Source organism: Photobacterium sp. Ph5, assembly GCF_022129445.1.
Classification (GTDB): domain Bacteria; phylum Pseudomonadota; class Gammaproteobacteria; order Enterobacterales; family Vibrionaceae; genus Photobacterium.
Map to the genome: position 1 here is coordinate 2,998 of NZ_JADQAQ010000009.1, position 103,119 is coordinate 106,116.

Consider the following 103,119-nt stretch of genomic DNA (forward strand, 5'->3'; position numbering starts at 1 on the left):
TCAACTGTATCTACATTATCATCAACTGTATCTACATTATCATCAACTGTATCTACATTATCATCAACTGTATCTATACTGATATCATCTTTATTTTTAGTGGTACTAATATCATTATCTCCACCCCCACACCCTAGCAAACTTAGCAATACTAAGGTATTCATTATAATATTTTTTTTCATTTGAAATCCTTATCGATATAAAAAGGACATACTTTATAAGTTAATTATATATAAATTAAACAAGAAAATAATTTTTTAGATTGATATAGAAAATATATAATGAAAAATTTATTCCTTTTAAGAAATATTTGAAGTTCACTCAACTAATCCTTTTTCTAATGCATATTTCGCCAACTCGGCTGTTGAATACAATTCAAGCTTATGTTTTATATTCTGACGATGCGTCTCAACGGTCCGATAACTAATCTCTAATGCTTTAGCAATTTGTTTACTACTTAATCCTTCTGCAACATGTTTAAGTACCCTTTCTTCGCGACGGCTCAAAGGATTAATATCAGGGCTTTTCACTGGTGAAGATACCTGAGTAAAAATAGTTTGGCTCGTCGTTTCACAAAAATATGTCGCTCCTTGATTCACCGTTTTAATCGCTTGAACCATTTTTTCTGCCGAAATTTCTTTCAACATATAGCCCATTGCACCAACCTGCATCACCTTCATGATATATTCACGGTTATCATGCATCGTTAACATCAATACTTTTGCATTAGGCAGTGTTTTTTTAATTTGCTCTGTTGCATCAATACCGTTCATGATGGGCATACTGATATCCATTAAAATAACGTCAGGTTGAAGATAACTGACGGTATCTAGTGCCTCTAAACCATTACTTGCAGTACCAATGACCTCGATATCAGGCTCTAATTGTAACCTTGCCATAAAACCATCAATCACCACTTGATGATCATCGACTATCACAATTTTAATCGTTTGTTCTGTCATACACTAAACCATCCAAGTTTAATAAAACGGTGAGTTCAGTACCAAATCCGGGCTCACTATTAAGATCAAACTCACCACCAATAAACTCCACTCGCTCGCGCATATTTCGCAAACCAATCCCTTTTAAATGATAACGATTTTGGCTATCAAACCCTTTTCCATTATCTCGAATAATCAATTGCAATAACTTTCCAAGTTGTTTCAAATGCACTTCAACATGCGTTGCATCTGCGTGCTTAACAATATTATTCAGTGATTCTTGTACTACTCGATAAAGTGTTGTTGCAACGTCAGAGTCTAGCTTTCCAGCCTTTGTATCAAATAACATATCAACTGATGTACCAGCGTGTGATTGATAGTCTTGTAATAATGTTGTGAGTGCCGCTTCTAAACCAATATCATCCAGAGAGCTTGGGCGTAATTTATGAGAAATATGTCTTACTTCATTAATTGCTAATGTTAATGAATGCATCGATTTATTCAGATAATCGACAAACTTTGCATCAATTGGTTGAAGACTGAGTAACTCTAAGTGACATTTACTTGAGACTAATAGCTGATTGATCCCATCATGTAATTCTCTTGCGACATGTTTTTTTTCAGCTTCCTGAAATAGTACAGTTTTATGCGCTAACTCTTTAAGATTTCTATCAGCCAATCGATGTTCATGTAAGTTAATTGCTAATGTGATCACGATAATCACTGCGACAGTTATTGTTAATATCACCACAATAGAAAAGAAGATCGTATCAATATTATGGTTAATCGCTTGCTGCATAGTCGCGACATCTTGGCTGACATCTTCAATATATAATCCGGTACCAATCATCCAATCCCACTTATCTAGCCATGCGGAATAACTCAACTTAGTAACCGTTTCACCCGTTGATGGTTTCTGCCATAAGTACTGATGATAACCACCACCACTTTGCGCTTGTGATAATAAGGCTGCAATTAAAAAATCGCCTTGTTCATCTTGTATATTAATAAGATTTTTACCAATCAACTCAGGCATGATCGGATGAACTAAATTCACTCCTTTTTTATCATAAACAAAAAAGTAACCATCTGTTCCATAACGTAAATTTGTCAATATTACTTTAACACGTTGTTGCGCTATACCAATATCAATTGCTGGATCATGGTAAATATGAGATATGGCATCGAGAGCAAGATCTACGCTATCTTTTAATGCTGCTTCTTTAGCATCAATTAAACTATCACGAAAAACAGTAACTTCTTTCTGGCCTAAGGTTTTTGCCTGATAAATCGATATCCAACTGATACTGGCGGTCACAATCAGTAACGGTAATAAGGTTAATAAGATCAGTTTTGCTTTTAATGGCATAGAAACCTCCAAACAGCAAAAAGCTGATGTTTTACCACCAGCTTATATTAACAACTTATTATCATTTTTTGCTTTTATAGATCACATTATCAATATTAACCCATGCCATAGAAATTCGGGAAGATCAAAATAGAAGCCAGTACCGCAATTTGAATAGCGATAAATGGCATAACTCCACGGTAAATATCACGTGTCGTGACACCTGCAGGTGCTACACCTTTCAAGTAAAACAAACTAAAGCCAAATGGTGGTGTTAAAAATGAAGTTTGTAAGTTCATCGCGACAAGTATGGCAAACCAAGTCATATTCAATCCCATCGCTTCGGCAACAGGCGCTAAAATCGGTACGATAATGAAACAGATCTCAACAAAATCGATAAAGAAGCCAAGAATTAAAATAACCAGCATAGTGATGATCAAAAATCCCCACTTTTCACCGGGTAGCGCCATCATCCATTCTTCAACTAAATAATCACCACCAGTGTAGGTAAATGCCATCGAAAATGCAGTCGCACCTAACAAAATAGCAAAAACCATTGCCGTGACTTTTACCGTTTCTTTTGCAGCCTCATAGATCATTTTCCAACTAAACATGCGATATAAAATTGCTAACACAATCGCGCCAAATCCACCTAATGCAGCAGACTCTGTAGGCGTTGCAATACCGGCAAAAATAGAACCTAACACCACGATAATTAACGTTAATGGTGGAATAACGGCTTTTAAAGCCGTGAAAACCTCTTGCGAACGACTAATACTGTCATCTCGCTCAATTGGCTGGGCCGCTTCAGGGTTAAATTTGGCGTAAATTAAAATATAAGCAACATACGCACCTACCAATACAAAACCCGGTAAAATAGCCGCCTGAAATAAATCACCAACAGGTACACCAAGCACATCACCTAGTAGTATTAATACAATCGATGGTGGAATAATTTGCCCTAATGTACCCGAAGCACAAATGGTTCCACACGCAAGGCCTTTATCGTAATTATATTTGAGCATAACGGGTAATGAGATAAGCCCCATCGCAACAACAGATGCCCCTACCACACCCGTTGATGCCGCTAATAATGCACCGACTAATACAGTCGAAATAGCAATACCACCACGAACGCCACCAAACAGACGCCCCATCGATTCTAATAATTGCTCAGCTAAACGGGTTTTCTGGAGTACTAAGCCCATAAAAACAAACAGTGGCACCGCCATAAGGACCGTATTTTCCATGATTGACTGAATGCGATAAGGCATAAATGCAAACATGTCGAAACCTTCAGCCCACACACCAAAAATTAAGGCTATTCCGCCGAAAGTAAATGCCACAGGAAAGCCCAGTAATAAGGCAAATAATGCGACAAAAAACATCACGATTCCGATCATTGACGTATTCCTTTACTGATCTTGTTTTAATACCGCGTGCTGCGGATTAAATAAGGTATTTAATGAGTGAACAACCAGCCCTAAACCGCTGATCGCCATTAAGCCAAATGAGAGAGGGATCATTGCTTTAATTATCCATCGATAAGCAAGACCACCTGGATCGCCAGATGTTTCTCCTAATGCATAGCTCTCTTTGGCGAAATCAATGCCATACCATGTCACCAGTAAACAAAAAGGTAGTAGAAAGAAAAGTGTACCTAAAATATCAATGATCGCTTGGCTTTTACGGGATAGACGCTCATAAAAAACATCAACACGAACATGTCCCGCAGAACGGATCGCGTAAGGAACGCCAAGTAAAAATACAGCAGAAAACAGGTGCCATTCCATTTCTTGAAGGGCAATGGAAACATCATTAAAAACATAGCGCATAACAACGTCATAAACGACATTAATTAATAATAATAGAAATAGAAGACTGGCTAACAAACCGAGTACATCACCAATACGATTAAAAAAACGCTCTAGCGTGATCAGACTTTTCATTCCTTACTCCATGGAGTCCTGCCAGATACGTATAACAGCGACCTTATATACATAAATGGCAGGATAAACGTCCTTGTTTAAAAAAGCTTACTGCGCTTGGCTATTAAGATAAGCACGATGCGAAATATTGGTCCATGAACGTACCTGATTTAAATAATCCGCTTGTGATTTTTGAATCGCTTTTGCTTGTGCATCTTTTTCTGCATGTTGTGCAAGAAGGCGATCATTCGCGTCACGTAATGCTTTCATTACTGCTGGCGGGAAATCTTTCACTTTTATATCAGGGTAGGTTTGCTGAATTGTTGACCAGTTTTTACCGCTTGCATGAGTGGCTTGTGTGTACATGTCATAAGCGGCTGTACGCATTGCAACACGTAAGATCTCTTGAAGATCGGCAGGTAGACGTTCCCATGTACGCTTATTGACTAAGAACTGTAATTCTGATCCTGGCTCATGCCACCCTGTGTAGTAATAAGGCGCTATTTTATGAAAACCCATACGCAAATCTAATGATGGGCCTACCCACTCAAGCGCATCAATAGTATTTCGTTCAAGTGAAGTATATAGCTCTCCTGGTGCAATATTGGTTGGTTTAGCACCAACTTCAGCAAGAATTTCACCAGCAAAACCAGGAATTCGCATTTTCAAACCTTTCAGATCATCAACGGTATTGATCTCTTTTTGAAACCATCCCCCCATTTGAATATCTGAGTTACCACCAGGAAATGAAAGCAAGTTATGAGGTGAATAAACTTGCTCCATCAGCTCCATACCACCACCATGATAGAACCACGCATATTGTTCAGCAGGCGTCATACCAAAAGGCATAGAGGTAAAGTATAAGGTATTTGGAACCTTACCCTTCCAGTAATACGAGCCTGAATGTCCCATGTCGTATTGACCAGATTTCACCATATCGAAGATACCGAGTGGTGCTTTGTGCTTATTGGCAGAGTCAATACGAATTTTCAAACGACCGTTAGACATTTTTTCTGCCATCGCCGCCATGTTCTTGGTCGCATCACCAAAGATCGGAAAATTGGGTCCCCATGTTTCGGCTAATTTTAAACGGTATACTTTTTCTGATGCTTGTACGCTTGTTGCCAACATAGCAACACACCCTAGTGCAACGATTAGGCTTTTTTTCACCACACGTTTCACTACGCTACCAATAATAGTCATTCACTCATCCTTGCTTTATATGATTAGGCTACAAAATGATGTTCAAACATACTTTGGCTTAACGCTATACAAGATAAAATGAGAAGGACTACGGATTAAAAGTTAAAAATCGTTAATAAAAACAAAAAATAAACCACGTATAAAATCGTATCTATAAAATTTAAATTATTATTTATCAATAATTTAAGTAAAAATAAACACTACGTATTTATACGTACTAATCCAGAATAACGATTCGCCGCACAAGATATAATTTATGTGAACTCAGCCCACTCATTTCATTCCCTATAACAATAAATTAGTTGAAATATGAAGCTTCATCTAATGTCATGGAAATGACAACTGTGGTAGGATCCCTCGAAATTAGCGTAATAACAAGTAAGTAATGTTAATTAAACGTTAAAAAACAGAATCAAGCACTATTAAATGTCATTACTATCAATGACATCACTGAGAGATATTTACATTGGTTGATCTATTAAAAGAAGTATTAGGCTGGACTTCCGTCGTCTTGTATATTCTGCTGACAATATTTAACAGCATGAAATTCACTCGTTATGCTGCTTTTGCATCGGCAACAAATGATACTGTTTGGTCAATTCTAATGGGATGGTGGCCGAAAGTAATTTTAAACCTCTCTGTTAACGCGATTAACACTTATCGCTATGTAAAAGATTTCACAAAAACAGGGAAGACAATTATTCACACACTCGCAGCCATTATGGCAACCGCTATTATATATATAACGTATGTTGCTATTAGTGCCTTCATTGCAGAACCAACGATTACTGTTGCATTACAATATTTAGATTTAGCGGTTATTGTTGCTGCGCTTTATATGACATCACTAAAAAATTATCGCATGTTAATGCTGACATCTGGTTTTGTTGGTATGGCAGGGTATTACGGTAACCCGCAAATGATGATAATCAAAGCATTAGTGATTGTTATCATGAGTTACAAGTTATATTCAACGCGCCATCAGACACAGGAACAACAGTTAGCTGAAAACCATTAATTAAACATTAAGATAATGCTAGCTGATTTATAAGCTGTAGAGTACAACGCTCTACAGCTTTTTTATTGCAACCATCACTTTACCTTTCTATTTCACCATCTACTCAATGACAAAATCAACGTGATCCTTTACAAAAACATATAGAATGTTATTCTGTATAAATACAGTACAGAATACCCTAAAGAGGACTTATGGATTTGTGGATGAAAAGAGTGATTACATGTAATGATTTTAATGGCGGTCGCTTCGAACTGACAGTGGTCTTTCCTCCTGAGTTCAAAACTTATGTGGATATCGAATCACAACACATTCAATCCCAATACCCTTCTTTAGCGTGTTTTAAAAAAGCCGTATTACCGATCATTTGCAATAATGAAGGTCGTCTAGTAAGTAGCGTACATATAAGTCGTAATCACTAAAAACAATATTAAACGACACAATGCTCACCTATAAATTCACATTCAATAGTTGGCGGTGGAATGAATAAGAAAAATTTAGCGATAATGGGATTAGTCTTGGCTTTTTCTAGCAGTGTTTACGCAGATAATTTTAATGATCGACGCCAAGAGATGCGTCAGGATCATCGACAAGATAACCGCGTTGAACGTCGGGTCGATCATAGAATAGATCGTCGTTGGGATAATCGATATTGGGGAAAGCCTGCTTTTTATCGAGCGAATACTCAATGGTATAGCTGGAAACACCCTATTGGATCAGTCATAGCGTTCAGTGTTTTTGTTAATGAGATGGGAAAGTTACAGAATAAACAAGGGCAGGAAGTGATTGTCGTTGGTAATGGTGGGAAAGTAAAAGAAACCTATGTTAGTCAAGATAACCAAGTGATCATTGTTACCTACTAATAATATCATTCAATTGAAGGCAGAAACCCTGTTCTGCCTTTTTATTTCTAGTAAAGCATAACTCGCAAGCATGTTATTTTAAACCTTAATCAATAATTGAAAAATGCCCAATCTCTTTATTATTATGGTTAGTAATAATGCCCTTTTCAGATTGCTCACAATACGTAAAATTGACGTCTAATGTGTCTACTTTACCGTTGATTAAAACATGTCGGCGCAATACATCTCCATTTAACTGATGCACAGATGCGTTCCAACTAAGATCATTAACATTGAAGTTGATAATCATAATATACCTCTTAAAATTGTAGCGTTGATGAATTCTAGCGATGACAATAGTAAAGCTAAATAATATCAACAGTTTTATAGCGTAATGAATTTTTAATGAAGATAATGAGTACAGCGATTAGCAAAACTGCTAGGGAGTAAAACAAAGAAGAGTAAAGTTTTTCGAAGAGTGTAGCGTAGAAGGTTTTTTGATTAAGTGGTGTAACAATTTACACCACTTAGAAATCTTATAGAAACTATAAAATTAAAGAGCTACAACGTTTGCAGCTTGAAGACCTTTTTGGCCTTGCTCTACTTCAAAAGACACTTTTTGGCCTTCAGCAAGAGTTTTGAAACCTTCAGAAGCGATAGCACGGAAGTGAACGAATACGTCAGCACCGCCGTTGTCTTGAGTAATGAAACCGAAACCTTTCTCTTCGTTGAACCACTTAACGATACCAGTTGACTTAGACATAATGTGTCCCTTATATAAAATTCATAGAAAATATCGCAAAATTGCGATGCACTGAAAGCTTGAATTATTAAATATGATGAAGCGAAGGAAACACAAAGGTACAACTAAACGAAGATACTTCTGGGGATTTTCTTTAACTTAACTTTTATTAATAACTCTGAACAACAGAGCAACGACATAATCACATTAAACAGTTAGACTGTAAACTCTTTTTTATTAAAAAATCACAAATAAAATATAACATACTGATTTAAAATATAATTTATTTTATTTTCCCAAAAAAAAGCAGATCGTTACTGATCTGCTTTTTTTGCTATCACATTGATTAATGGACATTTACATTTTTTACTATTGGTTGCGTTTTCTTAAACTTAAACAATGTTAAGAGCGGTAATAGCACAATGTAAGAAACAAAGATAAAGCCAAAGGTATAAACAAAAGCAAGCAGTGTTGATTGCTGATGCAATAATTCACTGACTTGAGCGATAAAATGAGGATCCGTCACAGTTGTATGCTGCATCATTGCTTGCTGCTGTAACTGCGGATTACTTAATGTTAAATCTGCACCTAAAGCATGCCACTCTCGTTGCTCTGTACGTGTAAAATACGTATTAACAATAGAGATACCGAATGACCCACCAATGGTTCGGCAAAGGTTGAAAATAACTGCACCACCAACGGTATCGGCATGACTCAATGTTCGATAAGCCATTTGACTCAATGGTGCAAATACAAGCCCCATACCTAACCCTTGCACAATAGATGGCATTAATACCCAGTAATAATCAATATTCATTGAATATTGCATCATTAAGTATGTACCAAGGATATTAAAACCGAGCCCTACTGCCACTAGCATACGTGGATCTAATCGATCCATGAACCTCGCTATCACTAATAGTACAATGGCAGAGGTTAATCCCCTCGGTGCCATGGCAAAACCTGTCGCTTCTACAGGATAATGCAGTAACTGCTCTAGCATCATAGGCTGTAATTGGGTAATGCCAAACATCCCCATTGAGAAGCCAGCCATCATTAGACAAGAAACAGCAAGGTTTCTATCTTTAAGTAGCCACATAGGGGCGACATCGCCTTTCGTGATCCATGAGCGCGCAATAAAGAAAATCCACGCAATCACACTGATCACAGCCGAGAATAGAATAAGGTTAGATTCGAACCACCCTTCTTCATTACCTCTGTCTAACACCATTTGTAACAGCCCAATACCGATAGTCATACCTATCACTAAAGGCCAATCTAATTTGCTCTTACCGCGTCCATCTAACTTCACAAAGAAATAAAGCAGAGATAAGCAAATCAAACCAATTGGAACGTTAACGTAAAAAATCCAGCGCCAATCCATATTTTCAGTGATAATACCGCCAACAGTCGGACCTAAAATCGGACCCAGTAAGATCCCGACACTGAATAACGCCATTGCTTTACCACGCTCTTCAGGCGGATAAATTTGTACCATGATAGATTGTGATAATGGGATAACTGATGCCCCAAACGCGCCTTGGAAAATCCTGAAAACCACCATCTCAGCAAGGCTGTCAGCCTGTCCACATAAAGCAGACATCACCACAAAACCCGCGACAGAAAATAGTAATAATTTACGCACTCCAAACTTTAGCGCTAAATAACTCGCTAACGGTATGAAGATTGCCTCAGCCATCGAATATGAGGTTAAAACCCATGTTACTTGCTCAGAAGTTACGCCTAACGCTCCCATCATATGAGGCAAAGCAACATTCGCGATAGTCATGTCTAACAGCACCATAATGGCGGAGAGCATGACAGCAAAAGTGATCAACAACCGATTGGCTGGCGTTAACGTCGCACCTGTCATTACTTCGTCTCTGCTAACGTATCAATAGTGACTTCAGCACTCGCTCCAACACGAAGCAAAGGCTTACCTTTTAAATCATCGAAGTGAATACGAACAGGAAAGCGTTGAGGGACTTTAACCCAGTTACCCGTTGCATTTTCAGGAGGGAGTAATGAAAATGATGAGCCACTTGCTGGTGATAATGCAATAACATGACCTTGATATGTCACATCTGGGTACATGTCTAAAACAATGCTGGCTTTCATACCTTGTTTTAATAAACCAATTGATTTTTCTTTATAGTTAGCTTGAAGCCACGCTGTATTATCTTCAATTAAAGGCATTACGGATAATCCAGGCGATACAATACTACCAGGACGCACACTCACCTTACCTAAGCGACCATCATAAGGAGCATAAATATTAGTATAAGATAAATTCAATGTTGCTTGGCTTAATGCTGCAGCTGCTTGTTTTACTTGAGGCGCTTCATCACCTTTAGCTCCTTGCTGATTAATTAACTGACTCATTTTAGCGCGTGCGGCTTCTAATGCCGTTTGAGCAGAAGCTAATTTGGCTTTAGCATCATCACCTTGCTGTAAAGGTAATAGTTTACGATTTACTAAATCCATCACTCGACGGTAATTTTTTTGCACATCAACAAGCGTAGCGTCTGCTGATCGCACATTAGCACTTGCCGCTAAAATTGCATCATCTGTCGCTTTGTTTTGCTGTGTCGCGACTTCATACGCTGCTTTTGCTTTTTCAAGCTCAATTTCAAATGGTGCCGGATCGATAGATAACAATAAGTCACCTTCTGCGACATGTTGGTAATCACTTACATTAACCGACATGACTTTGCCACTTATTTGTGGTGCAACATATAATATATTGGCATGTACATAGGCATCATCAGTAGCGGGATATAATTTTTGATGGCGCACATAAAAATACCCTGCTGTACCTAACAGTGCAGCTAAAATAATAAAAATAAAGAGGTTACGGAACAGATGTGAATTACTTTCTGACGCCTGAAGTTGTTCAGACGGTGAGATATCAGTCGTTGCCATTAAAATATCCTATTTAGCTGAAATATCGCTAAATTTGAGTCTAAATAATAAATATATATTGTTGAAATAAATAACGTATTTACAAATCACTTCCCCAAAAAGCAGGTTGGGGTTTTGTAAAATCTAATTGCGAAGATATTAACCACTCTCTTAATGCTAGTGGGTATAAATTGCTCGTTACCAAATCTTCTCTTTTTAGCCAGAAATAATCGATATGAGCTTCACAACTTTGAATGTTATCAACATTACTCTCTGTTTCTGATGACAATAAAAATAACAAGCATAGTTCAGTATTTAACTCTTTCCCTATCTGCCAATTGTTTTCTACCGCCCCCAAAAAACAATCAATATTAACCGTCAAGTTTGCTTCATCATGCAATTCACGAATCACCGTTGTTGTTGCTGATTCTTTTGCATCAATATGTCCACCAGGTAAAAATGTTTTGTCATCACCTTTAACTCGTGTCACAAGCACGGCATCATCGTTTAATAAAATACCGCGAGCAGTTGAGTGAAAATGCATATTAAAGCCTTTTTATTATATGAGTTTCATAATCCATAGCTGAATATTCACTCATAGTTTGAGAGTAATAACTTATAAATTACAAATCCGAAAAGAACTTACCGATTAATCTATTCTATATATCTAAATATAGTAAGAGATCTAATAGTATACGAAAAAACAACACGTTCTCTTAACTTTTAGTCAATCATTTGTGCAATGTAATATGCCGAAATAAGATACTTAGAGTATCATTCTAATAAATAACATCATTTTATAACTAATTTTGACTAAATATAAAAAACGCTGATACTTTCATATCAGCGTTTTTATTTAAATAGGCATCACTTAAATACTGACTTTGTCGACCAAATATAGAATTGAACGGTATTCTATTCCGCTATGCTCAGATAGTCCTAATTCACAAGTGCGGCTATTTGAATAACCTTCCGTACAACCTACAGGAACTTGGCGTTTCAACGGTGCCAACGCACTAGCATTCAGTTCAGGCTTAGTAAAACCTTTATCGCCAGCAAAACCACAGCAAGTAATATCATCTGGAATAATCACTGCCTTCGCACAAGCTTTTGTGACTTTTTCCATCACCCCAGCTAACCCTTTACGGCGTGATGTACAGGTAATGTGTAACATCACAGGATCTTCTTGCTGTGTTATGGTTAATTTTGGTAACACATAATTTGCAACAAATTCGAAAGGCTCATAGATTTTAATTTCACTGCGTAGTGTTTCTTTTCCTGTACTTGCACAAGGGCTGGTATCCATTAGTACAGGATAGGTTCCTTGGCTAGACGCTTCCCATAGCGCATTTTCTAATTGTTGTGCCTTGTTCGCTGCAGTTTCCGGAAAACCTTTACTGGTATATGGCATACCACAACATTGATTGTTCAAATCCTTCGGCATAACAACCTCATAGCCCGCTTTTTCAAGCAAGGAAATTGTTACATCCATAAGTGGACGAGGATCTGTCGCTTTAGCTTCAGTACCCATTGTTCGTGCTGAACAGCTTGGAAAATAAACTATCTTTTCACGTCCAACCTTTTTGATCGTTAGTATCTCAGTTGATTTCGCGGCCAAAGGCATATGTGATGACCACATTGGAATACGATGACCAGACAATTTATACGCTGCTTTTGTCAGTTTACGCATATTTTTAGTACCAAGTACTTTATGCATGCCTCCCGCTACTGTTAAACCTGTCTTCGCCACCATTGTCACAGTACTAAAATGATCAGCAGTCCAATTCGCAATTTTTTTAGCTCTATCAGTGTGATTTTGGCGTAATTTGCGAACAAGCTCGCCAGTATTTATCCCAACAGGGCACCGATCGGCACATAATCCTGTTGCAGCACAAGTATCTAGCCCGTAGTAACGGTAAGTTTTTTCCATTTGAGCAAGACGGCTAGGATCTTCGTTAGTCTTTCTTAAGCGAGAAATTTCACGAAATACAGTATTACGTTGGCGTGGGGTTAACGATAAATTACGAGAGGGACAAACAGGCTCACAAAAACCACATTCAACACACTTATCAATCAACTCATCTGCTTCAGGCATCCCTTTAAGGTTTTTGATATGTGACTCTTTATCGTCATTAATGATCACGCCAGGGTTTAAAATGCCACGCTTATCAAAAATACGTTTAATGTTTTGCATTAATTGATAACCATCAGAACCCCACTCAAGCTCAATAAACGGTGCCATATTTCGCCCCGTACCATGCTCTGCTTTTAATGATCCTTTATAATCAACAGCAACTAACTGAGCCACTGCATCCATAAAATCACTATAACGCGTTATTTCTTCTTTATTATCAAATGATTGAGTAAATACAAAGTGTAGATTTCCCGCCAATGCGTGACCAAAAATGATCGCTTCGTGATAATTAAACTGGGTAAATAACCCCTGTAACTCACGTACTGCTGGGGCTAACTGTTCAATAGGAAAGGCAACATCTTCAATGATCACTGTGGTCCCAGTCTCTCGCACAGCACCCACAGATGGAAATAGCTCTTTACGGATCCCCCATAACTGCTCACAGATTTGTGTATCACGACTAAAATCAACTTGGGCTATTGGTGAGAAGCCATTGATAATCTTTAGTAATTGCTCTACTTGTTGCTGTAAAGCAGCCTCGCTCTCAGCATGAATTTCGATCAATAATGCCGCAGCTTCAGTATCACCTTTCTCACCAAGTTCGGCGATAAAACTTGGCATGCCCGGTTTATCCGCCACTGATGCTAAAGAACGGCTATCCATTAATTCAACTGCAGCAACTGAGGTTTTGCTCAACTCACTTACCGCAAGGCAAGTTATTTCAATATCACTAAAAACAAACAATCCAGAAGCTTTGTGTGCATGATTAACAACCGTGTTATAAGTCACATCAGCAATAAAACCTAATGTGCCTTCTGAACCAATAAAAAGGTGTTGTAAAACGTCAATTGGATCGTCAAAGTCAATCAGCGAATTAAGACTATAACCTGTGGTATTTTTTAAACGGTATTTATGACGGATTTTTGCTGCAAGTTCACTGTCTTCCTGGCACTGGGTAACAAGTGTCGTCAACTCATCAATCATCTCTACATGACTGAGTTTAAAAGCCTCAACACTGGCACTATCTAACGTATTTAATACAGTGCCATCAGCTAATACAACTGTCATTCCAGCAACTGTACGGTAGCTATTTTCAGAAGTTCCACAGCACATACCTGATGCATTGTTGGCAACAATACCGCCGATCTTACATGTATTAATAGAGCCTGGATCAGGGCCAATTTTACGACCTAATGGTGCTAAATAAGCATTAACTTCTGCTCCAATAATCCCAGGCTGAAGCCAAATCTGTTCGCCATCATTTAGTATTTTGTAATCACGCCAATTTCGAGTCAGCGTGATTAAGACAGAGTCAGACTGCGCTTGACCAGACAAGCTGGTACCTGCAGCTCTAAATGTCACAGAAATTTCTCGCTCATAACAAGTTTTAACCGCAAAAATAACCTCTTGCAAACTATCCAATTGAAGGACGACTTGAGGCGTTAAACGGTAGAAACTGGCATCCGTACCATAAGCAAGTGCAAGTGTTGGATCGGTGATAATACGGGTTTTATCTATTTGTTGTTCTAATTGCGCAATCAGATCAAGGTAGGGCTGCTGCATCATGGCTCCATGTATATATACGAGTTAATCGTTTTATTTTTTATAGGTATATTCTACTTTGCTCTGTATAGTTGATATATATTGCCTAATTCACATGTTTGTTGAAAAAAGTACACTAATAGATGAAAACGACGAATAATCTACTCCTTTTTTATCACCTGATTGATAAAGGCTCCTTTAGCAAGGCTGCCGAGCACATTGGCTTAACAAAATCAGTGGTTAGTAAACGTATCACAGCACTTGAACAAGTGTTAGGCGTTCAGCTTATTTATCGGACCACGCGCAAATTGACACTGACAGAAGCTGGTGATGTTTTTTATCATCATGCGAGAGAAGTCTACAATGCGGTTCAAAATGCAGAAGACGCAATGAGCGGGTTAGGTGAAAGCTTAACAGGTAAGATCCGTATTACTGTCCCTACCATTTCGGGCGAACTTATTTTACCCGAAGCAATTGCAGCATTTAGCCGTCAATATCCTGATATTCATATTGAAATGGATCTCGACAATCGCTTTGTTGATTTAGTACAGGAAGGATTTGATATTGCGATAAGAACAGGCGCAATGCCAGATTCAAGCTTTATTGCCCGTCAATTAGTGCAAGCCCGTTGGGTGATATGTGCATCCCCCTGTTATATCAAACAACATGGCATTCCAAATCAACCCTATGACTTAGAACGTCATAATTGTTTGGGCTATAGTTTTCAAGAAACAGGCGCGAATGAATGGTTAATTGAAGATAGATTAGGTCTTCATACCGTCAAAGTTAAGGGTAACTTTACCACTAATAACGCCTCCGCTTTACGCGGTGCAGCACTACACGGACAAGGTTTAGTCTATGTTCCTAAAGTCTTAGTCGCAGAAGATCTTAAACAAGGCGTACTCGTTGAAGTGCTAACCGATTATGTCGCGAAATCATTAGGTATTTATGCGGTATATCCGTATACCAAACAACAACCGATGAAAGTGAAACTTTTTATTGAACATATCTACCAGTATTATCAAAAATACCGAAATACCTTTAAATAAAGAAAACACAATTTAATTGATCGCCATCACTTCATACCAAATGACTTTATTACCAATATGAACATCGATTTCTTCACCAATTTCACGACCAATCAATGCATCACCAAAAGGTGAAGTGGGTGTCACTATCGTCACCGTATTATTATCAACAGTTAAAACTAATCCACCAGCACTCGGGCCCAAAAACACAAAACGCATGTTATCGTTTTCATCTGCTAACGTTACAATATGCCCTAACAATACTGTCTCAAAGCTTTGAGGTAAGTTAGCTTGTAATATTTGATAAGCTGTGACGTCAGCTTTGCATTCTTCCACTCTTTGCGCTTGACCATGCGCTAAATAAGAAGCTTCCAGCGCTAATGTGTCATATTGATTTTCAGCAACATTCTCATCATCTGTCGCAGTATTGTATGCACGTAAAGCAGCTTCCGTTGCAGCTTGTAACGTTTGTTGTAATCTTACTTGGATCGCATCCAGTAACGTCTGTTTATTCATGGGTAATAATGCCTAAGACTCGTTAACGACGGCAGTATAACCTAGCCTATTTTTATCCCCAAATAGAAACGCCCCACATCATGCAGGACGTTAACATTACCTAGCCGCTGAATGTTTATTAGAATTTATAATCAACAGTCCACATTACTTGTTCAGCACCTTTTAAGCGGGTATCGCCTACTTTAAAATTTTGATCGAGGTAACGGTAGGTAATATCCGATGAAATATTATCCGTTAGTTGCATCATTGCACCTAGTTGCCCTCCCCAAACAAAATCAGTAGAGCTCTTTTTACCACCTTCTTTATGCGACACTTTATTATGTGCAGCCCCCATCGATGCACCGGCAAAAAGATTGATATTAGAAGTTACAGGTACTAGGTAATCGTATGAAGCTAAATACAGATCTTGCTTATGTTTTGCTTTCACGCTATCGACGCCAGCTTCAGAGAAATTGAATCTGTCTTTTTTATAACCGTAAGTTGCCATTAAACGGTGGTGATCATCAACAATAACACCACCACGAATTTGATAGCTGGCATCTTCACTGTGCATCTTATGAGGGCCTTTAAAATTATCAAGTTGATAACCCACACCACCACCTATAAATGTTTCCACATTCGTCGCCATCGCTGGTGCCGATACAATGCCTGCTAATACCAATGTAGATAAAATAGACTTTTTCATAATTTTATTCCTAACTTATTGTTATAAATGAAAGTAAAAACCTAAGGGGAAGGTTAACTAGCTTTCAAAATGTCTGTGTCTTTTCGTTAGCAACAAAACTAAAGCACTTCTCCTGAATAAAAACTTAACAAACAATCCACCTTTTTGTTACCCAAATACAACCTGAATACAGCTAACTTTAAGCGTCTATAAATCACTTCAAGTGTAAGTTTTTATTTCAAAATACATAAAAATTAATGATAGAGAGTGTAAATAGAAAAGCCTTTATAGGTTCATCTAGATACTTTTTAACGGCTGTATTGCTTATTATCTATCGCACATACTGTCAATGCGTCGCTCAGAGAGTCCATTTCCATTTATATTGAACTTAGTTCCAAAATAGTATTTCGCTATTTACTCTAACCACAAAAATTTATTATTAATAACGTAATAACTAAAGTTCACCGCTTGAAACACGATAATAATGATATGAGCACAATCAATGAACAACCAAACTCAAGCATTACGAATAACGAAATAATGAAAAAACCAATAAAGACACGATTGACTCTGCGTATGATCAGTGTCTTCTTACTACTGGGAAACGCCGCACCACTCTATGCACTTTCACCTATTCACTTGCTCAACTATGTTGATTCATATGGCAATGTCTCATTAAGAAATAGTGGAGATATACAATTACCCGACCCTCTTGTGATCACTGGTAATTTGAATCTTGAAAGAAGTAAAATTTCACAACTACCACGCAGCCTGACTGTAAATGGTAATCTTAATCTTGCTTACACTGAAGTTGAGTATCTACCATTGCTATTTAACGTCGATGGGTTCGTTAACCTTGCTCATTCAAAAATCAAAGAACTGAACTATGGTATGAGAGTGAAAGGCGATCTCAGTTTAATGGGAACAGAAATACAAAAGCTACCAGATAATCTTTATGTCAAAGGTGATTTATACTTAAACAATAGCAAGATAACTGAACTCCCTAATCAGATTATCGTTGATGGCAATATCTACATTAGAGGTACTAAAATAACTAATATTCCAGATAATGCGAAAATAAAAGGCCATATTATCAATTAATAAATCGTTAGATTACTTTAGGCATCGCAAGGCAAACGTTTGCTTTTAAATTTAAATAAATCTCAAATTATAGTTAGACGCAGCTTTTAAATATAAGAAAGCCAGAAATTTTTATTTATTTCTGGCTACTGATACTCAATAAGTATTTATTATTACACTATTAAGATTTTGAACATTTAACAGAGAAATTGCTAAATGTATAAGACTCTCTGAATCACCTTAAAGAAAGCCTTTCTGTTAGCATTGATTATGCTTTTTCAACTTTAGTAGTTTGATTTTTATAGTAAAACCACTGTCTACGGTTACGTGTTTTCATTTAAAACCTCTCATTTATCTTCTATGAGCAAGGTTGATATCACTAAAAATTAATACCGTTCTTACTCTTTACTTATCTGTTCTACTTAAACAACTTGATATGACATAAACATGACATATCAATTGTTTTCTTGTGAACATCTTTTTTTTATCAATATATCTTAGGCTGAAAACTATCAGAAAAGTTCACACTAGCTTATTAATAATAATGTTATAGATATGGGTTCGATAGGAAGTATTGAAATGCAACCATAGCTGAATATTATCAGCTACGTTTTCTAACTTAAAAAACCTCGAACAATTTATATCAACGATTTAATATATGTATCTTTCGCTCATTTGACAACCACTAAAATACATTTTTTTGTGATTCAACTCTTTATTTTATTATATAAATGCTCATATTCTATTAATGACAATCTTAACCCATTGCAAAATAAGCATATTTTTATACAAAACGACAGTTTATATAAACCCACTACTACGTAAAAAATTCTCATCCAAACAACTAATTCTCACTGTTCATTGTTAATGTCATTACAGATCCATTCTTTTTACCCCTAACAACAATTAAAAACATTCCTTTATGGATTAAATATTGACTTTCAATCCTTTATTGTTAATGGTATGTTAAATAAAATCAGGTGCAATGGAGACGATAATGACGATTCATACCGTTACTTTAGAAGTAACCGCTAATGTACCTAAAACAGTTCTCTTTGCATTACTTTCTGATCACGCTAAATTAGGTCGTTTTTTTAATGCTGAATACTCGTTGATCCGCTCTGGAAAACCAGAAACTAATGGAATTGGTGCTATCCGAGAGGTCACTCAAGGCCCATTTACATATCAGGAACAGATTATTGATTTTAAAGAAAATGAGCACATCCATTATCAAATAATTCAAGGCGCTCCAGTTAATGAACATGGCGGATGGATAAAATTTAAAAGTATCAATGCAACGCAAAGTCAAATTCATTACCACATTACTTTTTCACCAAAAATTAAAGGCACGGGCTGGTTAATCAAATATCAAATACAGCACTTTTTAAAACAAGCACTCACTAACCTGATCCAACACAGTGAGGATATGTGGAGATCCACACCTACAGTGAACGCTTATGCACGAAATACAACCTCAAAAAATAACGTTTCAACTAAAGCCCGTATCAAATAAGGGCAATAGCATAATCGCGATCAATTATACATTTTTGTTTTTTACTTCAGCTACATGCACCCTTATCGCATAATCTTTGATCAAATCGAGGATTTATCTTTCACAATACGTTTTAATAGCTCAATTATATGACCTTGTTTGCACTAATAACTTGTGAGAGGCCGTTAAAACAATGAATCAATCACAACCACTATTAACAACTGATAGATTAATACTTCGCCCGCTGCAACTCTCAGATACAACAAAGATCCAACAGTTGGCAGGCAATATCGATATTGCGAATAGTACTATTAGTGTACCTCATCCCTACTCTGATGGTATGGCTGGAAAATGGATTGGCAAACATTTAGCCGGTTGGCTGACTCAACATTCTGCAATTTTTGCCATTACATTAAAATCAAACCATCAACTAATTGGCTGTGCCGGACTTGAAAATATACAAAATGGTAGCGGTCAATTGGGTTACTGGATTGGAGTGCCTTACTGGGGAAATGGATATTGCACAGAAGCGGTTGAACGTATTAAAGATTTTGGTTTTAAACGATTACAGCTAAAACATATTTATGGTCGCCACAGTAAAAGTATTACCGCTCCTGCAAAAGTAATGCTCAAAGTGGGTATGTATCCTGTTGATAAACTTTCTATTACTTCTATTGATAATATAAATGATGACATATCATTGTATGAGATCACAACACTTGCATAATATCTGCAATCTAACGACACTGTCTAATAGATTTCATTATAGTAGTCTCCTTAATCATCCCCGTATTGATGGGAGGCTTTAGTGTTAGAGTGTGACTTTCTGGTTATTGGCGCAGGAATAGTTGGATTAAGTACAGCATGGGAACCCTCCTTATCTAGCTAAAGTACAGAGCTATTACCCTCAATTAACGCTCTCTGATTTACAACCTTACCCTTGTGGGATACGAGCTCAAGCGGTGAATAAACAAGGCCAACTGATTGATGATTTTATGTTTCATCAAACAGCATTAAGTCTTGTCGTATGCAACGCACCCTCTCCAGCTGCTACGTCATGTTTTCCTATCGCTCAGTATATTGTTGATAAGCTACGCTGTGAGTGAGTGATGTTTTTGATATACTCGACTGCATCAAAATTATCATAAGTAAGGGATCTTGCAGTGAAAAGCCCATGTGTTGCCAAATGTAAAAATAGTGATGGTATCTGTAGTGGTTGCTTACGCACAATGAAAGAAGTTATCGAATGGCAAAACTTTGATGATACTAAGCGAGAATCAGTTATGGCTGAAATTAAAGGGATGCCTGAGACTCATTTTTGCCCAGAATGTCATGAGCCCGCCCATTGCGATATCAGTGCTGGAAAAACAACGTGTTGGTGTTTCGAATTAGATAAGCGCGATACTGCAAATTGCCCATCTGGGCAGTGTTTATGTCGTCAGTGTTTATCAAAAAAACCTCTCGCTTAATAATACATTTAGATCGCTTTAAACGCCTTTGATCACTAGGACAGTGAAATGACATTTAAGCTTAATAAAAGAAAAGCACAAATACTTGATGAGGCCATTACACACTGGGAACAAGAAAAACTTGTAAGTATGGAACAAAGTGAAAATTTACGACAAAGTTACCAAGTCGCAAATTTTGATTGGAAACTACTTGCCGTCTATTCTTTCTGGGTAGCTATTGCCTGTTTTATTCTCTCCGTCATTTTATTAGTCGCTGATGACTATCTAATGTCATTACTGGCTAAATTAATTAATACTCCGGCTAGTGTTTTAACTGTTATTACCGCATTTTTATCTGCCGGATTTTACTACTTAGGTGTTAGGAGACGTGCCAAATTCCCTGAAAAAAGTATTAGCAATGAAGCGATTTTCTTTTTTGGTGTTTTACTCACAGCAGTTTCTGTTGGCTTTTTAAGTAAAACCACATTCGCTGAACATTGGCGAGAAAGCCTATTTATTGCCATTCCTGCCATCATCTATTGTGGGTTGGGTATCAAGTTAAGATCGGTTTTAATTTGGTTATTTTTCTTATTAAGTGCAGGGCTTTATTTACTCTCAGAAACGTCCTATTTAAGTGATAGCCATTACCTCTTTTTAGGAATGAATATACCACTACAATTTACTTGTTTTGGCGCTATTATTATATTAATTAGTCTGTTATTTCCTAAAATAAAAATTGTAAAATCGCTAACAGAAGCAACACGTTTTGCTGGACTGTTCTATTTTTTCACCTCTTTATGGCTACTGACTATATTCGGTAACTATGACAGTTTTCATGAGTGGTCACAGATAAAACAAGTGGAGTTATGGACATGGAGTCTTTTAGCTTTAGCCTGTTGTACTATCGCAATTGTTATTGGCATTAGAACGAATGATGTCATGACGCGTACATTCGGTATTACTTTTATGTTGATTGTGCTGTATACGGAGTACTTCACATATTTCTGGGGCGAGATCCATAAAGCACTTTTCTTTGCAGTACTTGCTCTTAGCTTTTGGTTTATTGGCACACGAGCTGAAAAGTTATGGCAACCCAATAAGTAAAAAACGTATATTTTACGGGATAGTATGGTACTAACGTATAAAGCTATCCCGTTATAAAAATTATTGTCTACATCGCTATCGATGATACGCAATATACTGCTTGGTTTTTTCTAACCCCATATACTTAGCAAGCGTCTTTTCTGCGACCAAACGTAAATCCACCACAATTAAGCCATCTAACGCATCATTAAAAGCAGGATCAATATTAAAACAAAGCAACTTACCATTTAAGCCTAGATATTGTCTTAATAAAACAGGAACACCTTTCTTTTCGTTATCTAATCGACTCACAACTTTGGAAAGCAGTTGAATATCAGTAAGCGCTGCCAATATATCGGGATGATGATAGCAACGTTCACCTTTTGGTAAAGGATAACTAGGCTTTACCAACGTTGCTACCTGCTGATCGTAATGATGTACTTCTAAACTTGCCGCTAATAACTGACGAGCTTCTAAACTATAATCATTACTTATACTCACAGGACCAAATAAGTGCGTATATTGAGGGTTGCGATAGACAAATTCACATATTCCTTTCCATAGTAATAATAGTGCGCTAAGGCTACGCTGATAAGGCTGCGCAACAACAGAGCGTCCTAACTCCAATGACTTACCTAACTGTTTAACTAACGCTTGATCATAATTAAACAAGGTTCTTGAATATAATCCTTCAATCCCTTGTTGTTGTATAATTTGATCAGATGCGCCTAATCGATATGCACCAACTACCTGCTGTTGCTCTTTATCCCATACAAATAAATGATAATAAAAGTCATCAAACTGATCTAAGTCTAACGCTTTTCCAGTGCCTTCTCCGACGGCCCTAAAATTAACTTCTCGCACTCGACCAATTTCTTTTAATAAATGTGGTGCGTCTGTGGCTGTAGTGCAATAAACATCAAAGCGAGTATTTTCAATAAGCTTCTGATCATGAGGTAAATGTGCAATTTCTATTGCTAATAATTGAGCAGGGATTGGTGGATGAATCGCAGCTACTTCAGCATTCAATATTGTTTCTTGTTTTGTTGACGGAGATAAATAAGTTGAACCTAACAGATAAGTATTAAGCCGTAAGTAATTAACTAGTTGATAGTCATCTTTAATATTCTTCACTTCCGAATAGTGTATGGCTTCACCGATCGCTAACCCTATACATTGTTGACGTTTATTTAGCATCTCTCGCCCAAGCATCGCAGTACGTAATAATGGATGAATTTTCCCTGCTAAATAAAACTTTTTACTATTTTCACCATTAATAAAAATCGGTACAACAACGGCTTTATGACGACGAATAAAGCGACTTACAGAGCGATTCCAACTTTTATCGACTAACCGTTTTTTTTGATCTTTAGTCGATACCTCTCCAGCTGGAAATACCAATAATAAGCCCCCCTCAGCAAGATGATGATCAGCTTCCCTTACCGCTTTTGCATTTGCTTTAACTGTTGATTTATTTTCAAAAACATCGACGCCAATAAACAAGGGAGCTAATTCAGGCACACTTTTTAAATATTCATTAGCCAAAATTTTTATATCTGAGCGTACTGAGAGAAGAAGCTCAGCAAGAATAATGCCTTCCACGCCACCAAGTGGATGATTCGCGACAATCAATGTTGCCCCTTGCTGTGGGATTGTTTGTATCGAACCTTGTTGGACTTGATAATCAATACCCAAGGATTCCAACGCATAACGCACAAAAGTGGTTCTATCTGAGTCAATGGGGCGTTTTAAATAATATTGATTAAGTTGTTTGAGCCCAGTAACCCATTCAGCCACGTTCTCAGCAATACCTAATGGCGTTTTTCTTGGAAGCAAAAAAGGCGTGTTCGTTTCCATACTTTCACCGCAAATCACAGAATTTGGTGTCAGTATAAAAAGGATAAATGACGGAGGGGTTTCAATCTATTGCCGTTTTAATGACAAAAATAAAGCCACTTTTTAGTGGCTTTATGATAGTAAATGGTATTTAAACGTTATCTGTAACAAAGTAGATACTCAAAAGGTGGATATGTTATTTCACTGCTTGCATTTCAAGATTATAAAGACGGATCTCATGTAATACACGCTCTGTCAGGATCTCATTCATGTTGTCACGAACTGACGCTTGCATTTCCGATATAGCAGGAAACACATTCTCATGCATTTCATCTAAACACTCCTTTGATACCTTCATTTTTAAATCAAACTCAAAAGATGCTAGAGCTAAAAACTTCTCCATTCGCTCTAAAACGACATCAATCATGTATTGATCTGCATTTAAATCAAGCAGTTCCTGCTCAACAATGGTTTCTAAAGGTGTCCGTTCTTTCGGTTGTTCTTTTACTGGAAAAGTAAGAATATTCGACATAATATCCTCCCATAGACAGTAACTGTGAAGTCCCTAACAAATTTCCCTGTAACAATACCGTTACATTTATCCTATGTGTATTTATTCATTCTGAAAAGCACAATTTTGAAAAAACGTTATAAATATAACATTTTTAAAATTTAACTCTCAGCTCTACAACCTAATAAAAACCTTAACAAACAAATAGATAATTAAATTAAAACAAATATAAACTTTTCTCATTTTTTTTTCGTATAACTGCTGAAGATAATCAACATTGCTCGCTTTTTATGCGTTTATTCTAACAATACATTTTTGATTTGGAGCCTTGTAGCGCCACTTATCCGAGTTACTCAAGCCGTATCTCGGTTTTTTTTACCTTAAATATGGGAAAATATTATATTTACTCTAAATATCAAACGCTTTAGTGAAAATACGACATTTTTCACGTATAAACGTATATATTCGATCTGCCGTAAATAAAAAGTCTATTTCGGCTAATACACCAAGGAGTGAATAATGAAAAAAGCCATGATGGTGGCAGGACTGGTAGCATCAGCGTTATTAGTCAGTGGTTGTTCGGATAATGAAGTTGGCGATGTATCACTAGGAGTCTTTACCACCAAAGATATTAAATTAAATACGTTAGTGGATCCATTAGTGCCCGGTGTTACCTGTCATATTGCAAGTATTGAGGCAGATTTAAGCCTAGCTGATCCATCAGACTCATCAATTTCATGTCGTCAAACAGGTGAAATTACACCTGATATGATTGCAAAAATAAACAAATCGAAATCAGGTGAAGTGGTATTTAAAAAATCAAAAAGTATTTTCTTTAAAACCATGAAGATTCGTCGTATTTACGATCCAGCTTCTGAAACATTGATGTATTTATCATACTCAACAAAAGAAACTTCTGGCAGTTACAAGCATAGCTTATCAACTGTACCTCTTTGGGGAACAAAAGCTTATGTTCCTAAAGAGTTAACATCACAATCTGTTCAATAATCTCTATTTATATACCCAAGTCACCTTAAGGTACTTGGGTATAAATATAACAGGAATTTTAAAATTTACTGAAGCGACCTTTAACCATGATCGAGCCGATCAATGCCATGACAAGACCAGTTAATAACACCACAAAGTTTTTATGACGTTCAGCAGCTAAAACTTTTTCAGCATAATTTGTATTCGGTAAATCAGTACTGCTAGCATGAATATATGAACCCATTTCCATCAGCACATGCTCTTGTCCGACCATACCACTTAAAGAAATACTGGCCCATAATAACGACACAACACCAATTGAAATTGAAATAAAACCCCAGCTTTGTTTAACATCCATATTCTAACCTGCTTTAAAACCATAAAAACATAGTTTTTTATTTATATAACGGAGAAATACACAATATGTGCACTAAATATTAGAGATATATCTCTTTGGTCGCATAGAATATTATAATAATAATTGAAAAACAAATGACTGATATAAACTAAAACGCTGTTCAAAAAGCAACCAAATTTAATTTAAACAATATTCTAAAATTAAAAACAAAAAGTAACCAATTGTTTTCAAATGATTTTTATTTTTTTGTGCTTTTTTTGAATTTCAGTTTTGAAAATATGAACAAATAAATTTGGAATTAATATTTACCTTATTTTTAATTTCGTGATCAAGTGCTAATTTTATTTACACAAAAATGACAATCAAAGAATATGAAAACAAATACAACTGTATATATATACATTGCTTGTGTTAAGTATTAAAAAATAAAAAGTAACCATAAAAGGTTACTTTTTTATTAATAGGAACGTATTACTTCTGTTTTGGTCTAAAAGGTTTTATCACAGCCTCATCACATTCTAAGAATGGACCATCCATTAAATCAATACAGTATGGGATCGCAGGAAAAACAGCATCTAAACATTCACGAATCGATTTAGGCTTACCTGGTAAATTAACAATTAAGCTATCACCACGTAAACCTGCAGTTTGGCGAGACAATATCGCTGTAGGTACGAACTTAAGCGATTCAGCACGCATCAATTCACCAAAACCAGGCATCATACGGTCGCATACCGCTTCGGTCGCTTCAGGCGTCACATCACGCTTAGCCGGCCCTGTACCACCTGTCGTAACAATAAGGCTGCAGTTTTGCATATCTGCCATATCAATCAGTGTGGTTTCAATGACATCTTGCTCATCAGGGATCACCTTATAAACTGGCTCCCACTCTGAGGTTAAATAATCATTTAGCGTATCGATAATAGCTTGGCCTGAAATGTCTTCATAAATGCCAGCACTTGCGCGATCACTTACCGTAACAATACCAATTTTCGCTTTGCTCATTTGTTTCCCCTCAGTTTTCTTTTGTCTCTTTATTACTTAATCTTTTAAGTAATAAACTAACGTGCTCGCAAGTGTAAGGAAAATAACGTCGAGGTAAACCGTTATTTTCCTTACACTCTCTATTCTCAATTAATATCATCTGACGCATTAACACCAACGACGAACATTTCTGCAATATTGCAAATATTCATCACCAAACATAGCGAGTAATACCTCTTCTTCTGGCTCTATTTGAAAATTATTCATCACCCATATAAAAATAGGTACGATCACAAAGCAACTCAGCGCGGAAAAATAAAAAGCAGCAGCTAATAGGAAAAAAACTAACCCTATATACATTGGATTACGCGTAAAGCGATAAATACCGGTCGTCACCAACCGTGATGTATTCTGTGGATGGCGGGGATCAATCGTTGTATTAGCCTTTGCAAACGCAATTATTGCTGTAAACCCTGGGATAACACCAATAAAACACAACACCGAAACCAGTAAGCTCTTACCGCTAAAATCAAATGTTAAAATAGGATAAAAGCGAGAGAGTAAGTACATGGCTAACACGGATAGTAACAATAATATTGGAGGTGGGACACGCAACGACATACAGAACGCCTTCTAAAAAATATTAAGATATCACTTTGATATTATAGATATAATTACATCCAGTAGATATTTTATTTGCCTCAAATGCGATCAGCTTATAGCATGACTGTTTTATCTATTTTGTCACGTTATGCAGCCACTAAAATATCTACAGGGATATCCAACTCATCTTACTGAGCAAGTACAACAGCTTATCGATAATGATACGCTCAAGACGCTGCTCTTAAAGCGCTACCCGACGCCACATAACATCAAAACAGAAAAAGCGCTGTATGATTATGTCGTTGAGCTTAAAAATGCCTATCTGAAAAAATCAGCACCGATAAGTAAAGTGGCTTACGATAATAAAATCAATGTTATCAATCATGCATTAGGTTTACATACGTTTATCTCGCGCGTCCATGGAAGCAAACTTAAAGCCAAACATGAAATTCGTGTTGCTTCAGTCTTCAAATCAGCCCCACTTGAATTCCTGCGTATGATTGTGGTTCATGAATTGGCACACTTACGAGAGAAGGAACACAATAAAGCGTTCTACGCATTATGTTGTCACATGGAACCTCGCTATCACCAATTAGAATTCGATATGCGTATGTACCTGACCCAACTCGAACTATTAGGCCCAATTTATTCTCAACCGAAAAGCGATTAAGGCCATTATTCCTGTTTCTATGGAAAAATTAGGTCGTCGATTTAATTGCGATTACAATAACGTAAAACGTCACAGAGATATTAAGCATGCAACAAGAAGAATTTGAGATTTTAGTAAAAGAATTGGCAGCACTCGATAGCGTTTCAGCGATCCTAAATGCCTTAAAAGACAACGATGAGCCTGAAATTGCAGAAACAGCAGCAGCAATGATTGGTCACTTTAGTCTTGCTGAAATCGACGGACAACAGCGTATTTACCACGTTTTCACTCAAGAAAACGACCAAGGTGAAGAAGAAGAATTTGCCGAGTGGGTAATGAATGCTAATGATGAGCTGATGCGCTTCATTGCATGGTTCTTCTACACGACCTTTGAAATTAACGATAAAGAAACGTATCAAGCTGCAGGTCGTTCGTACACACCTGCAAAACGTAGCTAATACGAATTGAATTTAAACCGCCAATAGCGTTCTTTTATTGGCGGTTTCTAACTACATACTTATTCTTCTTCATCTTGAACACGTGGCACCCAGTTACATAACGTAAGCATTTTGGTTATCGCATCATATTCTTCGTTATTTTCAGTATCATTAAGACGTTGAAGGTAAAACTGCGACATCACATTCGTTATAGTCATAACGATTCTCCTCTCTAGAAACTGTATTCAGTTTGCTAAAATGAACCGTAACTAAAAACAGAATAAATCCGATTTTTCCCTTCCCTATTTCACCATTATCGATGCGATAACACTGATTAAAACGTCATAACTATAGAAATATGGAACTGTTTTCTGGTTTTATTATCCTTATTTAATTTATCAATATTTTATTAACCTTCGTCTGGATAGAAAGGCATAAGAAAAATGCAATCGGTACTAACAGCGAATCACTTTTTCGCCTACAATAAGCGCCAAAATATTCAGATTCAGGTGTTAACATGAAAATTTGTGCTGTTGAGCTACGTAGTAACGAAGCGGTTATTTGTCTTCTTTCACTTCAAAATGGCATGTTCGATATTCCACAATGTCGTACGCAAAAGTTCATCATGGAAGATTCTCTAGATAACCAACAAATGCGTGATTTCCAATTCGCATTTAAAAAACTACTGGATGATTACCAAGTAGATAAGGTTGTGATCCGTAACCGTGAAACGCGTGGCAAGTTTGCAGGTAGCGCAGTAGGCTTTAAATTAGAATCGGCTATCCAGCTTATTCCAGATGTTGATGTTAACTTCATGACCAATGCTGACATTAAGCAAAAGCTAAAACGTAATCCAATGGCGATTGATTTCCGTGATACCGGTTTACGTCAATTCCAAGAAGCCGCATTTACAACTGGCTACGCATTCCTTAGCCGTTAATACATTATCTAACATAATGTAATCAATATCTTAAAGGCGCTTTGCTTAATGCTTAGCGCCTTTTTTATCCGCTCAATAAAAAATCCCCTGAGACTGATTACGTCTCAAGGGATGATTACTAAAGCATGTTGTAATGGCTGATGAATAGGTTACTGCACTATTACCAGCTCATTAATTTTACACTTATTGACAGTTAGCTACGCCAACTTCTTTCCATACACCCCATTGACCAGATTTCGCAGGGTCTTCGCCACGTGTCCACCACTTAGCTTCCCATACTTTACCGTCTTGAGTTACTTGGTCGCCACCAGTATAAACTGTTGCTGAATCCCATGCGTTATCACAAGTATCAACAGGTGGCTCTACCGTTGTGTGTTTAGCAACAACAACTGTCGCTGAAGCGCTTGAGCTTGCTTCGCCATCAGATACCGTTACAGTAAAGACTAAGTTAGTGTCTTGCGTATACTCAGCCGCAGTAAATAGTACTTGTGAACCATTAACTGTTGCATTAACGCCAGCTGGTAATGTCCAATCAAACGTTAGCGTATCACCCGCATCTGCATCTGAAGAAGCTGATGCATCAACAACAACTACATCGCCAGCGTTCGCTGATTGTTGTGCTGTTACACTTGCTACTGGTGCCGTGTTTGTTGGTGGTACGACAACATCTTTAGGATTAACCGTTACAATAACAGTGTCTGATGCCGTTGCACCTTTGTTATCTGTTACTGTTAGTTTGAACGTTAATTGCTCAGCTTCTGATACTTCTGCTGCGGCAAAACTTGCTGAAGCAGAATCAGCACCAGTTAATGCTACTGCAGTACCTGATACTTGCTCCCAAGCATAGCTAACAATGCTACCATCAGAGTCTTTCGAGCTTGAACCATCAAGTGTTACAGATGCTGGACCTGAAACAGCTTGATCCGCGCCAGCTGCTGCGGTTGGTGCCTTGTTTGGCTTATCAATCACCGCGCCTGATACACCTTCATGCATTGCATTTAGGATATCACCGTTATCCGCATCAATTTCCCATGAGAATAAACCTGCAAGACCAAGTGATTTAACGTAGTTACCTTTAGCTTTAACAGAGCGATCATCATCAAATGTGATCAAGTCACCTGTTGAACGATTCCACACATACGGTGCTTCTGCTTGCTCATCGTAACCATATTCAAAGCCATTGATTCCTTGGCTGTTAGCACCAAGCATGTATGATTTAATGCCTTTGTAATCAATAACGCCGTCTTCCCAAACACCTTGCTCTTTAGTGCCAGTCAGTTTGCCAGTACCTGTACCCGTCATTGGATCTGTTGGGTCTGTTAGTGTATCAGGTGTTACACCTGTCCAACCACGACCGTACATTGCAGCACCAAGAACCAGTTTATTCGCAGGAACGCCCTGATCTAGTAATAACTGAATACCAATATCAGAAGTGTAAGCAGGTCCTTTGAACGGTTCGCCATTTTCGTCAAGACCTGTACCATCACACTGACCAGGACGCATGAAGTTACCACAGTAAAGTGCTGTTTGGTGACCAGGAACGTTGTTCCAACCGCCGTAGAAGTCGTATGTCATTGCAAAGATGTAATCCATGTATTGGATAGCTTCGCCATAATCAACATCTTCGATCTTATCGTGACCAACACCGATTGCTGATGTTAGCTCATAAGTACGACCAGTATCAGCTTCTAACTTATCAAGCATTGCACGTAGTTCACGCATTAACGCAATGTAAGCAGGACCATCTTTTACTACATCACCACGATCTGCTGCTTGACCGCCGCCACCTGGGAATTCCCAGTCAATATCAACACCGTCGTAGAATTTCCACGTTTTTAGGAATTTCTCAACAGAGGCAACGAATGTGTCACGGTTTGCTTTATCTACAAAATCAAAGAATGGGTCAGACAATGTCCAGCCACCGATTGATGGGATAATTTTCAGATCAGGGTTACGCTGTTTCAATGCCATTAGCATTGCATAGTTACCCTTGATAGGTGTGCTATATTCATGACCAGCTTGCTTAAAGCTCTTTTGGAATGCAGCCCATGGGTCATGGATAACAACTTCGTAATCGTTCACGCCTTTACATGCTGTTTGTAGTGCGTTGAAGCTATTACCACCTACTGATTTCACAGACTCGTTTGGACCACAAATTGGGATGAAGCCATAAAGAATATGGGTCAAGTTGTCTGCAGGAATGTTATCTACTGTATATTCACGACCATAGATACCCCACTCTACGAAATACGTCCCCATAACAACACTTGGATCGGTATCAAATGATTTGTTGTTTGGGTCAACATTCATTGCTAAAGGCGGTAAATGTGAGCCATCGGTATCAGCGATAGTGATTTGTGCTGGAGCACTTTTTGCACATCCTGTTTCATCACACGCTTCGATTTCCATTTGGTACAAGCCACCTTGCTCATACTCAAAAGAAGCCGTCGTTTGACTACCTTTGATTGGACCAGACGCTACTTTTTTGCCATCAAAATAGATGTTGTAAGTATCACCTGAATTACCACTCCATTGGTTAAACTTTACGTTAATCTTAGCTTTGTCATGATATTTAACCATGTCGTTATAGCCAGATGTCGTTTCCATTGCCAGCTCAATTTTAGAAAACTGAAGGTTATTAGAACCATACAGATCAACGCTTGGTGCTGTAGGTGCTGCAATTGCGGCACCAGAAAGTGCAAGCGAGATTCCTGCTGCACAGAGGTTAAATCGAATCATAATCTATCTCTCAATCCTTGAATTTATACTCAACATTAAGCATATAATGCTTCTACGTCTGGTACAGGGTATGACTTTTTTTATTAGTAGAAACATGTATTCAGCATTTCAGAGACTGGCTATTTTTCAAAAAAAATAAGTCAGGTATCCATTCTTTTGCACAAATATTCATACAAGAATTTTTATATTTCATGGTTTTTGCAACAAGAGGCAAACAATCAACAACATTTTGATAACATTCAGGCGTATTGAAAAAATTTATTGCACAGCTGTTTTTAGACGAAAAATAAGATTATTTCATAGGAAGGAAAACAAAGTTATCGTCAGATCTTTATCAAATAATACGAGCATTAAGATTATTTATAGATAACTTTGCTTTTTATAACAGGATTATGTTCGATGCTGAATTGCAGAGTAACCACCATCAAGCTGAACCAAATGGCACTTTCGTAGTAGTTTTAGTAATGATATTGCAATTAAAGAACGACATCCCCCAGCACAATGAACGACAAAGTTATCTTTCTCTGAAGGCAGTTTTCCTTGAACAATATCAGATAAAGGTAATGCTTCTGCATTAGGCAGCGTACCTTTTACTCTTTCATCTTGTTCACGCACATCTAAAATATTCAGCTCTGATGCCTTCGTTACTAGCATTTCAGCAGATATGTGTTCAACCTGAGACAATGTCCCTTCAAGCACTTGAAAACTGATATGGGTATAACCTAATGCTTGCAATGTTTCTTTAACTTGATCTTGGTTATGAGGTGAAGCGATAACGTCTAATTGAATATATTTATCCGGCAGCATTAATTCAAGCCACCATTTAAATTGTTTTCCGCCAAATCCAACAAACACACTACCTTCAATATGACCTGCTAAGAACTCATCAGAACTTCGCGTATCAATCAGGATTTTTTTTCTATCTGTAAAAATATGCACGTCTAAGATTATCCTTTAGAAATAGAAGCTTAAGACCTTACGCTTTTATAATAAAAAAGCTATGGTCGCAGTAACATATTTATCGACAACAATATAAATTGACACCGTGCCCGTTCATCCTTACTGATAATACAGAAAAGATTTAGCAATAAAATTAACGTCGTTTAAATAACGCTCGTACTATTGCATTAGCAAGTTGCCTTAATAAGGTTTTAATAAATGATTCAGTATAGGTTTGACGCTGAGAACGACGAGGCTTACGAATACTGGCTCGTTTCTCTTGCTTTGCTGTCTGCGCTTGTTGTAATTGTGCCTGCTTTTGCTGCTTCATACGCTTATTTAGCATCTCATGGGCAGATTCGCGATTAATCGCTTCTTTATATTGCTGATAATATTGGCTCGCATTGAGCATCTCTGTACGCTTGTCAGCACTAATAGGACCAATTTGCGACTCTGGTGGTCGAATAGTGACATGTTCAACTACCGATGGTACACCGCCCTCTCCTAATACTGATACTAATGCTTCACCCACACCTAATTCGCCCAACAAGGTAACAACATCTACATTGGGGTTATCCCTAAATGATTCAGCTGCAACTTTTACAGCTTTTCTCTCTTTTGGGGTATAGGCCCGTAGCGCATGTTGAATACGATTACCGAGTTGACCTAAAACCGTATCAGGAATATCGGTTGGATTTTGACTAATAAAGTAAATACCCACCCCCTTAGAACGAATTAAGCGCACCACTTGCTCAATTTCATCTAAGAAGACTTTTGGCACATCATCAAATAATAAATGAGCTTCATCGAAGAAGAACACAAATTTGGGCTTATCGAGATCACCCACTTCTGGCAGATTTTCGTAAAGTTCAGACAATAACCATAATAAAAAGGTTGAGTACAACTTTGGCGATTGGATCAAGGTGCTGGCATCAAGAATGTTTACCATACCTCGACCATCTGTAGCCGTTTTCATGAAATCATGATAATCCAATGCAGGCTCACCAAAAAACTCACTGCCACCTTGACGTTTAAAGCCTAATAAACGACGCTCAATAGCAGCAATAGAAGATTTACTAATACGTCCGTACATCCCACCCAATTGTTTTGAGTTATCGCCTAAGTAATTTAGTGCAGTAGAAAAATCATCCAAATCCAACATCGGCATTTGGTTTTCTTCTGCATATTCAAACGCTAAATTAATTAATCCTTCTTGAACATCATTACAATCTAACAAACGACTTAATAATAGTGGTCCCATATCTTCTAACGTAGCGCGGATTTTTGCCCCTTCTTTCCCAAACAAATCCCAGAACTCAACGGGAAAAGAAGTAAATTGAAAATCATCAATTCCAATTTCACGACAACGTTTTTGTACAACCGCATTATCAGTACCAGCCTTCGCCATACCTGATAAATCACCTTTTACATCCGCTAAAAAAACAGGCACTCCGAGAGATGAAAAGCCCTCAGCTAAACACTGAAGTGTCACCGTTTTGCCTGTACCTGTTGCTCCAGCAATAAAACCATGACGGTTAGCATATTTAGGGTGGATCCCAATTTTGCTTTCACCTTTACCGATAAGAATCATGTCACTTTTCATACTCAGCCCATTCTCTGCATTTTATTATTCAATCCTAACCAAACTTAGACGGAAGTCAGTTAAATTACGATAAATAATCATAAACATAGCGTCATTATTGAGGTTTAAATGAACCAATTAATTTAGGTTTAAACATAAATAACACGGCACTAATCACGAATATAAATAGAATAATGACGAGATTAAGTTGATACCAACCAATACCTAGAAAAATCAACGTGGCATTAAATTGTAACAACGATGTACCCGTTAAATTGATGATGCCACATGTCAACATACATGCAGCCCCTGAGATACCATAAGGTAACCCAAGCTAAATCTGCGTTTACGTCCAATCTTTACCTAAATAAAAGAAGCGAGGCTCATGACACACATCATACCAATAAACTGAATAGCAACAGGCAAGATGACTAATCTTTGTTCATGATCAAAGCATTGACCAATAAGTACAATGGCGAAAGTTAGCACAATATTCCCCGTGGTTAATAATGCCTAACACAAAGAAAGTATCCATACTTATTTATTCATCTCCTCCGTTCAAAAAACACTCAACGAAAGTACTAACATGGATATAAAGGTCTAAATAATACTAATTAATATGCTCTTTTGTATCTTTCACTGATTATTTCCTTGCTAAAGACTACTTTACTCAAAGTTCTTATATTACATCCACGCTTAATACCCAATTATAATTTTCAAAAAAGTATTATTTTCCTATAAAAAAACATAACCAACATACAAATAAAACAGCGAACAGAAAAATTAACCAATTGATTTTAAATAAGATCAAAACATTCAGTTCGAAAAAACAAAATGCATTACAAAAACTAATGCTAATCTCTATTTTTTTTCATTTTTCAGTATTTAAGACATACGTATAATGCGCGTCAACAAGAGAGCCAAGCGCCTCTAAATCTACTTTTCTATTACTTTTATCTCGTTTTATACAGTATCAGGTTGTAACTATGACTAAGAAAATCATCAAAAAAATCGCCGTAGCTTACCAACGTTCTTTCTCTGAGCTATACAAACGCGATAACAAATAAAATCTCATCATTTTAAAAAGGAGCTTTTCGCTCCTTTTTTATAACTCTTTTTCCCTATACATCATTTCCAAATACCAAGTTGTCTTATACCAACTTCTATAAAGTTTTGATTTCTCTAACACATTCATCTGTTTTTTTTGATATAACTCTTTATTGATGTATTGAGATAAAAAGGAATAACGATGGATAAGGTTATGGAAGTCATTAACTTCCTCATCGCACACAAATTACTACTAAGTGCTCTGATCATTGTGATTATTTCACTGATCCGTCGTCTGGTTTTGACCAAAATTCGTGGGGAAGAACTCTTTCTTTCAGAAGAACAACGAAAATGGATGTCTCGAACCAAAAATGGCACCTTTTCTATTCTTATCCTTTTACTCTTCATCCTTTGGCGCTCAGAAATTAATGAGTTTGCATTATCTGTCACAGCGATCGCGGTTGCCATTGTTGTCGCATCGAAAGAAATTATTCTTTGTATTACAGGATCAATTCAACGCGCAAGCTCACGTTCGTTTCGAATCGGTGACTGGATTGAAGTGGGCAAGTTATGTGGCGAAGTCATCGAACACAATATGATGGCAACAGTAATCCAAGAGATCGATCTTCATCATGGCCAGTATCATTACACAGGAAAAACAGCAACCTTACCCAACAGCATGTTTTTCACTTACCCAGTAAAAAACCTCAATTTTATGAAGCGTTATGTTTACCATAACTTTTCTATCGTAGTACCCAATTTCCTCAACCTCTACCCTTTACTACCAACTATGGTCAAAAAAATAGAGCATCATTGTGAAGATTTTATTGACGTCGCTCGTCGCTATAACAGCATGATAGAAAAACATGCAGGTGTTGATTTACCAGGCTCAGAACCACATATCCATATAAGTAGTGGCGCGACAGGCGAACAAATTGTTCACTTCATGTTATTTTGTCCAACAGAGCAAGCGACACATTTAGAGCAAGAAATTCGACAAGATTTTATGGAAGAATACGAAAAACATTTTCCCAACAAAGATGACTAACCAGAAAAAGAGCGAGCATTAATCTCGCTCTTTTTAATTGTAAGCAATAAAAAATACGGCTAATTTTTAACGGCTTGTTTAACATTACTTAATTGTTGATGTAATAGAGAAAATTGCTGAGTTAACTTATGCTTTGGTAAGAAATGAATAAGCGGAATTTGTTGAAAATGTGATTCTTTCATTTTGATCGATTGAGGTAGATAAGGCTCTAGGACTGGGAAGCCTAACTCTTTAACACTTTCAATAATCTGACGAGGAAAGTTTGCCTGAGCATTAAACATATTGACCACAATACCTTCTAATGACAACTCACGATTATGATCATCTCGAAGCTCTGCTAAGTTATCCATTAAATTGATCAATGCCTGTTGTGAAAAACTATCACAATCAAATGGGATCAATAAGTTATGCGCCGCAATTAATCCCGACTTAGTATAAAAATTTAGGTTTGGCGGGGTATCAATATAAATATGTTCATATTCTTTTTCTAATTCATCTAAAGTTTCACGTAACTTATAGATCTTATAGCGGCGTTCTAATTCTGGCTCTAATTTATCTAATTTGGGACTCGATGGAATGAGGAATAAATTGTCATAATCGGTCGGTTGGGGGTAATCCAATGTTGGTGATGCCATTGAAAACCAAGAGGCGGTTTGATTGAGTAAATCAGCAATGGTTTTATCGCTTTTTTGATTAATATCATACCCTAAATAGTGACTTGAATTACCTTGGACATCGAGATCTATCACGAGTGTCTTGTGCCCTTTCGCCGCACTAATAGCCGCTAAATTTACGGTAATACTTGATTTACCCACCCCACCTTTCTGATTAAATATAATTCTGCGCATCACATCCCTTCCAATGTTTAATTATTAACCAACACAATATACCTTTATATGCATATCTTTGTTAGCTAAAAACCCACACTTCTTAAAGTTAAGACTGATACAACTCAAGTGGTAATCCATCTGGATCGCTAAAAAAAGTAAATTTCTTTCCCGTTAACTCATCAACACGGATAGCTTCTACCTCAATATGATGTTCAACTAAATATGCTGCTACAGATTCCACATCATCTACTGAAAACGCCAGATGACGTAGCCCTTGCGCCTCTGGATAACTGGGTCTTTGGGGAGCTTCGGGAAAAGAAAACAGTTCAACTTGGCTATTATCTGGTAAACGTAGATCGAGTTTGTACGATAGGCGTTGCGCTCTATAAGTTTCATTGATGATCTCTAGTTTTAAGATTTCACTATAGAAGTACTTAGAACGCTTATAATCAGAGCATATAATCGCAACATGATGTATTCCGTTAAACATAAAATGACTTCCTTATCTGATTTTGAAAAAATTAATTAGATGGGCCATTAGTGACATAGGTTTTATCATAAGGTGCTAATAAGTGTGGATTATTTTGAATATCAACATCTTTAATATGATTTCCCGAATAATTTAAATACGTGAGTTCTTTGTTTTTTCTCACGTCAAGAGATGTTAAGTGATTAAAACTTACATTTAGCACTTTTAATTTTTTATTATATTTAGTTTTCAATTTGCTAAGCTGATTATGTTCAACACTAAGCAGTTCTAATTTAGGGTTATCACTAATATCAAGTTTGCTTAATTGATTATGTGCTAAATCTAACTGCTGCAAGTTCGGAAAATTACTTAATTCTTTAATTTTTGATATATGTAAACCGTCACATTTCAACTCAGTAATTTGTTCACTATATGCTTTGCCTTGCAAAATGACGCAACGTTTAAAGTTTGCATCAACAAATGGAATATCACTGATTGCCGCATAATGCTGAGCACAACCAGATAGGGTGGCTCCTACAAAAAATAGTAGGGTCGATGAGAGTGTATTTTTCATTTGAAATCTTTTCTAATATCGATGTTGAAAACACGCTTAATCTTTACGTAATGGTCGAATCACGCTCTCTAGCCCTTCGATTTTAAAATCAAGAGCCAAAGCCATCAGCATACCCAACTCGCCTTCAGGAAAACCTTGTTTCTGAAACCACAATAAATACTCTTCAGGTAAATCGATAAGGATTCGACCAGCGTACTTACCGAACGGCATTTTCATATTTGCTAATTTAATCACATGCTCTTGCTGAAACATTACTTTCGTCACATAGAAAAACAGCTAAACATTGTAACAATGCTTAGCTGTAAATATACGAAATTTTTGTAAATTAAAAATCAGATTATTATCACGCTATGCCGCAACCCATGACTGGGCGACTACTCTCTGCCCATCAATATAAAGGCTTGCAGTGTAATGCCCACCAGCATTCACTTCACCAACACCTTTTGGTGTACCCGTCATAACAATATCACCATCTTCTAATGTCATGAATGATTGGATCTCCTGCAAAATAGCGACAGGTTTTGTGATCATTTGAGAGCTAACGCCACGCTGTAAAACGTCTTTATGTCGTTCAAACACCACTTCAAATTCAGTTTCAATAATATTAGGTAGTGGTACAAAATCACTAAAGAGTACGGATCCATCAAATGCTTTTGCTCGTTCCCATGGTAAGCCCTTCTGCTTTAAGGTCTCTTGTAGTTCTCGTTTAGTTAAATCAATCCCAACTCCCGCTGCCATAAACTTACCTTGTTGGTACATAAAACAAATTTCAACTTCATAATGTACTGAATCATCATTATGCTTAGCATTAAGTTGCTGAGAAATGGCAGAATTGGGTTTATTAAACAAGACAAGTTGCGTCGGGATTTCATTATTTAACTCATGGATATGCTCAACGTAATTGCGACCAATACACACCACTTTTGATGGTGCTATATATTTATCTCCAGTGGGTGAACTTAGCGTAACCTTCTGCATTAAATAATTATCCTTAATAATAGCGAGTACGCCTATTATTCATATATTTATGAATTAATAAAAATATACAAATAAAAAAAGATGCCGTTTACATTTTTACGGTTATTTGTCACACTTCAGAACCTGTTGAGTTTTACTGTTCATATGACTTTTGTAAGCAAGACACAGAACAATATTGCGTTATTATTGACACATCTGACTATTGACCGTTACCTATCTATCATCGTCACCATCTGTCTCTGACGCACCTTTCTTGCTGTACGACACGAGAAATATAATGAAAAAAATTTTATTAAGTACGCTTTTACTGACATCACTATTAACAGGCTGTAGCTCTTCCCCTAAAGATGTTGCAGCACTTCCTAGCACATGGGCAGTAACAGCAATTGATGGACACTCAGAGCCTGTAGATGCATTACCGAAGAAACCAGAATTAGTGATTGATAATGACTTAACAGTCACCTATCTAGGCTGTAATACACTAACAGGTAAGCTAACACTAACAGGTCAAGACTTATTGACTAAAAATTTAGCGTCGACCCGTAAAATGTGTATTCAAAACGAACAAGCTATTGTTGATGGATTTGTAAAAAGATTGCTAACGGGCCCATCAGATTATCTTGTTAACCAGAATACCTTGATTATTAGCTCTGATCGTCACACAGTGACATTTAAGAAAGTAAAATAATTTACGGATTGATTTCAATAAAAATGAAAGCTCTATACTTTCATATATATAAATTAATATAATTTATGTTTTCTTAAAGGCCCAGTTGCATAGCGATTAGGCCTTTTATTTTCTGCTTCTAGATAGCTTCCTTACCCATCTTTCAGACAGTAAAAAGCTTTCTACCGTACAAGTATATCGGTCAACAACGACGCCTATCACACGTCGTAAGTCGTAACCAGTTATAAGCCAAAATATTCCTCATAACTCTTAGTTACTGGTCTTTTACGTCTTAACATACGCGGCTTCATTGCTAGATAACCCAACTCAATCGCTCAACTTGTGTTGTATTAATTTTCTAACCTCTTACGAACATGACTCATTGCACAAGTACAATAAATAGCTTTCCAACTAAAAAACATCTGATTTAGACACCACTTTGAGTGCCTCTTTCAAGTACTTGTCTTAGAAATAAAAAAGCCGAATGTATGAAATACATTCGGCTTTTTACGCATCTATATTATCGTTTAGCTGATCCTTTTGAGCTTAACGGAAGAGCATTACATCAATAGTGCTCTTCTTGTATTTACCGATCAGTTATACTTTCTACGCTTTTCTAGCTCTTGTCATTAACCCAAAAGCAAGCACACCAAAACCTAATGCTTGTAACCATAATTGCTGCCACCAGCCAATCATTTGAGCAAAGGTTGCGCCCATCTGATTTAAACCAAGAAAACCATTAATAGCAGCAGTTGACGGTGCTAACTGGGTTAACTCTCGTAGTAATGTTGGCAATTCAGAGGTTGGCCAAATAAAGCCTGCGGTAAACACCAGAGGTAATGAGCTTAATAACACCACCAGCGTGACTAACTCACAACGTGGAATCAACTGTCCTAATACCATTCCCAACATGATTACCGCTAATAAAAAGGCTACCGTCATGGAAAGGAGATCAGGAATTGATGCCAATCGATTTACCCCATAATAGGTAAAGGTAAAACCAAAATAGTACGCGGCTAAAACCAAATAAATTACGACAAAGATAAACGCCCTTACAGCCATAATCATCCATACTGGATATTCAGACCAATAACCACTTTTACCCGCAGATCGCGCTTCATTTTCTGATGCGCCGACCATACCGACACCAATTAACAATGTCTGGTGTAAAATAAGTACAAAAACAGCAGGAACAACATAGTTAATGTAGCCCATTGTGACATTAAACACTGGACGCATGTTTAACTTCATTGCACTGTACTGTTCGGTCGCTTGAACGAAGTTATCACCCTTTAAAACAAGATGGTTAATCTTCGCCTTTACGCCTAGATCTGTACCTGCTGAACTTAATCCTTCAACAATCGTACCGTATACTAGGAACAAAGCTGCATTACCAGCGTATGCTAATGTTGGGCTAGTCCCTAACATCACATCTTTGTAGAAATCATGAGGGATCACTAAAATCCCTTCTACTTGACGATCAAGTAACGCTTGTTTAGCCGCATCAATACTGCCTAAGTGCTGAGTAATATGAACCTGTGGTGTGGCATCAGCCATACGGATCAATTCGCGGCTCATCTGCGTTTGATCAAAATCGACAACGGCCACTTTCTGATCTCGAGGGAGCTCATTGGTATAAGGTAGTGGGTATAAGAACGAGTAAAAAACCACGCCGCCAAATACTGTAAACACCAAAGAAACATTAGTAAAAATGGCTTTTAGCTCATGCTTAAATAAATTTAACCATCCCATCTAGGCTTCCCCTTTTACAGCATTGCCACTTAATGCTTTACGACGATGAACTAACATCAACATCACTGCTAGTACCATTGCAACCATAAACCACGACAAAACAAACAATTGATGAGAGGCCTGATACCAACCAGTGCCGTAATCCACTTGCTGTAATTGCACTTCAATATAATGGCTTACTGGTAATAAGCTACGCCACATTTTTGCAATCACAGGCATATCAGTGGCGGGGAACGTGATCCCCATAAAGGCAAAGGCAGGTGCTGTAAATGCTGCAACAAAACTCATTGCACGTGGCACTTCCATCGCAAGGAAATAGATAAAAGCCCCCATACTTTGACACGCCAGCACCATCAACAATTGCGCGACAATCAAAATATGCCAGTCACCATGCATCGGCCAATCCAGTGCTACGTACATCCACCACAAGAACAGCAAGCCTTGGATCAAAAATAACCCAGTATAAGCAGCTAACTTACCCAGTAACTTAGAAACAGGTGACGTTTGTAACCACTTCCATAGTCCTTGTGTTCTCGCTTCATGGGCAATGGCTAATACCGTTGTCGCCACAATCAAGATCTGCCAGATAGACGGGATAATGGCAGAAACCAAAAACTGTCCATAATGACTATTACTGTTAAACAGCGGTGTAATTTGCCCACGAATAGGAACGGCTTGCCCCATCGCTTGCAAAGGTACAGGAGCCCCTGTCGCCATATTCTTAACGGTTTCAACCCCTGCATTGAATGTGCCTTCAGCAAGTAACATTGCAGAGTTGATCAATTTACCTATTAAAATAAATTGCCCATTATAAAACGTGGTGATCTGTGGCGAAAAACCAAGCTTTGTGTCTTTTTCAAAATTATCTGGGATCACCACCATGGCATAGATTTCATTGGCTCGCATCGCTTCACTGCCCTGATCTGGACTCGTGAATTGACGTGTAACCGCCATTGTCGGACTGGCATCCACATAACGGGTAAAATGACGAGACAACTGGCTATGATCAAGATCGACAACACCAACAGGTAAGTTATGCGCTATACCCGTAGAAAAAATAGCCCACATAGTGAGAAATAACACCGCAGGTAACCACAGTGTTAATGCTCGTAACCAGCCATCTTTCCATATGTTTCGCCATTCTTGCTTCACATACTGAAAGCTATTCATATTACTGCTCTACAATCACGCTCATGCCTACGCGCAAGCCATCAATCGGTTGTGTTGGACGTGCTTCCACTTCAAAGGTGCGCATATCAAAGCCTTTCGCCGTATCAGTTGCACGCCACGTAGCAAAATCACCCATTACCGCAACATGCGTTACTTTAAATGAATAGGTTTTATCACCTAGTGCCGGAATGGTTACGTTAAACTCTTTACCTTGTTGGTAATCTTTTAGCTTATCTTCTCGCACATTAAAGACAGCCCACGCATCGTTAATATCAATAATATTCACCACAGGGAAACCTTGTGGTGCTAGTTCACCGTCGTGCAGTAATACTTGAGAAACCTCACCTTGGTGCCAGCTAGAGATCTTGGTGTCAGCAACATACGCTTCCACTTCTGCCACAGCACCTGCAGCCATTTTCACTTTCTCTTGTGCTGCACGTTTAGTTTCTACTCGTGCGCCTTCTTTAGCCATCTCATACATCTGGTACGCTGCACTCTCGGTATATTGTGCCGCTTGCCATTGTGTGAAAGCTTCATCGCGTTTTTGCTCTGCAATCACGCCATCTTTATAAAGGTTATTCACACGGACATAAGTCGTTTTCATCAATTTCGCCGCTGCCGTAGCTTTACGCCATTGATCTTCTGCAGCTGCAATTTGCTGACGTCGCGCGCCTTTTTCAGCTTCTTCTGCCAACGCACCAGCCGCTTGCTCACCTGCTTTCGCTTGTTCTAACTTGGCATCAATTTCCGGACTTAAAATGGTAAAAATAAGTTGTCCCGGTTTAACTTCATCGCCTTTACGAACAAGTACTTGGTCAATACGCCCTGGTACTTTTGAGGAAATATTGTATTGCTGCGCTTCAATCTGACCTTGCATACGTTCAGGCTGAGGCTGGTAAGCATGCCAGAAGGTGTAACCCAACCAACCCACAACAGCAATTACAGGAACCGCTACTGCTATAGACTTCAACTTACTCATGACAATTAAACCTCTATACCTTGATATTTCTGATAATTATTAAAGGTGTTCATTTCACCGCTTACCGCCAGTAAACGAGTTAAACACATAACATATTGATAGGCCGCAGCAAGTCGCTGGGTTTTAACAGCGGATAAATACAGTTCAGCGTCAACCACATCAAGTGACGTTGATAATCCTTGGCTAAACGCTTTTTCACGTAGACGAATATTTTCTTTTGCTAATGCAAGACTCGATTGTAAACCGTTATATTCTTCGACTGCTTGGTTAGCTTCTCGGTAGGTTTTCTCAACTAACACAGTCAGATCTTGCTCAGCTTGCGCACGTAAATGATTCACTTGTGTCACCATCGAATGCGCCGCTTTTACCTTACCTGAACGGCCAGAGCTATCGATAAGCGGAACACTGACACCAATACCTACAGCCCAATCAGGTGCCATTTTAGCGGCAAGAGAGTCGCTTTCGTACAGGTTATAATCACCGTACAAATACACTTCTGGGTAATACTTGCCTTTCTCTACATCAATTAAGCCATCAGCCTGTTTACGCTTAGCATCCAAAATATGTAAACCAGGGTAACTTGCTAACGTTTTATTTATAAACGCCGACATGGGCGGTAAAGAACTATTAATAAACAGATTGGTAGTAGGTACTGTGGTACTCGATTGCTGCAGTAGTCTTGTTAGCGCAACTTGCGCAATTTCTAAATCACGCACTGATTTTTGTGCGTCAACTTTTGCTTTATCGTAAGCCGCTTCTGCTTGTAGACGTTCAACTTTTGCTATTTGACCTTGTTGTTCAAGTTTAAGCGCATGTTCGTAATGACGTTTGAGCCCTGCTTCAACCTCTTTACGTGTTTCAACAACATTTTTTGCTAAAACAACACCAAAGTAAAAGCGGGATAAATCTTCAAATTTCGCCTGCTGCATCATGGCTAACATGTATTTCGCTTCTTGGGTTTTCCCTTGAGCAATATCTTGTGCAGCACTTATGCGACCACCAGTAAAAATAGGCCAAATCGCACGAACAGAGCTAGTTAACACATCACGATTGGCTATTGTTGATGTAAATGCTGAATTTAACGCAGAATCTTTAACTATATTATTAATAACTTTGCCAATTTCACTATCCGATACTGGCAAGCTACCAAACAGATCTGATGGTGATAGTTTGACATCTTGATCAAGTCGCGTGTAATTCGCGCCAACCGTTACGGTTGGAAAATAGAGATCACTGGCTGCATCTTGCATGTGCTCAGCTTGCTCAACACTTGAACGCCCAGCTGCCAAACCATCATTCTTTGTCACGACAGTATGCCACGCATCACTAAACGCAATCGGTGATGCATAAAGACTAGGCGTGATAGCTAACAATGCGATAGCTAATGGCTTAACCATAAATGGTTTTATTCTCATAAGGTAACCCTTTGATACCTGTTTTTGTAATACCTATACTATTTTAGAGCAGTAACTCTAAAATAAAACAGTTTTTTATTTGACGAATCTTCGTGGTTTAACGAGAAACTTTTTACGCATTATTAAGATAACGCGAGTAACAACATACTCTCATAGCAATCTTGTTATTAATATAGATATAAAAAAACCCACTTAATCGCGGGTTTTATATCGGATCACATCATAGTATTTATTTTCAAAACACCCAAATCATGATCTAGCGAGCTAAACGGATCAACGAACGACCCAGTAAACGCTCCAATTCATCAATACTTTGCTGACCATAACGCTGTTCACACAACGTAAATAAACGTTCAATTCCACGGTGAGCAAACTCATGTGAGGTTTCTGCAGAAGAAATATGATGGAAGAGTAAACGTAAAATTGCACGGAATTTTTCATCATCAAGCGCAACCGACCAACTTGAAGAAAATGCTGCTAAATCATCGGTTAAATCAAGCTTATCAACAAACAGTTGATAGATACGCCCATCAAGCGCATGCGCAAAGTCTTGCTTCTTAGGAAAGTGATGGCTAATACCGGTACGAGAGATCCCTGTTTGATTGCTCAACGTGGTGTATGACATTTTGTCATAACCCAAGGTAAGAATTTGATCAATCACAGCATCCATAATCGTTTGGATAGTTATCTCTGTATCTTCTTTACTACGCTTTGGCATAATGAGTTGACTCTATTCTAATCATTTTATGCAACAGTACGATTTCAATAATTATCCTTTATTGAAATCAGTGGCTCGTATTAGTATTACAAAATGTGATTGCCTTAACTAGCGCTAACTCATATTTTTAGCAACATCATGCTGTATCTGGTTAAAAAGCGCCAAATCAAATGTAATTATTTACTTTACAAGCCATTTTATCGATGAAATAACCGACTCATTATCGGCCAAACTTACGCGCTTCTTGTTCTATATTACGATAAAGGATCTGAGTCCAAAAAGGTTGATTGATCGAGGTCAGTAATTTCCCTTTTTTCGGATCATGAGGGCTAATAACCACTTCGATATTTTCAAGTCCCGTTCTCTGTGCGAGTAAAAATAGCTCTTCAATACTATAGTCTCCCATCGCTAAACAACCTGTCGATGCTTGTTTACCATGAATAAAAATATTACTACCTGGAGACGTTCGACCTTCTAATCGCGCGTATTTACGATCAAAAGCATTCGGGTAATCTAGCTTCATTGATAGATGAAAACGGCTATTTGGATTCAACAAAGATACACGGTAAATACCTTCAGGTACTTGTTTATCACCTTCTCGTAGTTTAGGTCCTTTTTTACCGCTTATTTTCTCGATATTGTAACGTTTAACGTACGACCACTTACCTTTCTCTTCTGCCCATAACTCTACTGACATCTCTTCTTTCATCGCAAAGAGCGCAATATTTTTTGGCGGATAAGATAAGCCTGCTTGTTCAAAGTAACGTTTAATCCGCGGCTCAACAAAAGGAGAGTAACGTTTCATTACATCATCAACAGTTCGTGTGCCTGCAGGAGGGTAAGTTGAATACGAATAAGCTGCTTGAGCATCAGTAACAACAGTGAACATAACCAATAATGGCAATAACGCTTTTTTAAACACAAAACCCTCGGTACTTGCAGTGTCGTCTTTGGAAATAAACGAAATCAGTAGCTGATATCATCAAAAGTAGCGCTAGTGTACTGACGTTTTACCGTGGTGCAACCGATAGTGTGGACATTTTTACAACAAAATATTGCACATTATTTACACTTGGAGATAAGTTATTAAAATTCCTATCGCTATTTAGTTAATTGGCATTCACACCACACAGGGTACAATAGAGAAAATACTATTCATGTAATTAGGTATACAGATTTTGCATACGTTAGAACAACTACGCTCTGGTGAACTCGCGCATATTTCCCAATTAAAAATTACGCAGCAATTAACCACCTTTCCTCTCGAAATTCTTTCGCTAGCTGATAGTTTGGAAATCCTAGATTTAACCGACAATAAACTGAGCCAGTTACCTGACGAGTTTGCCCAGCTAACCAAGCTACGCATTGTGTTTATGTCAAACAACTGCTTTACCGAATTACCTAAAGTATTAGGTGCTTGTCCAAACTTAGAAATGATTGGGTTTAAATCAAACCAAATCACAACGGTTGATGAAACATCTTTACCTCAAAAATTGCGATGGCTGATTTTAACTGATAATAAAATTACTCAGTTACCACAAAGTTTAGGGCTACGCCCTCACTTGCAAAAACTTGCATTAGCGGGTAACCAACTCACAGAATTACCAAGCACTATGGATCAGCTAGCTAATTTGGAGTTGGTCCGTTTATCAGCTAACCGCCTACAGGCCTTTCCAACCCAACTGCTTAATTTACCAAAACTCGCATGGTTAGCTTTTTCTGGTAATGATTTTAATCGCCACCAGCAGGTAGACAATACATTACCTGAAGTTGTACCAAGTGATTACACATTGCAAGAAGTGCTGGGACAAGGCGCATCTGGTGTTATTTCACTCGCTAAATGGAAAAATAATACCCATCAACTGGCAACCGATATCGCAGTTAAAATCTTTAAAGGTGAAGTGACGTCTGACGGTTACCCGCAAGATGAATTAAACGCGTGCCTAAAAACCGGCCGTCATCCAAACCTTGTGCAGTCATTAGCACACGTTACAGATCCAAAACACTTAGCGCTGGTTATGGCATTAATCCCTACACACTTTAAAAACTTAGGTCTACCACCAACGTTTGAGACCTGTACGCGCGATACCTTCCCAAACGGTTTCACCTTAACCATTGAGCAGATCAAAAAAATAGTGTCACAAATGACCAACGTAATTAAACACATGCAAAACCAAGGTGTTGCTCATGGTGATATTTATGCCCATAACGTCCTCTTTGATGAGCAAGCCAATATTCTGGTTGGCGATTTTGGTGCTGCATCAATTTACGATGATTTACCTCTAGTAATACAGCAACAAATCAAAACTATAGAAAACCGAGCATTAGGTTATTTCATTGAAGATTTACTCAGTACTTGTGAATCACGAGATCGCACTTCATTGAGTTATCGAACACTCAGTCAACAGGCGCATAATTACATTCAGTCGTAATGCTTTAAAGCGACAATGAAAGCACTTTTTATTGTCGCTTTTATCAATAACTGAGCAAACATGATCGTGGTAACAAATCTGATACAAAGTCATTAATTTATTCTATGGATAATCAGAATTGATTTCATACAAGTGTTTTAAATAATTGATTGATTTTATACTAATAAATGCCTAGTTCAGTTACCATCCATTCAGATATCGCCTCTTTATCTTACTGATTTTCCTTACGCAACACCTTGACTAGCACCTAAAATACGCTTTAAATTTAACATTATAATAACAAACGATGTCATCGAACGATTTCATCCTTGTAGCAAACCATTTAAGGGAAATTAATATGGCTCAACTGCTACCCAATGACATGATCCTACAATGGGCGGAAGAACGTCCTACCGATATTTATCTTCGCCAAATTATTAACCGTGAATTTGTTGACTACACCTATGCAGATGTTGCTGACAAAGCTTTACGCCTAGTCAGTGCTTTTCGTGCGCTGGGGATCCAACCGGGGGAGCGTATTGCACTAATCTCTAAAAACTGTGCGGAATGGTTTATTTGTGATTTAGCTATGATGCTCGGCAGTTATATCAGTGTACCTATTTTCCCAACCGCTGGGGCTGATACCATTGAGCATTGCATTACCCATAGTGACAGTAAATTAGTAATTATCGGTAAACTTGATAGTCCTGACGCAATTAATAGCGTCACACAAACATTATCTGATATTCCGACGATCTCTCTTAGCTACCCAGGTACGCCAGAAGGACAATATCGTTTTTCTACATTGATTGAACAACATGCCCCAAGTGATGAGCGTCCAGCACATACTGATGATGAATTAATGTCAATTGTTTACACATCAGGTACATCTGGGCTTCCCAAAGGCGCAATGCTAACTTATGGCGCTTTCGCTTGGGCATCGCATCAAATAACTGAGCATATTGGGTTAGGTAAAACAGAGCGGTTATTTTCTTATCTCCCACTCGCACACATAACTGAGCGAGTATATATCTTTGGTTCATCCATAATGTCTGGACTTCAAGTGGCTTTCCCTGAATCTCTTGATACTTTTATTGATGATGTGAAAATGCATCGCCCAACTATTTTTGTTTCTGTACCGCGTTTATGGACCCTTTTCCAGCAGCGAATTCAGGAAAAACTACCACCCGCGAAACTTAACCTTTTACTTAAGATTCCATTTATTTCTGGCCTTATTAAACGCAAACTCGCTGATGGTTTAGGACTTAATGAAGCACGAGTATTAGGCTGTGGTTCTGCCCCCGTTTCGGCAGGTTTATTACGCTGGTATGAAAGTATTGGACTTAATATTACCGAAGCTTGGGGCATGACAGAATCTTTTGCCTATAGCACACTAAATCACCCATACCGGAGCGATAAAGTCGGTAGTGTTGGTAATGCGGGGCCTGGGGTTGAACTAAAAATTGCCGCGGATGATGAGATATTAGTACGTAGTAAAGGCTTATTTGCAGGTTATTACAATAATGATGCTGCAACCAAAGAAAGCTTTGATAGCGAAGGTTGGTTACATACTGGTGATATCGGCTTTATTGATGAAGATGGTTACCTCACCATCCAAGGTCGCAAAAAAGATACCTTTAAAACGGCTAAAGGGAAATTCGTCTCTCCTGTACCGATTGAGAAACGTCTGTTTGAACTCAGTAATGTCGAGATGATGTGTTTAGTTGGCTCAGGTATGCCTGCTCCCATTTTATTAGCACTACCTCATCACTTCTCAAACTTTGATCGTAAACGTTACGAGAAGCGTGTTCATCATGTCATTAACACCATTAATCGCGAGCTAGAATCTCACGCTAAGATCAAAGGTGTGTTGATGATCAAAGAGCCTTGGTCAATAGAGAATGGCATTTTAACGCCAACCCTTAAAATAAAACGTCATGTACTAGAGAAAAAATACGCAGATATTGGTCATGATTGGCCTAGCGATACATTAGTGCGCTGGGAAGAATAATTTTTATACCAAATAGAGTAACAAAAGCCTGATAGCGCCTTCCACCATTCAGTTATCAGGCTTTATTTTCTTACCCGTTAAGAAAGCACTTAAAATAATTAAAACTACGTTTCACCTTCTGGCTATCGTTATTTTCAATCTAATGAGCACATTCCTTAATCCTCTTTTTTTGCTTATTGAATAGCGAAAAAATCTGCCTTTATTTCTTATCAAACACGCGTCACTTGTACAATTTAATTTACAGTATCAACAAGTTAGCAGAAAAGTTGTCACTTGCACTGATAAAAAAAATATTTATCATACAAATATCTTCTTTGTTCTATTATTAATAATTAAGGAATTACAATGGCTAAGGGCGATATGAAAACATGTAAAGGTAAACGTCGTGCACATTCACACGGTAATGCGCGTTTAACGACAGAAGGTCAAAGAAAGCATCATCAAGAATAGTTTTATTTAAATCGATCTTGCTAATACTCCGAGAACTAAGTCCAGTAATGTGTGTCTGGACTTAGTTTTTCTTCTCATATTTATTTATACCATCGTTTTCCATACGCTAAAGAATAATCAGGTTGATCGATTCCACTCGCCATCTTCTCATCATCTTGTAATGGGCCAATAACCGTTTTATAAGGGATAATTCCAGCCCAAACGGATAAATCCATATCTCGCTCATCATCATTTACACCATTACAACCGATTTTTACTGATGCCTCTGCTAATGGCATCACGAGTAATTCCGTCGCAGTAAGTTCTTTTTCATTGCCTTGTCGCACACATTCACTTCGGCCCGGTGCTATTTGCTCAATAAAGTGGTTCAGTAACGCATTTTTATATTGGTTATCATCAATAGCATTAAACTGTCCAAAGACCATTGCTGAGCGATAATGGGCACTGTGATGAAATGCAGAGCGTGCAAGTACCCAACCATCAAATAACGTAAATGTTAAACAACAAGATTTCCCCTTTTTTAACGCGCGAATTAAACGGCTATTTTTAGCCCCATGAACATAGATATTATTGTTAACTCGCCATACCAACATCGGAATAACAATAGGCTGCTCATTTTGCTCAATAGCAATATGTGCGAGTAAGCTTTCGTCAATTATTTGATAGAGCTTCTCTGTCTCGAAAACGGCTTTATTCGGATTTTTCTTTATCGTCGTTCTATCTGTGCTTGATAACATCACAACCTCTCCTATTTACCCAAAATTACACTTCCTTCTGATAGACATAACATCAAACTTTGATACTGTAGATAAGTGCCAGTTTTGAATAATGGATGGATCCAGTTTGATATTAATTGATACCGGAGATTTAACCCTTTCCCATCACCAAGGTTCGCGCCAGCAGAGTTTATTTATTGCTATTCGCGATAAAATCACCCAAGGATATTGGCCAAAGAACAGTAAGTTGCCATCAACGCGTCATCTAGCACAAATTCTCGATGTCAGCCGTAATACGATTATTGCTACATACGACCAACTGGTTGCTGAAGGTTATATTCGAAGCCAAGCAGGTAGCGGTTTTTATGTCGCAGCCACCCTACCAGATCATTACCTCACGACAACGCGCAGTGAAGATTCATTTACACACCCTACAATCAAACAGCAAATAAACACAACGAATAATGCCTTTGCTCCTGGCGTGCCAGATCTTGCTACATTTCCTAGAAAAAAGTGGCAACGTCTTTATCAACAACAGTTTGATCGAACACAGTTTTTGGGTTGTAACAATCTACAAGGTGAGTGGGAATTTAGAGAAGTATTAACGCATTACTTGAAAACATCGCGCTCTGTCGATGTCACCGCCGATAGGATCATTTCAACCTCGGGAGCACAACAAGCATTAATCATGGCAATAATGGCAAGCACTCAGCCTAACGATATAGTCCTTGTTGAAAATCCCGGTTATGCTCAAATGCGTAAAGTGGTCAACTTATGTAATGTCAAAATAGCGCCCCTTTCAGTGACTCCATTCGATGGAATTAACCTTCAACAGTTATCGAAAACAAAAGCTAAAGCCATTTACATTACCCCCAGTAACCAATATCCATTAGGTACAACACTTAATATCTCTCAACGGATCCAATTACTTCAATGGGCAAACCAACATAATGTGACCATTATTGAAGATGATTACGACAGTGAATTTCAATATGCTCACCGCCCTTATCCTTCTTTGCAGGGGCTTGCAGCTCAAACCAATATCAATGTGAATATCATCTATATTGGTACTTTTAGTAAAGTGATGTGCAACAGTATTCGTCTTGGTTATATGGTCGTCCCTCAAGCTCTTCTTTCTCGTTACCTTGAGATAAAAGATGCTCTCAGCGGTGAAACACAAGCCCAACTTCAATTAGCAATGGCGGAATTTATTCATGGCGGCCACTTGCTTCGCCACATTCGAAAAATGCGCAGGTTATACCAAGCAAAACATCACCAAATGCTCCAAAGTATTAAAGACTGTTTTGGTCAACAATGGGAGGTGATCAGTCAAGCGGCGGGGCTTCATGTTACCGTAAGATGGCACCAGAACGTCTGTGAAAAACGATTTTGTGATCAGGCTTTTCAGCACAATATTATTGTACGACCACTGAGTTATTATGAACTGCCGAATACAATTCGAAACTGGCAAGGTATTGTGCTTGGCTTTGGTAATACCTCTATTGATGACATACCAGTATTGATTGAGAGCTTTAAAACTTGCTTCAACCACCTGTTAATGGAAAACAGACATGATGAATATTTTTAGTCAATTACCCGCCAAACTTGATAATGAAGAGTTTATAGACTTACTTAAAACCGATTCGGTACGAATTGAGCGCATTGTCTCGCAAGGACATATAACACCAATAGATGAATGGTACGATCAATCTGAAAATGAGTGGGTTATCGTATTAGAAGGAAGAGCTGAAGTCAGTTTTACCAATGGTGAAATTAAACGTTTAGAAAAAGGCGATCACCTTTATATTCCTGCTCACCAAAAGCACCGCGTAAGTTGGACAGAACCAAATAAACTTACGATTTGGTTAGCGGTATTTTTTAATTAACAAGATCGCCACGCTAAGACAGCATTATGTTAGCGAAAAGCAGTGCAGACATTTCAGCGGAACTCTTAAAGTGACATTGTTAATCTTTTGGTAAGATACCACCTCCCATATTCCTCTCGACTTATTTACTAAATAGTAAATATTACCATCATATATACCTTTACACGACTCCTGATTTCCTCGGTATTCAATTCTCCCAACAACATTAATATGACTTTCATCAATATGTTCAAAGTGAGATATTTCCAAGCCAATAATATTATTATAATCAGGCTGCTTATAAAACCATTGATAACCAACCGATATACCCTTACTCTCAAATCTTTCTTTAAAACCATCATCAGGATAACCATCAAACAACATCAATAAAAATTCTTTATTATTAACGTTAGTGATTTTTTCCTTTTGTGCATCTGTGTACCACCAAAACAGAGCGGAAGCGTAAACAAATAGAATAGGAATAAAAAAGAGAGGATTTCAGCATTGTTTGAATAAGTCTTTAAGTTATTAAAAATAGCCAAATCAAGATCAATTTCAACACCGATAATTTAAGTATATACAACAAAAAAATACAGATAACCAACTGCTAATAAAGACAACAAGCTATCCTAATAGTTTAGTTTTTATCATTAAAAAACCATTCAACCCAAAATATTGTTAGAACACAAATATGATGAAATATTAAATAATCACATTTTTAGCCAACAAGTAAAATACAGTAGTTTTAACTGTTCGAGTGAGTGCAACATTAAATAGGTTTATATACTATATATTTCAAAAAATTCAATATCATGTCACGATTCATGGTTACTACTACAATTAACAATTAACAATTAAGAAGAACAGTTCAACCTTATCTAATACACATTTCAAAGGCCCTGTTCAGGCTTTAAGTTCAAATATATAACCAACTGCTTTCTAATAGCTTTAATTTCGTACGTCTTATTTTTCTTCAAAGGCTTAAGCCGTAATCAGCCAGAACAACACAGAAGCTGAACAGAGCCCATTTCAAACAAGTGTCTTCTACAACCACAATCTTGCATAAGTACCTTCGGTGATATTTATTTCAAAATGACTTCCCTGCTCGGTTACCAGTCCGCTTTCCGGAACAAGAATACGATCAGCATTTTTAATTATATTTTATAGGTAAGCGATATGCTGCCGCTGACCACCAGAGAGTCTTGTTCCTTGCTCTCCCACCAGAGTACCCCTCTCCGTAACTTGCTCAATAAATGACAAAGCGCCACCATGTTCTCCCGCTCGGCACACTTATTTTTAATGCAACAAGATAGTAAATAACGAAAGTCTAGCATCGACTAAAACTTCCAATGTATCAATTGGTTACCAGATGGTCACAGTGGACTTTTGATACGAACAGAGGAAGGGATTTCATACTGAAATTTGTAAATGGTTACTTTCGCCAAACAACAGATAAAAAAAAGCCCCGTCATTTCTGACGAGGCTTCATTGTGTTGGCGGAGCGGACGGGACTCGAACCCGCGACCCCCGGCGTGACAGGCCGGTATTCTAACCAACTGAACTACCGCTCCAATTCTTTAACGAAACCCGATAAATCGAATCTCTAGAATATGGCGGAGAGATAGGGATTTGAACCCTAGATACGCTATAAACGTATGCCGGTTTTCAAGACCGGTGCTTTCAACCACTCAGCCATCTCTCCGTAAGTGCGGCGAATAATACCTAGCAATTACACATCTGTAAAGCCTATTTTTAAACAAACTCACCATTCGTTTAAAAAACAAACTTTAGCGCGCATTTTTACCTAAATATTATACGTCAACAATTTTAATTTTCTTTATCCTGCTAATTTTTCAGCATTAATCTGCGCTTCAAGTTTTTCTCGACCTTGAGGCGTTATACGTAAACATTCTTCAAATTGACTAAAACGCTGACTTTCAATCTGATAATAAGCCGCCAGTAAATCAGATTCTATCCCGACTCGCTGACGCGCTTCTTTTAAACTTAAATCCATTAGCTCTGCACAGTTAATGGTATCTAATGGCTGACAGTCAGAAACGTATCCAAGATGCGCCGCTTTCTTAAATACAGCAATATCATCATCAGAAAATTTATACGGCCCTGGGTATAAATATTTAGCTGCAAACGCGTACATCTTCTTTTCAGCCGTTGACATTCGATTTGATGATCCCATCGTAAAACCAATAACAAATGCCTCATCTTTCGGTAGCATTCCCCGCCCTAATAAAAGGTGAATAACATCATGATCTTCTAGGCTAACAGCGCCATTAAATAAATTGATCCCAGGAATATCAAACTTCGGGTTTTCTATTAATCTCACAATCAATGGAATATCTGCGCTACCGGCAGCCACAGGGGCTTGAGTCGCTAAACATTCTCTAATGGTGGCATTTTCTTCTTCTAACGGTACGTACCATTTTTTCCAATGCGTGCCATTTTCTGGTAGTAAGTTTTTCTTGATACCATTTTCCATCTTAAATTCCTTTTCAAAGATCAAAGTTCAATTAACTGAGACAAGTTCTGTTGAATGTCTTTGCCTTTTTCAGCATCTTTAATACGGCTTTCCATTTGCTCGGTTAATTGATCCATTTCTACAATAGATTGTGCCATTTGCGGTAAAGCTTTAACTCGATACTGGCTAATATCATTTAATGCGGCATTAATATTTGAAAAGGCTTGTTTTAACTTACTGATATCTAATTGGCTCTCAGAAGCTTGTTTTTGGATACTGACCCCTTGATCTCGAAGTTGCTCACTGGTTTGTAATATCAGATCATTAGTGGTGTCATTAACAGCTTGGGTCGCATCTAATAGTTTTTTCTGATGTTGAAGTGCAATCGACATGACGGACGCTGTTTCAAGCGCAGATACCGTCACATTTATCGCGCGATCAACACCTCGAATAAGCTCGCGGTTATTTTGCATGATAACTTCGGTGGTAATCACAGCTTGCTGATTAACAGCCAATGTTTGCTGCAAATCCATCACTCGCTGACGTAATGGAAATAACACCTGCTCTTGTAAAAACTTAACTTTGGTTTCTGTGTTTTGGGCTGTCTCGATTGTTTGATTTACTTTCTCATCAAGTAATTGGCCAAAGCGAACATAATCTTCAAGCAGAAATGTTAACTCACGATAACGAATTTGATCGGCTTCAAGCGTGATATTGTCACGTTGTAATTGTGCTTGACCGCCTCTAAGCGATTGTACAATATCCTTAATCACACCTTCTGCCGTTTGATAACGTGAAAACCATTTCGCTATAGGGGTTCCAACAAAAGGAAGAAAGCTGAGTAAGCGTCGTATAGTTCCCATGGTAAAGTCAGTGCGATTAGGGTTAACCGCATTCACTTGTTGTTGCAGGTCTAATAAGCTTTTTGCTGTTCCACCACCATCTTGAGCATCATCAACTAACGTATGCAATGGGGTTTTCAATAACTGGCTACATTGAGCTAACTGACGACAACTATCTTCCCCTAAAGAGGTCATCAAGTTTGTCATATCTCGTTGCTGCGATAAATCACGTTCGCCGATAGCTAATAACATTGAAACGGTTTCTTCTACTTTCGTACTGATTTTATCGTGAGTTTCAGGAACTGATACTGGAATATCTAAGGCTTGTTTTACCGTATCAGGCGTCGCTACTATAAGTGTCGTATTTTCCTGTGCCATTGTTCATCCTTAACGAGTACTGTATTTTTGTGCGCGCTGTGCAAGTAGACGTAATTCTTCCATTGCCGTTTCTAATTCCATTCCTTGCTGCGATGAAAGAAGCGATATTTGAGAAAGTTGCGTTGTGACACGATCAAGCTCTGTCATTGCTTGTTCGTTTTCGATTAATACGGTTGTGATATGCTGATGAGCATCTTTATAGATAACAATTCGGTGCTGCAAAGCATCTATTTTTTGTTCTAGTAAGATTTGAGGCGATGTGATTTGTGTTAATTGGCAGCTAAGAACACTGAGTTGTTGTTGAATATAATCAATATCAATACCTGAGACAGCTTTAGTATTTACAATCACTGTCTGCAAATTATCTAACGCTCCAACAAAGACGGCTTCAGCCATTGTGATATAGCGTGAGTACGCTAATTCGTCTTTATTTAAGACCCTATCTAATACCTGCTGGAACGCATTGAATTTTAAGCCTAATTGATCAACTTGCTTTAGCGCATCTTGCTGTTTTATTTGGCTTAGCTCTTGCTTTAAATCAACCAGCGTTTGCTCTCGTTGTTGTAATAAACTGCGATGATATTTCTCAACAATAGCCTTAGCATGAGAATTATAATTAACCTTATATCCCCACAGTAATTTACTAAAGCATAATGCTGTAGCTGCAATCGTGACTCCCCAGCTCAATAATTCACCAGAGAACAATAAGCTATATACGGCTCCAATCATGCCCACAACACCACTATATATAACTATCGGATGTTGAATACTGTTAGAAATTACCTGATTTTTAATAGCTTGAGGCGACAGAATATCCAATCTACTTCCTTTTAATAGGTTTCACTCATCAACGCAATTTCAACGCGCATTAATCTATTGGCATAACGACGCTGACTTTCCCCACTTAATTGAATTAATGGTTCATCACTTCCTTTACCCACAGCATGAATACGACTGGCTTCAAAGCCGAGTTGATTCACCAAATAGCTTTTTACCGCCTTTGCACGTTTTGCCGATAATTCGATATTTAACGCTTTATCACCACGTAAACCGGTATGACCTTCAACTAGAATTCGAAAATTCGGGTAATGCGATAAACTTTCAGCAGTAAGATTAAGTTGCTGCTGACCGTTTGGTGTCAGTCGCTCGCTACCACTAGAGAAAATAACTGGACGGGTTTTCAACGTGCCTATCTCACTCATATGTGCCCATTGCTTTGCACTTAATGCAGCAAATACTTCGCTAACTGGCCTGTGTGATGGTTCATTTAAAGCAATATCATTAAGTGTTTGTTGTACAGTTTGAATAGGAGGGGAATGTATTATCCGATAGGGATCATTATTGGGTAGCCACTGTTGCGGCACTGCTGATGTATCATTGATAATTGTAATAGTGCTATCGATGGTATCGAGTAGTAACTGGGATTGACCAAACCAAGCAGATACGTTGTCGTTGAGCCCTATCCATCGTACACCGTTAAGCAACTGCTTAACTTGAGTATTCGGTAAGTCTGTAATACTTTCGATCTCTTGAACTAATACATTAGGATTATCACGATAATATTTAAGTACCTTAAAATAGGTTGCTAATACGCGATCAAGTATTTCAGGCTTATTTTTAATCACGGCTTTATTGGCAAGAAGTACATCAACAATTAAGTTTTTCGTATCATCAGTACTAATAATGGTTTCAAAATTACCTTCGGCAAGCGCGGTTGACACGTCAGGCTCCCACAATACAGCAACATCTAATTTGCCTTCTATTAATTGTGATAACGCATCGCTTGAGCCAGCAGTCGCAACTCGTTTAACGTTGTTAGATTTAAAAAGATTAAGATCGAAGTGAGAAGATATCGCGCTCAGTAAGTGTTCACTGGGTGAATCATGAGTGTAACCAATCGATAAGGATTTATTCGTTTTCAAATCATTGATCGACGTAACAACATCGGTATTCGCGACAATAGCATCGCCACCATGTGACTCATCAATGACAGCAACGATACTGGCTGGGTAACGGTATACTTTACCAGATGTAATATAAGCATCCACACTTGCAACGGCAAAATCTAATTCACCGTTTGCTATACCTTCCATACGTTGGGAGTAATCAGCGCCATCATCAATACAAGATAAACGATAACCTTCATTGCGTAATAATCGTCGCATTTCTTTAGAGCATAGTGGGTAATAGCCAACCCAATTATCCATCCCTATTTTTATTACACCTTTGGTATTTCGCGCATCCGATGTATCAGCATAAACATGATCATCAATATGGGGCTGCAAAAACTTATAGGTAATTAAGCCGATGATCCCTAGCACTAAAATAAAAAGAGCAAACTTACTATGCTTTTGCATATATGACCTTTTTCTTAATTAAAACTAGCGACATCAAACTCTGCAGATTCTGCTAATACATTTTTTAGCCCTGCTAACAGTTTTTCTGGGTTATTAGCCGATTGGTAATAGGTGATCCCTTTTGCATTAAGCGCATGTTGCTCACCAATGCAAAAGCCTATGGTATGAATGGTAACGGGTGAATCACGGTAGATACGATTAATCGCAGGTTGTGGATTTTCTCCCTGGCTTGCATCACCATCGGTAACAATCACAACGTTATATTCCCCATAACCCAATTGTTTACTGGCTTGACGCTCTAATGCTGCGTAGCTCGAATCTAGAGAGCTTTTTAATGGTGTTGCACCACCAGCTGTTACGTCATAAATCGCTTGTTTTAATGTCGCTCGATTATTATTGCCAAGTGGTACACGCAATGACGCATCTTTATTATCAAAAACATATAACCCGACATTGGCTGAATTAGGAATATCGTTAATAAAAGTTTGTATTGCTTGCTTTGCCGCGACAATTTTCTTTTGCCCATTACCACAATTAGTATTATCCATCGAACCGCTACCATCAAAAATCAATAGGTAGTTAGTCGCCAGCCAATTATCGGAAACGAGTGCATTTTCATTATTTAGTGCAGGCCAATCATTTTTTAAAGCATCAAATCCATATCCACTTGATGCGTCAATTTTTTTTATCTGTGTACTACTGTCTTTTGATCCTGTCGAGTTAACCCCAGAGCTCGGTTTAAAAAACACCACAGCAAAAGCAATAAGGCAGCAAGAATAAATTATAAATCTCATATCATGCTCACTTATAAAGGTTGGAAAACATCAGATTCAGCTTCTAACTGAATAATACGAAAGACGACGCGCATATTTGATCGCCATTCAGATTCAGTTGCAGGTGCACAAGGCTCATTACCACACATCCCTGTTTTAGGGCTACCAAAACCATGCCCAACTAAAGCAAACTGACTCGCATCTAAAGCAATGCCTTGATCGGTAGCGAATGTTAATACGCTTTGTTTAACGCTTTGCGCACGCGATAAGCTGATATTGCGGTTTGATTGTTTAATGCGGTTTAACACCACACCAGTTTCACCTTTTTTCTTAGAGCGTAAATATTTCAAAGGATCACTGTGACCTTCAACAGTGATCACCGCACCACCATAAGTAGAGGCTAGTTCAATTACACGCTTAAATTCTGTTTGATATAACGACGAATTAAAGCTGTTTTGGTTAGGTTGAAAAGCGACTTCAAAAGAAAACAGTTCACCATCAGCCAATGAATTCTGTTGCTGTTTTTTAGCAACCACTGAAGCGACACGCTCACTGTTAAAACGTGATTTGTTATTAAACTCAATATCAGCACCTAATTGGGTAAAATCCCAATTTGCTAATTGAGGAAGTGTCGAAGCTGACGTTAAACTAAGCCGCTTTAACGTAGTTTGGATTTCATTACTGACTTTGGTAATGTTTCTTGGATACGCCATGTCACTAAATAACTGCTTATTAGCGTTAATATCTAAATGCTCTGCGTCAGCATAGAGTCCTTTTATGTCTTCTATTGCATCAGGAGAATCAAGCAACAGATCAGCAGAATAAGACAATAAAGGTGTCAATTTTGCGTTTTTAGCATTCGCATTATTAAACAAAACCTTCACTTCATCTGTTGCGCTATTTAACGCTTTTACAAAATTCATTACGTCACTGCGATGGCTATTAAAATAATCCGCTCTCACCGCATAGACATCCGCTATCACTCGGTTAGCCGTTTTAGTTGACATTAATATCTTAGCGCCTTTAACCGAATCTTCAGATCCAGTACCGACAGCTCCCCCTGATGTTAGTGCTAACGCATCAGGTAGAATTACGAATACTGCATCGACATCATTTTCATATAATGCACTGGCTGGACTATTATTCGTCCCTGTAAGATCGGGCAACCATTTAATGGTGACATCATCGGGTGTTAACCCTGCATCTTTTAATACAGCTCCCATATAATCCACATGCGGACCATACGCTTGCAGCGCGATCGTCTTACCTTTTAAATCTGCCACGGTACGAACGCTCGGTTTAACGACTAAAGCATCACCACCTGATGACCAAGATAATTGATGAATAATAATAGGGGTAACTGAAGGATTGCTGGCTAATAAGTCAGATGCTGCATTAACCATCCCTAATGTTCCGCGAAGGTAGGGCGTTTTTCCTGACAGGTAATTCGTGAGCTGATCTGAAAATTTATCATTTCGACTTAATCTAAATTTCAGTCCATAACTAGAAAAAAGAGAATTACTTGAGGTGATCGATTGGCTACCATTCGCATAAATCGTATTAATATCTGCGCCCCAAGTAATCACTGGCAGTTCAAAAGTCTGTTCATTAACTTTTGAAACTGGCGTATTAATAAGTTGGGCTAGTGGTATTGGATTTATATATTGAGGTTTTGCTGCGGCAAACGTTGAAATCAATACTGCCAACACAAAGAGCCAATACCGAAAATATCTAATCATCAATCCCATTGTTTCCCCCATTACAACAGTCAAAAACGTAACTACGCTTTTTTGAGTAATAGGTACCATACCGGATAAAAAATACGCGTCAGGCTTGTAGCACGAAACATATGCCAATTTGCGATTGAATTCATAGTAATTATATAAACGACTTTTTAACTTTCAGTTTTTCTAGATAACGCGCATTGAATACACACTCATAAAAAGCAATGAAAATTGCTTACAAAGATGAATTTTAACGTCATTCATTCACTATCAATGCGTTTTGTGTGAGTCATGTCCGTAGATTGTTAGCTCAACGTCAAATCAAACAGTACAATAAAACACCTTTCAATTCTCTGACATTCAGACTGTGAATGCATCATATTCTTCCCATCAGCAGTTAGTGACATTCAAGAGTTAGAGTATTAGCTCTTAAAAAACCAATAAAAACATAAAGGAAATTATGATGAAAAAGATTCTATTACCATTAGCACTTGTTCTTACAACAGCATCTGGCGTAGCACTTGCCGATCAGACAGGTCCATACGTTGGTGCAAGCCTTGGTAATGCAACTACGGATCTTAAAGCTGACCATTGGGAACATAACTACGACGAAAATGTAGTTGCATACGGCTTATACGGTGGTTACAACTTCACTGAAAATCTTGGTCTTGAAGCAACATTAGGTCAAACAGGCGAACAAGATAACATTAAAAAAGGTTACGCGACTCTGACTCCTCGCGTAATGATGCCACTTAATGATCAGTTATCTCTATTTGCTAAAGCAGGTGTCGCTTACGTTGCTGTTGATGGCGATTACGATGGTATCGACAATATGAACCGTCACGATATTGATGTTGATGGTTTTGGCTGGACTGCGGGTGCAGGTGTTAACTTTGCCGTTGCTGAACATATCGATCTTCGTGCAGGTATTGACTACTTATCAACAGATCTTGAAAAAGCGGATAACGATAAAGATTTAAACATCGACTCAGAAACAACGATGTATTATGTAGGTGTTAACTACAATTTCTAATGTAGTATGATCATCTCTAAGTGAAAAAAGCCATTAACTCAGTTAATGGCTTTTTTCATTATTGCAGTAAAGCACGTTAGATATTTATATCGAATCTGATTTTTGTAGAATTTTTATTCGCTTACTTCGCCAAAAATGAACATATGCTCAACCTTACGATCATCCGCTCAGCATTAAAAAATAAAGCAATCGTAGTCAGGAGCAATATCTCGCGGTTAACTAGAATTAACCCCACTTTTATTGGGATCTAAACAGGATTTATTCGCATTTTGAATTGACAAAAACACTGAAAAAGTCAATTATCGATTTATCAAATGCTCTTACGTAAACCATTCGCTCACAGTGTGTGTAAATGGTTTTGTATGAACAGGTTAAGAATAAGTAATAAATTCTTTTGAGCATGACAGCATTTCACGTTATAAATAGTGGCTGGCATGACATGAGCCCTATAGATAAGGTCAATAGATATGAGCACAAAATTAGAACAACTACGCGCACTAACTACTGTTGTAGCAGATACTGGCGATATTAAAGACATTAAAAAATACCAACCAGAAGACGCGACAACTAACCCATCTTTGATCTTAAAAGCGGCACAAATCGCTGAGTACGCACCACTTATCGATGCTTCTATCGCTTACGCAAAAGCGCAAGGCGATGATAAAGCACAACAAGTACAAGATACTTGCGATATGCTTGCAGTAAGCATTGGTAAAGAAATTCTTAACGTTGTACCTGGCCGTATTTCAACTGAAGTTGATGCGCGCCTTTCTTACGATACAGAAGGCAGTGTTACTAAAGCACGTCAACTTATCAAAATGTACAACGATGCTGGTATCAGCAACGATCGTATCCTAATCAAACTAGCTTCTACTTGGGAAGGTATCCGTGCAGCGGAAATCCTAGAAAAAGAAGGTATCAACTGTAACCTAACGCTTCTATTCTCTTTTGCGCAGGCTCGTGCTTGTGCTGAGGCTGGCGTATTCCTTATTTCGCCATTCGTTGGTCGTATTATGGACTGGTACAAAGCGAAAGAAGGTCGTGATTTTGCACCACAAGAAGATCCAGGTGTGATTTCTGTAACGAATATCTATAACTACTACAAAGAACACGGTTACAATACTGTAGTTATGGGCGCAAGCTTCCGTAATACTGGTGAAATTCTTGAACTAGCAGGTTGTGACCGTTTAACGATTAGTCCACAACTTCTTCAAGAACTAGAAGAAGCACAAGGTGACGTTGTTGAAAAACTAAAAGCAACAACTGATCTGAAAGATCGTCCGGCAGCAATGACACATGCTGAGTTCCTATGGGAACATAATCAAGATCCAATGGCAGTTGAGAAACTAGCGGAAGGTATTCGTAACTTCGCAATTGACCAAGGTAAACTTGAAGCTATGATTGCAGAGCGTCTTTAATCGCTTAATTAAGTATTCCAGAAAGCGGCCTTTGCCGCTTTCTTAAGTTTAAATCTCATATATTTGGTGGAAACACTATGGAACATAAAATGTTAGCGAATGCGATTCGTGCTCTAAGCATGGATGGTGTACAACAAGCAAATTCTGGTCACCCTGGCGCACCTATGGGTATGGCAGATATCGCCGAAGTACTTTGGCGTGGTCACATGAATCACAACCCACAAAACCCTAAGTGGGCTGATCGCGACCGTTTTGTATTATCAAACGGCCACGGTTCAATGCTTATCTATTCGCTACTTCACCTTACAGGTTACGATCTTTCTATCGATGATCTGAAGAATTTCCGTCAACTTCACTCAAAAACACCGGGGCACCCAGAATACGGTTACGCACCAGGTGTTGAAACAACAACAGGTCCTTTAGGCCAAGGTATTACTAATGCGGTTGGTATGGCACTTGCTGAAAAAGCAATGGCTGCACAATTTAACCGTGAAGGTCATGACGTTGTTGATCACTACACATACTCTTTCCTTGGTGATGGCTGTCTAATGGAAGGTGTTTCTCACGAAGCATGTTCACTAGCAGGTACATTAGGTCTTGGTAAACTGATCGCATTCTGGGATGACAACGGTATTTCTATCGATGGTCACGTTGAAGGTTGGTTTACTGATAACACGCCAGAGCGTTTTGAATCTTACGGCTGGCATGTCATTCCTGCTGTTGATGGTCACGATGCAGCAGCAATTAATGCAGCAATTGAAGCAGCGAAAGCTGAAACAGGTAAGCCAACACTTATTTGTTGCAAAACGATCATTGGTTTTGGTTCTCCAAACAAATCTGGCTCTCACGACTGTCACGGTGCTCCACTAGGCGCTGATGAAATTAAAGCAGCACGTGAATTCCTAGGTTGGACTTACGGCGCATTTGAAATCCCAGCAGAAATCTACGCTGAGTGGGATGCGAAAGAAGCAGGTAAAGCAAAAGAAGCGGCATGGGATGAGAAATTTGCCGCGTACGCTGCTGCTTACCCTGAACTAGCTGCTGAATTCAAACGTCGTATGAACGGCGAGCTACCAGCAAACTGGGAACAAGTGACATCTGAAGTGATTGCAGATCTTCAAGCAAACCCTGCAAATATTGCTTCTCGTAAAGCATCACAAAACGCACTTGAAGCATTCGGTAAAATTTTACCTGAATTCATGGGCGGTTCTGCAGACCTAGCACCATCAAACCTAACCATGTGGTCTGGCTCTAAGTCAATCACACCAACAGATGCATCTGGCAACTACATTCACTACGGTGTACGTGAATTTGGTATGACTGCGATGATCAATGGTATGGCACTACACGGTGGTTTCGTTCCTTATGGCGCAACATTCCTAATGTTTATGGAATATGCACGTAATGCAATGCGTATGGCTGCACTGATGAAAATTCAGAACATTCAAGTTTACACGCACGATTCAATCGGTTTAGGTGAAGATGGTCCGACACACCAGCCTGTAGAGCAGATTGCATCTCTACGCCTAACACCAAACATGAGCACATGGCGTCCATGTGACCAAGTTGAATCAGCAGTAGCTTGGAAATACGCAATTGAGCGTAAAGATGGCCCAACATCGCTAATCTTCTCTCGTCAAAACCTAACACAACAAGATCGTGACGCTGCACAAGTAGCTAACATCGCTAAGGGTGGTTACATCCTTAAAGACTGCGAAGGCAAACCTGAACTAATCTTAATTGCAACTGGTTCAGAAGTCGGTATTGCAGCAGAAGCTTACGCACAACTAACGGCTGAAGGTCGTAAGGTACGTCTTGTTTCTATGCCTGCAACAGATCTGTTTGACAAGCAAGATGCAGCATACCGTGAAAGTGTATTACCTTCAGATGTAACAGCGCGTATCGCTGTTGAAGCAGGTATTGCTGATTTCTGGTACAAGTATGTTGGTTTCGATGGTCGTATCATCGGTATGACAACATTTGGTGAATCAGCACCAGCTGAAGAGCTATTTAAAATGTTTGGCTTTACAACAGATAATATTGTTGAAACAGCAAAAGAATTATTAGCATAATCGCTTAATAATCATGAAAAAGCCGAGCTTTAAAGCTCGGCTTTTTACTTTCATCAAATAATAAAATGTACTAAATGTTACATATTCAAAGCTACTGATTAGAAACATTAACCTGTAATAGCTCTTCTCCATTCACTTCAAAGCGCAACTTTAAGTGCCCTTCCGTTGATAAATCTTTAATTAATTTAATCCCTTTACCTGCAAATCTTTGGCTTATCAATCCATTTATATCATTGATTAGGTTGATTTTATCTTCATTAGATAACACTGATTGTGATGTGGTTTTATAGGTGTTAAAAAACATAATTTAAGCTCTGATTAGACCTTTAAGCACCCTATGTCAAAGTTGCATATTTTGACAATTTTATTTTGTTGATAAATGTAACGATTAATTGATTTATTACTTTGAGGATTTAGTAATTAAAATGAATAAAGCTAAATTAATATACCTATTTCGTTATATCAGCAATTACCAAAAATAAAACTTTTGATTATAAAAACGTGTATTGTTCAAATTTAAAATAAGCGTAAATTTAAATCCATAGACAGACACCAACTTATTTTTAACGCTGTTTATCAAAGGATTTAGTTATGGCACATTTTAATAGTCAAGAGCACAAAGGTTCACAAGGCGGTCATCAACATGGCGCTGAATTCGAACATGAAAAAATGGAACGTCGTTATGATGACGGTGCTGAGCATAAACATAACCGTGATCATCATGAAATGCGTGATCATGAGAAAAGTCACCCATATACACAACATGGCGGTGATCCTGTAGGTCATAAGCACCCAGAACAAACTCATGGCGATCGTCATGAACATGATGAACATCGTCATCATAAGACTAAAGAGCATGACCATAAAGAGTCATCTCGTTTACACCACAAAACATCAACTAAATAATACTATTTAGTTGAGATAAAGTTCTTATTTAAATAAGAATAATATAAAAATATTAAGAGCCCAATTAATGAAAGTATATTTTTATTAATTGGGTTTTTCTATTTATGTTATTAATTTTTAATTAAGTAAGGCTCAATAAAATCTAACACTTCATTTTCACAAAGCCCAACTTCAACCTCAATACCCGCCTCTTTTAAAACCGCGATACCTTTACCACTATTACGGCTGTCTGGATCCAGTGTTGCAACCACAACTTTCTTAACACCTAATTCAACCAATGTATGTGCACAAGAAGGAGTACGTCCGACGAAAGAGCACGGCTCTAATGTCACATAAGCAGTTACGTTCGTAAAAGAACCATGATAATTAGCTAGCGCCATCGCTTCAGCATGGTGTTGCCCTGGCGGCTGAGTAAATCCTTCACTCACAATCTCACCATCTTTAACTAATACACACCCTACTGGAGGATTCGGGCGACAGGCTGGTAATGATTGATGAGATAATAAAAGTGCACGCATCATAAATGCTTGTTCTTGAAAATCGTGGTTCATGGTTTCAATACACCGTCGAGTAAAACATCTAGTGTATGCTGAAACATAAAAAAAAGCATTTGTGAAAAATAACGTATTTATTTTTAATCTAATGTCATTTAATTATGAATGAAATATGAATACCTCCATCATTCTTAATTCAGCGGAAATATCGTTTACTGTATCCTTCTAAATCTTGAGAGAAAGACCATGAAACGCGTTATCACGACTCTAGTCTTATCATTAACACTGCATTCGTTATCAGCTTTCGCTATTACTAATCATTCATCGCAATATAGCCAACTTATCACAGACAATACAATTAAATACCTCGACCACACTCAGCAATTAAATACCAATCAGCTACAACAAAGCCATGTGTTAACTGCAATCAATAATAATAATTATCTATCAACTACAGGGCACAAAGAAGGGCATTTAGAAAGAAAGCGATGGGAAGACACACGACTAAGTAGAAGTAACAACCGCTACCGAGAAGAACATAAGAATAAATAATCTAATCTATCAGCCCAAGTTTTAAATCATTCAATCTTGGGCTTTTAATAAATACCTTATCGAATATTCTATTATCAACAGAACAACAATTTTTTAAGACCGTATCACCTGTTAATAATTAATCAAAACAATGTCTAGCATTTGTACAGTAAATATATAAAACATCGTAAAATAAGTCATTTATTCAAGATATTATCTACTTTTAACAAAAATACACTGCTCAATTAGTAATCGCGACATTAGTTCATTTACGGTTCAGAAAAGCTATGTTTTTATACATCCTCGCAAAAATAAGCTAGTGCATTACGCACTCACTAAAAATAAAAAACTGACGAGCATTCCAGATTTATGTCTACGTTAAAAACGACAATCTTGAGCAAACTTATTAATTCTCGCTATATTAGCCTTGCCGGTATTTCTCTTATCACCGTCGCTGCGGTTTTATCTATCAATACAACATCCACATCCCATAAGCAGATGGAAGTGCAACTCCCCATTTCAACCACACCTGAAGTTGTACTGCCCGCACTATCGCCAAAAGCGATGAAAAAGACGGTCGACTTACCACCAACTTACGAATATAAGATCCAAAAAGGTGATACGTTAAGTGAAATTTTTTCGCGGATGTCTATCCCCTACTCTGACGTTCAATCGATTATGGAAGCCGATTTAAACACGCTTCAAATTGATAAACTAAAGCCTGGTAATACATTACGTTTTTGGATTAATGAAAGCGATCACAAACTCAATAAGTTAGAGCTTGAGTTTAGTTTAGCGCAACGTATTGATTATATTCGTACTAAAGATGGCGATTTCGACGTAAAAGAAATTACATTACCAGGGGTATGGCGTGAAACGGTTGCAACTGGAAAAATTCATGGCAGCTTCAGTGCTTCTACACGTAAAGCAGGGTTATCACACAGTGAAACTCAAGAAATCATGTCTTTATTAAAAGATAAACTAAATTTTAATCGAGATTTAAAAGCGGGTGATCTTTTTGAAGTTGTCACCAAACGTAAATACATAAAAAACCAAGCAACCGGTGATAGCGAATTACAAGCGATTCGTATTTATTCCGGTAAACGTCTAATTTCAGCCTATTTACACTCTGATGGCAATTTTTATGACCAAAATGGCGATAGCTTACAACGAGCATTCCTTCGTTACCCTTATCCGGCATCAAGGCATTTCCGTATCAGTTCACCATTTAACCCAAATCGTATTCATCCAGTAACAGGACGTCGCCAACCACATAATGGTGTTGATTTTGCCGCGCCATCTGGTACACCGGTACTTGCAACAGGTGATGGTGTTGTAACATTAGTGACTAATCACCCTTATGCAGGACGTTATATTGTCATTAAACATAGTGCTAATTACAGTACTCGTTACCTACATAACAGCCGCATTTTGGTTAAAAAAGGTCAACATGTTAAACGTGGTCAAGAAATTGCTCTATCAGGCAGCACAGGCCGTGTAACAGGTCCACACATTCACTATGAATTCTTAATTCGAGGAAAAGCAGTAAACCCAATGACAGCAAATATCCCATTGGCTGCATCTGTTCCTCGTAAAGAGAAGAAAGAGTTCGAAACTCAGGTCGCTAAATATAATAAATTGATGAAACAATCTATTGAACAAGATAAAAATCAAATCGCAATTGTGAAAAGATAATAGAATAGTTTTAACTCAATCATCATGTAATAAACGAAAAGCACTTCTATTCTTTTAGAAGTGCTTTTTTATTCATTCAAATATAACAACCCACTAGCAAACACCTGTAACAAGGGTAAATCTCTAATCAAAGCCATACATTACGATATTTGCAACTTTATATAACAACAAATATACATTTAGAAACATTTAACTCGGCATCCATCATTATTTTTGTGACAATGTTATCTATTTATCAAATGAATTTACGCTTATTCTTTTGCCATTGTATGCGCCATGATTGACCTGCTTGCGTTATCGGCATTCAACAACGTTCTACTTTTATATACACTACCGAATACAGGAAGTATCTATGGCTAAGAAAACGCCACCTTTTGAATTTGCCGGCTTATCGATTGATGCAGGCAAACACATTAATTGTGAATTAGAAATTGCTCGTCTTTATACTCACTCACCTCTTTCGGTTTCCGTTGATATCCTTCATGGTAAACACCCAGGTCCCGTCTTATTAATCAATGCGGCTATTCATGGTGATGAACTGAATGGTATTGAGGTTGTACGTCAAGTTATTGAAAAAATAGATTTAAATAAACTTCACGGAACAATTATTGCGGTACCTGTAGTTAACGTTTTTGGCTTTATTCATAAGTCTCGCTACTTACCTGATCGTCGAGATTTGAACCGTTGTTTCCCTGGTTCTGAACGTGGTTCAATTGCAGGCCGTATGGCTTACCAATATTTTAATCAAGTGGTTCGTCGTGCATCTCATGTTATCGATCTACATACGGCGGCTATTTACCGTACTAACTTACCTCAAATTAGAGCTAACCTTGAAAATTCATTAGCTAAAGAGATGGCTATGGCATTTGGTTCACCCGTTGTCGTTGATGCTAGTCTGCGTGAGGGCTCATTACGAGCAGCTGCTGAAGAATTTAACATACCCGTGATCACATTTGAGGCAGGTGAGGCGTTACGTCTTGATCCACATGCAGTAGGATCTGGCGTTCAAGGCGTATTGAAGGTAATGCGCCATCTAAATATGCTACGCACTAGCCGTAGCAAAAAAGTTATTGAACCAATGGTGCCAAAAGCAACCCGTTGGATTCGTGCCGACTATGATGGCTTGCTTCGATCCCATGTGGCCTTGGGTGAGAAGGTATCGAAAGATCAAGTCATCGCCACTATTAGCGATCCTGCAGGTAGCAGTGAAGCACCTGTTATTGCTCCACAAGGTGGGATCGTAATTGGTCAGCAAACATTGCCTTTAGTTAACGAAGGTGATGCTATTTTCCATGTTGCTTTCTTTGAAGAGCCTGATGGCTTAGTTGAAGAGCAAGTGGAAAGTTACCTTGATGATGCCATCGAAGAATTAGATGATGAGCTAAAATGGGGTATGACAAACTAATTTAGCTATTAGAGCTTCATTATAAAACACACAAGTATAAAAAAGGCTAAGTGCGAACACTTAGCCTTTCATTTTTATATTAAGCCAATAACGGCAAAAAAATATCTTTACCAATCAAACAATTTACCAAAGAAACCTTCGACTTTTTTCTGCACTTCTTTCGCTTGTTGTTTCACTGCTTGTACCTGACAGTTTTGTTTAAGATCACCATTCGGATCCCAAATTGGCATTCTTGTTGTACCAAAACAATCTTCAACATACGTACCGTTCGCTGCCACCGTATATTTCTCTCCTTCGAGTTCAGAAGGCTGAGTTAAAACTAACGGTTCAGGTTTACGATGCTGAATATAATCTGTATATAAACGCAATGCACCTGTTGCACCAGTTAAGTGAGCGGTTTTATTATCATCACGCCCCATCCATACCGTTACAACTTCACGTCCATCAATACCAACATACCAACTGTCTTTACCATTGTTCGTCGTGCCCGTTTTACCTGCAAGGTGACTATTTGGGAACAATTTATTCAGTGAATGAGCAGTACCAAATTTTACCGTATCTTGCAGTGCAAACATGGTTAACCATGCCGCTTGACTTGGCACAACCGGTGAAGCTTTAGGCCAATTTTGATAAAGCACTTTACCATCCTCATCAACCACGGCGTTTAATGCTGTTAATGGTGCTAGGTAGCCATTATTACTAATGGTTTGATACATTTGTGTCACTTCTAGCGGCGACAAGGCAATTGAACCTAAAAATAATGAAGGTACTTGAGGGATCTCTTCAAATGGCACCCCTAACTTTGTCAACGTCTTAGAGACTTTCTCAATACCTAACGCCATCCCTAAATTAACCGTCGGGACGTTGTATGATTTCGCTAATGCAACAAATAAAGGCACTTCACCACGATATTTACGATCATAATTTCGAGGATTCCATACCGCCCCATCTTGCATCTTAATAGAAAGCGGCTGATCTTTTAATGATGTTGCTAACGTGTACTGTTCAGGCTCTTCTAATGCTGATAAGTAAATAGAAGGTTTCACGACTGAACCGATTTGACGTTGTGCATTAATCGCACGATTATACCCAGGGAAATCAGGGTTACTTCCCCCAATCATAGCGCGGATTTCACCAGTTGTACGATCAGCAATCACCATTGCCGTTTGTAGATCTTTACCCGCACGTTTTTCAACTAACGGGATCATTTTCTTCACAGATTCTTCAGCTAACTTTTGTGATTGAGGATCTAACGAGGTAAACAAACGTAAGCCTTTACCTTCTTCAAAAGCATCACCTACTTTTTGCTCTAATTCACGTTTAAGTTGATCAAAATATGCTGGTTGACGTTTTGCAAGTTGCCCTTTTGATTGAACATCCAATGGTAATTTAATTGCTGCTTGATATTGCTTTTCAGTCAATAACTTATTGTCGAACATGATTTTTAATACCACATTACGACGATCTTTAGCACGCTCAGGGTGACGCCACGGATTATAATAAGACGGACCCTTTACCATACCAATTAATAGTGCTAATTGATCAGAGCGTAATTCCGATAATGGGCGATCAAAATAATAACGAGATGCTAAAGCAAAGCCATGAATACCACGACCAGAATATTGGGCTAGATAGACTTGATTCATGTACGCATCAAGCACTTCTTCTTTACCATATTTATAATCGATGATAATTGCCATATAGGCTTCTTTAAATTTACGCCATAAACTGCGCTCACTCGATAAAAACATATTTTTAGCAAGTTGCTGTGTTAGCGTACTACCACCTTGAACGGTGTGACCAGCTTTGATATTAGCGACAAACGCACGTGCAATACCCACTAAAGAAATACCATCATGCTCATAGAAATGACGATCTTCAGTATCAACAAGACCTTCGACTAATAGCTTAGGCATTTTATCTTCTGGGAGATAAATTCGTTGCTGGTCGTTTTTCGCTTCTAGCATACCCAGCATTTGGGGATCCATGTGAAGGAAACCGAGCTCTTTATTCGAGTCTAAATCCTTCATTTGGCTGATCCCTTCGCTATTGAAAGTCACAACAACATGACGAGCGCCTTCTGCACCCTCTTTAAAGTTAAATGGTCGACGAACAAATTCAACAGACCAACCATTTGCTTTGTACTCACCACTTTGATCAGGCTCAGATACTTTTTGATAGCCTAATACTTTTAACTCATTAACTAACGAGTTGTAGCTAATTGGTGCGCCAGGTTGAAGTGCAAGTTCACGAGCATAGACGACTGACGGTAACTGCCATAATTGACCGGCAAACTTTTCACTAATGGTTTGGTTTAAGTTATTACCCAGATAAGCCATACCTAAACCGCCAATAACAGCAACCGTAAGCAAGCTGCGCTTAATCAGTTTACGTCCAGATGATGGCTGCGACTTTGCTGTATTATCCTGTTTATGATCAGACTGTTGATTATTTGATGTCATTCATTTTTCCAATTTAACAGCAGCGGTTTAACTACTGTTTAATTATTAAACAATAAGATAAAAATAAACCGACTATTAAATTACTACCTTATATAGAAAGCAATATAGTTAAGATAAACATAATCGTAATTTTCAATGATCATGTCATCCGTATGTCAGTTCTATATTGTATGATTTTTTCATTAACACTGGCAAAAAACATTATTTTATTATGATCAACATGATGCTTTGGGTCGCAATTTATTTATTAATCATCCACAATAACGTCTTTAAGAAAGCCAGCGATCAATTCCGATCGGGCACAGGTACCATGAGATAGCTATGCAACGTGATTATACTTTAAACTGCCTATTAACAATGCCTCGCCATGAGCTTGAAGAATTTAGCTTACGCGTGATCAGCCGCATGGTGCCGGAAGATGTAATGCAGGAAATATTCACTTTTGAACAAGAAGAAGTAGATAGTGAAGAGCGCCTCAAATCAGCACAATTTGATGCAATGCTACGCATGACAGCGGTTGCTTTGGGTGAAGTCAAAGAAGCATTTTCAGAATCAGATAACGCTAAGCAAAATGTTGAGCGTATGACACGTTTAATTCTTTGGCATTTTTACGCTATTTCATTCCAGCTAGAAGAAGCCGTGACATTAGAACAGCACTGTGCTGAAGTTGAAAAGATTTTAGCCAATGCGCCTGACAACGCATTTGGTTGGATCAGTGTACTGACAGAATTACTTCATCGTTACGCTGCATTAAGCGAAGAAAAATAACCATTCTTCTCATAATTAATAAGCTAAATAAAAAGGCGTACCCTTAGGATACGCCTTCTTTCTATTTTTTATTGCCGATACTAAATGCTATTAATAATCGAAATCGCTGTACTCCGGACTCTCAAAACGTGAACGTGTCATACGACGTTTCTTTTTGTTACGAGATTGATTCAAATCTTGAAAATCATCATTAAATTCTGAGTTGAATTTTGATTTGCTGCCCTTGTGAAACTTTTGGTCTAACTTAGCCATTTGCGATTCCTGAACTACATCCAGAGTAAGTAATTAATAAATAGAACACAGGCAATATTAATGTTCTATTGTGACAAAAATACGTCGCTTTTTTGTAAAATCAGTGACAACTGCCTTGTTTGTTTTCCACTTGATTTATTGCTTAATTCGTATTTTTTCTAAGACTAATTCAGGAACTCGCTATCTGTACAACAAGATATTTTACTGAACATCTGCAAAAAATCTTATCAATTGTTTTCGATCACATTATTGAATGGAACTTCAACTAAAGCGTTGATCAAGTCCTCTTTTTCATTATCTTCTCGCCATACTAAATACAAGCTTTGATCCATAACTGGCGCGTCTTCCACCAAATGAAGCAAGCCCTCTTTTTTAGCGCTTTCGACAACAGGTGATGGCAGATAACCAACCCCAGCATTCGCTAAAATATAATCAAGTGCCATTTTAACAGAATGTGTATGCATAATTGGTGTTCGCTGCAATTCCGCAATACGGCTGTGCTCAACGGAAAAACGTGTGCCCCAATCTAAAAAAACCAACGGAATATCACGGGTATCATGCAAACTACAATTACTTTTATTGGTAACAAGTTGTAATTGATAGTCTCTTACTTTGCGTACATTAAGATTTTCAATTTTAGGTGGCTCACTGGTAATAAAGAGATCGATGCTCTTATCAAACAAGCGTTTTGCCATCCCTTCACGTTTTACAGATTCTAAGCGTAATGCTAACCCTGGCATACTGGCATAAATATGGTTAATCCAATCAGAAATCCCATCAAACTCCCAAAATAAAGGAGATGCACCAATAGCTAATTGGGTATTGAGACTATCTGTTAATGCAACATCTTGTTTCGCACGTCCCCATGTTTGCAAAATAGCTTCAGCATAAGGCTGTAAACGCTCACCAGCAGCCGTTAAATGGACATTACCACGTTGACGAGAAAACAACGGGTTACCTAGCTGAGACTCAAGTTGTCGAATACGAAAGCTGACGGCTGACTGAGTTAAATATAAATTATCAGCAGCACGGCCAAAGTGACGAGTCTTAGTTACTTCTAAAAATGTTTTTAGTAATTCTGTATCCACTGCGAAATTCTCAAGAATAAGAAGGATAAATTGCGTGATTATCGGGCTATTTAAGCATTATATATCTAATTAGCAAGAGCTTAATCTCGATCTTAAACGATATGATGATTTAGGGCATTAATTGATTAAAAAAATTCATAGATACAATGAAAATTGTTTGATTTACAACTCGCCAAGTCTGGATAAATATCACCGCAAATCACATCAAGGACTTTATGAATGAGAAGTGAAGGTAAATTTTACGACGATAAAAATTTCCCACGTGGCTTTAATCGCTCGGGGGTTTTCACGATTAGTGAGGCCAGCGTCTTAGAAAATTACGGACGTATTATGCGTGCTCTACACGAAGGGACTACGCAGCCAATCGATGAGTCTGAAACTCAGTTCCTTGCTGAAGTGTTAGGTCAACAAGCAGCAATGTCTGAATTTGGTAAGTGTTGGTTAAAATACCTGAACCATACCACTCATAAAGCACGCAGTTATACATTATGCGTGTCACAACGTACCAGCAATGGTGCATACGGCGACGATGATGATACCGATAGTGGTAGTGATAGCGATTTAGACTATTAATCACTTAGAGGGCTAACCTCTGTTAATCGAGTAACAATGAAGCCATCCCACTCTTGTGCGATGGCTTATTTCTTTTTAATAGCCTGTAAAACAGGCACTTTCTTGGTAGAGCTATGAAAATTTGTTTTGTTATGTATCCGTGGGACAAAGTTGAAGCCGAAAACGACTCCACACTACGTCTGATCCATGAAGCCGCAAGCCGCGGCCACACGGTTGCTATTACAACACCAAGTAACTTAACTATGCGTGACAGCATGGCTATTGCATTCTGTAACGTATTAAAAAAAGGTGATGTATCAAACAATATTCCAAGCTTTTACCGTAAAGCTGAATTTAACAAAGCTGAACTACCGTTGGCGGGCTTTGATGTTATCTTTATGCGTGCTAACCCACCACTAGATACCATGGCACTTAATTTCTTAGATTCTGTGCGTGAGCATACTTTCATTATTAATGATATTGATGGTCTACGTGTGGCTAATAACAAGCTATATACAGCATCATTACCCGATCCAAACCATGAATATATTCCAGCAACACACGTATCAAAGAACCGTGAATACTTAGAGCGTGTATTAGACGAATCAACCCAAGATCGCATGATCCTAAAACCACTAAATGGTTACGGTGGTAAAGGCGTTATCTTGGTTGAAAAGAGCGCAAAATCAAGCGTGAAGTCATTACTTGATTTCTACATTGGTGATGATGAAAACTATGTGATCTTACAAGATTACATCGAAGGTGCAGAACAAGGTGATGTTCGCATTCTACTGCTTAATGGTGAACCTATCGGTGCAATGCGCCGTGTACCAGCAGAAGGTGATGTACGTTCAAACATTCATGCCGGTGGCCGTGAAGTAAAACACGTACTGACAAAGCAAGAGCTAAACCTATGTAAACACATTGGTCCTAAGCTTGTTCGCGATGGCCTGTATTTTGTCGGACTTGACGTAATTAACGGTAAATTGGTTGAAGTAAACGTATTAAGCCCAGGTGGTATTACCCGTATCAACCGCCTGAACCGTGTAAAACTTCAACGTAATGTACTGGATTTTGCTGAGAGCGTAGTAATGGCGAAAGAAGTCGGCATTGCACGCAAAAATGATTTTCGAAAGGTGATTGCAGATGCTGCTTACTGAGTTAGAGGTTCTGGAGAAAATCCGCAGCCTAACTCCCTTTGAAGCAAAACTTGATGATGGTAGCTTGACGATTCGTGTTAGCGAATATCAGCCTTATATTGCTACCGCTATTCATCATGGACACAATCTTCGTGGCGAGTTAAAGGAAAAATGTGCGCTGACAGAAGAAGAGCGCTACTTTGAAGAAGATCCATTTACTGGCGATTTTATTTCATCTTTGCCAATCATTCTTCAAGGTGAAGATTCACGTTACGAATACGATCTTAACCGTGAACCAAGCAACTGTATCTATGATGATGCTTGGGGTAAAAATGTATGGCTTGAGCCATTAACGGTAGAAGAGCGTGCAATAACACATGAAAAACATAACCGCTACTATCGTATTCTTAAATGTTTAATTGAAACGTTAGAAAAAGAGTTCGGCTTATGTTTGTTATATGACATCCATTCATATAACTACCAACGTATCGACGAAAAAACACCAACATTCAATGTGGGTACTAAACAGGTTAACTGTCGTCGTTGGCGTAAAGAAATTGATGTCATGCTTGAAGGGTTAAATAGCATTGAACTACCCAACCTTGAAGTAACAGCATTAGAAAATGATGTCTTTAAAGGCTTGGGTTACCAAGCTACTTTCATTAAAGAAAACTTTAAAAATACATTAATCTTACCGATTGAAGTTAAAAAAGTATTCATGAATGAAGAAGGCGGCGAAGCGTACCCATTAGTGATTGAAAAACTGAAAGAATCCATGAAAACCGTGATTACGGAACATGCTGCTTTCACGATCACTAAACGCACAAAAGCCAAAGGTTTAACCGGTAATGATCTGCTTGCTTCGAATTTGTCGAAAGAAGTGATTAAACTGGATCGTCAGCTATATCGTATTGCTCGTGGTATCAATACGCTTAGCTACATCAACCCAACTAACCTTAAGCAAGAAAAACGACGCTTTTTAAGTAAGCCGCATAGCTATCAGCCACAGTTTACTTATCGTCAACTTGATTTAGATCCATACAAGTTCCGAGAGCAACTTTACCGGCTACCTGTAGAAGGTATCCGTGATGCTGACGTACAAAAAATGTATCGCAAGGTTATTGACCAATTAGCGGTACGTATTGATCTACTTTGTAGTATTGGTACTGATGAGTTCTTATATAATTCATTACGTTACTACGGTCAGCCTGATGAGCGTGATATTGCTAATGCAAAATTTATTCTTCATGCTTGTGAGTACAAAGAGCAGCAACCTGCAACAATCACAGCCAATGAAGCAATAGAAGCATTTAAAGAAGCGGCGAAAGAGTACGATATTCCTTGTAAAGTCGTATCCTCTAAGCAGCTAATCGCACGAGCAATGGTAAGTGGTAAAACGATCAAGGTGAACCCAAACAGTCGTTTTACACAAGGTGATTTGGATGCGTTAATTCATCACGAACTGGGTGTGCACTTAGTCACGTCTGTGAATGCTGAACGTCAACCATTAAAGATCCTACAGCTGGGTTTACCAGGTAATACGCATACACAAGAAGGCCTTGCGATTCTTTGTGAGCACTTATCAGGTAGCTTCCCATTACATCGCCTAAAAACATTGGCGTTGCGTGTTGTGGCTGTAGAGATGATGGTCAATGGTGATAGCTTTAACGATTGTTTTAATAGTTTAAAACATGAGTATGGCATCAGTAATGACGAAGCCTTTACCGTAACTGCACGTGTTTATCGTGGTGGCGGCTTCACTAAAGATTTCTTATATCTTCGCGGCCTAAAAGATGCGATTCAGGCATATAAGAATGAAGATCTAACATCGTTATTTATTGGTAAAACTGGCTTTGAATTTAAGCCCCTGCTTGATGAACTTATCGAGCGTGGGATCTTAAAACAACCCGATTACTTACCAAAAGCACTAGAGATAGATGCGGATATCGATCCCGTTATGGAATTTATGCTTAACTCGATTCGTTGATAACGATTATTGTGAAGTAACTCGAATAAAAACAATAGTAATAAAAAGCACTAGAAAATTAAAACCTAGTGCTTTATTTTTTTATTAAATATAAAAATAGTATATATATATATAATCATAAAAAATTATGGTAGATAAACTAAATTGATAAATTAATCAATAAGTAAATATTACTACAACAGTATTTGAACCAGCATAACAAGTTAAATAATAATAATTATTCATTCTTCAATTGGCTAAGATCATGAAAAAAAATAATTATTATTACTTATTACTTGCAATATCTATGGGATTTGGATTAAGTGGTTGTAATTCTGATTCGGACAATAATACAAATGATGCTAAAGATAATACTCGCGATAATGAATTTAGTATTACTTCATCAGCACCTACAACTGCAACGGAAGATATTCCCTTTTCATACCAGTTAACAACAAATAAACTAGAATCTGATTCAATCGTGTTTACTGGTGAAAACCTTGCAGAAGGTATGATTGTTTCTAGTGAGGGTTTAGTAACATGGACACCCAAAGAGGGGGTCTTAACTTCAGGCGAAATTACTATTAAAGTTAATCTTAATGGTGAAAAAACCATAAGCCAATCATTCACATTAAATATTACACCTATAAACGATGTACCAGTAATAACTGCCGTTCCGGATCAAACAGTAGAATCAAATAATACATTGACTATTCAACTCGATGTGACCGATCCTGATGATGAAAATAATGGTTCAGATTTACATTATGAAATTATTACAGGTCCAGAAAATGCTACTATTTCTAATACTGGTTTGTATAGTTTTCAATCGACAGCAGTAACATCTCAAGACCACTCAGTACAAATACAAGTCTCCGATGGATTAGAAGATAACGTACAGCCTGCATCCATAACGTTTAAGCTATCTGAATATTATTATCCTGTTAATGGTTTTTTAAAAGACTATCACACCGGTGATATTATTGAGAACGGGACTTTAATGCTATCGCAAAATAATACAGCCTTAGCTACAACGACTTCGAATGCTGATGGTTCATTTAAATTTTCCGTGGCCGATATTAATTTAGATCAAGAATCACCATTAACAATATCAGCTGACAGCACTAATTATAGTGAAGGTGCAATCTCTATTAATTACCAAGAACTCTCATCAAATATTGATGTACTATTACCCAAAGCACATCTTATTGAAACATTTTCAAATACAGAAATAAAAAATTTAGTCATCGATAATTCAGTTCCTGAGTCGCCAATTATTATTTCATTACCTGAAAATAGTTTCGTTAATGCTAATAATCAACCTGTCAACGACAATATTCAGACGGAAGTGTTTATTATAGATCCTCGTATTGATATTGATCTTATGCCTGGAGAAATGATTACAGAAACTTCAGAGGGTGAAGTTATCCCTATTGAGTCTTTTGGTGCTATTTCAGCAACTTTTTCCGATGAAAATGGCGAATTATTACAATTAGCAGATGGGAAAGTGGCGGAAATTCGCATTCCAGTATCAGGTACAAATCCTCCAACAATAATCCCTCTTTTCTATTTTGATAATGAACAAGGTATTTGGGTTGAAGAAGGAGAAGCAACGCTATCCGATGATGGTCTATTCTACGTCGGAAGTGTTTCTCACTTTACAACTTGGAATGCAGACCTCATCATGGATACCGTTAGTATTGAAGGCTGTGTCGTTTCTCCGGATTTAGTACCTTTGACAAATGCAAGAATTAAGACTGAAGGTAAAAACTATAATGGCACAAGTTCAGCTATTAGCGATATAGATGGACACTTTTCTGTAAACGCGAGAAAAGACAGTGAAGTATTAATTTCTGCAGCCAACCAATTTTTAAGTAGAACCCATAAAATTGACACAGACAATGAAGAAGTCATCAATCTATCAGATAAAATAGATAATGCCGACTTATCAGAAAATGGATGTTTAGTTCTTGATGCAGCAATATCAACAATTACATTGACGTGGCAAGAGCATCCTAGTGATCTAGATAGCCACTTATATGGCCCTATCGATATGATAGATATTAATCAGTTCCATATTTACTATCGTAATAAACAAGCAACCATTGAAACGGAAGAGAAGGTAACAACACTTCACCTTGATGTCGATGATACGAGTAGTTTCGGTCCAGAAATTATTACGCTCCCTCATTTTCCTTTACCAGGTAGGTACCAATACGCTGTAAACCATTTCTCAGGACTGGGTGAAATAAGTCAGAATGAAGTTCGTGTTGAACTAGTTCTTAATGAAGAACGTTATATTTACACACCACCAGAGAGAGCAGAAGAAGATAATAGTAAGAAATGGTGGTATGTCTTCGATATCATCGTAAATGAAGAGGGGACAGCCTCCATTAACGATGTGAATGAATTTAGAGCTTATGATCCAACCATACAAATGGAAGAATCTATAACTCCAAGTTCATATAGTTACCCGGCAAATAATACAAAAAACATGTATCAAAATATGCTAGAGAGCAAATACTATGCTCAATAATTATTAGGGTCATAACAAAAATCAACTAGATGGTTAACAACAAGGTGTTAAGCCAGAAATGAAATGATCAATGGAACGATCCAATTATTGCTTCAAAATACCCTTAAACATCTAAGTTTAAGGGTATTTTTTATTTTTACTTCGTGATTTACATCGGTAAGCGTTTACGATCGACCCGTATAATCGTACAGGTCAATAACACCAATACCACTGCGATCGCAGCTAGCAGAACAAATACTCCATTCCATGAGTAGCTTGTTTGTATCATCGCAATAGGCGCACCTGCGAGCGCTGCACCGATATAGGTTACCCCACCTTTTAAACCTGTTGCTGCACCTGCGCCATCCGCGTGAGAGGCTTCAATAATACCTAAAGCAAACAACATTTGAGGAGCATAAATACCCGCACCAATGATAAAGAAGCACAATGCCACCAGCATATAGTTAATATGCAATGTAAATGCTACACCCACCATACCGCCAATTAAGACAAAGCAATAAATTAAAATGGTTTTCCAGCGATCAGCACCGAAGAATTTATCAGAAATAATACCGGATGTTAGGCCACCTAAAATACCACCAGCTTCAAACCATGCCACCAGAGAGTTTGCTTTAACTAAATCCCAATGCAATACGTCAACAAAGTAAACACTGACCCAGTCACTTGAAACCGTGCGGATAACATAGATACAAAGATCACCACCAATTGCTAACCAAATAATAGGATTAGTTAGAATATAACGTTTAAACATGACCCACATTGTTAAGCCAGCTTCAGAACGTTTGTTTATCTCAAGTTGCTTAGTATCGTTACGCCATACACCAACATTAGGTAATCCGTAGTTTTCAGGCTTACCACGCATCAGCACAGCCGCGATAATGGCTTGTACTGCGGTAATAGCAGCAGGAACGTAAAATGCGTAACGCCAATTCCCTGTGTAAGCGATAACAGCGGATGCAATTAATGGCGCTAAGGCACCACCAACATTGTGTGACGTATTCCATAATGAATACCAACCGCCACGCTCAGATTTCGAATACCACTGACTGATCGCTTTTGCAATCGGTGGAAAACCACAACCTTGTACAACAGCAGTTAAGCAATATAGCGACAACAACATGGTGACACTGTCTGTCATACCAATACCAACGTTGATAATGGCAATCACAACAAGTACTGGTGCAAGGAATAAACGTGGGTTAATTTTATCGGCAAGAAGGCCTGAACTAAATTTGGAAATACCGTATAAAATATAATAAATAGAGGATGCTAAGCCAAATTGAACCGTTGTCATTCCCAGATCGGTCATTAATAATGGCGCGGCAGCAGCAAATGCTTTGCGAGAGATATACATTACTGTATACGTCAGGAAAGTAGTAATAATAATTTGCCAACGTAGACGCTTATACGTTTCGTCTAATTTACTGTTACTCATAGGTTAAATACTTACGAATTAAATTTTTTAAAGTGTTCGAAAGCCTACCCTTTGAAATATTTACTTACAATTTAATTATTTGCTGTATTTTTAACCATTAAAACAAATATTATGATTACGGAAGATTTAACTGATAAGACCAGGCAAAAATAACAACAAACAACAACAAAACAAGATAAAAACCTGTAAATATCGATAAATAAAAACAGTACTCTAATAATATTAATATTAACAGAATAAGAAAAAATTAATTAAAACCATTTTTTTTGTTACATTAACAGATATCAATATAAATAGTGCCAATATAAATGAAGAAAAACATTAATATAGCGAATATATTATCGTGTTAAATTTATTTACAATTGTATGATAATCAATAAATAGTCACAATTAGTTAAAACTAAAAGCAATAATTAGTCACAAAAATAAAAATAGAATAATGATTGAGTCTTATTAAATCTTTATTCAATTAATATTATTCAATATATAAAAAAGGCAGCCTGGTTGGCTGCCTTTCTAATTTATAGATATTTAGTTCTCAGTGATTAGTTGCCGGGTACAACTCGCGTTGTGCTACCCTGCTGGTAAATATCAACACGCTGACCTACACGAAAAATCATATTTGGATCAACTTCTTGAACAACAGCAATCGTTCTTCCACTATCGAGTTTAATCACGATATTAACACCATTACGTTTACTAACCGCATCACCCGCTTTATTACCTAAAGCGGCACCGGCTAAACCACCGCCAATTGCTGCAATATCAGAACCACTACCACCACCGACTTTCGAACCAAGAATGGCACCAATGGCACCACCAGCAATAGTACCAATAGTACTTTCACCACCACCGCTCATTGTAACGGCATCTAATTTGGTAATTGTACCGGTTAATACATTTTGTACTGTGCGTGCCTCACCGACATCATAAGCATTACCATATGGGTTTTGCGCACAACCGGATACACCAAGTGCTGCTACTAGACATAAAGATGCTACTGTATACTTTTTCAATGTAACCTCCGTCAATAAAGCAATCTGCTATTACAACGATATAAGTTTGGACGTTAAATTAACATTTTGCTTACAAATCCTGTATTCACACTGAACGGACTATTAAAACAACATGTTACAGCTTTTTAGCAGAAGAAAAAGTCAGCCTTTCACACTAACTTTCTCTTCAAAAAGTAAATATACTTAATTTAATGCGCTTTCTTACCGCAAATTTTATGAATTAAAGTCACTACTGCAACAACAACTGCGCCCGCAATCACTCCCACGACACCATTGATGAAGGGAGGAAGAATAGATGCTGAACCTGGGAAATTTACAGCTTGTACAACCTGCTCAATGATCTCATGAGAATGCGGTAATGTATGTACGACGATACCACCTCCAACAAGAAACATCGCAATTGTGCCAACAAAAGCCAGAACCTTCATAAGATAAGGCGCCATGTTCACTAATAGAGAACCAAAGCGGTGTTTCAAGCTTGCTTGTTCACTATGATTTACAAGATATAGCCCTGCATCATCGAGTTTCACAATACCTGCAACTAAGCCATAAACACCAGCAGTCATCACCGCAGCAATAACACTGACCACGATTGCTTGAGTTAAAAATGGGTGATCTTGCACAACCCCTAGAGAAATCACGATAATTTCAGCAGAAAGAACAAAATCAGTACGTATTGCTCCTTTTATTTTCTCTTTTTCATATTCCGCAATATCGACATCACTTTGCGCTAACACATCAACTTTATCTTCAGTATTCGCGTTAGAATGAAATAACTTTTCAACGATTTTTTCTACACCTTCAAAGCATAAGAATAAACCGCCTAATAACAGCATAGGCTGAATCAACCAAGGGGCTATTACGCTAATCAATAACGCAGCGGGAACTAATATAAGCTTATTTTTAAACGAGCCTTTTGCGACTCCCCATACAACAGGAATTTCGCGTTCAGCACGTACACCCGTTACCTGTTGGGCATTCAGTGCTAAATCATCGCCTAAAACGCCCGCTGTTTTTCGTGCTGCTACTTTTGTCATCACAGCAACATCGTCTAATACGGTCGCGATATCATCTAACAAAGTTAATAAACTTGCACCTGCCACAGGTTACTACTCCTTCCATTAAGAGCTAGTTACTCTTAAATACACAAACTAAAAATATAATGTTAATTGTAAAACAGTTAATGCTGACTTTAGCCTTCTCCGTTTTACACAATTGATATAAGTAGCCATCAACCGTAAATCATCTACGATAATGACCACAAACAGTCCATATGAAATGTTCATTCAACAAACTTTAAGCATTATACTGCCTATACCACCAAAATAAAAATCAGCGTTTTTTATCGCACTAGATTATCCTTTTCAATTAAAGTCGCTATAAAGCAGAATGGCTAATCTTTCTCATCATAACGATAAATCTTTTTTGATTGCAGTTAACCTCATTCAATTGTCTAATCGCCCAGCACCCTTTTTTCGGTTTGAGGTGTAGACTGAGATTGGAATTCCTTTCTTTACGTTATGTCATACCGTGCTAGTAGCAGCACGACCTGTTCGGAAATGACAATGAAATTATTCGCAGCACTATACCTACAGGCCTTCTCGCGCCTGAATACAGTATGCGACAACGCAGCCAACAGCATCAGACCAACCCAATCTAGACGTTCGACACGTATGTTCATTAATAATGATGAAACGAACTCGGATAGTCCCAGTTACGTGTAATTAAACGTAGCGCTGTTAGGTATAGCTTGCCTTTTTGTTACCGCAACCTTTACCGCCTGACTTTCATCATGTCAGTAGCCATAACCTTCTATTTTATATGATATTTACTGCAGTTATGTGGGGCTTTAATTCGCCTTAAAAAACAGCAGTGTTCTTTACAAGGATTAAGACTATGAGTGAGTGGACCATTAATAACGCACGTGACGTTTATAACACGCCTTACTGGAGCCAAAATTATTTTGATATTGCACAAGATGGCTCCGTTGTTGCTCGCCCTAACCTGCTAGCTCCCGACAATACAATTGGCTTATCGCAACTGGCTGATGAACTCATTGCTGCGGGCGCTTCATTACCTGTATTGGTCCGTTTTCCAGAAGTGATGCATCATCGCGTAGATAGTTTATGCAGTGTGTTTAACCAAGCGATTAATAACTATGGCTACACGGGAGACTATCTTGCAGTTTATCCAATCAAAGTAAATCAACAGCAAGAAGTCGTTAGCGAAATTCTAAAAAGCCAATACGCTAAACAACAGCGTCAGTTAGGTTTAGAAGCGGGCAGTAAACCAGAGCTCATGGCTGTACTGGCTATGGCACAAGAAGCAAGCTCAGTGATTGTCTGCAATGGCTATAAAGATAAAGAATACATTCGCCTTGCACTCATTGGTGAAAAGCTAGGACACGAAGTGTATATCGTCCTAGAAAAACTATCAGAACTACGCATTATCTTAGAACAAGCAAAAGAACTGGGTGTTACTCCACGTCTTGGTTTGCGAGCACGCTTAGCGTCACAAGGTAAAGGAAAGTGGCAAGCCAGTGGTGGTGAGAAGTCTAAGTTTGGATTATCGGCATCTCAGGTTTTAACTGTGGTAGATGAACTGCGCCAGCGCAATATGCTAGATTGTCTGCAATTATTGCACTTCCACTTAGGATCGCAAATTGCCAACATCCGAGATGTACGAAGCGGTGTGGGTGAAGCGGGTCGTGTGTACGCAGAATTAAAAAAAATCGGGGCTGGTATTACAACGGTAGATGTCGGTGGTGGTTTAGCAGTGGACTACGAAGGTACACGTTGTCAAAACAGTTGTTCAATGAACTACAGTATTAATGAATATGCAAACAACATTGTTTATGTATTAGGTGACATTTGTACTGAATACGATATCGCTATGCCTCGCATTATTTCAGAATCAGGGCGTAACTTAACGGCACATCATGCCGTATTAATTACTGATGTCGTGGGTATAGAAAGCTATAAGCCAGAGAATATTTCTGCTCCTCTCTATGATGCGCCACAAGTGCTACACAATATGTGGATGTCATGGAAAGAGCTTTCTCAACACGCAGAACAACGTTCACTGGTTGAGATCTACCATGATAATCAAAGTGATTTAGCTGAAGTTCATGCTCTATTTGGGGTTGGGATGATTAGCTTTATTGATCGTGCATGGGCTGAGCAAGTCAGTTTGCGCTTATGCTATGAATTAGAAAGAAAGCTATCAGATAAAAACCGAGCACACCGCCCGATTTTAGATGAGCTACATGAGCGCTTAGCAGATAAGTTCTTTGTTAACTTTTCTTTGTTCCAATCGTTGCCTGATGCATGGGGAATTGATCAAATATTTCCTATTTTGCCATTAAGCAACTTGGATAAAGCGCCTGAGCGTCGCGCCATTATTTTAGACATTACCTGTGATTCTGATGGTGCTATTGATCAATATGTTGAAAGCCAAGGTATTGAAACCACACTACCGGTTCCAACATGGTCAGCAGAAGAACCTTACCGTATTGGTTTCTTTATGGTTGGCGCTTATCAAGAAATTTTAGGCGATATGCATAACTTGTTTGGGGATACCGATACCGCGGTTGTTCGAACTCGCACTGATGGTGGTTATGACATAGAAAAAATTGATCGTGGTGACAGTGTCGGTGATGTATTGCGTTATGTACATTTAGACTCGCAAGAATTTTTACGCCAATACCAAACAATGGCAGAGGAACACCTTGCCGCTCACGAGCGTGATGCCATTTTACAAGAGCTTGCTGAAGGTCTGGAAGGTTATACCTATCTCGAAGATGTTCGTGCAATTTAAAACTAACTAATAAGTTTCCTATCGCAACCTTAGTGCTTAATGGTGCGATAGGACGTCTTTCAGGGCTTTGCCCAATATTGTTGTTAGGAGAAAACCATGGCAACACTAGCTAACTACCCAGATTACTCACTTTACGCCAATGCGTTTGGTTTTTTACGTCAACCACTAAACTTCTCTCCAATGGAGTCAGATGCTGATGTGGTGATCACTGGTGTGCCATTTGATATGGCAACAACAGGTCGTTCGGGGAGTCGTATGGGTCCAGGCGCAATTCGTCAAATATCTACTAACCTCGCTTGGGAAGGTAAACGCTGGCCGTGGACATTTAACTTATTTAAAACAATCAAGGTTGCTGACTGTGGCGATCTGGTGTTTGATTGTGGTGATGCCGCACAAATGTGTGAACGTCTAGAAGCTCACGCTACAGGCCTATTAGAGCAAGGTAAAGCGATGCTAAGTTTTGGCGGTGATCACTTTGTGACACTACCACTACTACGTGCACACGCGAAACAGTTCGGCAAAATGGCATTGATCCACTTTGACGCACATACCGATACTTATGATCAAGGCAGTAAGTTTGATCACGGCACTATGTTCTACCATGCGCCAAAAGAAGGCTTAATTGATCCTCATCATTCCGTGCAAATTGGTATTCGTACTGAGCACAGCCATAAACTTGGCTTTAACGTAATAGATGCAGGCCAAGCAAATGATTGGTCAGTAGAGCAAATCGTCTCGACTATCAAAGAAAAAGTCGGTGATATGCCTGTTTACTTAACCTTTGATATTGATTGCCTTGATCCTGCCTTTGCACCAGGAACAGGGACGCCTGTATGTGGTGGTATGACATCAGACAAAGCGCTCAAAGTAATTCGTGCTTTAGCTGGTATTAATCTTGTTGGTATGGATGTGGTAGAAGTGGCACCTTCCTACGACCATGCTGATATGACATCACTGGCAGCAGCAACGATCGCAACCGATATGCTTCACCTATGGGCACTGACACATAAAAAAGCAGACATCAAATAAGCTTTAGCAATTAAGCACGACAAACCTCACAAAAAAGCCAGCACTTAACATGCTGGCTTTCGTTTATTTAGCTATTGGTAAACTTATAGCTTATCCCATGCATCAGCCCAGTATTGGCTTGAACCCGGTGCGTATGAAGCACTTGCACACCAGCCAGTGTAAGGCCATGGTTTACATTGGTATACGTTACCGTCTGTACCTAAAACTTGGTCGCCCGCTTGATAGGTTTTACCTGCTTCATAAGCTGGAACGTCGGTTACTGGTGGCTCAACCGTACCTTGCTCTTCTAGTGTGAAGTGGTGACGAGATTCCACTTGTTCACCTTTTGACTGTGCGATCATGCGTAGTGAGTGTTTACCTTCTGCTACGTTATCCAGTACCAGTTTGATTGCACTGTTACCTGCAAAATCTGCAGTGAAGTTACCGCCGTTAACTGGGTAACCCATTGCGTCAATCACATCAATCTGTACAGAGCTTGCTTTGTTCGCTGTGTAAGACAGGTTCAATGTCGCTGTGCCGTTAGTGATCTTGTAGCTGCTGTTTACGCCAGATAGAGATGCCGTGAAATCCGCTTCTGGTTGTGGTGGGACAACGCCGCCACAGTCGCTATCGCCTGCTTCTCGCCAAACGCCCCATTCACCCGTTGTGCCTGGTTCTTCGCCTTTCGTATACCAACCAGCTAGCCAATCTTTACCGTTATGGCTGACAACATCACCTTCAACGTAAACAACATCTGATTTCCACGGATTAGTACACACGATAGAGCCATCATTAACTATCACAGTACGCTTCACGGTTACAGTTTGGTTGGCGCTGTCTGTGATTGAGTAAACAAGCGCGTATTGACCAGCAACGGCAGTGTTTACTGTGCCAGATACCGTGATGTTTGCAGTTAGATCGCCATCTTCTGCATCCGATGCTGATACGCCTGACATTACATCAAAGTTTTCACCAATTTTCACTACTGCATTTGCTACACCAGATAAAGTTGGTAATGCGCTAAATACGGTTACTTTACGTGGTGATACCGTTTCATTGTTGTCTGAATCGGATACTGAGTAAGTTAGTACATACTCGCCTACACGCTGTGTATCTACAGAGCCTGACACGTTAATAGCCGATGTTAGTGTGCCGTCTTCTTTATCGGTTGCTGTTACGCCAGCCATTGCATCAAAGTTAGAACGGTGTTGAACACGCACATCGGTTAAGCCAATGATCACAGGTTTACCCGGTTGAACAACAGGTGGCACTTGGCTGTGAATGAATGGGCCGTAAGTGTTAATGAAGCTGCTGTTGTACGCTTGACCTGCTTTGTTAGTACCGATATCCCAGTTGATAGACCATGTCATCACACCACGTAGTGGCTGAGATTGCGCTTCAAGGCGTTTGAATGCATCAAACAAGTCTTGTGGGTCTTGCACGTAACCTGTTGCTGCGGCATCAATATTGGTTGGAATACCAAATACAAGTTTGTCGTGTGGGATCTTAGTGAAACCACGAGTACCGTTGATCAAAGAATCAGACATGTAGTAGATGAACTCTTCTTTTAGCTCATCTTTACTTTGTGCAATCCAGCCAATGCCTTCAACGTAAACGCCGTCACCACCTTGGTTGTAGAACTGTGGGTTGATCCAGTCGTAGTAACCTTCAAGACCTGTGATGTAAGGAATGTATTTACCTGATGCCGTTAGGTATGGGAATTCTGGTGCCATGGTAATTAGGAAGTTTTTACCTTGGGCACGGTAGTGATCTTTAACCATACGTAGGGCTGCTGGAATAACCGTTTGGTTATCAGCCGCATCAATCGCTGCTTGTTCTAGGTCGATATCTAGACCATCGAAACCATATAGATCCGTTAGACGAATGATTTCATTAGCAAATGCTTGCTCGTCGCCTGTTTTCATTTCAACGTGCGCATCAGCACCACCTAGTGCGATAAGCACAGAGCGACCTTGATCGTTAAGCTCTTTAATTTGGTCAATAAATTGTTGTTCAGTTAACCCCGTTTCAGGATCTAAATGGAAAGTAGGAATACGGCCTTCAGCAACGTCGTAAACTTTCATGAAAGAAACATCAACCACGTTATACATTGGGTTAATGTCTTTTAGTGTCATTGCTGGTGCGTTACCCATTTTATAACCTTGGCCATCAGCCCAGTTATGCCAGTAACCAACAACAACGCCACCTTCTGGGTTAACCATTTTATCGCCAGCGTGAGCGGTGAAGCTAATTGAGCAAGACAGTGCAATGGCACTTAATGCAAATAGAGATGTTTTTTTCATTTTTTACTCATCAAATTACATTTAGATAGACATGTTTTAATTAGAAAATGCCTAAGATGCACAAAGCATAACGAAGCTTATAAAAATCCAAAGTGACGAGATGTAACAGAAAATTATCATCACCTGAACAAATGCTAATACCTGAGTTCAAATTTATGACATTTACTTGTTATTTATTTGGCGAGACCAATATAGAACAGCGTTCAAAATTTAGATCTGCTTTCAGAAAAAACCTATTTTTTGATAACAAGCGCTACTTTTTTGACGCTGTGAAGATGAAATCCACAGGATTAAAATAACCAATAGCGATGAATATATAATTTTTAATGCTATTTAAAAATAAACATCTGTTACAAATAGACATAACTTTAGCCATTCACGCAATGGTAACAGTGTTTTAAAGCAGGTTACTTGTAATAAATATGTCGGATATGCCTTTAAAAAGCATTTGAAAATGGTATGTGCTGAGGGACTAACAATTTTCAACGATAGCGCGGTAAAGGAACTGATTATATCAAGTCACGGAAACCACATTTATATAGTTTACTAACTCGATAATTGCGAGCTATATAAAAAGGGCTTTGAAATTAACATTCAAAGCCCTTTAAGGATTGTTATTTACTAATCGTCCTATCAAATTACTTCACCATGTTGTTGCTTTTATACATTGGAGAAAATACAGGCACGTATAGTTTGATAATTTTATTCATGATTGTAGACATGGTTAATTCCTCAGGAAGTTAAGTATCGTTTTAGTTAAAAATCAGTATTAAGCCTTATTTTATAAGCTTAACCATTGCTTCTATGTGAGGAATTATAAGTAGATAAAATTAATTTAAAACGAGAAAAACACCAATTAAGGATTATATTTTGTAATCCGAATAAATTATCACTTTTACTTCATATTTATCTCACTTACATTTTAATCGTCAGCTTTATCATGCTGAAAATTAAAGTGAAACGTTACACATCGACATTTCTATCATTGACTCTCATTAATTATCATCTCTTTCGCTAACGTTAAGCATATACTCACGTTATAACTCTAAGTTCGATGTGGAGTAGTGCTATGAGAATAACAACATTAATAGCCATATTCATGCTGCTGTTCACGCCTTTAGTATCCGCAGCTATTCACAAAACATACTACCCCACCGGCGAACTAAGAAGCCTAGATAACTATGTGAACGGTAAGCTCGAAGGGCTACGAAAAGGCTTTTACAAAAATGGCGTGTTAAGAACTGAAGGCTATTTTAAAAATGGTAAACCTGAGGGGATGGTAAAAAGCTATTACGAGAATGGGGCACTTCAGCTTGTTGGCTATTTTCGTAACGGCTACCCACAAGGACCCAGCAAAATTTATTATAAAAGTGGCGCATTAAAATACGAAGAAAACTATCTTAATGGGCAAACACATGGTCTGTTAAAAGCTTACTACGAACATGGTGGGATCAAACTTGAAGAGAACTATGTTAATGGAAAACCTCGAGGAAATTTAAAAGGCTACTATGATGATGGTACGCTGGAGTTTGAAGAAAATTACCGTAGAGGTAAACTCAATGGTGTAGCGAAAAGCTACTTTAGAAATGGGCAGTTAAGGGTTGAAGAATATTATGTTGATGGCAAAAAAAATGGGGTGGTAAAAATATACAATAAGCAAGGCGAACAAATTGGTCGATTACGTTATAAGAACGATGAATTGATTGACAGCCATAAGCCATAACTCATAACTCATAACTCATAACAACATGGCACTTTCCTATGACCCAAAATAAAAATGGATAGAAACTCACGCCCCTATCCATTGTGTTTTCAGCTTATCACTTAAGCTTATATGCTCTTATGATTTCGGAGCCTTACATACCTGCGCTTAAGTGCATGCCGTAGAACATGCCACGACCGATTAGCTCTGCTACTACAATCATAGTAAATGCCATTGCCATCGGAAGCACTGTCACTTTCTTACGCTGAACCACAGGCAATAACCACAACACCATAGCTGCTACCGTTAAAACGATACGGGTTAGCTGTAAGCTTGTGTGCTCAGGTACAACGGCTAATGCGGTCGTCACGCTGGTTTCAATGCTTGCAAGGTGCGATGAAAGCAACATCACAACCATCACGACGGCGAACATGCCAACCAGCCCCATGATAGGTAACAGCTTATTCGCCACTGTGCTGTCATGTTTTGCTACTGATAACAATAGTTGTGCTAATGCCGTACCGCTGATCAGCATGGTGATCATAAATGCCGCAGGTGTGAGTGGTGTGTACCATGTCGGTACGGTATCGATCATGTAAACCATAGTCATAGCATACATAAAGGCAACACCCACCAGCATTGCGCCCACCATAAAGGCTTTGCGAATTGCCACACTGCCAAACTTTAATACTGACAATAACCAGAACATGCCACCTAAAGCAAAGAACGCACTGCCCGTTGCAATTTCATTTGATAGCCAAGAGCTACCCAACATGTTCAACGCATTCATTGCACGCAGTGGGCTACCAAGGTGCATGATAGAAGCTAAAAAGCCCATACCCATGATTGCCCATAAACAGAACATCGCTTGATGCAGACGCTTTTCCGCTGCCAGTGACAGCTGTTTTGTTAACATCATGGTGGCTAACACTAAAAATGCACCTACCGATGTTTGTGCCAATACCGTAAAGACGATAAGCGGCCATTCATGCCATGCCATATTACACTTCCTTCGGGTTTGCCAAGTGACCTGTGGTATCTCCACATGGGCGCGCATGGCGGTTCGGTTTAATGATGATGTTTGGTTGAGTCAGTGATGCTTTTGGTAGCGGTGCGACTTCCGCATGGCTGCCGTATTTAGCACGTAGCTCAGCAATAGGGCCAAACTCCAACGCACGTAGCGGACAAGAATCCACACAAATAGGTTGTAGCCCTTGACCTACACGCTCGTAGCAACCATCACACTTAGTCATGTGACCTTTTTCAGCGTTGTATTGTGGTGCGCCGTAAGGACATGCCATACCGCAGTACTGACAACCGATGCATTTTTCAGTATCCACCACCACAAAACCATCTTCTTTACGCTTATGCATTGCGCCACTTGGACACACCTTGGTACAAGCAGGTTTAGTACAGTGGTTACACGCTATAGATACGTAGTAAGAGAACACATCTTGACGCCAAGTGCCGTTATCTTCTACCCAGTTACCACCTGCGTATTCATACACACGACGGAAGTTAACACCCACATCTAAGTCTTTGTTGTCTTTACAAGAAAGCTGACACGTTTTACAACCGGTGCACTTACTTGAATCAATATAAAAGCCGTATTGTTTCATGCTTTAACCTTATGCCTTTTTCACCAGTTGAACTTCCACTAAGTTAGTGTGCTGTGGGTTACCTTTCGCCAGCGGACTTGGACGCTGTGAGGTTAATACGTTGATACAGCCACCTTTATCGACTTTGCGTTTATCCGGGGCGTACCATGCGCCTTCACCTAACGCGACCACACCTGGCAGGATACGCGGTGTCACTTTAGCTGGAATTTGAGTTTCACCACGATCGTTGAAAATACGGATCAAATCACCGTTTTCGATACCACGTTGCTGGGCATCAATCGGGTTAATCCACATTTCTTGACGTGCCGCTTCTTTGATCACATCGACGTTACCGTAGGTTGAGTGACAACGGGCTTTGTAGTGGAAACCTGTTAGCTGCAATGGGAATTGCTCACGTTTCTTTGAGTCCCAGCCATCAAACGTCGATACATAAATCGGCAATGGGTGGATCACTTCATCGTCTTGTAGCTCCCACGTTGCCGCAAGGTGTGCTAAACGCTCTGAGTAGATCTCAATCTTGCCCGATGGTGTGGTTAGTGGGTTCTTCTCTGGATTTTCTCGGAAGTCTTTGTAAGCAACAAAGTGACCGTTTGGATCGCGGCGCTTGTAGATACCTAGCTTACGCATGGTTTCAAAATCAGGCAGTGATGGATCTTGCTCACGGGTTAATGCATACAAGTGACGTAGCCACCCTTCTTGATCGCGACCTTCAGTAAATTGCTCGCCCACGCCCATACGTTTTGAAATTTCAGCGCAGATCTCGTAAATACCTTTAGCTTCAAATTGGGGTTCAATCGCTTTATCAGCAAAAATGAAGTACGGCATGTTGGCCGCTTTGGTATCCATACAGAAATCAGATTGCTCTGAGGTTGTGAGATCCGGCAGTACGATATCGGCATATTTGGCAGATGACGTCATATGGTTATCAATCACCACAATCAGCTCACAGGCTTTGTCATCTTGTAAAATATCGTGAGTTTTATTGATGTCAGAGTGCTGGTTAATCAAGCAGTTACCGGCGTAGTTCCAGATCATCTTGATGGGTGATTTAAGCTGTTTAACACCACGAACACCATCACGTAGATCGGTCATCTCTGTGCCGCGTACAATCGCATCTGTCCATAGGAACATTGGGATCGACGCTTCAATTGGGTTCGTTAAGGTTGGGAAACGGACAAACGGAATATTGTAGTCAGATTCACGCGCACCAGTACCACCACCGTTAATGCCCACGTTACCCGTTAGCAGTGCCAACATTGCGATTGCACGACAAGCAATTTCACCATTAGCTGTACGCTGTAAGCCCCAGCCTTGCAGTACTGCACAAGGTTTTGTTGAGCCAATTTCACGGGCGGTTTTAATAATGGTATCAACTGGAATGCCCGTAATTTGTGCCGCCCACTCAGGGGTTTTCACAATACCATCTGCGCCTTCACCTAAGATGTATGACTTGTAGTCACTCTTTGCAGGGGCTGATGCTGGTAGGGTTTTCTCATCATAACCGACACAGTATTTATCCAAGAATGGCTGATCGACCAAATCTTCTTTGATCATCACGTACGCCATTGCCGCTACAAATGCTGCGTCTGTACCTGGACGAATTGGGATCCACTCATCTTCACGGCCACCAGCTGTATCGGTGTAGCGAGGGTCAATCATGATCATGCGCGCTTTTGAGCGCTCTTTTGATTCCATTAAGTGATGGATCAAACCACCGCCCGACATGCGGGTTTCAGCAGGGTTATTACCGAACTGAACAATCAGCTTGGTGTTTTCTAGATCAGAAAACGAGTTACCTGCGCCCCAACCACCGTAGGTGTAGTTAAGGCCTTCTTTGATTTGTGCTGTTGAGTAGTCGCCGTAGTGATTTAAGTAACCGCCACATAGGTTCATCATACGTGCCACAAGCGATCCCGCTGGCGGCCATGATTTAGTCACGGTGCCGCCAAGCGTACCTGTACCGTAGTTAAGGTAGATCGCTTCATTGCCATGAGCTTTGATGATTCGCTTCATGTTATTAGCGATTTCATCGTAAGCCTCATCCCAAGTAATACGTTTGAATTTACCTTCACCACGATTACCGACACGCTTCATTGGGTACTTCAAGCGATCTGGATTATAAACACGACGACGCATTGAACGACCACGTAAACACGCGCGCACTTGGTGATTACCGTATTCGTCATCACCTGTGTTATCGGTTTCTACCCATTTAATTTCACCATCAACCACGTGCATACGTAATGGACAACGGCTACCACAGTTTACGGTACACGCACTCCATACGATTTTTTCGTTCACCGCTTGCTCGGTGGCAGCAGCAACAGGGCTCGATTTAAATGGCAGGGTCATGGCGCTGGCAGTCGCAGCCAATCCACCGACAGCACTCGACGTTTTCATAAAATCACGTCTTGAGAGACCACCGGAAATCATTGCTTTCAGTGTGTTTTTCATAGGACAACTACTCATAAAAAATGCGAAAAGACGCTCGCGGTCTTTTTCTGGGCGTCCTTTTACACTTAAAGCAGAGGGTGAAATATTGCGCTCAATCAATAAACCGTATTTGAAATATAAAATTCCACCAACGTTAAATCACAACTGAGAAGTTAGTCACAAAATTTTATAAATTTAAATTATCCAGAATATTTAACAAATTTTTAATCATATAAATAAATATATCAGTACCCTGATTTTTTTGATTTAGCGCAATTTTTTCCGCTTGTTAACTCGGTATGCTCCGCCAAAAATTTATAAAGTTGAAATAATGCATTACGAATCTACACTTTTTCGTCTTCTTGGTGGCTTATTGTTCTACTCACCAAGCTCAAACAACGGCTCCACTATTCTGCAAGCCTTCGCTGTACAAGATGATGATTTATTAAAAAATATTGCAGCACTTGCGCACGCTGTTAACAGTGACGAACTTGAATCCGATCACTTCCATTTGCTGCAAGGTAGCGGTGATATGCCATGTCCACCTTGGGGATCGGCGTATTTAGATAAAGAAAATGCCCTGTTTGGCTCATCGACCTTGCAATACCGTGAGTTTACTCGCCAGCAAGGCTTTGCCTGCGATACCGGAATGCGTGAGCCTGAAGATCACATTGGTTTAATGCTGATGTTAGTTTCAATATTGCTAGAGCAAGATAATAAAGCGGCAGCGAATGAGTTATTTACTCAACATCTCATGCCATTTGCCCCTTTCATGTTAGAAAGCATGCAGCAATACGCAAAAACCGATTTTTACCAACAACTTGCTGCTTATACGCTGGCGTGGTTAACCATCTATTGTGAAGAGCAACAATTGGAAATCGTGACACGTCATAACTACTGGCAAGAGGCGCAATGATGAGACACGATAGCGCCGATTTAATGCAGCAAGAGAGCGAAGTAAACCACAGTCGTCGTGGTTTATTTCGCGCGCTATCTCGTGGTGTTTCACAATCAGTTGAAACACCAGAGGCAGGAAAGATAAATGCAGGAAGACCACTTGGCGCTGTTGAAGAAAGTCTATTTACGCATCTTTGCGACAACTGTTCGGCATGTGTGAGTGCTTGCCCACAGAATATCTTAGCCATAGGTAACAATGGGCCTGTGATGGATCTCAGTTGCAACCATTGCACCTTTTGCCAAGCTTGTATTAATGCTTGCCCAACTCAAGCACTTAATACTCTAAACACCAAAGATACAGGCTGGCGTCCAACTTTTAGTAAAAGCTGTAACGCTAAGATTTTTGATAATTGCCAAGAATGTGTCGATGATTGCCCGAAACAAGCACTTAGCCTGATTGCTAACAGCACACCCATTTTAAATGATGATTGTAATGGCTGCGGTGAGTGTCTATCGAGTTGTTATATTGGTGCGGTTTGTTAGTCTAATAAAATAATAATATTCACCATCACTACATAATCTACTTTTAAATAATCAATCGCTAACAACTAGAAATATATGTCCTATAAATAAAGTTTCAAAATAAACATAAAAAATATAACGCTATTGATAATATAAACAAAAAATATTATTTTAAAATTTATTATAGATATTAATAACTAAGTGGTAATTAATATCAGTTGAAATCATTAAAAATCAAAATATTTATTAAGATTTTAATTAATGAAAGTTTACATTACTTTTTTGATCACTTTTAATTTATTTTTCTTATGTATATTAAATATAACGCCGCTTAAAAAACACACAATATAAAAGGGGTTATATATGAAATTAGAAAATAAAGTCGCTATTATTACAGGTGCTGCAAGTGGAATTGGTCGAGCTATTGCTTTTGAATATGCTAAAGAAGGCGCTAAAGTTATTGTTGCCGATTTAGATATTAATGCTGCAGAAAAAGTAATCGGGGAATTAAAAGCAACAGGAGCAGATGCGCTTGCCGTTGAAATGAATGTGACTAATGAAGAGCAAGTAAATAATGCCATTAAAAAAGTCATTGATAACTTTGGAAGAATTGATATTTTAGTTGCTAATGCAGGATATCAACATATAGCTTCTGTTGAAGAATTAACTTATCAACAATGGAAAGATTTACTTTCCGTCCATTTAGATGGCGCTTTTTTAACGACCAAAGCTTGTCTAGAACATATGTATAAACAAAGATCCGGTTCAATCATTTATATGGGATCGGTACATAGTAAAGAAGCATCTAAATTAAAAGCCCCTTACGTTACAGCTAAACATGGTCTTATTGGTTTATGTGAAGTTGTCGCAAAAGAAGGTGCTGAATATAACGTTAGAGCAAATGTTATTTGCCCTGGTTACGTTAAAACACCATTAGTCAAAAAACAAATTCCAGAACAAGCAAAAGAGTTAGGCATCACAGAAGAAGAAGTGATTAAAAATGTGATGTTGAAAAATACCGTTGATGGACAATTTTCCACCATGAAAGATATAGCGCAAGCGGCTGTTGTTTTTGCTGGATGGGAATCTAATGCGCTCACTGGACAATCTCTTGTTGTTAGCCATGGTTGGTTTATGCAATAAAAAATTCAGATATTTTATTTATAACCCTCTGACTTTGAAGTTTAATTTCTGCTGTTCAAAGTCAGTGGAAATCATATTAACTTACTTTTTGAAAGGATTGTTAATGCCAAATAAAACCAATCGCAAAGTTGTATATGTCTTTCAAGGTGGTGGAGCTTTTGGCTCTTATCAATTAGGTGTATACCAAGCATTAAAAGAAAAAGGATTTTCACCAAACTCAATTGTCGGTATTTCTATAGGCGCAATTAATGCTGCCATCATCGCTGGAAATAAACCTGAAAATAGATTGAAGCAGTTAGAAACATTTTGGGAAAAAGTCACTACTTTAGTCCCTTTTTCAAATCTATTTTATAACGTTGATACCCAGATAAAAAACTGGATTGGGGCTCAATCTGCTTTATGGTGTGGGCAACCCGGTTTTTTTAATCCCAAATTATGGCCAAGTGCGTTTAGCTCATATAAAACAGAAGAGCTCAGTTATTATGATACCTCACCATTAAAAGACACGCTCAATGAACTGATTGATTTTGATTATTTAAATGAAAAGCATATTAGATTAAGTTTATGTTCTGTCGACTTAGCAAGTGGTGATTTTAAAATATTTGATAGCTTTACTGAAACAATTAACGTTGAGCATGTTATGGCTAGTGGCGCAATGCCTCCTGGATTCCCTCCGATTGAAATAGACGGGCATTTTTACGTTGATGGCGGTTTATATTCTAATACGCCAATTATATCCACCTTAGACCGTATATTGGGCTGTAAGATTGATAGTAGAGATGTACTTTGTTTTATGGTGGATTTATTCCCTGCAAAAGGAGCATTACCCACAAATATGAATGCATTAGCCGAGAGAGTAAAAGATATTCAGTTTGCATCAAGAACATCAAGAGCACGCTATTTATATTCTGCATCTAAAGATCTCTGCGCTGCTATTTCTTATTTAACAACGTTTTTATCTGAAGATGAAAAGAAAGATCCAAAAGTTCAAGAAATTATTAAATTAGGCCATCTAAATAGCTTAGATATTGTGCACTTAATTTACCACTCACAAAAATCTGAACTAGAGAGTAAAGATTATAACTTCAGTAAACAAAACTATCATAACCATCGAAATAATGGATATAACAATACCATTGAGATCTATAAACAAGATGGTAAGGATTGGGCTAAAAATGAAACAGAAAATAAACTCAATATATTCACTTTAGCTGACCCCGAAAAATCAGACTTAAAGGAACTAACATATGAACATTGAACAAATGAAAAAGAACACATTTTCAATGCCAGTGACATCTCCTTCTGCTCCGCCAATTGAGTATAAGTTTAAAGATAGAGAATATCTGATCATCTCTTATGAAACTGACATCGAATTATTAAAAGAAGTGGTACCAGAGCCCTTAAAAGTGATCAGTAATGTCGTACATTTTGAATTTATGAAAATGCCAGATTCCGCTGGGTTTGGGAGCTTTAAAGAATCAGGTCAAGTGATTGAAGTTGAGTACAATGGTAAGAAAGGACTTTATAGCCACCTCATGTTTGTCGATGATGTCGCCTCTATTGTTGCCGGCAGAGAAGTTTGGGGGTTTCCTAAAAAATACGGTTTCCCCTCACTCGATGTCGATGTTGACACCCTCACTGGGCGATTAAAATACAATCAAACCGAAGTCGCTATTGGCACTATGGGGTATAAATATTATGAAGGTGATATTGCAGCAACAAAATCAGCACTCGAAACCACACCTAATTATATTTTAAAGGTAATACCCAGCGTAACAGGGAAAGGCACTGACGTTTGCCAATTAATTGAATATTACATGGCAGATGTAAACGTTAAAGGCGTGTGGACAGGCCCTGCAGCGCTTCAGTTATTCGAACATGCCCTAGCGCCGGTAGCTCAACTACCTATCAAAAAAGTCATTGGGGGTAAGCATCAAATCGTCGACTTTACGCTTTCATACGGTAACGTTTTGTTCGATTATCTTAAATAGTTTTATTCTATATTCATTGTTATGAATACATTTATCCCTAAGAAAATCATCAGATAATACGATCGTTATCCTCATAAATCAGAACAGGCATAACGACATATCTTATGTGATGATTTTCTTGTCTTACTTTCAAAGATTCATATTTGAATCATCATTTATTTAAAAGTGAATAAATGAAATCACTATCCGAAATAGTGGAATCAACTAGATTAAATCTATTGCTATCAGTAATATAAATATTGTTATTTTCTTTCTTGAATTTAACTATTTTTGATATTTTTATTCCTTCTGAACTCATGTATCCAAAATAAAAAATAATACTATTACTTAACTCAATAGATAACATTGGATTCAAGGTTAACAAATTAGATAAATAAGATGCTTTATTATGACTAAGAAAATCTGATGAAAATAATTTATCAATACTATCATCACCTTGTAACTCTCTTGCATCGTCAAAGAAGTTCATCAACAATTCACTTTTAATCTCATTATCATAAACTTCAACATTAGCAAAAAGAAATAGATTACAACTATTATCTATTTTTTTAACTATACAGTTTCGTTTGAAATCTTTGTTAATATTATTATTTTTATGATTATTTTCATGATTTTTAAGCAATGCATACAATGGAACAATATACGAGTATTTATTTTCATTAACATCTGGAAACTGATAACCATGCTTCGTTTTTTCTAAAGAGATAACTTTATTACTTCCCTCTACAGAGAGAACATAAAACAAAACCTGATTACCACTATTTAACAGCCACTGTTAAATTATCTCCTATACTTCAA

At 38.4% G+C, this 103,119-nt stretch carries 95 protein-coding genes, 2 tRNA genes and 2 pseudogenes; 41 read left to right on the forward strand and 58 right to left on the reverse strand.

Going from position 1 to position 103,119, the window contains the following annotated elements:
- The 6 genes and pseudogenes from I3259_RS05475 to I3259_RS05500 form a co-directional block, all read right to left on the reverse strand.
- Positions 1 to 182 (reverse strand): annotated as a pseudogene (locus I3259_RS05475) (hypothetical protein); the annotation flags it as partial.
- A gap of 135 nt (positions 183 to 317) precedes the next feature.
- The gene (locus I3259_RS05480) at positions 318 to 962 is read right to left on the reverse strand and encodes a response regulator transcription factor (protein ID WP_238028698.1); all 645 of its coding nucleotides are present in this window, start codon (positions 960 to 962) and stop codon (positions 318 to 320) included.
- The gene (locus I3259_RS05485) at positions 943 to 2,310 is read right to left on the reverse strand and encodes a cache domain-containing protein (RefSeq protein WP_238028699.1); all 1,368 of its coding nucleotides are present in this window, start codon (positions 2,308 to 2,310) and stop codon (positions 943 to 945) included. The genes I3259_RS05480 and I3259_RS05485 overlap by 20 nt, the downstream gene beginning before the upstream one ends.
- A 95-nt stretch (positions 2,311 to 2,405) precedes the next feature.
- Positions 2,406 to 3,692, reverse strand: a complete 1,287-nt coding sequence (locus I3259_RS05490; RefSeq protein WP_238028700.1) for a TRAP transporter large permease subunit — start codon at positions 3,690 to 3,692, stop codon at positions 2,406 to 2,408.
- A gap of 12 nt (positions 3,693 to 3,704) precedes the next feature.
- The gene (locus I3259_RS05495) at positions 3,705 to 4,238 is read right to left on the reverse strand and encodes a TRAP transporter small permease subunit (RefSeq protein ID WP_238028701.1); all 534 of its coding nucleotides are present in this window, start codon (positions 4,236 to 4,238) and stop codon (positions 3,705 to 3,707) included.
- 87 nt (positions 4,239 to 4,325) lie between these two features.
- Positions 4,326 to 5,420, reverse strand: a complete 1,095-nt coding sequence (locus tag I3259_RS05500; protein WP_238028702.1) for a TRAP transporter substrate-binding protein — start codon at positions 5,418 to 5,420, stop codon at positions 4,326 to 4,328.
- 466 nt (positions 5,421 to 5,886) lie between these two features.
- On the opposite strand from I3259_RS05500, the gene I3259_RS05505 reads away from it, so the two are divergent.
- The 3 genes from I3259_RS05505 (at position 5,887) to I3259_RS05515 (ending at position 7,298) form a co-directional block, all read left to right on the forward strand.
- A complete protein-coding gene (locus tag I3259_RS05505; protein WP_238028703.1) occupies positions 5,887 to 6,438 on the forward strand; it encodes a hypothetical protein in 552 nt (183 codons plus the stop codon).
- A gap of 203 nt (positions 6,439 to 6,641) precedes the next feature.
- On the forward strand, positions 6,642 to 6,857 hold the full coding sequence (locus I3259_RS05510; RefSeq protein ID WP_238028704.1) for a hypothetical protein: 216 nt from the start codon (positions 6,642 to 6,644) through the stop codon (positions 6,855 to 6,857).
- A 60-nt stretch (positions 6,858 to 6,917) separates the two neighbouring features.
- Entirely contained in the window at positions 6,918 to 7,298 is a 381-nt protein-coding gene (locus tag I3259_RS05515) for a hypothetical protein (protein WP_238028705.1), read from the forward strand.
- Between the two features lie 85 nt (positions 7,299 to 7,383).
- Here I3259_RS05515 and I3259_RS05520 read toward each other — a convergent pair whose 3' ends face one another.
- From I3259_RS05520 to I3259_RS05545, 6 genes are all read right to left on the reverse strand, one after another.
- Positions 7,384 to 7,587 carry a hypothetical protein gene (locus I3259_RS05520; RefSeq protein ID WP_238028706.1) on the reverse strand — a complete coding sequence of 68 codons (204 nt, stop codon included), beginning with the start codon at positions 7,585 to 7,587 and terminating at the stop codon, positions 7,384 to 7,386.
- A 243-nt stretch (positions 7,588 to 7,830) separates the two neighbouring features.
- Positions 7,831 to 8,040: a cold-shock protein gene (locus I3259_RS05525; protein WP_005364106.1), complete on the reverse strand. Its 210-nt coding sequence runs from the start codon at positions 8,038 to 8,040 to the stop codon at positions 7,831 to 7,833.
- A 325-nt stretch (positions 8,041 to 8,365) separates the two neighbouring features.
- A complete protein-coding gene (locus tag I3259_RS05530) occupies positions 8,366 to 9,892 on the reverse strand; it encodes a DHA2 family efflux MFS transporter permease subunit (RefSeq protein ID WP_238028707.1) in 1,527 nt (508 codons plus the stop codon).
- Positions 9,892 to 10,941: an HlyD family secretion protein gene (locus I3259_RS05535; RefSeq protein ID WP_238028708.1), complete on the reverse strand. Its 1,050-nt coding sequence runs from the start codon at positions 10,939 to 10,941 to the stop codon at positions 9,892 to 9,894. The genes I3259_RS05530 and I3259_RS05535 overlap by 1 nt, the downstream gene beginning before the upstream one ends.
- Before the next feature lie 79 nt (positions 10,942 to 11,020).
- A complete protein-coding gene (locus I3259_RS05540) occupies positions 11,021 to 11,464 on the reverse strand; it encodes an NUDIX domain-containing protein (RefSeq protein WP_238028709.1) in 444 nt (147 codons plus the stop codon).
- Positions 11,465 to 11,791: 327 nt separating this feature from the next.
- A complete protein-coding gene (locus I3259_RS05545; RefSeq protein WP_238028710.1) occupies positions 11,792 to 14,617 on the reverse strand; it encodes an FAD-binding and (Fe-S)-binding domain-containing protein in 2,826 nt (941 codons plus the stop codon).
- 122 nt (positions 14,618 to 14,739) lie between these two features.
- Here I3259_RS05545 and I3259_RS05550 point away from each other — a divergent pair, with 122 nt between their 5' ends.
- On the forward strand, positions 14,740 to 15,645 hold the full coding sequence (locus I3259_RS05550; protein WP_238028711.1) for a LysR family transcriptional regulator: 906 nt from the start codon (positions 14,740 to 14,742) through the stop codon (positions 15,643 to 15,645).
- A gap of 12 nt (positions 15,646 to 15,657) precedes the next feature.
- On the opposite strand, the gene I3259_RS05555 is transcribed toward I3259_RS05550, so the two are convergent.
- A complete protein-coding gene (locus tag I3259_RS05555) occupies positions 15,658 to 16,140 on the reverse strand; it encodes a GreA/GreB family elongation factor (protein WP_238028712.1) in 483 nt (160 codons plus the stop codon).
- 118 nt (positions 16,141 to 16,258) lie between these two features.
- The gene (locus I3259_RS05560; protein WP_238028713.1) at positions 16,259 to 16,825 is read right to left on the reverse strand and encodes an outer membrane beta-barrel protein; all 567 of its coding nucleotides are present in this window, start codon (positions 16,823 to 16,825) and stop codon (positions 16,259 to 16,261) included.
- A gap of 447 nt (positions 16,826 to 17,272) precedes the next feature.
- On the opposite strand from I3259_RS05560, the gene I3259_RS05565 reads away from it, so the two are divergent.
- The 6 genes and pseudogenes from I3259_RS05565 (at position 17,273) to I3259_RS05590 (ending at position 21,928) form a co-directional block, all read left to right on the forward strand.
- The gene (locus tag I3259_RS05565; protein ID WP_238028714.1) at positions 17,273 to 17,905 is read left to right on the forward strand and encodes a hypothetical protein; all 633 of its coding nucleotides are present in this window, start codon (positions 17,273 to 17,275) and stop codon (positions 17,903 to 17,905) included.
- A gap of 976 nt (positions 17,906 to 18,881) precedes the next feature.
- Positions 18,882 to 19,397 carry an SRPBCC family protein gene (locus I3259_RS05570; RefSeq protein ID WP_238028715.1) on the forward strand — a complete coding sequence of 172 codons (516 nt, stop codon included), beginning with the start codon at positions 18,882 to 18,884 and terminating at the stop codon, positions 19,395 to 19,397.
- A 172-nt stretch (positions 19,398 to 19,569) separates the two neighbouring features.
- On the forward strand, positions 19,570 to 20,103 hold the full coding sequence (locus tag I3259_RS05575) for a GNAT family N-acetyltransferase (protein ID WP_238028716.1): 534 nt from the start codon (positions 19,570 to 19,572) through the stop codon (positions 20,101 to 20,103).
- Between the two features lie 151 nt (positions 20,104 to 20,254).
- Positions 20,255 to 20,482: pseudogene (locus I3259_RS05580) on the forward strand (L-2-hydroxyglutarate oxidase); the annotation flags it as partial.
- 57 nt (positions 20,483 to 20,539) lie between these two features.
- Complete coding sequence (locus I3259_RS05585) at positions 20,540 to 20,845, forward strand: DUF1289 domain-containing protein (RefSeq protein WP_238028717.1); 306 nt, start codon at positions 20,540 to 20,542, stop codon at positions 20,843 to 20,845.
- A 48-nt stretch (positions 20,846 to 20,893) separates the two neighbouring features.
- Positions 20,894 to 21,928 (forward strand): hypothetical protein, encoded by a 1,035-nt coding sequence (locus I3259_RS05590; RefSeq protein WP_238028718.1) that lies wholly within the window; start codon positions 20,894 to 20,896, stop codon positions 21,926 to 21,928.
- A gap of 75 nt (positions 21,929 to 22,003) precedes the next feature.
- Here the strand turns inward: I3259_RS05590 and I3259_RS05595 are convergent, their stop codons facing one another.
- Both I3259_RS05595 and I3259_RS05600 read right to left on the reverse strand, forming a co-directional pair.
- Complete coding sequence (locus I3259_RS05595) at positions 22,004 to 23,764, reverse strand: GNAT family N-acyltransferase (protein ID WP_238028719.1); 1,761 nt, start codon at positions 23,762 to 23,764, stop codon at positions 22,004 to 22,006.
- 175 nt (positions 23,765 to 23,939) lie between these two features.
- Positions 23,940 to 24,275 (reverse strand): hypothetical protein, encoded by a 336-nt coding sequence (locus I3259_RS05600; RefSeq protein ID WP_238028720.1) that lies wholly within the window; start codon positions 24,273 to 24,275, stop codon positions 23,940 to 23,942.
- A 498-nt stretch (positions 24,276 to 24,773) separates the two neighbouring features.
- Between I3259_RS05600 and I3259_RS05605 the strand changes: the two genes are divergently transcribed.
- Positions 24,774 to 25,262, forward strand: coding sequence for a CreA family protein (locus I3259_RS05605; protein ID WP_238028721.1), 489 nt, complete (start codon positions 24,774 to 24,776; stop codon positions 25,260 to 25,262).
- A gap of 58 nt (positions 25,263 to 25,320) precedes the next feature.
- On the opposite strand, the gene I3259_RS05610 is transcribed toward I3259_RS05605, so the two are convergent.
- From I3259_RS05610 to I3259_RS05620, 3 genes are all read right to left on the reverse strand, one after another.
- Positions 25,321 to 25,599 (reverse strand): molybdenum cofactor biosynthesis protein, encoded by a 279-nt coding sequence (locus I3259_RS05610; protein WP_238028722.1) that lies wholly within the window; start codon positions 25,597 to 25,599, stop codon positions 25,321 to 25,323.
- A 471-nt stretch (positions 25,600 to 26,070) separates the two neighbouring features.
- Positions 26,071 to 26,604 carry a molybdopterin adenylyltransferase gene (gene mog, locus I3259_RS05615; RefSeq protein ID WP_238028723.1) on the reverse strand — a complete coding sequence of 178 codons (534 nt, stop codon included), beginning with the start codon at positions 26,602 to 26,604 and terminating at the stop codon, positions 26,071 to 26,073.
- Positions 26,605 to 26,751: 147 nt separating this feature from the next.
- Positions 26,752 to 27,204 carry an isoprenylcysteine carboxylmethyltransferase family protein gene (locus tag I3259_RS05620; RefSeq protein ID WP_238028724.1) on the reverse strand — a complete coding sequence of 151 codons (453 nt, stop codon included), beginning with the start codon at positions 27,202 to 27,204 and terminating at the stop codon, positions 26,752 to 26,754.
- Between the two features lie 130 nt (positions 27,205 to 27,334).
- Between I3259_RS05620 and I3259_RS05625 the strand changes: the two genes are divergently transcribed.
- Together I3259_RS05625 and I3259_RS05630 are read left to right on the forward strand one after the other, a co-directional pair.
- Complete coding sequence (locus I3259_RS05625) at positions 27,335 to 27,856, forward strand: M48 family metallopeptidase (RefSeq protein WP_238028725.1); 522 nt, start codon at positions 27,335 to 27,337, stop codon at positions 27,854 to 27,856.
- Positions 27,857 to 27,942: 86 nt separating this feature from the next.
- Complete coding sequence (locus I3259_RS05630) at positions 27,943 to 28,293, forward strand: hypothetical protein (RefSeq protein WP_005364069.1); 351 nt, start codon at positions 27,943 to 27,945, stop codon at positions 28,291 to 28,293.
- A gap of 59 nt (positions 28,294 to 28,352) precedes the next feature.
- On the opposite strand, the gene I3259_RS05635 is transcribed toward I3259_RS05630, so the two are convergent.
- Positions 28,353 to 28,490 carry a hypothetical protein gene (locus I3259_RS05635; RefSeq protein WP_173425639.1) on the reverse strand — a complete coding sequence of 46 codons (138 nt, stop codon included), beginning with the start codon at positions 28,488 to 28,490 and terminating at the stop codon, positions 28,353 to 28,355.
- Positions 28,491 to 28,789: 299 nt separating this feature from the next.
- Between I3259_RS05635 and I3259_RS05640 the strand changes: the two genes are divergently transcribed.
- Positions 28,790 to 29,212, forward strand: a complete 423-nt coding sequence (locus tag I3259_RS05640) for a DUF3010 family protein (protein WP_005364059.1) — start codon at positions 28,790 to 28,792, stop codon at positions 29,210 to 29,212.
- A gap of 183 nt (positions 29,213 to 29,395) precedes the next feature.
- Here the strand turns inward: I3259_RS05640 and I3259_RS05645 are convergent, their stop codons facing one another.
- From I3259_RS05645 to I3259_RS05660, 4 genes are all read right to left on the reverse strand, one after another.
- Complete coding sequence (locus I3259_RS05645) at positions 29,396 to 31,951, reverse strand: glycosyl hydrolase family 18 protein (RefSeq protein WP_238028726.1); 2,556 nt, start codon at positions 31,949 to 31,951, stop codon at positions 29,396 to 29,398.
- A 390-nt stretch (positions 31,952 to 32,341) separates the two neighbouring features.
- Positions 32,342 to 32,890, reverse strand: coding sequence for a rhodanese-like domain-containing protein (locus tag I3259_RS20295; protein ID WP_238028727.1), 549 nt, complete (start codon positions 32,888 to 32,890; stop codon positions 32,342 to 32,344).
- Positions 32,891 to 33,044: 154 nt separating this feature from the next.
- Positions 33,045 to 34,493 carry a helicase HerA-like domain-containing protein gene (locus I3259_RS05655; RefSeq protein WP_238028728.1) on the reverse strand — a complete coding sequence of 483 codons (1,449 nt, stop codon included), beginning with the start codon at positions 34,491 to 34,493 and terminating at the stop codon, positions 33,045 to 33,047.
- Positions 34,494 to 34,587: 94 nt separating this feature from the next.
- Positions 34,588 to 34,770: a hypothetical protein gene (locus I3259_RS05660; protein WP_238028729.1), complete on the reverse strand. Its 183-nt coding sequence runs from the start codon at positions 34,768 to 34,770 to the stop codon at positions 34,588 to 34,590.
- A 951-nt stretch (positions 34,771 to 35,721) separates the two neighbouring features.
- On the opposite strand from I3259_RS05660, the gene I3259_RS05665 reads away from it, so the two are divergent.
- Positions 35,722 to 36,567 carry a mechanosensitive ion channel family protein gene (locus tag I3259_RS05665; protein ID WP_238028730.1) on the forward strand — a complete coding sequence of 282 codons (846 nt, stop codon included), beginning with the start codon at positions 35,722 to 35,724 and terminating at the stop codon, positions 36,565 to 36,567.
- 59 nt (positions 36,568 to 36,626) lie between these two features.
- On the opposite strand, the gene I3259_RS05670 is transcribed toward I3259_RS05665, so the two are convergent.
- The 5 genes from I3259_RS05670 to I3259_RS05690 form a co-directional block, all read right to left on the reverse strand.
- On the reverse strand, positions 36,627 to 37,415 hold the full coding sequence (locus I3259_RS05670) for a ParA family protein (protein WP_238028731.1): 789 nt from the start codon (positions 37,413 to 37,415) through the stop codon (positions 36,627 to 36,629).
- A gap of 88 nt (positions 37,416 to 37,503) precedes the next feature.
- On the reverse strand, positions 37,504 to 37,887 hold the full coding sequence (locus I3259_RS05675) for a VOC family protein (RefSeq protein WP_238028732.1): 384 nt from the start codon (positions 37,885 to 37,887) through the stop codon (positions 37,504 to 37,506).
- A gap of 31 nt (positions 37,888 to 37,918) precedes the next feature.
- Positions 37,919 to 38,440 (reverse strand): hypothetical protein, encoded by a 522-nt coding sequence (locus I3259_RS05680; protein ID WP_238028733.1) that lies wholly within the window; start codon positions 38,438 to 38,440, stop codon positions 37,919 to 37,921.
- Between the two features lie 36 nt (positions 38,441 to 38,476).
- Positions 38,477 to 38,692, reverse strand: coding sequence for a DUF3820 family protein (locus tag I3259_RS05685; RefSeq protein ID WP_005364029.1), 216 nt, complete (start codon positions 38,690 to 38,692; stop codon positions 38,477 to 38,479).
- 96 nt (positions 38,693 to 38,788) lie between these two features.
- Complete coding sequence (locus I3259_RS05690; RefSeq protein ID WP_238028734.1) at positions 38,789 to 39,418, reverse strand: fumarylacetoacetate hydrolase family protein; 630 nt, start codon at positions 39,416 to 39,418, stop codon at positions 38,789 to 38,791.
- A gap of 277 nt (positions 39,419 to 39,695) precedes the next feature.
- On the opposite strand from I3259_RS05690, the gene I3259_RS05695 reads away from it, so the two are divergent.
- The gene (locus tag I3259_RS05695; RefSeq protein ID WP_238028735.1) at positions 39,696 to 40,106 is read left to right on the forward strand and encodes an META domain-containing protein; all 411 of its coding nucleotides are present in this window, start codon (positions 39,696 to 39,698) and stop codon (positions 40,104 to 40,106) included.
- A 585-nt stretch (positions 40,107 to 40,691) separates the two neighbouring features.
- Here the strand turns inward: I3259_RS05695 and I3259_RS05700 are convergent.
- The 6 genes from I3259_RS05700 to I3259_RS05725 form a co-directional block, all read right to left on the reverse strand.
- Positions 40,692 to 41,837, reverse strand: a complete 1,146-nt coding sequence (locus I3259_RS05700) for an ABC transporter permease (protein WP_238028736.1) — start codon at positions 41,835 to 41,837, stop codon at positions 40,692 to 40,694.
- Positions 41,838 to 43,007, reverse strand: coding sequence for an ABC transporter permease (locus tag I3259_RS05705; protein WP_045128145.1), 1,170 nt, complete (start codon positions 43,005 to 43,007; stop codon positions 41,838 to 41,840).
- 1 nt (position 43,008) lies between these two features.
- Positions 43,009 to 43,986, reverse strand: a complete 978-nt coding sequence (locus I3259_RS05710) for an efflux RND transporter periplasmic adaptor subunit (RefSeq protein ID WP_238028737.1) — start codon at positions 43,984 to 43,986, stop codon at positions 43,009 to 43,011.
- Positions 43,987 to 43,991: 5 nt separating this feature from the next.
- The gene (locus tag I3259_RS05715) at positions 43,992 to 45,401 is read right to left on the reverse strand and encodes a TolC family protein (protein ID WP_238028738.1); all 1,410 of its coding nucleotides are present in this window, start codon (positions 45,399 to 45,401) and stop codon (positions 43,992 to 43,994) included.
- 256 nt (positions 45,402 to 45,657) lie between these two features.
- Positions 45,658 to 46,119 carry a TetR/AcrR family transcriptional regulator gene (locus I3259_RS05720; RefSeq protein WP_238028739.1) on the reverse strand — a complete coding sequence of 154 codons (462 nt, stop codon included), beginning with the start codon at positions 46,117 to 46,119 and terminating at the stop codon, positions 45,658 to 45,660.
- Positions 46,120 to 46,339: 220 nt separating this feature from the next.
- On the reverse strand, positions 46,340 to 47,041 hold the full coding sequence (locus I3259_RS05725; RefSeq protein WP_238028740.1) for a L,D-transpeptidase family protein: 702 nt from the start codon (positions 47,039 to 47,041) through the stop codon (positions 46,340 to 46,342).
- 256 nt (positions 47,042 to 47,297) lie between these two features.
- On the opposite strand from I3259_RS05725, the gene I3259_RS05730 reads away from it, so the two are divergent.
- The 3 genes from I3259_RS05730 (at position 47,298) to I3259_RS05740 (ending at position 50,991) form a co-directional block, all read left to right on the forward strand.
- Positions 47,298 to 48,551 carry a leucine-rich repeat-containing protein kinase family protein gene (locus tag I3259_RS05730; RefSeq protein WP_238028741.1) on the forward strand — a complete coding sequence of 418 codons (1,254 nt, stop codon included), beginning with the start codon at positions 47,298 to 47,300 and terminating at the stop codon, positions 48,549 to 48,551.
- 337 nt (positions 48,552 to 48,888) lie between these two features.
- Positions 48,889 to 50,541 carry an AMP-binding protein gene (locus tag I3259_RS05735; protein WP_238028742.1) on the forward strand — a complete coding sequence of 551 codons (1,653 nt, stop codon included), beginning with the start codon at positions 48,889 to 48,891 and terminating at the stop codon, positions 50,539 to 50,541.
- Positions 50,542 to 50,886: 345 nt separating this feature from the next.
- The gene (locus I3259_RS05740) at positions 50,887 to 50,991 is read left to right on the forward strand and encodes a 30S ribosomal protein THX (RefSeq protein WP_238028743.1); all 105 of its coding nucleotides are present in this window, start codon (positions 50,887 to 50,889) and stop codon (positions 50,989 to 50,991) included.
- 80 nt (positions 50,992 to 51,071) lie between these two features.
- Here I3259_RS05740 and I3259_RS05745 read toward each other — a convergent pair whose 3' ends face one another.
- Positions 51,072 to 51,728, reverse strand: coding sequence for a pyridoxamine 5'-phosphate oxidase family protein (locus I3259_RS05745; RefSeq protein ID WP_238028780.1), 657 nt, complete (start codon positions 51,726 to 51,728; stop codon positions 51,072 to 51,074).
- Positions 51,729 to 51,819: 91 nt separating this feature from the next.
- Between I3259_RS05745 and I3259_RS05750 the strand changes: the two genes are divergently transcribed.
- Positions 51,820 to 53,295, forward strand: a complete 1,476-nt coding sequence (locus tag I3259_RS05750; RefSeq protein WP_238028744.1) for a PLP-dependent aminotransferase family protein — start codon at positions 51,820 to 51,822, stop codon at positions 53,293 to 53,295.
- Entirely contained in the window at positions 53,279 to 53,593 is a 315-nt protein-coding gene (locus tag I3259_RS05755; RefSeq protein WP_238028745.1) for a cupin domain-containing protein, read from the forward strand. The genes I3259_RS05750 and I3259_RS05755 overlap by 17 nt, the downstream gene beginning before the upstream one ends.
- Positions 53,594 to 53,617: 24 nt before the next feature.
- Here I3259_RS05755 and I3259_RS05760 read toward each other — a convergent pair whose 3' ends face one another.
- The 9 genes from I3259_RS05760 to I3259_RS05800 form a co-directional block, all read right to left on the reverse strand.
- Positions 53,618 to 53,959 carry a hypothetical protein gene (locus tag I3259_RS05760; protein ID WP_238028746.1) on the reverse strand — a complete coding sequence of 114 codons (342 nt, stop codon included), beginning with the start codon at positions 53,957 to 53,959 and terminating at the stop codon, positions 53,618 to 53,620.
- Between the two features lie 1,107 nt (positions 53,960 to 55,066).
- Positions 55,067 to 55,143, reverse strand: a tRNA-Asp gene (locus I3259_RS05765).
- Between the two features lie 40 nt (positions 55,144 to 55,183).
- A tRNA-Ser gene (locus tag I3259_RS05770) sits at positions 55,184 to 55,274 on the reverse strand.
- A gap of 135 nt (positions 55,275 to 55,409) precedes the next feature.
- Positions 55,410 to 56,066 carry a hypothetical protein gene (locus tag I3259_RS05775; RefSeq protein WP_238028747.1) on the reverse strand — a complete coding sequence of 219 codons (657 nt, stop codon included), beginning with the start codon at positions 56,064 to 56,066 and terminating at the stop codon, positions 55,410 to 55,412.
- A 20-nt stretch (positions 56,067 to 56,086) separates the two neighbouring features.
- Entirely contained in the window at positions 56,087 to 57,265 is a 1,179-nt protein-coding gene (locus I3259_RS05780; RefSeq protein ID WP_238028748.1) for a toxic anion resistance protein, read from the reverse strand.
- A 9-nt stretch (positions 57,266 to 57,274) separates the two neighbouring features.
- On the reverse strand, positions 57,275 to 57,994 hold the full coding sequence (locus tag I3259_RS05785; protein ID WP_238028749.1) for a hypothetical protein: 720 nt from the start codon (positions 57,992 to 57,994) through the stop codon (positions 57,275 to 57,277).
- Between the two features lie 101 nt (positions 57,995 to 58,095).
- Entirely contained in the window at positions 58,096 to 59,622 is a 1,527-nt protein-coding gene (locus I3259_RS05790; protein WP_238028750.1) for a phosphate ABC transporter substrate-binding/OmpA family protein, read from the reverse strand.
- A gap of 14 nt (positions 59,623 to 59,636) precedes the next feature.
- Entirely contained in the window at positions 59,637 to 60,416 is a 780-nt protein-coding gene (locus I3259_RS05795) for a VWA domain-containing protein (protein ID WP_238028751.1), read from the reverse strand.
- A gap of 11 nt (positions 60,417 to 60,427) precedes the next feature.
- Positions 60,428 to 62,104 carry an ABC transporter substrate-binding protein gene (locus I3259_RS05800; RefSeq protein WP_238028781.1) on the reverse strand — a complete coding sequence of 559 codons (1,677 nt, stop codon included), beginning with the start codon at positions 62,102 to 62,104 and terminating at the stop codon, positions 60,428 to 60,430.
- Positions 62,105 to 62,582: 478 nt separating this feature from the next.
- Between I3259_RS05800 and I3259_RS05805 the strand changes: the two genes are divergently transcribed.
- The 3 genes from I3259_RS05805 to tkt all read left to right on the forward strand — a co-directional run bounded on the left by I3259_RS05805 (position 62,583) and on the right by tkt (position 66,642).
- Positions 62,583 to 63,152, forward strand: coding sequence for a porin family protein (locus I3259_RS05805; protein WP_045148442.1), 570 nt, complete (start codon positions 62,583 to 62,585; stop codon positions 63,150 to 63,152).
- A 467-nt stretch (positions 63,153 to 63,619) separates the two neighbouring features.
- Positions 63,620 to 64,570, forward strand: a complete 951-nt coding sequence (gene tal, locus I3259_RS05810) for a transaldolase (RefSeq protein WP_006644397.1) — start codon at positions 63,620 to 63,622, stop codon at positions 64,568 to 64,570.
- Positions 64,571 to 64,647: 77 nt separating this feature from the next.
- Positions 64,648 to 66,642 (forward strand): transketolase, encoded by a 1,995-nt coding sequence (gene tkt / locus I3259_RS05815; RefSeq protein WP_238028752.1) that lies wholly within the window; start codon positions 64,648 to 64,650, stop codon positions 66,640 to 66,642.
- A gap of 91 nt (positions 66,643 to 66,733) precedes the next feature.
- Here tkt and I3259_RS05820 read toward each other — a convergent pair whose 3' ends face one another.
- A complete protein-coding gene (locus tag I3259_RS05820; protein ID WP_238028753.1) occupies positions 66,734 to 66,946 on the reverse strand; it encodes a hypothetical protein in 213 nt (70 codons plus the stop codon).
- Positions 66,947 to 67,233: 287 nt separating this feature from the next.
- Between I3259_RS05820 and I3259_RS05825 the strand changes: the two genes are divergently transcribed.
- The gene (locus I3259_RS05825; RefSeq protein WP_238028754.1) at positions 67,234 to 67,548 is read left to right on the forward strand and encodes a cation diffusion facilitator family transporter; all 315 of its coding nucleotides are present in this window, start codon (positions 67,234 to 67,236) and stop codon (positions 67,546 to 67,548) included.
- Positions 67,549 to 67,658: 110 nt separating this feature from the next.
- On the opposite strand, the gene I3259_RS05830 is transcribed toward I3259_RS05825, so the two are convergent.
- Positions 67,659 to 68,099 carry a bifunctional diaminohydroxyphosphoribosylaminopyrimidine deaminase/5-amino-6-(5-phosphoribosylamino)uracil reductase RibD gene (locus tag I3259_RS05830; protein WP_238028755.1) on the reverse strand — a complete coding sequence of 147 codons (441 nt, stop codon included), beginning with the start codon at positions 68,097 to 68,099 and terminating at the stop codon, positions 67,659 to 67,661.
- A gap of 189 nt (positions 68,100 to 68,288) precedes the next feature.
- On the opposite strand from I3259_RS05830, the gene I3259_RS05835 reads away from it, so the two are divergent.
- The 3 genes from I3259_RS05835 to I3259_RS05845 all read left to right on the forward strand — a co-directional run bounded on the left by I3259_RS05835 (position 68,289) and on the right by I3259_RS05845 (position 71,673).
- A complete protein-coding gene (locus I3259_RS05835) occupies positions 68,289 to 68,594 on the forward strand; it encodes a hypothetical protein (RefSeq protein ID WP_238028756.1) in 306 nt (101 codons plus the stop codon).
- A 348-nt stretch (positions 68,595 to 68,942) separates the two neighbouring features.
- The gene (locus I3259_RS05840) at positions 68,943 to 70,268 is read left to right on the forward strand and encodes a peptidoglycan DD-metalloendopeptidase family protein (protein WP_238028757.1); all 1,326 of its coding nucleotides are present in this window, start codon (positions 68,943 to 68,945) and stop codon (positions 70,266 to 70,268) included.
- 352 nt (positions 70,269 to 70,620) lie between these two features.
- Positions 70,621 to 71,673: a succinylglutamate desuccinylase/aspartoacylase family protein gene (locus I3259_RS05845; protein WP_238028758.1), complete on the forward strand. Its 1,053-nt coding sequence runs from the start codon at positions 70,621 to 70,623 to the stop codon at positions 71,671 to 71,673.
- A 107-nt stretch (positions 71,674 to 71,780) separates the two neighbouring features.
- On the opposite strand, the gene mrcB is transcribed toward I3259_RS05845, so the two are convergent.
- Positions 71,781 to 74,135 (reverse strand): penicillin-binding protein 1B, encoded by a 2,355-nt coding sequence (gene mrcB, locus I3259_RS05850; RefSeq protein WP_238028759.1) that lies wholly within the window; start codon positions 74,133 to 74,135, stop codon positions 71,781 to 71,783.
- Between the two features lie 321 nt (positions 74,136 to 74,456).
- Here mrcB and I3259_RS05855 point away from each other — a divergent pair, with 321 nt between their 5' ends.
- Positions 74,457 to 74,903 carry a hypothetical protein gene (locus I3259_RS05855; RefSeq protein WP_045083102.1) on the forward strand — a complete coding sequence of 149 codons (447 nt, stop codon included), beginning with the start codon at positions 74,457 to 74,459 and terminating at the stop codon, positions 74,901 to 74,903.
- Positions 74,904 to 74,993: 90 nt separating this feature from the next.
- Here I3259_RS05855 and I3259_RS05860 read toward each other — a convergent pair whose 3' ends face one another.
- Both I3259_RS05860 and hdfR read right to left on the reverse strand, forming a co-directional pair.
- The gene (locus tag I3259_RS05860) at positions 74,994 to 75,155 is read right to left on the reverse strand and encodes a hypothetical protein (RefSeq protein ID WP_198038485.1); all 162 of its coding nucleotides are present in this window, start codon (positions 75,153 to 75,155) and stop codon (positions 74,994 to 74,996) included.
- Positions 75,156 to 75,382: 227 nt separating this feature from the next.
- Positions 75,383 to 76,243: an HTH-type transcriptional regulator HdfR gene (gene hdfR, locus I3259_RS05865; RefSeq protein WP_238028760.1), complete on the reverse strand. Its 861-nt coding sequence runs from the start codon at positions 76,241 to 76,243 to the stop codon at positions 75,383 to 75,385.
- A 219-nt stretch (positions 76,244 to 76,462) separates the two neighbouring features.
- On the opposite strand from hdfR, the gene I3259_RS05870 reads away from it, so the two are divergent.
- From I3259_RS05870 to I3259_RS05885, 4 genes are all read left to right on the forward strand, one after another.
- A complete protein-coding gene (locus I3259_RS05870) occupies positions 76,463 to 76,816 on the forward strand; it encodes a DUF413 domain-containing protein (RefSeq protein WP_238028761.1) in 354 nt (117 codons plus the stop codon).
- Positions 76,817 to 76,929: 113 nt separating this feature from the next.
- Positions 76,930 to 77,955, forward strand: coding sequence for a glutathione synthase (gshB, locus tag I3259_RS05875; RefSeq protein ID WP_238028762.1), 1,026 nt, complete (start codon positions 76,930 to 76,932; stop codon positions 77,953 to 77,955).
- Complete coding sequence (locus I3259_RS05880) at positions 77,942 to 79,921, forward strand: flavohemoglobin expression-modulating QEGLA motif protein (RefSeq protein ID WP_238028763.1); 1,980 nt, start codon at positions 77,942 to 77,944, stop codon at positions 79,919 to 79,921. The genes gshB and I3259_RS05880 overlap by 14 nt, the downstream gene beginning before the upstream one ends.
- A 244-nt stretch (positions 79,922 to 80,165) precedes the next feature.
- Positions 80,166 to 82,436: an Ig-like domain-containing protein gene (locus tag I3259_RS05885; RefSeq protein WP_238028764.1), complete on the forward strand. Its 2,271-nt coding sequence runs from the start codon at positions 80,166 to 80,168 to the stop codon at positions 82,434 to 82,436.
- A gap of 148 nt (positions 82,437 to 82,584) precedes the next feature.
- Here the strand turns inward: I3259_RS05885 and I3259_RS05890 are convergent, their stop codons facing one another.
- The 3 genes from I3259_RS05890 to I3259_RS05900 form a co-directional block, all read right to left on the reverse strand.
- Positions 82,585 to 83,871 (reverse strand): MFS transporter, encoded by a 1,287-nt coding sequence (locus I3259_RS05890; RefSeq protein ID WP_238028765.1) that lies wholly within the window; start codon positions 83,869 to 83,871, stop codon positions 82,585 to 82,587.
- A 545-nt stretch (positions 83,872 to 84,416) separates the two neighbouring features.
- Positions 84,417 to 84,887, reverse strand: a complete 471-nt coding sequence (locus I3259_RS05895) for a glycine zipper 2TM domain-containing protein (protein ID WP_238028766.1) — start codon at positions 84,885 to 84,887, stop codon at positions 84,417 to 84,419.
- A 188-nt stretch (positions 84,888 to 85,075) separates the two neighbouring features.
- Positions 85,076 to 85,990: a DUF808 domain-containing protein gene (locus tag I3259_RS05900; RefSeq protein WP_238028767.1), complete on the reverse strand. Its 915-nt coding sequence runs from the start codon at positions 85,988 to 85,990 to the stop codon at positions 85,076 to 85,078.
- A gap of 793 nt (positions 85,991 to 86,783) precedes the next feature.
- On the opposite strand from I3259_RS05900, the gene speA reads away from it, so the two are divergent.
- Together speA and speB are read left to right on the forward strand one after the other, a co-directional pair.
- Positions 86,784 to 88,703: a biosynthetic arginine decarboxylase gene (speA, locus tag I3259_RS05905; RefSeq protein ID WP_238028768.1), complete on the forward strand. Its 1,920-nt coding sequence runs from the start codon at positions 86,784 to 86,786 to the stop codon at positions 88,701 to 88,703.
- 96 nt (positions 88,704 to 88,799) lie between these two features.
- On the forward strand, positions 88,800 to 89,732 hold the full coding sequence (gene speB, locus I3259_RS05910) for an agmatinase (protein ID WP_238028769.1): 933 nt from the start codon (positions 88,800 to 88,802) through the stop codon (positions 89,730 to 89,732).
- An 83-nt stretch (positions 89,733 to 89,815) separates the two neighbouring features.
- On the opposite strand, the gene I3259_RS05915 is transcribed toward speB, so the two are convergent.
- The gene (locus tag I3259_RS05915; RefSeq protein WP_238028770.1) at positions 89,816 to 92,014 is read right to left on the reverse strand and encodes an immunoglobulin-like domain-containing protein; all 2,199 of its coding nucleotides are present in this window, start codon (positions 92,012 to 92,014) and stop codon (positions 89,816 to 89,818) included.
- 1,069 nt (positions 92,015 to 93,083) lie between these two features.
- Here I3259_RS05915 and I3259_RS05920 point away from each other — a divergent pair.
- The gene (locus tag I3259_RS05920; RefSeq protein ID WP_238028771.1) at positions 93,084 to 93,737 is read left to right on the forward strand and encodes a toxin-antitoxin system YwqK family antitoxin; all 654 of its coding nucleotides are present in this window, start codon (positions 93,084 to 93,086) and stop codon (positions 93,735 to 93,737) included.
- 133 nt (positions 93,738 to 93,870) lie between these two features.
- Here I3259_RS05920 and I3259_RS05925 read toward each other — a convergent pair whose 3' ends face one another.
- Genes I3259_RS05925 through I3259_RS05935 form a run of 3 tightly spaced genes read right to left on the reverse strand, consistent with a single transcriptional unit; the run spans position 93,871 to position 97,789 of the window.
- Positions 93,871 to 94,716 carry a DmsC/YnfH family molybdoenzyme membrane anchor subunit gene (locus I3259_RS05925; protein ID WP_238028772.1) on the reverse strand — a complete coding sequence of 282 codons (846 nt, stop codon included), beginning with the start codon at positions 94,714 to 94,716 and terminating at the stop codon, positions 93,871 to 93,873.
- Between the two features lies 1 nt (position 94,717).
- Positions 94,718 to 95,335: a DMSO/selenate family reductase complex B subunit gene (locus I3259_RS05930; RefSeq protein ID WP_008988756.1), complete on the reverse strand. Its 618-nt coding sequence runs from the start codon at positions 95,333 to 95,335 to the stop codon at positions 94,718 to 94,720.
- A gap of 9 nt (positions 95,336 to 95,344) precedes the next feature.
- A complete protein-coding gene (locus I3259_RS05935; protein ID WP_238028773.1) occupies positions 95,345 to 97,789 on the reverse strand; it encodes a DmsA/YnfE/YnfF family dimethyl sulfoxide reductase in 2,445 nt (814 codons plus the stop codon).
- Between the two features lie 310 nt (positions 97,790 to 98,099).
- On the opposite strand from I3259_RS05935, the gene I3259_RS05940 reads away from it, so the two are divergent.
- The 5 genes from I3259_RS05940 (at position 98,100) to I3259_RS05960 (ending at position 102,321) form a co-directional block, all read left to right on the forward strand.
- A complete protein-coding gene (locus tag I3259_RS05940) occupies positions 98,100 to 98,684 on the forward strand; it encodes a molecular chaperone TorD family protein (protein ID WP_238028774.1) in 585 nt (194 codons plus the stop codon).
- Positions 98,681 to 99,208, forward strand: a complete 528-nt coding sequence (locus tag I3259_RS05945; RefSeq protein ID WP_238028775.1) for a 4Fe-4S dicluster domain-containing protein — start codon at positions 98,681 to 98,683, stop codon at positions 99,206 to 99,208. Before I3259_RS05940 ends, I3259_RS05945 begins: the two co-directional genes overlap by 4 nt.
- Before the next feature lie 342 nt (positions 99,209 to 99,550).
- Complete coding sequence (locus tag I3259_RS05950) at positions 99,551 to 100,330, forward strand: 3-hydroxybutyrate dehydrogenase (RefSeq protein WP_238028776.1); 780 nt, start codon at positions 99,551 to 99,553, stop codon at positions 100,328 to 100,330.
- A gap of 103 nt (positions 100,331 to 100,433) precedes the next feature.
- Complete coding sequence (locus I3259_RS05955) at positions 100,434 to 101,588, forward strand: patatin-like phospholipase family protein (RefSeq protein WP_238028777.1); 1,155 nt, start codon at positions 100,434 to 100,436, stop codon at positions 101,586 to 101,588.
- Positions 101,578 to 102,321: an acetoacetate decarboxylase gene (locus I3259_RS05960; RefSeq protein WP_238028778.1), complete on the forward strand. Its 744-nt coding sequence runs from the start codon at positions 101,578 to 101,580 to the stop codon at positions 102,319 to 102,321. Before I3259_RS05955 ends, I3259_RS05960 begins: the two co-directional genes overlap by 11 nt.
- 151 nt (positions 102,322 to 102,472) lie before the next feature.
- Here I3259_RS05960 and I3259_RS05965 read toward each other — a convergent pair whose 3' ends face one another.
- Positions 102,473 to 103,066: a hypothetical protein gene (locus I3259_RS05965; protein ID WP_238028779.1), complete on the reverse strand. Its 594-nt coding sequence runs from the start codon at positions 103,064 to 103,066 to the stop codon at positions 102,473 to 102,475.
- Positions 103,067 to 103,119: the final 53 nt, after the last annotated feature.

Bases quoted from the DNA above. Each gene is read 5' to 3' on its own strand.
- I3259_RS05480 (WP_238028698.1), bottom strand. From the start codon at position 962: ATGACAGAACAAACGATTAAAATTGTGATAGTCGATGATCATCAAGTG.
- I3259_RS05485 (WP_238028699.1), bottom strand. From the start codon at position 2,310: ATGCCATTAAAAGCAAAACTGATCTTATTAACCTTATTACCGTTACTG.
- I3259_RS05490 (WP_238028700.1), bottom strand. From the start codon at position 3,692: ATGATCGGAATCGTGATGTTTTTTGTCGCATTATTTGCCTTATTACTG.
- I3259_RS05495 (WP_238028701.1), bottom strand. From the start codon at position 4,238: ATGAAAAGTCTGATCACGCTAGAGCGTTTTTTTAATCGTATTGGTGAT.
- I3259_RS05500 (WP_238028702.1), bottom strand. From the start codon at position 5,420: ATGACTATTATTGGTAGCGTAGTGAAACGTGTGGTGAAAAAAAGCCTA.
- I3259_RS05510 (WP_238028704.1), top strand. From the start codon at position 6,642: ATGAAAAGAGTGATTACATGTAATGATTTTAATGGCGGTCGCTTCGAA.
- I3259_RS05515 (WP_238028705.1), top strand. From the start codon at position 6,918: ATGAATAAGAAAAATTTAGCGATAATGGGATTAGTCTTGGCTTTTTCT.
- I3259_RS05520 (WP_238028706.1), bottom strand. From the start codon at position 7,587: ATGATTATCAACTTCAATGTTAATGATCTTAGTTGGAACGCATCTGTG.
- I3259_RS05525 (WP_005364106.1), bottom strand. From the start codon at position 8,040: ATGTCTAAGTCAACTGGTATCGTTAAGTGGTTCAACGAAGAGAAAGGT.
- I3259_RS05530 (WP_238028707.1), bottom strand. From the start codon at position 9,892: ATGACAGGTGCGACGTTAACGCCAGCCAATCGGTTGTTGATCACTTTT.
- I3259_RS05535 (WP_238028708.1), bottom strand. From the start codon at position 10,941: ATGGCAACGACTGATATCTCACCGTCTGAACAACTTCAGGCGTCAGAA.
- I3259_RS05540 (WP_238028709.1), bottom strand. From the start codon at position 11,464: ATGCATTTTCACTCAACTGCTCGCGGTATTTTATTAAACGATGATGCC.
- I3259_RS05545 (WP_238028710.1), bottom strand. From the start codon at position 14,617: ATGCAGCAGCCCTACCTTGATCTGATTGCGCAATTAGAACAACAAATA.
- I3259_RS05550 (WP_238028711.1), top strand. From the start codon at position 14,740: ATGAAAACGACGAATAATCTACTCCTTTTTTATCACCTGATTGATAAA.
- I3259_RS05555 (WP_238028712.1), bottom strand. From the start codon at position 16,140: ATGAATAAACAGACGTTACTGGATGCGATCCAAGTAAGATTACAACAA.
- I3259_RS05560 (WP_238028713.1), bottom strand. From the start codon at position 16,825: ATGAAAAAGTCTATTTTATCTACATTGGTATTAGCAGGCATTGTATCG.
- I3259_RS05570 (WP_238028715.1), top strand. From the start codon at position 18,882: ATGACGATTCATACCGTTACTTTAGAAGTAACCGCTAATGTACCTAAA.
- I3259_RS05575 (WP_238028716.1), top strand. From the start codon at position 19,570: ATGAATCAATCACAACCACTATTAACAACTGATAGATTAATACTTCGC.
- I3259_RS05590 (WP_238028718.1), top strand. From the start codon at position 20,894: ATGACATTTAAGCTTAATAAAAGAAAAGCACAAATACTTGATGAGGCC.
- I3259_RS05595 (WP_238028719.1), bottom strand. From the start codon at position 23,764: ATGGAAACGAACACGCCTTTTTTGCTTCCAAGAAAAACGCCATTAGGT.
- I3259_RS05600 (WP_238028720.1), bottom strand. From the start codon at position 24,275: ATGTCGAATATTCTTACTTTTCCAGTAAAAGAACAACCGAAAGAACGG.
- I3259_RS05605 (WP_238028721.1), top strand. From the start codon at position 24,774: ATGAAAAAAGCCATGATGGTGGCAGGACTGGTAGCATCAGCGTTATTA.
- I3259_RS05610 (WP_238028722.1), bottom strand. From the start codon at position 25,599: ATGGATGTTAAACAAAGCTGGGGTTTTATTTCAATTTCAATTGGTGTT.
- mog (WP_238028723.1), bottom strand. From the start codon at position 26,604: ATGAGCAAAGCGAAAATTGGTATTGTTACGGTAAGTGATCGCGCAAGT.
- I3259_RS05620 (WP_238028724.1), bottom strand. From the start codon at position 27,204: ATGTCGTTGCGTGTCCCACCTCCAATATTATTGTTACTATCCGTGTTA.
- I3259_RS05625 (WP_238028725.1), top strand. From the start codon at position 27,335: ATGCAGCCACTAAAATATCTACAGGGATATCCAACTCATCTTACTGAG.
- I3259_RS05630 (WP_005364069.1), top strand. From the start codon at position 27,943: ATGCAACAAGAAGAATTTGAGATTTTAGTAAAAGAATTGGCAGCACTC.
- I3259_RS05635 (WP_173425639.1), bottom strand. From the start codon at position 28,490: ATGACTATAACGAATGTGATGTCGCAGTTTTACCTTCAACGTCTTAAT.
- I3259_RS05640 (WP_005364059.1), top strand. From the start codon at position 28,790: ATGAAAATTTGTGCTGTTGAGCTACGTAGTAACGAAGCGGTTATTTGT.
- I3259_RS05645 (WP_238028726.1), bottom strand. From the start codon at position 31,951: ATGATTCGATTTAACCTCTGTGCAGCAGGAATCTCGCTTGCACTTTCT.
- I3259_RS05655 (WP_238028728.1), bottom strand. From the start codon at position 34,493: ATGAAAAGTGACATGATTCTTATCGGTAAAGGTGAAAGCAAAATTGGG.
- I3259_RS05660 (WP_238028729.1), bottom strand. From the start codon at position 34,770: ATGTTGACATGTGGCATCATCAATTTAACGGGTACATCGTTGTTACAA.
- I3259_RS05665 (WP_238028730.1), top strand. From the start codon at position 35,722: ATGGATAAGGTTATGGAAGTCATTAACTTCCTCATCGCACACAAATTA.
- I3259_RS05670 (WP_238028731.1), bottom strand. From the start codon at position 37,415: ATGCGCAGAATTATATTTAATCAGAAAGGTGGGGTGGGTAAATCAAGT.
- I3259_RS05675 (WP_238028732.1), bottom strand. From the start codon at position 37,887: ATGTTTAACGGAATACATCATGTTGCGATTATATGCTCTGATTATAAG.
- I3259_RS05680 (WP_238028733.1), bottom strand. From the start codon at position 38,440: ATGAAAAATACACTCTCATCGACCCTACTATTTTTTGTAGGAGCCACC.
- I3259_RS05685 (WP_005364029.1), bottom strand. From the start codon at position 38,692: ATGTTTCAGCAAGAGCATGTGATTAAATTAGCAAATATGAAAATGCCG.
- I3259_RS05690 (WP_238028734.1), bottom strand. From the start codon at position 39,418: ATGCAGAAGGTTACGCTAAGTTCACCCACTGGAGATAAATATATAGCA.
- I3259_RS05695 (WP_238028735.1), top strand. From the start codon at position 39,696: ATGAAAAAAATTTTATTAAGTACGCTTTTACTGACATCACTATTAACA.
- I3259_RS05700 (WP_238028736.1), bottom strand. From the start codon at position 41,837: ATGGGATGGTTAAATTTATTTAAGCATGAGCTAAAAGCCATTTTTACT.
- I3259_RS05705 (WP_045128145.1), bottom strand. From the start codon at position 43,007: ATGAATAGCTTTCAGTATGTGAAGCAAGAATGGCGAAACATATGGAAA.
- I3259_RS05710 (WP_238028737.1), bottom strand. From the start codon at position 43,986: ATGAGTAAGTTGAAGTCTATAGCAGTAGCGGTTCCTGTAATTGCTGTT.
- I3259_RS05715 (WP_238028738.1), bottom strand. From the start codon at position 45,401: ATGAGAATAAAACCATTTATGGTTAAGCCATTAGCTATCGCATTGTTA.
- I3259_RS05720 (WP_238028739.1), bottom strand. From the start codon at position 46,119: ATGCCAAAGCGTAGTAAAGAAGATACAGAGATAACTATCCAAACGATT.
- I3259_RS05735 (WP_238028742.1), top strand. From the start codon at position 48,889: ATGGCTCAACTGCTACCCAATGACATGATCCTACAATGGGCGGAAGAA.
- I3259_RS05740 (WP_238028743.1), top strand. From the start codon at position 50,887: ATGGCTAAGGGCGATATGAAAACATGTAAAGGTAAACGTCGTGCACAT.
- I3259_RS05745 (WP_238028780.1), bottom strand. From the start codon at position 51,728: ATGTTATCAAGCACAGATAGAACGACGATAAAGAAAAATCCGAATAAA.
- I3259_RS05750 (WP_238028744.1), top strand. From the start codon at position 51,820: ATGGATGGATCCAGTTTGATATTAATTGATACCGGAGATTTAACCCTT.
- I3259_RS05755 (WP_238028745.1), top strand. From the start codon at position 53,279: ATGATGAATATTTTTAGTCAATTACCCGCCAAACTTGATAATGAAGAG.
- I3259_RS05775 (WP_238028747.1), bottom strand. From the start codon at position 56,066: ATGGAAAATGGTATCAAGAAAAACTTACTACCAGAAAATGGCACGCAT.
- I3259_RS05780 (WP_238028748.1), bottom strand. From the start codon at position 57,265: ATGGCACAGGAAAATACGACACTTATAGTAGCGACGCCTGATACGGTA.
- I3259_RS05785 (WP_238028749.1), bottom strand. From the start codon at position 57,994: ATGATTGGAGCCGTATATAGCTTATTGTTCTCTGGTGAATTATTGAGC.
- I3259_RS05790 (WP_238028750.1), bottom strand. From the start codon at position 59,622: ATGCAAAAGCATAGTAAGTTTGCTCTTTTTATTTTAGTGCTAGGGATC.
- I3259_RS05795 (WP_238028751.1), bottom strand. From the start codon at position 60,416: ATGAGATTTATAATTTATTCTTGCTGCCTTATTGCTTTTGCTGTGGTG.
- I3259_RS05805 (WP_045148442.1), top strand. From the start codon at position 62,583: ATGAAAAAGATTCTATTACCATTAGCACTTGTTCTTACAACAGCATCT.
- tal (WP_006644397.1), top strand. From the start codon at position 63,620: ATGAGCACAAAATTAGAACAACTACGCGCACTAACTACTGTTGTAGCA.
- tkt (WP_238028752.1), top strand. From the start codon at position 64,648: ATGGAACATAAAATGTTAGCGAATGCGATTCGTGCTCTAAGCATGGAT.
- I3259_RS05820 (WP_238028753.1), bottom strand. From the start codon at position 66,946: ATGTTTTTTAACACCTATAAAACCACATCACAATCAGTGTTATCTAAT.
- I3259_RS05825 (WP_238028754.1), top strand. From the start codon at position 67,234: ATGGCACATTTTAATAGTCAAGAGCACAAAGGTTCACAAGGCGGTCAT.
- I3259_RS05830 (WP_238028755.1), bottom strand. From the start codon at position 68,099: ATGAACCACGATTTTCAAGAACAAGCATTTATGATGCGTGCACTTTTA.
- I3259_RS05835 (WP_238028756.1), top strand. From the start codon at position 68,289: ATGAAACGCGTTATCACGACTCTAGTCTTATCATTAACACTGCATTCG.
- I3259_RS05840 (WP_238028757.1), top strand. From the start codon at position 68,943: ATGTCTACGTTAAAAACGACAATCTTGAGCAAACTTATTAATTCTCGC.
- I3259_RS05845 (WP_238028758.1), top strand. From the start codon at position 70,621: ATGGCTAAGAAAACGCCACCTTTTGAATTTGCCGGCTTATCGATTGAT.
- mrcB (WP_238028759.1), bottom strand. From the start codon at position 74,135: ATGACATCAAATAATCAACAGTCTGATCATAAACAGGATAATACAGCA.
- I3259_RS05855 (WP_045083102.1), top strand. From the start codon at position 74,457: ATGCAACGTGATTATACTTTAAACTGCCTATTAACAATGCCTCGCCAT.
- I3259_RS05860 (WP_198038485.1), bottom strand. From the start codon at position 75,155: ATGGCTAAGTTAGACCAAAAGTTTCACAAGGGCAGCAAATCAAAATTC.
- I3259_RS05870 (WP_238028761.1), top strand. From the start codon at position 76,463: ATGAGAAGTGAAGGTAAATTTTACGACGATAAAAATTTCCCACGTGGC.
- gshB (WP_238028762.1), top strand. From the start codon at position 76,930: ATGAAAATTTGTTTTGTTATGTATCCGTGGGACAAAGTTGAAGCCGAA.
- I3259_RS05880 (WP_238028763.1), top strand. From the start codon at position 77,942: ATGCTGCTTACTGAGTTAGAGGTTCTGGAGAAAATCCGCAGCCTAACT.
- I3259_RS05885 (WP_238028764.1), top strand. From the start codon at position 80,166: ATGAAAAAAAATAATTATTATTACTTATTACTTGCAATATCTATGGGA.
- I3259_RS05890 (WP_238028765.1), bottom strand. From the start codon at position 83,871: ATGAGTAACAGTAAATTAGACGAAACGTATAAGCGTCTACGTTGGCAA.
- speA (WP_238028768.1), top strand. From the start codon at position 86,784: ATGAGTGAGTGGACCATTAATAACGCACGTGACGTTTATAACACGCCT.
- speB (WP_238028769.1), top strand. From the start codon at position 88,800: ATGGCAACACTAGCTAACTACCCAGATTACTCACTTTACGCCAATGCG.
- I3259_RS05915 (WP_238028770.1), bottom strand. From the start codon at position 92,014: ATGAAAAAAACATCTCTATTTGCATTAAGTGCCATTGCACTGTCTTGC.
- I3259_RS05920 (WP_238028771.1), top strand. From the start codon at position 93,084: ATGAGAATAACAACATTAATAGCCATATTCATGCTGCTGTTCACGCCT.
- I3259_RS05925 (WP_238028772.1), bottom strand. From the start codon at position 94,716: ATGGCATGGCATGAATGGCCGCTTATCGTCTTTACGGTATTGGCACAA.
- I3259_RS05930 (WP_008988756.1), bottom strand. From the start codon at position 95,335: ATGAAACAATACGGCTTTTATATTGATTCAAGTAAGTGCACCGGTTGT.
- I3259_RS05935 (WP_238028773.1), bottom strand. From the start codon at position 97,789: ATGAAAAACACACTGAAAGCAATGATTTCCGGTGGTCTCTCAAGACGT.
- I3259_RS05940 (WP_238028774.1), top strand. From the start codon at position 98,100: ATGCATTACGAATCTACACTTTTTCGTCTTCTTGGTGGCTTATTGTTC.
- I3259_RS05945 (WP_238028775.1), top strand. From the start codon at position 98,681: ATGATGAGACACGATAGCGCCGATTTAATGCAGCAAGAGAGCGAAGTA.
- I3259_RS05950 (WP_238028776.1), top strand. From the start codon at position 99,551: ATGAAATTAGAAAATAAAGTCGCTATTATTACAGGTGCTGCAAGTGGA.
- I3259_RS05955 (WP_238028777.1), top strand. From the start codon at position 100,434: ATGCCAAATAAAACCAATCGCAAAGTTGTATATGTCTTTCAAGGTGGT.
- I3259_RS05960 (WP_238028778.1), top strand. From the start codon at position 101,578: ATGAACATTGAACAAATGAAAAAGAACACATTTTCAATGCCAGTGACA.